The organism is Sphingomonas colocasiae (genome assembly GCF_019880585.1).
Taxonomy (GTDB): Bacteria; Pseudomonadota; Alphaproteobacteria; order Sphingomonadales; family Sphingomonadaceae; genus Sphingobium_A; species Sphingobium_A colocasiae.
In genome coordinates this window covers 229,641-343,538 of the sequence record NZ_JAINVV010000009.1, presented here as the reverse complement: position 1 = coordinate 343,538, position 113,898 = coordinate 229,641, and the positions used below count along the sequence as shown (strand labels likewise).

The following is a 113,898-nucleotide window of genomic DNA, read 5'->3' as shown; positions in this document are numbered from 1 at the left end:
TCCGCTTGCCTTCCCCCGGCCGCGCCCACATAAAAAGGCGCGCCGATGTGCTGGCGTGTGGCAAGACGGGGAAAGGCGATCGAAGCGGACACGCCGCCCGAAAAAAATTCCGCCGGCCCGGCGGATGCGCTGGTGGCGTTGCTCTATGCGGAGCTGCGCACCATCGCGCGGCGCGAGCATTGGCGCGCCGGCGCCCCGCAGACGCTGCAGACCACCGCGCTGATCAACGAAGCCTATATGAAGCTGCGCAAGCGCGATGGCTGGGAAAGCCAGTCGCATTTCCTGGGCTGCGCGGCGACCGCGATCCGGCATATCCTGATCGACGCGGCGCGCGCGCGGATGGCGTCGAAACGCGATGCACCCACCTACAGCTTCACGCAGAGCCTCGATTCACTCGCGGCGGCGATCCCGGAAGATGCGGAGGTCGTGAAGCTGGGCGATGCGCTCAAGGCCCTGTCGGAGGTCGAACCCGAGCTGGCGCAGGTCGTCGATTGCCGTTTCTTCGCCGGCCTCGACGAAAAGGAGACCGCCGACATACTCGGCGTCAGCGACCGGACCGTGCGCCGCTGGTGGATCCGCGCGCGTGCCTGGATCCACCGGGAAATGGCGGCGGCCTAGCTTGCCGTGATCCTGGCCTTGAGCGCGGGGAAGGCCCTCAGATAAGCCTCTCCCTGCGAGCCGAGCGTGCGGAAGATCGCTTCGGCGCGCAGCAGTTCGGCGCGGGCTTCGGGCGCGCGCCCTTGCTTCAGCAGGATCACCGCGCGTGTCCTCGCGATGACGCCATGCGGGGCGCCGGGCTTCTTCATCGCGGCGATGAACGGGGCGGCCTCCGCGACCATGGCGGAGGCGCCGGCGGTATCGCCGGTCTCCGCCATGGCTTCGGCCAGGCTCAGGCCGATGATCAGCGTCGGCATCGCGCCCGGCCCGAGATTCTCGATGGCGATCGGGCGCGCCTCCGCCAGTACCTGCCGCGCGGCGGCGAACTTGCCGAGCGCCAGCCGCGCCCGGCCGAGTTGAAGCAGGTCGACGGCAAGCCCCGCCGACTTGCCGAACACGGTGCGCCGCTGCGTGGCGATGCGGTCGAAGATCGCCTCTGCCTCCGCCGTCCGATCGAGCCTGAGCAGACGGACGCCCTTGAGCTGCGCGATCGCCAGCCCCTGCATGCTGCTTTCCTGGCCGGTGCGCTTCAGTGCGGCCTCCGCCCGGGTGAAGACGGCCGGCATCGCATCGATCCGGTTCGCCTCGACCATATAGACCAGCAGGTTGTTGTAGAGGGTCAGCAGATCGCGGTGATTCTCGGCATAGATGCGGTCGGCATCGGGCATGGCGGCCGTCAGCAGGGCGATCGCCCGGTCATAATCGCCATTGCGGCGCGCAAGCTGCGCGCGGCCGACGGTGATTTCGAGATTCTCGGTCGGGAAACGCGCGCGATCGGTGCGGAACACCGCGTCGGCTGCGTCGAGCAGCGGCGCCATATCCTCGGTACGGCCAAGGGCGGCGGCGGTCGAGGCGAGGCGCCATTGGATCTGCGCGGTCGCGACAGGATCGCCCTTGCCGATGCCCTTGTCGAGCGCCCGGCGCAGCAGCACGTCCGCGCCCGCCGCATCCTCCAGATTGATGTAGAGATCCGAAAGCGTGGTGATGAGCGTCACCGATTTTGCGCTGGTGTCGAGCGAGCCGACCAGCCGCCCGGCGGTCAGGTCCAGCATCTGCTTCACCGTCGCGTCGGTGCCGGCGCCGCTGTCGCGCGAATCGCGGAACATCACGGTCAGCATGCGGGTGATCGCTTCCGACCGCCGCGCTTCGGCCAGGGCGCTGTCGCGTTCGATCGCGGTCTTGCGCGCCTGCCAGGCGATGCCGCCCGCGCCGATCAGGATCGCGACGATCGTCGCCGTTCCCGCCGCCACCGCCCAGCGATAGCGGCGGATGAAGCGGCCGACGCGATATCGGGTGGTGCCGGCGCGGGCGCGGACGGGCATCAGATCCTGATGGCGCCGGACATCCTCGGCCAGTTCGGCGGCGCTCAGATAGCGTTCGCGCGGATCGCGCCGCATCGCCTTCAGGATGATCGCGTCCAGGTCTCCGGCGATGCGTGCCGACGGGATCGGCGCATCGGGCCGCTGCGACGCCTTGCTCGCCAGCGGCGGATCCTCGTGCAGCACGCGGCGGATGATCGACGGGATCGACGCGCCGTCGCGCCGCCATGGGCCGGCGCCCACGACCAATTCGAACAGGATGGCGCCCAGCGCATAGATATCGGTCGCGACGGTCGCTGCATCGCCATCGAGCTGTTCGGGCGCGGCATAGTCGGGCGTCAGCATCGCCTGGGTGGTTGCCGGCACCGCATCGCTGTCGTCGAGCAGCTTGGCGATGCCGAAATCGAGCAGGCGGACGCGGCCGTCGCGATCGATCAGGATATTGGACGGCTTGAGATCGCGGTGCACCACCAGATTGGCATGGGCATAGCCCACCGCGTCGCAGATCTCGCGGAACAGCGCGAGCCGCTTCGCCAGGTCCGCTGCATTGGCGCGGCACCAGGCGTCGATCGGGGTGCCGTCGACATGATCCATCGCCATGAACGGCCGCCCATCGGGCGCGATGCCGCCGTCGATCAGCCTGGCGATGCCGCGATGCGAAAGCCGGGCGAGCAGCCGCCGTTCGCGTTCGAACAGGTCGTCGCGCCCGGCCACGTCGCCACGCAACAGCTTGAGCGCGACGCGCTGTTCGAAATCGGCGGTGGTGCGGCGCGCCAGATAGACTTCGCCCATGCCGCCACGCCCGATCAGCCGTTCGATGGTGAAACCGCCGATCTGGTCGCCGGCGGCGAGTGAGCTGTACTGCGCGTCGGTGGCCGTCGATGTGGCGGGTGGAGTCATGTCGAGAATGCCGCCGCCATCGGCCGCGTCGAGCAGCGAGCCGACCTCGATGCGCACATCGTCGGGCACATCGGCGCGTGCCAGTCGCCTGGCGCGCTCCACCGTCGGCAGCGCGATCAGTTCGTCGAACAGCGCCTCGATCAGATCCCAGTTCCTGCCGGTCGCCATCGCTCTACGCCACTCCCCCGGATGACGGGCAGGAGCATAGGGCAAGGCGGGCGGGCGCCAAGCATTTTGATTGATGCAGGTTTCCTTCGCGACACGACACCAATTCGCGACTGGTGCGTTGTGGGGGCGATATGCCTGTATCGGGGGATCGGATCATGAGGACGGGAATCGCCATTCTGATGGCGTCGCTGGCTTTGGCGGCCTGTGGCGATGCGAAGCGTGCGCAATCGCAAAGCGCCGATATCGCGTTCGACACGCGGCAGGAGACGCGCAGCGGCCCGGTCGGCCGCGCCGAGATCACCACGATCGACGCCGCCATCGGCGACGCCGCCGAGATGCCCGCCGAATCGGCGATGCCCGCGCCGGCACCGTCGGCGGCCGGCAAGGCTCCGGAAGAACGCCCTGCCGTCGCGCCGGAGCCGGCCGCACCCGCGCCTCCGGCCCCGGCGGCGCCCGCCGCGTCCAGCGTTTCCTAGCTTCGCATCTTTTTTCGACAGGAGATGTCAGACTCTTTGCCGAAGGGGGTTGCGGCACCCGAAAGCCGATGCTAACAGCCGCGCCTCACCCCCGGGGCCTGCCCCGGAACACACGCCGAGCGGGCGTAGCTCAGGGGTAGAGCACGACCTTGCCAAGGTCGGGGTCGAGGGTTCGAATCCCTTCGCCCGCTCCAGCGTTCTCCAAGACGCAGATGTGAAACGCCACGGCGGCGACGCGGCCGCGTCGCCATGCTCAGTTGAGCTGCGCGCGTGCCATTTTGGGTGAAAATCCGAAGATGCGCTTGAACGCCGTCGCGAAATTGCTCGAATGCTCATAGCCCGCGTCGAACGCGATCTCGGTCACCGAGCGATCGGTGGTGCGCAACTGGCGCAGCGCCTCGTCCATCCGCGCGCGCTGGCGATAGCCGGAGATGGTCATGCCGGTGACCTGCTTGAAGCTCTCCATCATCTGCGTCTCGTTCCAGGCGAGTTGCCGGCAGAGCTGCGCGATGCTCATCGCCGCCCCCTCCCCGCTTTGCAGGATCTCGCACAGCTCCAGCACCTTCTGGCGGCTCTTGGGCCGCACCGGATCGGTGGCGCCGTCGCCGGACAATTGCCGCAGCGACAGATAGAGAAGCTCCAGCGCCTTGGCCTCCAGCATCAGGTCAGCCATGCGATCGGACTGAAGCTGCAGCATGTCCTCCACGATCGCGCGCATGGGCAGCGGCAGCGGCGCGTCGCGGTGGCAGAACTGGTTGACCGGGCCGCGCAGATAGTCGAGCAAAATGCTCGGCAGGTCTTCGCTGTCGGGAATCAGCTCACGCAGGAAATCGCGGCTGCACACCATGGTGACCGCGCGTGTGCGCGTGTCGGGCTTCACGATCTCGTGCTTCACCGTGTGCATCGGCTGGACGAGGAAGGACAGGCGCCCGGATTCGACCGCCGAGGAATGTTCGGCATCGTCGCGGATCAGGCTGCTGCCGTCGAGCTTGCAGTGCAGCTTCAGATGATCGTGGCTGAGAAACGCATAATGCTCGTGCGCCAGATGGTCGACCTCGGTGAGGACGATCGAGAAACCCGGCCGGATCGTCGCCCCGCGTGACCAGCCATTCTCGCTGTGGGTGTTCGCCCGGATGAGCGCGGTCTGCCCGAGAAGCCCTGTCTGCCCAGCCTGGCGCGTCAGGATGCGGTCCGGCTCCACCATCGCGCTCAGCGTCGGGTCGGGTTCCTCTCGGGTGATGGTCGGGCTGATGTCCAAGCGGCAGGTTCCATTATGATGGAATGGGGAAAACCCCGTTTGTCTCGCGGTCAAGGATGCAGCCTAGACCGAAATTTCACGAGGCAGCAATAGCGCGTCCGCGCGGGGCATGCGCCGTCGATCCGGCGGCGTGCCTGCGATCTTGTCCACGGAAAAGCGAACTATCCGATTTCGCAAAGGAAGTTCGGGGCAACGGATAAGCGCCACCGGCCTTTCCCGCGCAGATTATGCGCCGCCCGCGCCATCAAAAGCCAACAGGCTGGCGGGCAAGTTCAAGGGGGGCCATATGAATCGCACCGTTTTCCACCATTCCATCCTCCGGCCCGCGCTGCTGGCACTGGGCGTCTCGTCGATCGCGCTGTCCGCGTCGACGGCCGTCGCGCAGGACGTGCCGGACGATGCCGCCGATGGCGAGATCGTCGTCACCGCGCGCAAGACCAATGAGCGGCTTCAGGACGTGCCGATCTCGGTCAATGCGCTGTCGGGCGATCAGCTTCGCGATCGCGGCGCCGTCGACGTCAAGGATGTGCTGCGCAGCATCCCCGGCTTCTCCTTCTCCGGCACCGAGCGCGGCCTGGGGAACTACAATATCCGGGGCGTCAGCACGGTGGCGTCGTCGCCGACCGTCGGCGTCTATCTTGACGATATCTCGCTGGTCACGGTCGCGACCGGCTTCAGCGGTGCGTTCGATCCCGTGTTCTTCGACATGGAACGGCTGGAGGTGCTCAAGGGGCCGCAGGGCACGCTTTATGGCGGCAGTTCGATGGGCGGTGCGATCAAATATGTGAGCGCGAAGCCGAATCTTCGCGCTTTCGGCGTGACCGCGGCGGCGGGCGTCGCGACGACGGCGCATGGCGGTCCATCCTATAACGGCGAAATGGTGGTCAATGCGCCGCTGGTCGAGGATCGCTTGGCGCTGCGTGCGGGATTCTTCTACCGCCATGATGGCGGCTATATCGATAATGGGCCCGGTTCGATCCGGAACGCGAACCAGTCGAGCGCGCCGTCCCCCGTCTATACGCCCGCCTTCCAGCCAGCGCTCAGCACGCGCAGCGCGTCGAATCAGAACGGCTCCGATACCTATGCGGCGCGCCTGTCGCTGGAATGGCAGCCCGATCCGAGCTGGTCGATCCGGCCGGCGCTTTTCTTCCAGGATTACAAGCTCAGGAATCCGGGCCAGTTCTTCCTGGGGGTATCTGCCCTCACCTCTTCCTTCCGGATCGCGCAGCCGACCGACGACAAGGCGGGTATCTACAGCCTCAATATCGACAAGGATCTCGGCGGTGTCCGGCTGACCTCGCTGACCGCCTATTTCGATCGCGATCTGAACTGGGTTCGCGACTATAGCTATTTCATCGGCGGCCTGGTGGCGCCGCTGTTCCCGCTGACCAGTCGCAATGTTTCCGACAGCAAGACGACGACGTTCAGCCAGGAAGTGCGTCTCGCCTCGAATGGCGGTCCTGCAGCGCGGCTGAACTGGATCGCCGGCCTTTATTATTCGAATCAGGACGATCGGCTGGTGCAGACCGTCACCACGCCCGGCGCCACGCCGATCATCGGCACCGAGATCGGCTATTTCGGCGACACCTTCACCAATACGAAGCAATATGCGGCGTTCGGCGAAGTGACCTATGCCATTATCGACCGGCTCGACATCACGGCGGGCGTTCGGCTGTTCAAGATCGAGCAGGTGGTCGACATTCTGGGAGACGGCCCCTTCAACGGCGGGCTGACCCAGGTCGACGGACGGCGCAGCACCGAAAAGGGCGTGAACCCGAAATTCGGCCTGTCGTACAAGCTGACGGCCGACAATCTTCTCTATGCCTCCGCCGCGAAGGGGTTCCGCCCCGGCGGTCCGAACCGGTTCCAGGTCAATCCGGTGCTGTGTGCGGCCGATCTGACGCGGCTGGGGCTGACCGCCGCGCCCGATTCCTTCTCGTCCGACAATCTGTGGAGCTACGAGATCGGCACCAAGAACATGTTCGGCGGCAATCGCGTCATGTTCAACGGCTCGCTCTTCTACACAAGCTGGAAGAAGATCCAGCAGCAGATCGATCTCAGCAGCTGCGGCTTCGCCTTTACCGGCAATGCCGGCAGCGCGGAGATCAAGGGGCTGGAGGCGGAGGGCCGGATCAATGTCACCTCCGCGTTCCAGATCGGCGGCACCGGCACCTATACCGATGCGAAGATCACCACCGCCGCCTTGGGCACGCCCGCGCGCGACGGTGACGAGGTGCAGGCGGTGCCGAAATGGATGGCCAGCGCCTATGCCAGCTACGGTATGGAACTGGGCGGCGACTGGCGCCTGCAGATGCGTGGCGAATATCAGTACCAGAGCAAGGCGCGCCGGCAGTTCGAGCGGCTGCAATCGGTGCGCTATGCCGATGGCGTCACCGGCACGGTGCCCAATGGCGCGGAGATCCGCCAGGGCTATAGCGTCGTGAACGCCTTCGCATCGATCACCCGCGACGCGACCGAGATACGCCTTTATGCCAATAATCTGCTCGATGCGCGTCCGCTGCTCGATACCGATTTCAGCATCGGCGGTGATCGGTCGACGACGATCCGCCCGCGCACGGTGGGCGTCGAATTGCGGCAGCGCTTCTAGGCTGAGGGGGAAAGCGACATGATCTCACAGTGTCTCGTCATGGCGCGCCGGGCGCGCGGCATAGTGCCGGCAATGACCGCTTTGCTGTTGCTGAGCGGGTGCTGGACGCGAACGGCCGAAGGCGGAAATGCCGCCTGGGCGCGAGAAACCGCCTATTATTATCCGACGTCGCGGATCGATGCCTCGAATGTGGCGCAATTGGGCGTCGCCTGGGAGTTCAGCGATTTCGTGGTGCGCGGCCGCACGCACCGCGGTGTCGAGGCGACGCCGGTGGTGGTCGATGGGGTGATGTACACCAGCGGTCCGTGGAGCGTGGTCTATGCGCTCGACGCCAGGACCGGGAAACTGCTGTGGCAATATGATCCGCAGGTGGATGGCCAGTTCGCGCGGCGCACCTGCTGCGATGTGGTCAATCGCGGCGTCGCGGTCGCCGACGGCATCGTCTATGTCGCGACGCTTGACGGTTATCTGGCGGCGGTCGACGCCAAATCGGGCAAGGAGCTGTGGAAGGTCGATACGATCACCGATCGCAGCCGCAGCTATGCGATCACAGGCGCCCCCCGCGTCGCGGGCAACACCGTCGTCATCGGCAATGGCGGCGGCGAGATGGGGGTGCGCGGCTATGCCAGCGGTTTCGATCGCAAGACGGGCAAGCTCGCCTGGCGCTTCTTCATCGTGCCGGGGGATCCCGCCAAGGGACCGGACGAACATCCCGAAGTGACCGAAGCGCGCAAGACATGGGATCCCAAGTCGCGCTGGGATCTGGGCGGCGGCGGCACCGCCTGGGATTCGATCGTCTACGATCCCGACACCAACATCGTCTATATCGGCACCGGCAACGGCATGCCGCACCCCTTGTGGTCGCGCAGCCCCGCAGGCGGCGACAATCTCTATCTTTCCTCGATCGTCGCGCTCGACGCCGATACGGGCCGCAAGAAATGGCATTACCAGACAACGCCGCAGGATAGCTGGGACTATACCGCGACGCAGAACATGATCCTGGCGGACATCAAGATCGGCGATCGCGTCCGCAAGGTGATCATGCAGGCGCCGAAGAACGGCTTCTTCTATGTGCTCGATCGCGTGACCGGCGAGTTGCTGTCGGCGGAGAAGTTCACCATCGTCACCTGGGCGGACCGTGTCGACCTGAAGACCGGCCGGCCGGTGATCACCGCCCAATCCGACTATAGCAAGGAAACCAAGCTGGTCTGGCCGTCCGAGGCGGGCGGGCACAACTGGCCGCCCATGGCGTATAACGAGCAGACCGGGCTGGTTTACATCCCCGTGCTCGAAGCGCCGATGACCTTCCAGATGAGCGACGAGCCCTATCGTCCCTATAGCCCCATCCAGGGATCGATCGCCGCCTTCCCAGCCTTTTCCGGCTTTGGGGAGGGCGATCGGCCGGCCGCGTTCGCCGGACAGCCCAAGCCGAAATTCGAACAGGTGCTGAAGGCCTGGGATCCGGTGAAGCAGAAGCTGGTCTGGAGTTCGAAGGTGATGCCCTTCTGGAGCGGCGGCGCGATGACCACGAGCGGCGGGCTGGTGATGCAGGGGTCGGCCGACGGCTATCTGACCATCTATGACGCCAGGACCGGCAAGGTGCTGCACCGTATCGATGTCGGCACCGGAATCATGGCCGCGCCGATGAGCTACGAGATCGACGGCGAACAATATGTCGCGGTGGCGGCGGGCTTCGGCGGTGCGCTCAACGTCGCCTATACGCCGGGCGCCGTCGCCTTGAAGCGCGAGAATGCCGAGCGGCTGATCGTGTTCAAGCTGGGTGGATCGCAGGTGAAGCTGCCGCCGCTGCGCACCGCGACGCCGTTCGTGCCCGCCCCTGCCCAATATCGCGGCACCGATGCGCAGGCGTTGCGCGGCGCGAAGCTGTACGAAGCGAATTGCGGACGCTGCCATGGCGGGCCGGACACCCTGGGCGGCTATCCCAATCTCTGGAAGATGCCTGCGGAAGTTCATGCCGCCTTCCTGCAGATCGTGCGCGAAGGCATGTTCGCCGATGCGGGCATGGCCTCGTTCGCCGATGTGCTCAGCGAACAGGACACCAGGGATATCCACGCCTTCCTGGCGCGGCCGATCCCGAAACAGGCGCCGTCCGAACCCAAGAAGATGCATTGATAATGATCCGGGAGACCATGATGACATGTGCCGATCCGCGCGGGCGGTGGCTTGCCGCCCTCGCATTGCTGTTCCTTGGCGCGGGCAGCGCCGGCGCCGAATCCGCAGCGCGAACGGATGCGGCGCTCCGGCTCGACGAGGCGCGGCGGATCGCCGGTGCCCTTGTCGATCTGGCGACGGAGAAGGGGCGCAGCGTCTCGGTGGTCGTCGTCAATCGCGAGGGCCGCATCATCCTGTCGCAGCGCATGGACGACGCCTCGTTCGTCAGCCTGCAACTCGCTGAAGGCAAGGCGATCACCGCCGCCGCCGTCGGCGTGCCGACCAGGCTGCTCGAACAGCAGGTGGACGGCGGCAAGGCTTCGGTGCTGTCCGCACCGGGTGTGATCGCGATCGCGGGCGGCGTGCCGGTGGCGCGGAACGGCAAGGTCGTCGCCGCAATCGGCGTCAGCGGCGCGGCCTCGGACGAGGACGACATGATGGCCACCGCCGCGCGTGATGCCGTGATCAGGTGATCAACGGCAGCCCGGGCCGGCGACCTTTCCGCGCCGCCGGCCCCGGGTTCGTCCTTACGCCCAGGGCAGCAGGCCGCCCCTGATGCCGACCATCACGGACAGCGCCAGGAACAGCAGCGCGACGGCGACATGGCGCAGCAGCGCGAAGTTGCCTGGCCTGGGTGCTTTGCGCAGGCCGACACCCAGCAGCAGCACGGAGGCGATCGTCGCCAGCGTGGCGATGAGAGCGGCGGTCGATGCCACGACAAGCGGCGTCGGCGGCCAATAGTGCAGCGACGGCCCATTGGCCATGATCGATGGCAGCCAGGTCGCGATCGCGATCACGGCGACGATCCAGGACAGGCCGGCGCCAAGCAGTCCGTAATGCGATAGCCGCAGCGCCGATCCCTGATAGGTCGTGCCGCGCCGCGCGAGATAGGCCGTCCACAGGCCGAAGGCGATGAGCGCGGCCAGTCCGCCGACCCAGCCGAACAGGCCGAGATCGAACAGACCCGATGCGCGCTCGAATGCGTTGGCGCCCGATGGCGTGTAGATGCGGATCGCCTTGCCGTTGCCGTCGAGCACGAAGTTCAGATAGCCTTCGCCGTCCATCGCGCGGAACTGTGTCGGCGAATCGCCGGGCGCCCAGCTTTGGCTGCCGAGCGCGCCCGAGGTCACCAGATAGCCATCGGGCGAAGCCGAGACCTTGGCGGTGCCGCCGAGCACGCCCAGAAACTTCTCCAGTCCCGAGTAGGATCGGCGTGTCGCGACATAGGTGCCTTCGTAATTGCCCGCCGACTTGAGCAAGGCCGGATTGCCCGGGCGCTGGATCGGCGGCGTCTGCGCATAGAAACGTTCGATGATCGCGCCCGGAAGCTTGCTCGACAAGACGTTGCCGCCGACGGTGTTGGTGCTGATGAACACGCCCAGGTCGAGTTCCGGGATCACCGTCATCTGGGTGAGGAAGGCGCTGGTGCCGCCGCCATGACCATAGCCGGTGAAGCCGCCGGGCTGGGTGGACATGCCGAAGCCGTGCGCCCAGCCGTTGACGCCCGCGGGCACCTTCATGATCGGGGTGCGGAATGCCTTGGCGGCGACGGGGCCGTAGACGGTGGTGCCGTCGATCGAACCGTCGCGCAGCAGCAGCCGCATATAGCGGGCCATATCCTCGGCGGTGGTCGTGATCGATCCGGCGGAGGCGACGCTGCCGACAAAGTCCGGGCCCATCGACTTGAAACGATTGCCGCCCCAGCGGAAGCCGTCGGAAACGTCGCCGGCGAGCGCCGCGGGCATCGGCGCGGCGAAGCCGGCGCGCGGCTTCATCGGCTCACGGAAGGTGCTGCGCGACATGCCTGCGGGGGCGAACACGTCCCGATCGGCGAGCGTCTCGAAATCCACCTTGTTGAGCCGCGCGAGGATCTGGCCGGCCACCGCCACGCCATAGTTGGAATAGGTGGAAAGCGTGCCCGCCTCGCGGACGCGGTTGGGCCGGTGCAGGCGGAGATAGTCCGCCGGCGGGGTCAGGCGTTCGGGTTTGTCGAGGATGAGGTGGCCAAGCGCGCTATCTTCCATGCCAGGGGCATGCGCCATCAGGTCGACGATGCGGATCGGGTTCTTGAAGCCCTGATCGGGAATCTGCGATTCGGGCGGCAGATATTTGTTCACCGGATCGGTGAGCTTGATCGTGCCCTTCTCCACCTCGCGCATGATCAGGATCCAGGTCATCGTCTTGGAGACGGATCCGATGCGGAACAAGGTTTTGCGCGGATCGACCGGGCGCATCGGATTGATGTTGGAGATGCCATAACCCTTGAGCAGTACGGGCTTGTCGTTCTGGACGATCGAGACGGTAACGCCGGCGATGTGATTGTCGCTCATGCTCTGGCGGACGATGCCGTCGACCAGCGCTTCGAGTTCGCCCGCCGGGATCGGCTGGCCCGGCGCCAGCTTCGGCGTGGGCCGCAGCGCGTCGACGGCGGCCGTCTGTGCGGCTGGCGGGGCGCTGGCCGGCGTGGCGGCCGGGGCCGGGCCGGTCTGGCTGAGCAGCGCCTGACTTCCGCCGAGCGCGGCCAGGCCGGCCAGCGCGACAAGCATCGATGATCTGAAATTCACGGTGTATCCCCCTCGCAAGGACGGGGCATCCGGCCCCGATGCGGCGCGATTGCTCGCATCATCGGTGGCCGGGAACTGGCATCGGCGCGCGGTTATCCGCTCTTTGCGCCAGAACAGCCCCAATGGGATCAAGATTGTCCTGATCGGAAAATAAGTCAATCCGCGATTTGGCTACCCGTACCGCGCGTGCCTCAGGGCTTCAGCTTCGCTTCCAGGAAACGTACCGTCGCGCTGTCGGACTTGCGCCAGCTGTCATAGCGCTGGAAGTCGTGAAGCTCGTTCGGCAGCACCAGCTCCTCATAGGGGATGCTTTCGGCGTCGAGCCGGCGGGCGAGGTCGATCGTCTGGTCGAACGGCACGTTGCGGTCGTCGTCGCCATGGATCAGCAGCACCGGCGAGCGCCAGGTCTTCATCGCGGCGACCGGTGAGCTTTCGAACGCGATCTTCGCCATGTCCGGCCATTCGCCCTTTTCATAGCCCTGGGGCTCGGCGAAGCGCGTCGAGCGGCGGGACCAGTCATGGACGCCGTGCAGATCCACGCCGGCCTTGAACATGTCGCTGTTGCGCGCCAGGCCCAGCGCGGTCAGCAGCCCGCCATAGGATCCGCCCCACAGTCCGAGCCGCTCGCCATCGACTTCGGGCTGCGCCTGGAGGAAGCGACCCGCCGCGACGATATCCTGATATTCGGAGGAGCCGGCGAGCCCGCCGCGCGCTGCATTCTGGAACGCGCGGCCATAGCCGATGCCGAGCCGGTAATTGACCGCGAGCACGACGAATCCGCGCGAGGCCAGATACTGGTTCATCGCATAGGAATGCGAATAATAGCCCGAATAATTCCAGCCGAGCAGCATCTGCCGCGATGGGCCGCCATGGATATAGATCATCGCCGGCTTCTTCGCGGCGCCACCGCGTCCGGCGAACAGCTGGCCGTGGATCACCGTCCCGTCCGCCGCCTTGAAAGTGACGTGGCGCGGCACGACGAACTGCGCCGAAGGGAAATCGGGATTGCCGGCATCGAGTGCGCGGCCAAGGCCGCCATTGCCCGTACCCGAAAGATGAATGCGCGGCGGCGTCGCCGTTGTCGCCGCGATCATCGCGACGCCATTGGCCCCGGTGGATACCGGCGTCCATTCCAGGCCCGTGCCGGTGGTGATCGCGACGGGCGCGGCGCGGTCGACGGGAACGCGATAGACGTGGCGGCGCTCGTCGTCGTCCGCCGATGCGCCGGTATTGGCGCTGTAGAGCAGCGACTTGCCGTCACGGCTGAGCGCGACATGCTCGACCATGAAATTGCCCGGGGTCAGATGCGTCGCCTCTCCGCCCGATGCAGGCACCGAATAGAGATGGGCCCAGCCATGGAGTTCGGCACGGAAGGTCAGGCGATCGCCCGCCGCCCAATTCAGGAACAGCCCGTCTGGAACGCGGCCGGGATAGGATCCCTCCAGCGTCTTGGGGCTGCGCCACGCGGCCTGGCCCTCCCCGCTCACGGTATCGACAACCCAGAGCGACCAGGGCTGCGGCGTTTCGCGGAGGAAGGGGCGCGGCGCCCCGCCATTGCTGGTGCGCCGGCTGAAGGCGATGCGCTTGCCGTCGGGCGACCAGACCGGATTTTCATCCCATGCGGTGGATGGTGACATCCAGCGGATCGGCTTGTCCGGCCCCTCATAGATGCCGATGAAGCTGTGATCGCCGTCGCGGCGCGAGACGAAGGCCAGCCGCGCGCCGTCGGGCGACCATGTCAGGTCGGTCACGCGGCCGCGATCGAAGAACAGCTTCTCCGGCTTGCCCTTGCCCGTCGGATCGGCGGTCCAGGCCTGATCGTCCTTGATATAGGCGAGCTTGCCCGTCGCCGAGAGCGCGGGTGCGTCGCCTTCCGCGACCTTCACCGGCGCGCCGCCGGCGGTGGCGGCGGACCAGATCCACATATGCTGCTGTTCGGTCGACGAGGCCGGATTGGGCTGCAGGTTGCCGGCCGCGCGGTAATTGCCATGATGCTCGCCGCCGCGCGTCCATGCCAGACGGGTGCCGTCGCCGGAAAAAACGAGGCCGGTCAGTTGCTGGCCGTCATCCTCGGTGGCGCTGGTCACCTTGCGCGCCTTGAAGTCGGGGCCGGAGGCGAGCCAGACGTTGCGCACGCCCCTGGCGGTTTCGATCCACGCGATGCGGTCGGCATCGGCGGCGGCGGTCAGGTCGCTGGGAAAGCTGTAGCCGATAAAGGATTCGAGGCCTGGCGGGATATTCGCGGGCGGTTGCGACGACGCTTCCACCGCAAAGGCCGACATCAGCACCGCAAGCCCGATCATCGCACGTCGCATATCGCCCCCTCGTCGGAAACGGCCCGATTCAGCGTTCGGCGCCCTCAATCCCGATCAGGACAGTGTTTTCTGTGCAGGTGCATGTCAAGCGGTGGGCCCGCAGATTTCAATCCCTATCTTGTCATTCCCGCGCACGCGGGAATGACAGGGAGAAGATCGCTACCGGATCAACTTGCCCCCCTTCATCACATGATCGACCTTCTCGAGCGCGGTGATGTCGGCGATCGGATCGGAGCGAACCGCGATCATGTCCGCATAGCGGCCCGGCGCGACCACGCCGACGTCCTTCGTCCAGCGCAGGGCGTCCGCGGCGACGATGGTCGCGGCCTGGATCGCCTGCATCGGCGTCATGCCGTAGCGGACCATATATCTGAACTGCCGGGCATTCTGGCCGTGGGGATAGACGCCGGCATCGGTGCCGAAGGTGATCTTCGCGCCTGCACGTACCGCCTTGCGGAATCCTTCGCGCTGCGCGTCGGTGGTCTCGCGATTCTTGCGCAGATAGCCCTCGGGCCAGCCCTCCCTGGTGCCGACCTCCTCGATATAGTCGCCATTATAGATGTCCATGTCGAGAAAGACGCCCTTGGCCTTGGCCAGCGCGATCCCTTCGTCGTCGATCAGCGAGGCATGCTCGATCGCGCGCACGCCGGCATTGATCGCCGCCTTGATGCCCGCTGCGCCATGCGCGTGCGCGGTCACCCAGCCGCCGCGCGCCGCCGCAGCGTCGACCGCGGCGCGCATCTCCTCCGGGCTCAGTTCGAGCTGGCCGGGCTCGGTGCCTTCGGCCAGCACCGCGCCCGTCGCGATCAGCTTGATCGAATCGACGCCGCGCTGGAACAGGCTGTTCACTTTCAGCCGCACGTCGTTGGCGTCGGTGACGACGCCGGCGCGCATGTCCGCCGGCACCGTCACGTCGGGCGCGAAGCCAGTCACCTCGCCGCCGCCGCCGGGCACGGTGACATAGGCGCCGACCACGCTCATCCGCGGGCCGTCGATATCGCCGCGATTGATCGCGTTACGCAGTTCGACATCGCTGAAGGCCCGGAAACAGCCGACGTCATGGACGGCGGTGAAGCCCGCATTCAGCGTCGCACGGGCGTTGCGAAGGCCGACAAACGCCATTTCCTGGGGGCTGTGCATCAGCGGTTCGGCGATATTGTTGGTCTGGCCCCAGTCGGCGAGATGCGTATGCATGTCGATCAGCCCCGGCAGCACCGTAAAGGCCGACCAGTCGGTGACGGTCGCGCCCTCGGGCGGCGGTGCATAGGGGGTGACGGATACGATCCGGCCATCTTCGACGCGGATCAGCCGATCGGTCAGGACAACGCCCTTCTCCGTATCGATCAGCCGCCCGGCGCGGACATAGCTGGTATCGGCATGCGCCGGAATGGCCATGCTCAGGGCAAGCGCGGTCAGGCCCGCGCGCGTCGCGATGGTGAAGATGCTGTCGGCCATGGGAACCCTCCCTCGGCAAACATCCTGCGTCACTATTTTACAATCGTCAAACAAGAACGATTGGCAGGATCAACTCGCCCTTGGCGCCGGCTTCCGGTCGGGCGCCGGCGCCGCGACCGCAGGCGCATCGGTGGGCGGCAGTGCATCGTCGGGCCGGTCGAGGATCGCGGCGGTTTCGATGATGTCGAGCGCGCGGCGTGCCTCGATATAGCGGCGCGCATTCGCCATCCAGTTCGCGGCCTTGTCGCGGCCCGGCATGCGTGCCACCTCGGCCAGCGCGGCGTCGACCTGCCCGCCTTCCAGCCGGCGCTTGGCGCGCTGCAGGCGTTCGGCTGGGAGCGGCGACGGCGTGCCGGTGCGGCGGACGACGATCAGGCCGGACATTTCGCGCTTCAACCCATCCCACCAGCTCGGCGTCGATCCGGCGCTGGCGAGCTGCGGGCCGAGATCGTTGAGCGCGATCTGCAATTCCTCGAGCGTCACGGGCTGGCGCGCGGCGGCGATCACCATGGCGACGGCGCGCGGCTGCGCCTCGCCGAAGCGCGCGCGCAACTGCGCCTCGATATAGCCGAGCGCGACGCCGCGATCGAGCGCGCGGCGCGCCGCAAAGGCGACGAGCAGACCTTCGGCGCGTGACGCGTTGCCGGATGCGGCGCGCGCACTGATGCTGATCTGCGCCAGCCGCTGTTCCAGGTCGCGGACGCGCATGGTCAGGTCGTCAAGCGTCGCCGGGCTGGCGGGAAGCGGCTGGACCTGTTGGCCGAGAGCGGGCACCGGTGCCATCGGCCCGAGCGCTGTCCGTTCGTCCGCCACGGCGGATTCGCGGCCGAAATAGCCCATGCCGCCACCCCATTTCCGGATGGCGACGCCCATTGCGATCAGGCCGAGCAGGAAAGCGACAAGCGCGACGATCAACAGCGTCCGCAGCGGCCTTGCCGCGCGTGGCGCCGTCTCGATCGGCTCATATTCGCTCGCCATGCCCAACCAATCCTTCGATGCTCTGGCTATCTCTCGCACAAGCGCGCGGCGAGCGCCAGCAACGCCGCATCGTCGGGCGTCGCGGCCGCTTCGGTCCGGGCCCAGCCCGGTCCCGCCGCCGCGACCGCCGCCGCGCTGATCGCGGCGATGGGGATGGCGGCGCGCGCGCGGCCCAGCCCATCCACCAGAGTGGCGAAACGCTCGGCGGTGCGGGGCGAATGCAACAATGCGAGCGGCGCCTGTTCCAGTGCGTCGTCCAGCCCCTCCGGCCGATCGATCGTCGCGGATTCGTAAACCGTGGTGCGTTCGATCATCAGCCCCGGCGCCGCGGATTCGCGCCGATGCGCGCCGCAGAAATGGAGCACGCGCAGCACGCCGTCGCCTTCGAGCATGGCGGTCAGGCCGGCGGCGTCGCCCGGCCCCTCCCGGACATACGAGAAACCCGATTGGCGCGCCGCCTCCGCCGTGGCGGTGCCGACTGCATAGACGGGCAGGGCGCCATAGCGGGCCAGGCCGTTGCCGGCCGCGCGCACGGCATTGGCGCTGGTGAACATCACCGCATCGAAGCGCACCGGATCGGGCGGGAACCAGTGCAGCGGCTCGACCGCGAACAATGGCACCGCAATGGCATCGAGCCGGAGCGTGGCGGCGGCGCGCACCGTGCGGCTCGCGCCTGGTTCGGGCCGCAGGATCAGCAGCGGCCGGCTCATCCCGCGAACAATGCGCGTAGTGGCGGTGCAGCGCGATCGAGCAGGGTTTCGGCCAGCGCCGTCACCGGCGCATGATCGCCCGGCGCAATCCGGATCTCGCCGGATTCGCTCAGGCTCCCGTCCATCGCGATGATCTCGGCGCGCAGCCGGATGGCCTCGCCGTCGAATATGGCGAGCGCCGCGACCGGCGCGCGGCAATCCGCGCCCAGCCGTTCGAGCAGGGCGCGTTCGGCGCGGACGCAGTGGCTGGTCGGCGCATGATCGATCGCCGCGATCAGCGCATGGACATCGCCGCGTTCGGCCAGGCATTCGATGCCGACCGCGCCCTGCGATGGCGCCGGCAGCATCGTCTCGATCGGAATGGGCGTGCCGATATCGGGCCGCTCCAGCCGCTCCAGGCCGGCCGCCGCCAGCAGTGTCGCCTCTGCCTCGCCGCGCGCGAGCTTGCCGAGCCGGGTATCGACATTGCCGCGAAACAGCACGATCTCCAGGTCCGGTCGCGCGCGCAGCAATTGCGCGCCGCGCCGGGGAGAGCTGGTGCCGATGCGGGCGCCCTGGGGCAGCGCCGCGATGCTGTCCGCCCCGATCAGCCGGTCGCGGACATCGGCGCGCGGCAGCATCGCGGCGATCGCGATCGCCTCGGGCCGCACCGTCTCCACATCCTTCATCGAATGGACCGCGAAGTCGATGGACCGGTCGTCCAGCGCGCGATCGAGTTCCTTGGTCCACAGCGCCTTGCCGCCCAGTTCGGACAGCGCGCGATCCTGGACCAGGTCTCCGGTGGTCTTGACGGTGACGATCTCGATCGCGCCGTCGTCCCAGCCATGCGCGGCCATCAGCGCGGCGCGAACCATATTGGCCTGGACGAGCGCGAGCGGCGATCCACGGGTGCCGAGCTTGAAGGGCGAAGCGGGGGTAGGCATGGCGGCGCTTGTGCTAGCCGCGACGCCGACTAGATGGAAGAGTAATGACGATCATTCTCGGTATCGAATCGAGCTGCGACGAAACGGCGGCGGCGCTGGTCACAGGTGACCGGCGGATCCTGTCGCACAAGCTGGCCGGGCAGGAAGCCGCGCATCGCCCGTTCGGCGGCGTGGTGCCGGAGATCGCCGCGCGCGCGCATGTCGAGGCGCTGGAGCCGCTGGTCGCCGCGGCGCTCGACGAGGCCGGGCTCAGCCTGGCCGATATCGACGCGGTCGCCGCCACCGCCGGGCCGGGGCTGATCGGCGGGGTGATGGTCGGGCTGGTCACCGCGAAGGCGCTTGCCATGGCGGCGGACAAGCCGCTGGTCGCGGTCAATCATCTGGAAGGGCATGCGCTGTCCCCGCGCCTCGCCGATCCGGACCTTCAATTCCCCTATCTGCTGCTGCTCGTCTCGGGCGGCCATTGCCAGCTTCTGCTTGTCGAGGGTGTCGGCCGCTATCGCCGCTTCGCTACCACCATCGACGATGCGGCGGGCGAAGCGTTCGACAAGACCGCGAAGCTGCTCGGCCTGGGCTTTCCCGGCGGGCCGGCGGTCGAGCGCGCCGCGGCATCGGGCGATCCCAGGGCCGTGCCGCTGCCCCGGCCGCTCGTCGGCAGCGCGGAACCGCATTTCTCGTTCGCCGGCCTCAAAAGCGCGGTGCTCCGCGCGCGCGACGCCGGCACGCACGCGGAGGAGGATATCGCGGCGAGCTTTCAGCAGGCGGTGGTCGATTGCCTCGTCGATCGCACGCGGCGCGCCATCGCCCGCGCGCCCGATGCGACCGCTTTGGTCGTCGCCGGCGGCGTCGCCGCCAATCGCGCGATCCGCGAGGCGCTTCAGACGCTCGCGACCGCCAATGGCCTGCCTTTCTCCGCACCGCCGCTCTGGTTGTGCACCGACAATGCGGCGATGATCGCCTGGGCGGGCGCGGAACGATTCGCCATGGGGCTGACCGATCCGCTCGACATCGCCGCGCGGCCACGCTGGCCGCTCGATCCCGATGCGGAAAAGGTGCGCGGCGCGGGCGTGAAGGCATGAGGGGGACGGCATGAAGATCGGGGTTATCGGTGGCGGCGCCTGGGGCACCGCGCTGGCGCAGGTCGCGGCGGCGGGCGGGGATCCGGTGCTGCTCTGGGCGCTCGAACCCGATGTCGTCGAAGCGGTGAACACCGCGCGCGAGAATCCCGTCTATCTCGCGGGCGTGCCGCTGTCGCCGGCGATCCGGGCGACGACGCGCCTCGCCGATCTGCAAGGGTGCGAGGCGCTGCTGGTGGTGACGCCGGCACAGCATGTCCGCAAGATCCTGAGCGGAATCGACGCGTCCGGGGTGCCGCTGGTGCTGTGCGCCAAGGGGATCGAGGCGGGCAGCCGCAAGCTCGTTTCCGAAGTGGCGGAGGAGGTGCAGCCCGATGCCGCGATCGCGGTGATTTCAGGCCCCACATTCGCGCATGAAGTGGCGAAGGGGCTGCCCACCGCGGTGACGCTCGCCTGCGCCGACGAAGCACTGGGCGCGTCGCTCGCCTCCCGGCTCGCCCGCCCCAATTTCAGGCCCTATGCCTCGACCGACGTCATCGGTTCGGAGATCGGCGGCGCGGTGAAGAACGTCCTCGCCATCGCCTGCGGCGTGGTCGAGGGGCGCGGCCTTGGCCTCAATGCGCGTTCGGCGCTGATCGCGCGCGGTTTCGCGGAGATGACGCGCTTCGGCCTCGCCAAGGGCGCCCGGGTCGAAACATTGTCGGGCCTGTCCGGGCTGGGCGATCTGGTGCTCACCTGCTCCTCCACCCAGTCGCGCAATTTTTCACTCGGCAAGGGGTTGGGCGAAGGGCGTGGCGCCGCCGAACTGATGGCCGATCGCCGCACGATCGCGGAAGGGGCGTTCACCGCGCCGGTGTTGCAGGAAGCGGCGCGCGCGACCGGCGTGGATATGCCGGTGGTCGATGCGGTGTGCGCTCTGCTCGACGGCAGCGCATCGGCCGATACGATCGTGTCGGCGCTGCTGGCGCGTCCGCTCAGGCCCGAGGGGCGCTGAACCGGCTTATTTCGGGCCGACCGTAGCCGCCTTCGGCTTTTTCGCCTCTTCGATCGCACGAAGCACCGCGCTGCCGCGCGCGTCGCGCTTGGCATATTCGCGCGCGGACATGCCGGCGAGCGTGTCGGCCTTGTCGGCATTGGCGCCGGCGTCGAGCAGCAGGCGGACCATGCGGATGTCACGCAACTGCACCGCCCGGATCAGCGGGGTCTCGCCCTGATTATTGGCTTCGTCGACGCGCGCGCGGCGCTGGATCAGCGCGGCGGCCCCCTCGGCGAAGCCGAGCTGCGCCGCGATCATCAGCGGGGTATTGCCCTGCTTGTCCTTCACATCGACGCGCGGGTTGCGCGCGAGCATGAAGCCCAGCCAGCTCAGGTCACGGCGCGCCACGACGATATGGAGCGCGGCCTGGCCCGTGGAAAGATCGCGGCTGTCGATCACGGTGTTGCCGGGTTCGTTGAGCATCTCGGTCGCCTTGGCGCCATCGGCGTCGCGAACCGCCTTCAGGAACTGATAGGCCGGCGACTGGAACTGCGCCGTGGCCACGCCCGGCAGCAGCATCGCCGCCGCCATCGCGGCCAGTCCGGCGCGTGCCGTCCGCTTGATGAAATCGCTCATTCGACCTTCCCTGACGTCTTGCGCTTGACGCCTTAGCAAAGCATGGCTGGCACCGCCATGAACGAAATCGCGCGCTTCGCCCTCACCCTGCTGCCCGTTGCGGCCTTTCTCTCGCTGACCGGTTGCGATCGCCAGGCGTCGGGCGCTGCCGAGCCGCCACTGGCCGGCGCCGCGATCGGCGCCAGCTTCGCGCTGACCGATCAGGACGGCAAGGTGGTGAAAGACAGCGATTTGAAGGGCAGATACCGGCTGATCTATTTCGGCTACACCTTCTGCCCCGATGTTTGCCCGGTGAGTACGCAGCGGTTGATGCAGGGCTATCGCCTGCTCGAAAAGGCGGATCCCGCGGCGGCCGGGAAGATCCAGCCGATCTTCATCTCGGTCGATCCCGAGCGCGACACGCCCGCCGTGCTCAAGCAGTTCGTGGGCAATTTCCATCCGAAGCTGATCGGCCTGACCGGGACGCCCGATCAGATCGCCGCGGTCGCCAAGGGTTATGGCGTCTATTACCGCAAGGCGGGCGAACCGGGCGCCAAGGATTATCTGATGGATCATTCGGACGTTTCGTACCTGATGGGGCCGGATGGCGCGCCCATCGCGCTGGTGCCGCAGAACGGAACGCCGGAGGCGATCGAGGCCGTGCTTGCGCAATGGGTGAAATAGTCGACCGTTTCTGGGAGACCACGCCGCTCGCGTCGATGAGCCGCGATCAGTGGGAAAGCCTGTGCGACGGATGCGGCAAATGCTGCATCCACAAGCTGGAGGACGAGGAGACCGGCGAGCTTCACCCGACCAATGTCGCGTGCAAGCTGCTCGATCGGCGCAGCGGACGCTGCACCGATTATCGCCATCGCCGCATCCATGTGCCCGAATGCGTGCGGCTGACACCACGGTTGTTGCGCGAGATCGACTGGTTACCGGAAACCTGCGCCTATCGCCTGATCGACGAAGGCAAGCCGCTGGCCGACTGGCATCCGCTGGTGAGCGGCGATCCCGAATCGGTCCACACCGCCGGCATTTCGGTGCGCGGCTGGACGGTATCGGAAACCGAGGCGGGCGATCTGGAGCTTCACATTGTCGACCGCACTCTCTGAAGCGGTGTTCGGCCCGCCCGGGCGTGAACGGGCGCTGATCGTCCGCCGCAGCCGTCAGGCGCGGCGGATGCGGCTGAGCGTCGATCCGCGCAACGGCGCCGTCACCCTGTCGCTGCCCTGGCGCGCGAGCTTGAAGCCCGCGCTCAACTGGGCGGACGCGCAATGGCCCTGGGTGGAACAGGCGCTGGCGAAACTGCCCCGGCCCAGCCCGATCGTGCCGGGCGGCGTCTTTCCGTTCGAGGGCGAGGATCTGCTGGTCGACTGGTCGGTCGATCGCCCCCGCACGGTGCGTCACGAACCCGGCCGTCTGGTGTTCGGCGGCCCGCGTGACGCCGTGACGTCACGTGTCGTCGCCTGGGCGAAGCGGCGCGCGCGCGAGACGCTGGAACGCGAGACGCTGGAGATTGCGGCGGTCGCGGGCGTCGGCATCGGGCGCATCGGGGTCGGCGATCCGCGCGCGCGCTGGGGAAGCTGCGCCGTCAATGGCGATATCCGTTATAGCTGGCGGCTGATCATGGCGCCGGTGTTCGTGCGCCGGTCGACCGTGGCGCACGAGGTCGCGCATCGCATCCATATGGATCACAGCCCGGCCTTCCACGCGCTCGCCGCGAAACTCTATGGCGGCGACCCGAATGAAGCGCGCGCGTGGCTGCGCGCGCATGGCAGCGCGCTGCACTGGGTCGGGCGGGAATAGAGCATCGTGCGGAAAAGTGGGAGCCGGTTTTCCGTAAAAACGATGCGATCACAAATATCTAGAGCGGACTTCGCGATTCAGGTTTTGCGCAGTCCACTCTAGAAGCGCGGGGCCGCGCGCTCTTCAGGACGAACGACGGTTGGCGGGCACCGGGGCCGGCGTGCGCGCATCCTCGGGGCGGCGCGGCCGCTGGGGCTGCGGACGGCCCAGGACATTGTCGAGCCATTGCTGGTCGAGCGTCGGCGGCGCCTCCACGTCACGGCCTTCCGTGCCCGGATCGGCCGGCGGCGCGGTTTCGGGCGCGTAGACCGGGTTGCCATTGTCGTCGACATACATGGTCGTGCCGTTGTCGGGCTCGCCATAATAGGCGTCTTCGTCGGGCTCGAGCTGTTCCTCGGGCAGGGTGACGTCGGTTTCGAACTTCTCGATCGGCCGATTCGCCACCGCCTTCGACATGAAGGCGGCGAAGGCGCGTGCCGGGGCGGTGCCGCCCTGCAGCCCGCCGACGCGCTTGGCGTCGTCGCGGCCCATCCACACACCGGTGGTCAGCCCGCTCGAAAAGCCCATGAACCAGCCGTCCTTGTTCGAGCTGGTCGTGCCGGTCTTGCCCGCGACCGGACGACCGATCTGCGCGGCGCGGCCGGTGCCGGCGCTGACCGCGGTCTGCAGCAGGTCGGTCATCTGCGCCGCGACCCAGGGCGCCACCAGCACGCGCGATTCGTCGCTGCGATGCTGGTACAGGATCTCGCCATTCTCGGTCGTCACCTTGGTGATGCCATAGGGCGTGACCGCGATGCCGCCATGCGCGACCGCCGCATAGGCGCGCGTCATGTCGAGCAGCCGGACGTCGGCGGTGCCCAGCACCATCGAGGGATGGGTGTTGAGCGGGGTGGTGATGCCGAAACGGCGCGCCATGTCCGCCACCGTCGAGAAGCCCACTTCCTGCCCGATCTTCGCCGCGACGGTGTTGATCGAATAGGTGAAGGCCGTGCGCAGAGAGATCTCGCCCGAATTGCGGCCCGAGCTGTTGCGCGGGCTCCAGCCGTTGATCGAGATCGGTTCGTCGGTGACCATCGTCTCGGGCGTGTAGCCGTTCTCCAGCGCCGCCAGATAGACGAACAGCTTGAATGCCGATCCGGGCTGGCGCGTCGCCTGTGTCGCGCGGTTGTAGATCGACGAGACATAGTCCTTGCCGCCGACCATCGCGCGCACCGCGCCGTCGCGATCGAGCGAGACCAGCGCGCCCTGCGCGCCGGCGGGCGCGTTGGCGACGATCGCGGCGGTGGCGGCGCGCTGCATCCCCGGATCGATCGTCGTCCATACGTCGATCGGCCGTTCGGTCTCGTCGATCAGCATTTCAAGCTGGGGCAGCGCCCAGTCGGTGAAATAGCGGACACTGTCCTGTTGCGGCTCGCGCGCCAGCTTGATCGCCTTGGTATCGACCGCGGCGGCCTGCGCGGCGGTGATCGTGCCGGCATCCTGCATCACCTCGAGCACGACGGTGGCGCGGTCGATCGCGGCCTGCGCGTCGGCGGTGGGCGAATAGCGCGACGGCGCCTTCACCAGCCCCGCGATCACGGCGGCCTCGCCCAGCGACAGCCGCTTGGCGTCATGGCCGAAGAAGCGGCGGCTGGCGGCGTCGATGCCATAGGCGCCGCCGCCGAAATAGACCTTGTTGAGATAGAGCTCGAGAATCTGATCCTTGCTGAACTTGCGCTCCATCGCGAGCGCAAGGATCATCTCGCGGGCCTTGCGGCCGAAGGTGCGCGCATTGGTCAGGAAGATGTTGCGCGCGAGCTGTTGCGTGATCGTCGATCCGCCCTGCACCCAGCGGCCGCGCTGGACGCGGACATAGGCCGATCGCGCCAGGCCGATCGGATCGACGCCGGGATGCGCGCGGAAGCGCCGGTCCTCCACCGAGACCATCGCGTCGACCATGGTCCTGGGGATCTCGTCATAGCGCAGCCATTCGCCATAGCTGGGGCCGAGCGACGCGATGATCGATCCGTCGGCGGCGCGCACCTGGATCATCTGGCCGTTGGGATCGCGCTGCAATTCGCCGAAGCTCGGGATGCTCGACATGGCGATGCCCACGGCGACCGCCAGCGCGATCAATCCTGCGAGCCCGGCCAGCAGCAGGATCTTGAAAATCCTGATGACCGTGCTGCGCCAGGTGCGCGGCGTCTTGCGGGGGGATTTGCGGGATGCGGCCATCGATCGTCAGCGATTTACGCGGAGTTGGGCGCGGTGCCAAGCGACTGCATCGTTCCTGCACCGAAAAAGCGTGCGGGCGCTACATGCGAGCCGCGTCGCGGCCCGGTTCAGCGCTTTTCGCGCCCTTCGAAACTGAGCGCGGCGCTGTTCATGCAGTAACGCAGCCCGTTCTCGGCCGGCCCGTCGGGAAAGACATGGCCCAGATGGCCGTCGCACTTGGCGCAGCGCACCTCGACGCGGCGCATGCCATGGCTGGTATCGGCATGTTCGACGACCGCGTCGGTGCTTGCCGGCGCGATGAAGCTCGGCCAGCCCGATCCCGAATCATATTTCTCGTCGGAACGGAACAGTTCGGCGCCGCAGCCCGCGCAGCGATAGGTGCCTGGCGCCTTGTTGTCGTTGTAGATGCCGGTAAAGGCCCGCTCGGTCCCCGCTTCGCGGAGCACATGATATTGCTCGGGCGTCAGGCGCTTGCGCCATTCGCTCTCGGGAAGATCCAGCTTTTCCATGCCCATCATCTGGTGCCGTCCGCGCGCGCGGTCAAGGGCGCGGCGGCGATCCGCGTCGCGTACGCAAGCAAGGCGGCCAGACCCGGCATGACGGCGATCGCGATGGGGCCGGCCGGGCGGCCGATACGCGTATCGGCGGCGGCGGCAACCAGCCCGGCGATGCGGACCGGACGCGCGGTCCGTGTCGCCAGGATTCTTTGGAAATCCGCGCTGTTCGCGGCGCCTTCGCGCAGCCAGTGCGCCGCCGCCATCATGCCGCTGGTCAGCGCGATGCCGACGCCTTCGCCGGCGAGCGAGGGGATGACGGCGGCCTGGTCGCCCAGCCGGAAGATGCCCGGCTCGGTGTCGCGCGCGCGCCAGCCATAGGGCACCGATCCGATCGCATCGAACGCGGCGGTTCCGCCAGCATGGGCCAGCCGCTCCGCCAGCGCGGGCGATTCGGCGGCAAGCATGACCATCAGCCGTTCCGGATCGCCGCCGGCCTCGGCCAGACGAGACTTGCGCACCGCCATGCAGAGATTGGCGGAGCCATCCTCCTGCAACAGCAGGCCGGCATAGCCGCCACGGAACAGATGAAGCTCGATCGCATCGCCCACCAACCGGCTGAGCTGCGGCGCGGGCGCGATCCGGCGGCGAAGACCGAGCGCAGGGTCTCCTTGCGGCCTGGGCCGCGCGAGACCGCGGCAATCATGCTTGCCGGTGGCGAGGAACAGCGCCTCGCATGCGATCGTCGCGCCGTCCGCGAGTTCGACCGATCCGGGTGCGGCCGATCGGATGGCAACGCCGCGTTCGATCGCGCCGCCCATCGCTTCGGCGCGCGCCAGCAGCATGCCGTCCAGCCGTCGGCGCGATACCCCGATCGCCTCGCCCGGCAGCCGCGCTTCGCCTGTTCGTCCATTCGCGAAGACGCGGACGCGCGCGATCGCATGGCCGCTAAGTGTCGTGCGATCGATGCCCAGCCGATCGAGCGTGTCGCGCGTGCGCCAGCTCAGGAAGCCGCCGCACAATGCGTCGCCGGTCTCGCGATGGCGCTCGATCACCAATGCCGCATGGCCGGCACGTGCCAGCATGATCGCGGTCGCGGCGCCTGCCGGGCCGCCGCCCGCGATCAGCGCAGCCGTTCGACGCATAGCCGGAAGGGGAAGGTGCGGCGGATCCGCGCCGCGCCATCGTCGATCCCGGCTTCGGCCAGGATCGGCGGCCATTCGCCGGGGCGATAGGACCGGGCGATCGAAAGCGTGCCGTCGTGGCGGACGATCGGATGCCAGCGCATGAGCCGGGCCAGCAGCGGAAAGCCGGAATAGGCGAAGCGATGGCGATGCAGGTCGTTGACGAACCAGCCGATCCGCGCCTCGCTCTCCATGAAGCGCAGAAAGGCGACGAGTTGGCCGTGCGTCATGTGATGCGCGACAAGGCTGGAGATCACCAGGTCGAACCCCTCGCCGGCGAATGCGGCATAGTCGCCCGTTCGCCAGTCGATGGTCAGGCCCGGCGGCGTATGCGCGCGCGCGGCGGGCGCGCTGCTCGGATTGAGGTCTACGCCGACCAGATCGGCGGCGATGCCGCGCCGCGCCGCCCAATGCGCGATCGCGCGCAGCATGTCGCCATCGCCGAAACCGACGTCGAGCAGCCGGAAGCGATGTCGTCCGGCCAGGGTGCGCGCCAGGAATCGCAGGGTCGGCCGGCGCGCCATCGTCACGCGATTGACCCGTGCCAGATCGTGCATCACCGCTTCATAGGTTTCAGGGGCAAGCGCCGGATCGTCCATCCGCTCCTCTTCCAGGGCGCGGACGGACAGGTCTCTCATGCCACGGGTCCGAAGGCGAAGCCCTCGGCGGCGAGCCCGGGGCCGAACGCCAGCGCGACCCCGGGGCCGGAGACGCCGCGCCGCAGGATGCGGGCAAGCACGAACATCAGCGTCGACGACGACATGTTGCCATAGGCGTGGAGCACGTCGCGCGAATCCGATAGCGCCATATCGTCGAGCGACAGCCCGTGCGCGACGGCATCGAGGATCGATCGGCCGCCGGCATGGACCGCCCAATGCGCGATCTCCTCCGGTCTGTCGCCGCCGGCCAGGCGCGTGCGCGTCGTTTCGTCGGTCAGCGCGGCCGCGATCCGTCCGGGGACCTCGCCCGACAGCGTCATCGCGAAGCCCTGGTCGCCGATCGTCCAGGTGATCAGCGATTCGGCCTCGGCCAGCGTCGTCGAGAAGCCCGGCCCCAATGTCAGCCCGCGTGGATCGGCGCTGACGATCGCCGCCGCCGCGCCGTCACCGAACAACAGGCCCGCGAGCAGCGGCTCGATCTCGTCCATCGGCCGCAGATGGAGCGAGCAAAGCTCGACGGTGACGACAAGGATCCGGGCACCGGGTTCGGAACGGACGATGTGCCGCGCCGCGCGCAGCGCGGTGACCGCGGCATAGCAGCCCATGAATCCGATCAGCAGTCGTTCGACGTTCGGGGACAGGCCCAGCCGCGCCGCCAGCATCTGGTCGACGCCCGGCGCTGTGAAGCCCGTGCAACTCGCCACCACCAGATGCGTGATCGTATCGGCGACGAATGCATTGCCCAGCGCCGCGACCGCCTGTTCGGCCAGCGCGGGCGCAGCTTCGGCATAGAGCGCCATCCGCGCCGATGTGGGCGGCAGCGGATCGGTTGCGTAGAAGCCGCCGGGTTCGATCGGCGAGCCGCCATCGGTCGCACGCGGCAGCACCGACCAGCGATGTGCGATGCCGGCGCGCCCGGCCATGCGCCCGAACAGCGCGCGTTCGCGCGTCGGCAATCGCGCTTCAGCCCAGCCGATAAAGGCCTGGTGGATATCGTGATCGGGAACGGCGGTGCCGATGGCGTTGAGATAAGCGGACACGCAGGCAGCCTTCTTCCTGGAGACTGCGCTCTTTCCCCGCGGGCGCATCTAACGGGTTTTATAGAATGGTTCCAGGGCAGATGGAACCAGGTGCCGGCTCGGGAGCCATGGCGATCAAAGGGACTCCGGAGCTGATCCGGTTCAGCCTGGGCACAACGCGCCAAGGGCCGAAAGCGTTTCGGCCCTGCCGACTATCAGGGATTTCAGGGTATGGTGCGGTCGAGAAGACTCGAACTTCCACGGGCTTTCGCCCACAACGACCTCAACGTTGCGCGTCTACCAATTCCGCCACGACCGCACAGTCCTGCCCGCCGGATGAACCCCGAAGGGGGCGGCCGGCGCTGGTAAGGCGCGGCCTCTAGCAAAGCCGATCGTGCTTGGGAAGAGGCTGCGAAGCTTTATTTCGCACCGCTTCCCGCGAAGCTCACCGTCAGCTTCTGCGCGCTCTTGGGCACATCCATTTCGGCGCTGTCGAACTCCGCCGTGCCCTTGGGCGGCAGGCGCCGGACGGGGGGGACGATCCGCCAGCCATAGACGACCCGTCCGGATGCGTCGCGCAGTTCCGCAAGGATATCGGGCACCATCTGCGGCGCGTCGGTCGGGTTCACGATGCGGCCCGAAACCGTGAACAGCTCATTGCCGCTCGGCTGCGTGCGCCGCTCGGGCTTGGTGGGGAATTCCAGCAGCAGCGGCACGTCCGCCTCGGCGGTGCCGAAGCCGAGCCAGGCGGCGATGCCGGGCGTACCGAAATACTGGATCGCGCCGATCCCGCCGATCATCAGCACCGCAGCGGCGGCGGCGGCGAAAGTCCATCGGCGCAGCGGGTTGCGGCGCGGACGGAAGGGCGGTTGATGCGCGAAGGCGTCATAATCCACCGCCTCCGCCTCGGTCGCGGCGGGAATCGAGTCTGCCGCGGTGGGCGCGGTCCGCTCGATCTCAGGCAGTGGCGGCGCCTGTGGCGCCGTGGCCGCCGGAACGGCTTCCGGTGCCTCCGATGCAGCGTCCGCAGCAAGCGCTGCCGGCGAAACCGGGCTTTCAAGGTCGAGCGGGGCGGGCTGCTGGAACCAGCTATGCTTGCACGATGCGCAACGCACCGTTCGGCCGACCGGTCCGATCGCGCTGTCCGGGACCAGATATCTCGTCCTGCATTCAGGGCATGTCAGGATCATGCGATGTGGCTGTGTCCGTCTAGATCTTGATAAGGCACGCAATAAGGCGGCCAGTGTAAACACGCTGCGCGACGATGTTGCAAGCATCTTGGGCCGGTTGGGCGCCAACATCTCCTTTACGCGGGCGATACCGCTGTGCGATGGCGGGCTTCGGGGTTGAACGGCAGGGTCAAAGGGAGCGTTTCGGGTCGCGATGGCGAGCATCGTGCAGTTCGAGAATGTCGGTCTGCGCTATGGCACGGGCGCGGAGACGCTGTCTGATGTCAGCTTCACGCTCAACACCGGCAGCTTCTATTTCCTGACCGGCCCGTCGGGCGCCGGCAAGACCTCGCTGCTCAAGCTGCTTTACCTCTCGCAACGGCCCAGCCGTGGCCTCATCCGGTTGTTCGGCGAGGATGCGGTCACCATGCCGCGCGCGCGCCTGCCGGCGCTGCGTCGCCGGATCGGCGTCGTGTTCCAGGATTTCCGGCTGGTTCCGCATCTCTCAGCTTACGACAATGTCGCCTTGCCGCTGCGCATCGGCGGCTATGAGGAGCGCGAGATCGAGACCCCGGTCAACGAAATGCTCGCCTGGGTCGGATTGAAGGATCGCGCGAGCGCGCGCCCGGCGACTTTGTCGGGCGGGGAGCAGCAGCGCGTCGCGATCGCGCGCGCGGTGATCGGCCGGCCCGAGATCCTGGTCGCGGACGAACCCACCGGCAACGTCGATCCCGACATGGCGGCGCGCCTGCTGCATTTGTTCGATGGGCTCAACAAGTTGGGCACCACCATCGTCGTCGCCACCCACGACATCCATCTGCTCAGCCGCATCCCCCATGCGAACATGATGCGGATCGATCGTGGGCGTCTGTCCGATCCCACCGGCGCGCTGCGCTATCCGCCGCGCCGCAGCGAGATGGGCGGATCCGAATGAGTTTCGGCTGGACGCCCTCGGCGGCGGATCGCCGGCTGCTGCCCGAAGGGCGGCTGGCGGGGCCGATGCCCTGGGTGATCGCGATCATGATGTTCCTGACGGTGCTGGCGGCGGCGGCCGGGCTCGGGCTCGGCGCGGCGGCACGCGCGCTGGGCGACGATCTGGCGGGCAAGCTGACGGTGCAGATCGTGGAGGCCGATCCGGTGATCCGCGATCGCCAGGCGACGGCGGTGGCCGCCGCGCTCGAACGGCTTTCGGTGGTGCGCACGGTCGACCGGCTCGGCCAGGCGGAGATGGCGGCGCTGCTCGAACCCTATCTGGGCGAAGGCGGGCTTGCCGGGGACGAACTGCCGGTGCCGGCGCTGATCGACGTCGTCCTGAGCGATGGCGGAGAGCGTGCGATGGCGGATGTCGCGGCCGCCGTGCGCACCGCCGCGCCCAAGGCGCGGATCGATCGCCATGCCCGCTGGCTGGCGCCGTTGACCGGGCTGATCGACTCGCTGCGCTGGCTGGCGATCGCGCTGGTGCTGCTGATGGCGGCGGCGACGGCGGCGGCGGTGGTGCTGGCCGCGCGCGCCGCGCTCAACACGCATCGCTTCACCATCGACGTGCTTCACCTGATGGGATCGACCGACACGCAGATCGCCTGGCTGTTCCAGCGCCGCATTGCGCTCGACGCGCTGTTCGGCGGCCTTGTCGGGCTGACATCGGCGATCGCTGTGCTCATGCTGCTCGGCGCCAGGGTGAGCGAGATCGGATCCGATCTGCTCGGCGCGGCCACGCTCGGCCTGCGATCCTGGGCGCTGATCCTGCTGCTGCCGGTCGCCGGTGCGATCCTGGCGATGCTGGCGGCGCGGATCACCGTGCTGCGTACCTTGCGGCGCATGCTGTGATCCGGCGTATCCTTTCGATCCTGCCCTTGCTGTGGGCACTGGGCTTCGCGCTGTTCGTCGTCGCGCTGCCCCAGCCGGCGCCCGACGGCGCGACCGACGCGATCGTCGTGCTCACGGGCGCCCCCGGGCGCATCGAGCGCGGGCTGGCGCTGCTCCAGGCGGGCCGTGCGCGCCGCATGCTGATTTCGGGCGTCAATCGCGATGTGCGGCCGCACGAGCTGGCGCTGGCGCAGAAGGTGCCGGCCGCGCTGTTCGACTGCTGCGTCGATCTGGGCCGGGAAGCAGTCGACACGCGATCGAACGCGCTCGAGACGGCGCGCTGGATCGAAGCGCGCCGCTATCGCACGGTTCGCTTTGTCACCACCGATTGGCATATGCGCCGTGCGCGCTACGAACTGGAGCGGGCGGTGGGGCCGGACGTCCAGATCGTCAGCGACGCGGTGAAAAGCAGGGCGGGTTTCTCGATGTTGTTCAAGGAATATCACAAATATCTGCTGAGCCGGCTCGGCGCACTGGTCGGGCTCTGAGACGATGCTGTTCCTGCGCTCGCTGCTGTTCGCGTTCGTCTTCTATATCGGCAGCGTCTATTATGTGTTGCGTGCGGCGGTGTTCAGCCGCTCGGAGGCGGGCGCGCGCCGCGCGGCCTGGCTCTGGGCGCGTTTCCATCGTCGCTGCGCGGAACGAATCCTGGGCATTTATACGCGGGTGGAGGGCGTGATCCCCGACCGGCCCGTGCTCTACGCCATCAAGCACGAATCGATGTACGAGACGCTGGAGGTCCTGCTGCTCATCGGTGAGCCGGCGGTGCTGATGAAGAAGGAATTGATCGACATTCCCTTCTGGGGCGGCGTCGCGACGCGCCACGGCGCGATCGCCATCGATCGGGCGGGCGGGGCAAAGGCGTTGCGCTCGCTCGTCGCGGCATCGCGCGCCGCCGCGGCGCGGGGCCGCTCGCTCATCCTGTTTCCCGAAGGGACGCGGGTGCCGCATGGCGAGCGCGCGCCGCTGCGCGCAGGCTTCGCCGGCCTCTATCGCCATATCGGCCTGCCGGTGGTGCCCGTGGCGCTCGACAGCGGCCGCTTGTGGCCGCGCCGCAGCTTCCTGAAACGGCCGGGGATCATCACCTTCCGCTTCGGCGACGTCATCGAACCGGGGCTGGACCGCGACGCCGCGGAAGCGCTGGTTCATGCGGAGATCAACGCGCTGAACCCCTGATCCACGATCCGGGCGCGTCCGGCCGCTATTCGTGGCTGCGTCCGAAATCCGGTCGTTCGTCGTCCTGGCCCTGCTCGATGATCGAGCGGCGGATCGCGCGGGTGCGGGCGAACAGGTTGAACAGCGTGTCGCCATCGCCCCAGCGGATTGCGCGCTGAAGCGCGGTGACGTCCTCGGTGAGCCGCTGCAGGATCTCGAGCACCGCCTCGCGATTGTTGAGGAACACGTCGCGCCACATCGTCGGATCGGATGCGGCGATGCGCGTGAAGTCGCGGAAACCGCCCGCCGAATATTTGATCACTTCGCCCTGGGTGACGTTCTCGAGGTCGGAGGCGGTGCCGACGATCGAATAGGCGATCAGGTGCGGCACATGGCTTGTCACCGCCAGCACCAGATCGTGATGCTTCGGGCTCATGATCTCGACATTGGAGCCGAGCTTCTCCCAGAAGGCGCGCACGCGTTCCGTTGCGGCTTCGGGCGTGTCGTCCTCGGGGGTCAGGATGCACCAGCGCCCGTGGAACAGCGTGGCGAATCCCGCTTCGGGCCCGCTATGCTCGGTGCCGGCGACGGGGTGGCCGGGCACGATCGTCGCGTCGGGCAATGCCGCGCGCAGCGCTTCGGCGACGCTCGCCTTCGATCCGCCGACATCGGTGACGATGGCGTCGGCGGGCAAGTCCGCCGCGAAGGATTCGGCGGCGGCGGCAATCGCGCCCACTGGCACGCACAGGATCACCAGATCGGCGTCGATCACGGCGGCGCCGGGCGTGTCGGTGACGTCGTCGCACAGATCGAGGCGGCGCACGGTCTCGCGCACCGCCGGATCGGCGTCATGGCCGGTCAGCCGCACCGTCGGCATATGGCTGCGCACCGCGCGCAGGATCGACGAGCCGATCAGCCCCAGCCCGATAACGGTGACGCGGGCGAAGGGCAGCATCAGCCGGCGGCCTCCGCCAGCGCGCGCAGCGCGTCGACCACGCCGCGCGTCTCTTCCTCGCTGCCGATGGTGATGCGCAGCCCGTGCGGCAGGCCCTGGCCGGGCAGCCAGCGGACGATGAAACCGCGCTCCATCAGCCCTTCATAGGCCCGCTCGGCGGTCAGCCGGCCTTCGAACAGCACCAGCACGAAATTGGCGCGTGACGGCACGGCGCGCAGGCCGGCATTGCCGAGTGCCGAGATCTGCGCGTTGAACCAGGTCAGCCATTCGGCATTGTGCGCGCGGCTGTGCGCGACGAAATCGGTGTCGGCCAGCGCCGCGATCGCCGCCTGCTGGCTTGCGGTGGTGATGTTGAACGGGGCGCGGATGCGGTTCATCGCGTCGATCACGTCCGCCGCGCCATATCCCCAGCCGATCCGCCCGGCCGCCAGGCCATAGATCTTGGAGAAGGTGCGCGTCACCAGCACATTGGGTGCGCTTCGCGCCAGTTCGAAGGCGCCATCGCGTTCGTCATCGGCCAGATATTCGGCATAGGCCTGGTCGATCACCAGCAGCACGTCGCCGGGCAGGCCTGAATGCAGCCGGGCGATTTCCTCGCGCGGCGTATAGGTGCCCGTCGGATTGTTGGGATTGGCGACGAACACGACGCGTGTCCGCTCGGTCACCGCCGCCAGCAGTGCATCGACATCGGTCGCATAGTCCCGGTCCGGCGCCACCACCGGCACCGCGCCGACGCGCCGCGCCGCGATGTCGTAGACCGAAAAGCCGTAGCGCACGTAAAGCACTTCGTCGCCCACGCCGGCATAGGCGCCGGCGGCAAGGTGCAGGATCTCGTCGGATCCGGTGCCATGGATCACGCGGGCCGGATCGATGCCGTGGTGCGCGGCGATCGCGTCGCGCAGCGCGGTCGCGTCCGCATCCGGATAGCGCGACAGGCTGCTCTGCTCCGCCTCGAACGCGGCGATCGCGCCGGCGCTGGTGCCGAGCGGATTTTCGTTCGAGGAGAGTTTGACCAGCTTGCGTCCGTCGTCGCTCGTCGAGCGGCCGGGCACATAGGGGGCGATCCCGAGGATCCAGGGCTTGGGTTGCGGTGCGATCATGCGCGAGCGCATGGCGCAATCGCGCGCGCCGCGCAACCATGCTAAGGCCATGCCGTCCGAAGGGGGAGAGCGGGAATGCGCGGTTCGGGACCATTGTGGCGGCTGCTGGGCGAGGCGCGCCGCGCCAATCTGGAAGATGTGGACGCACCGGCGCCGATCCGGGCACCCGAAGGCATCACCCGACGGCGCGCGCTCGCGGCGCTGGCGGCGGCGAGCGCCGTGCCGCTGATCGGCTGGCCGCAGCCCGTGCGGGCGCGCGAAGCCATGCGCGTCGTCGTGATCGGCGGCGGCCTTGCCGGGCTCTGTGCGCTCGACAGGCTCGTCGCCAACGGCATCGACGCGAAGCTCTACGAAGCGCGGGGCCGATTGGGCGGCCGCGTGCTGACCGCCAACAACGCGCCGGAGCCCGGCCTCAATATCGAGGACGGCGCCAACCTCATCAACACCGATCACGACGATATGCTGAAGCTGGCCGAACGCTTCGGCATCACGCTGATCGATCGCAAGCCGATGCATGCGCACAGCCGTTATGTGGTCGACGGCACGATGATGGACGATGCCGCGCTGGTCCGCGATCTCCGCGCGATCGCCGGGCAGATATCGAAGGACGCCGCCGCGCTGGACGGCAATTATGACGTCATGGCGCCGGCCTTCGACAAGCTCTCGGTTTCGCACTATCTCGACGGTCATCGCGACATGCTGACCCCGCATGTCCGCGCGCTGATCGAAGCGACGATCCGCACCGAATTCGGCGCGGAGCCGCATCAGGCCTCAGCGATCGAACTGCTGTTCAATCTGCCCGTCGTCGATGGGGCGCAGGCGGAACTGATCTCGACGAGCGACGAGCGCTATATCCTGACCGGCGGCTCCTCCAGCCTTGTCCGGGCCTTGTCGGATCCGCTGCAGTCGCGGATCGCGACCGGTCATGCGCTCGTCGCTGTCGAGCGCGCGGGCGCTCGCGTGAAGCTGCGCTTCGCCAACGGTGCCGTCGACGAGGCCGATCGGGTCATCATCACCGTGCCCGCGCCGCTGATGCGCACCATCGACTATGGCGATCTGCTGCCGGAAAGCTGGCGCACGCTGGTCGGCGAGATCGATTGCGGCCGCAACGAGAAGATCAATGCGGGCTATGCCCGGCGAAGCTGGGAAGCGCAGACCGGCCCGGCAGGCGCCGCCTGGGCGGTCGATACCAGGGGGCCGGGGGTGTTCTCCGAATTCTGGGACGCGAGCTCGGGCCAGCCGGGCGAGGCGGGGGTGCTGACCTGGTTCTTCGGTGGAGATCAGGTCGATGCGTTGCTGGCGGGCGAGGTGGATGCCGTGCTGCGCCGCGCCGAAGCGGCGATCGCGCCGGCGGTGCCGGGGCTTGCCGCGCGCACGATGCGGCGCACCGCTTGGGCGAAGGATCCCTTCGCGCGCGGCGGCTATTCCAATTTCGCGCCCGGCCAGTTGACGCGCTTCGCCGGCCATTTCTGGCTGGAAGAGGAAGGCGTGGTGACGCCGCCCGCGCCCGCCGGCCCGATCGTGTTCGCGGGCGAGCATCTGTCGGACGCCTTCCCCGGCTATATGAACGGCGGCGCGCAGACGGGCCGCCTCGCGGCGGAAGCGGTGCTGACCAGCCTGGCGGTGAAGGCGTGATGTTCTCCTGAAACCCTCCCCTTCAGGGCGGAATTAGTTCGGTGCCAAGCCTTTGCGCAGGATCTCGTTCGCGGTCGCCGCGACGTCTTCGGGGCTGACATCCTCGTCCCAGACGCCATAGCGCAGGCCCAGGAACACGTTCATGCCCATCACCGCCCAGGCATGGACCTCGCCGACATCGGCGCGGACCTCGCCGCGCGCGGCACCGGCCTGCAGGCGTTTCGCGATGCGCTCGACCGAGCTCGCATAATGCTGGCGATAGCTGTCGGGATCGACGAATTCGGATTCGTCGATGATCCGGTAGATTTCCTTGTGCTCGCGCACGAAGGTCAGGAAGGATTCCAGGCCGATCCGCTCGGCGTCGATCTCGTCGGTCGCCGCCTGTACGCGCGGGCCGACATGGTCACGCACCTGCGCGCTCATGTCGCGCACCAATGCTCGGAACACTTCGTCCTTCGAATCGAAATAGGTGTAGAAGCTGCCCAGCGCGACGCCGGCGCGACTGGTGATCCCGCTGATCGAGCCTTCGTGAAACCCCTTTTCGCCGAATTCCGCCGCCGCCGCGTCGAGGATCGCGCGCAGCGTCCGGCGCCCGCGCTCGGTGCGCGGCGTCTTCGCTTCGCTGGTCGGGGACGCTCCCACTGTGTCTTCGGCGCTACGCTCGCCCGACATTTTTTCCTCCCGTCATCAACCCAAGTTGAAACTTGGTTCAGGTTTCAGTATAGGCCCGTTTCGAGCCGGCACAACCCAGTAGAGGTTGAGCCATCTGTCATGGGGAGGAGTGAAAGCCATGTCCCGTATCGATCTGTCCACCCGCACATTGTTCAGCCTGGGTGCCGCCATCGCCGCGCTTTCGGCGCAACCCGCATTCGCCCAGGAAACCGCCGCCCCCGAAGCCACGGCCGAGGACGATGGCGGCGATATCGTCGTCACCGCGCGCCGCCGCGAGGAAAGCCTGCTCGACGTGCCGATCGCGGTCACCGCCTTTTCGGGCGCGCAGCTCGAACGTGCAGGCGCGATCGACATCACCGAAATCTCGAACGTCACCCCCAACACCACGCTCGAGAATTCGCGCGGCACCAATTCGACGCTCACCGCCTTCATTCGCGGCGTCGGCCAGCAGGATCCGGTTCCCGGTTTCGAAGCCGGCATCGGCGTCTATCTGGACGATGTCTATCTCAACCGGCCCCAGGCCGCGGTGCTCGACATCTACGACGTCGAACGCATCGAGGTGCTGCGTGGGCCGCAGGGCACGCTTTACGGCCGCAACACCATCGGCGGCGCGGTCAAATATGTGACGCGCGCGCTGCCGGACGAGACCCAGCTCAAGATCCGCGCCACTTACGGCACCTATAACCAAGCCGATCTGGTCGTCACCGCCAGCACGCCGATCAGCGATCTGATCCGCATCGGCGGCTCGGTCGCCCGGCTGTCGCGCGGCGGTTTCGGCGACAATCTCAACATTCCGGGCCTCGAGAACTACAACAAGGATGTCTGGGCCGGACGCGGCACGATCGAGTTCGGCGGCAACGGCGCGCCGGTGCTGATCCGCCTCTCGGGCGATTACACGCGCGACAAGTCCGATCCGCGCAACGGCCACCGGCTGATCCCGGGCCTCGTCTCGGGTGCGCCGGTGCTCGACAATGTCTTCGACACGCGCGCCGGACTCAACAAGCCGAAGCAGGATATCGAGGCTTATGGCCTCGCGATGAACATCACCGCCGAACTGAGCGACGCGATCACGCTGCGCTCGATCAGCGCCTGGCGCAAGGATCGCAGCTTCACGCCGATCGATTTCGACGCGCTGCCCTCGGTCGATGTCGATGTGCCCGCCGTTTATCGCAACGAACAGATCAGCCAGGAATTCCAGGTGCTGTACGAAAGCGAGCGGCTGCACGGCCTGGTCGGCTTCTATTATCTGGATGCCCGCGCCTCGACCTCGTTCGACGTGCTGCTGGGGCTGACCGGCGCGCCAATCGGCTTCCCCGGCCTTAACGGCTATACCGCCGGCGACGTGCGGACTGACACTTGGTCAGTCTTCGGCGATTTCACCTTCGACTTCACCGATCAGCTCAGCCTGTCGGTCGGCGGGCGCTTCACCAACGACAAGCGCAATGCCTTTGTCTACAAGGCGAACCGGATCACAGGCCTCTCGCCCGAATTCGGCGGCACGCTCGCGCCGATCGCGATCGCGGTGGCAACCAACTTCCGGGGCGAACGCACTTTCAAGGAATTCACGCCGCGCGCGTCGCTCAGCTTCAAGCCCGACGACGACAACATGGTCTACGCGTCCTATTCCAAGGGCTTCAAGGGCGGCGGCTTCGATCCGCGCGGCTCGGGCACGTCGGCACCGGCGAGCAATCCGGCCGCAGGCCAGACCTATCAGGACATCTACAATTTCCTCTCCTTCGATCCGGAAAAGGTCGATACCTATGAAGTCGGCTATAAGGGTTCGTTGTTCGATCGCCGCCTGACGCTCAGCCTGGCCGGCTTCTATTCGAACTACAAGGACGTGCAGATCCCCGGTTCGGTCGGCTGTCTCGTCGGTGGCCTGCCGGGCTTCTGCGGCATCACCACCAACGCGGCGAAGGCGACGATCAAGGGGCTCGAGCTCGAAGCGAACGCCGTGCTCGCGCGCGACTTCGCGGGCGCGGGATCGCGTTTCTCCTTCAACGGCGCGCTCGGCTATATCGATGCACAGTATAAGCGCTTCATCGGCCCCACCGGTGCCGATGTCGCCAAGCAGCGGACCTTCCAGAACACGCCGAAATGGACGGCATCGGGCACGCTCGCGGCCGGCATTCCCGCGATGGGCGGCATGGTCAATGCATCGACCACGCTTTCCTATCGCAGCCTGACCCATCAGTTCGAAGTGCCGATCCCGGCGCTAGACCAGCCCGGCTATGCGCTGTGGGATGCCAGCCTGGTCTGGACGTCGGACGACGATCGCTATTCGATCGGCGTTCATGGCAAGAACCTGACCGACAAGCGCTATATCACCTCGGGCTACAACTATATGAACGGCAATGTCTCGACGCTCGGCAAGGAAGGCGTGCTCACCGCCTTCTACGGCAATCCGCGTCAGGTGTTCGCCACCCTGGGCCTGAAATTCTAGGGTCCGAAGTTCTGATCAGGTCAGCCTCTCCCCCTGCCGGCGGGGAGAGGCGGGGAAGGGAAAGCGTGACGTGACCCACAAGGACTCCAGCGCTTCCTCTCCCGCCCCCGTGCCGGCCTCCCTGCCCTCTTCCCCGCAAGGGGAAGAGGGCGTTTCGCGCTATCGCTTCGCCGTGCTGGCGATGCTGCTGATCGTCTACACCTTCAATTTCGTCGACCGTCAGATCCTCGGCATCCTTGCCGGGCCGATCAAGGCGGAGCTCGGGCTCAGCGACACGCAGCTCGGGGTGCTCGGGGGCATCGCCTTCGCCGCGCTCTATTCGACGCTGGCAGTGCCGCTGGCCTTGCTGGCCGATCGCACCAGCCGCACCTGGGTGATCACCGGATCGCTCGCGGTATGGAGCGGCTTCACCGCCTTGTGCGGCATGGCCACCGGCTTCTGGCAGCTCTTCCTCGCGCGGCTCGGCGTCGGCGTGGGCGAAGCGGGCGGGGTCGCGCCGTCCTATGCCCTGATCGCCGATTATTTCCCGCCGCGCGAACGCGCCCGCGCGCTCGCCGTCTATTCGCTGGGCATCCCGCTCGGCGCCGCGCTCGGCGTGATGTTCGGCGGCTATATCGCGGCGCGTGTCGACTGGCGCGCGGCTTTCATCGCCGTGGGGCTGGCGGGCGTGCTCATCGCGCCGTTGTTCCGCCTGATCGTCCGCGAACCCGCACGTGCGCCGAAGTCGTCCCAGACGACTCCGCTCAAGGCGGTGTTTCCGATGCTCGCGCGCAAGCGCAGCTTCTGGCTGATGGCGCTCGGCGCCGCATCCAGCTCGATGCTGGGCTATGGCTTCGCCTTCTGGTTTCCCCAATTGCTCCAGCGCAGCTTCGCGCTCGATCTCGTCCAGACCTCGCAATTCTATGGCGGCGTGCTGCTGCTCGGCGGCGTCGCCGGCGTGCTTGGCGGCGGCATGATCGGGGATCGGTTGGGTGCCCGCGATCGCGGGCGGTTCGCGAGCATCCCGGCGCTCGCCTTCCTGCTGGCGGTGCCGTTGTTCGCCGCGGGCATCCTTTCGGGTTCGGTGGCGCTCGCCTTCGCGCTCTTCATCATACCCCAGGCGCTCGCCTATGTCTGGCTTGGCCCGGTGATCACCGCCGTGCAGCATCTCGTGCCGGCGGAGATGCGCGCGACCGCATCGGCCAGCTTCCTGCTGATCAACAATCTGGTGGGTATCGGCGGCGGCACCTTCGTGCTCGGTGCGCTCTCCGACGGACTGACCGCCAGCTATGGCGACGATGCGCTCAAGATCTCGATGCTGATCGCGCTGGTCTTCTACCTGATCGCGGCCCTGCTGATGGCGCTGGCGGCAGAGCCGCTCCGCGCGGACTGGGTGGATTAAAAATCCTCCCCATCTGCGATGGGGAGGGGGACCATGCCGATAGGCATGGTGGAGGGGACGGCGACGCAGTCGCCGCTACGCGGCTCTCCCCTCCACCACCCTTCGGGTGGTCCCCCTCCCCACGCTTCGCGTGGAGAGGATTGAGATCAGCGCTCTTTCGTCGCGCTGAAGCGAATGTCGGGATTGCGCTCCTGCACATAGCCGACTTCCCAGGCGCTCTTGGCCATGAACACCAGCGCGCCGTCGCGGTCGCGCGACAGCTGCGAGGAATTGATCGACGCAAAGGCCTTGATCGCCGCGTCGTCGCCAGCGATCCAGCGCGCCGTATCCCAGGGCGAGGGCTCCAGCCGCGCCGCCACCTTATATTCGGCTTCCAGCCGGCTCAGCAGCACTTCGAGCTGGAGCTGGCCGACGACGCCGACCACCCAATTCGATCCGATCTCGGGATAGAAGACCTGGATCACGCCTTCCTCGGAAAGATCGTCCAGCGCCTTGCGCAGCTGCTTGGTCTTGGTGGGATCGACCAGTGCGACGCGGCGCAGGATCTCCGGCGCGAAATTGGGCAAGCCGGTGAAGCGGATGCCCTCACCCTCGGTCAGCGTGTCGCCGACGCGCAAGGTGCCGTGATTGGGAATGCCGATGATGTCGCCCGGCCAGGCTTCCTCGGCAAGCTCGCGATCCTGCGCGAAGAACATGATCGGGCTGTGCACCGCGATCGGCTTGCCCGATCCCGACGGCGTCAGCTTCATGCCGCGCCGGAACTTGCCCGAGCAGAGCCGCATGAAGGCGATGCGGTCGCGGTGCTGCGGGTCCATGTTCGCCTGCACCTTGAACACGAAGCCGGTGACGCCCGCATGATCGGGCGAAACCGGCGCGGGCTCCGCCGGTTGCGGCCGTGGCGGCGGCGCGAAGCGGGCCAGCGCGTCGATCAGTTCGCCGACGCCGAATTCCTTCAGCGCCGATCCGAAATAGACCGGGGTCAGGTCGCCATGGCGATAGGCTTCGGGATCGAATTCGCCATAGCCGCCCACCGCCAGCTCGGCCTCCTCGCGCAGTCGCTCGAGGCCCTGCGCGGACAGCGCGTCGGCAAGCTTCGGATCGTCGAGGCCCGAAAAACTCGCGGTCTTGCCTTCGAACGCCCGGCTGTCGCCGCTCGGCTGCATCAGCCGGTTGGCATTGAGGTCGTAAATCCCCTCGAACAGGCCGCCCATGCCGACCGGCCAGCTCATCGGCGTCACGTCGAGCGCGAGCATGTCGGCGATCTCGTCGAGCAGCGCGAAGGCGTCACGGCCTTCGCGATCGACCTTGTTGACGAAGGTGATGATCGGCACCGAACGCAGCCGGCATACTTCGAACAGCTTGCGCGTCTGCGCCTCGATGCCCTTGGCGGCGTCGATCACCATCACCGCCGAATCGACGGCGGTGAGCGTGCGATAGGTGTCTTCGGAGAAATCCTCGTGGCCCGGCGTGTCGAGCAGGTTGAAGGTGATGCCTTCGCGTTCGAAGGTCATGACCGAGGATGTGACCGAGATGCCGCGCTGCTGCTCGATCTTCATCCAGTCCGATCGCGCGCGCCGGTTCGCGCCGCGCGCCTTCACCTCGCCGGCCAGATGGATGGCGCCGCCGAACAGCAGCAGCTTTTCGGTCAGCGTGGTCTTGCCCGCGTCAGGGTGCGAAATGATCGCGAAGGTGCGGCGGTCGGGTCGGTTCATCGGTGGAATCAGCTTTCGCGGTGAACGGCGAAGCCCGCAAAGCTCTGGTTCACGGGCATCAGTTCGATCGTGTTGATGTTCAGGTGCGGTGGCAGTTCGGCCACCCACAGCAATGTTTCGGCGATATCGCCGCCGGTCATCGGTCCAGCACCCGAATAGAGCGTGTCGGACGCCTGCTGGCTGCCGGTGCGGATCAGCGTGAATTCGGTTTCCGCCATGCCCGGCTCGATCGAGGTCACGCGCACGCCGGTGCCCGCCAGGTCCGAACGCAGGTTCAGGCTGAACTGGCGCACGAACGCCTTGGTGCCGCCATAGACGTTGCCGCCGGTATAGGGGTAGCTGGCCGCGACCGACGAGATGTTGATGATCGCGCCGCGCCGGGCGATCAGGCTCGGCAGCATCCGGTGGGTGATCGATGCCAGCGCCGTCACATTGGTGTCGATCATCGTCTTCCAGTTGGTCAGCGAGGCCGCCTGGGCGGGCTCGGTGCCCAGCGCCAGGCCGGCATTGTTCACCAGCAGGTCGATCTCGCCGAACCCTTCGGGCAGCGCATCGAGCGCCGCATCGCGCGCCGCTTCGTCGCGAACGTCGAAGACCGCGCCGTGAAAAGCCTCACCCAGCTCGGCCGCAAGCTGCTCCAGCCGGTCCGCGCGCCGGCCGGTGCCGACGACGCGCCAGCCCGCCTTCACGAAGGCGCGCGCCGCCGCCTCGCCGAAACCCGATGTTGCCCCAGTGATGAACGCCGTACGCATGGTTATTTCCCCTTCTAGCCCCTGAGCACCGCGCCCTGCTTGGCGGCGGCCGCGACGACACGGTCCGCGATCGCCTTCAGTTCCTCGTCAGTGAAGCTCTTCTCGCCGGGCTGGAGTACCACCTCGACCGCCAGCGATTTATAGCCGGTCTCGACGCCTTGGCCGCTGAACACGTCGAACAGCCGCGCCGCGACGATCGCCTGCTTGTCCGCGCCCTTGACCGCGCGGACCAGCGAGTCCGCCGGCATGTCGGCGGGCACCAGGAAAGCGAAGTCGCGCGTCACCGGCTGCAGGGCGGGCGGAGCGAAGGATGCGCGCATATGGCCGGAGGCGCGCTTTGCCGGGATCGCGTCGAGGAAGATCTCGCCCGCCACCACCGTGCCGTTCAGGTCGAACGCCTTGGCGGTCAGCGGATGCAGCGTGCCATAGGCGGCGAGCACCGTCTTGGGGCCGAGCCTGAGCGTCGCCGACTGGCCGGGATGATAATGATCGCCGGCTTCGCCGAAGCTCTGGAGATTGTCGACCGGGGCGCCCGCCGCGGCGAGCAGCGCCAATATTTCGGCCTTGGCGTCGAACGCGTCGAATCCCGCCGCCTTGCCGGCCTGCCAGCTCCGCGCCGTCCGGTCGCCCGCGAGCACGAAGCCCAGGGTCAGCCGCTCGGCATCGGCGAAATAGCGCCGGCCGATCTCGAACAGCCGGATCGTTTCCGCGCCGCGCGCCTGGTTGCGCGCGGCGGCGGCGAGCAGGCCGGGCAGCAGCGACGGGCGCATCACCTTCATGTCTTCCGAAATCGGATTGGCGAGCGTCCAGGCGCCGCCGCCGAACGCCGCCGCGTCCTTCTCCGACAGGAAGCTCCACGTCACCGCTTCGTTCAGCCCGCGTGCCGCAGCCGTACGCCGCGCACGCCGTTCGACGAGCTGCTCGGCGGTTGCGGTGGGCTTCGCCACGCCCGGTGCGCGCGGCAGCGGGGTGGAGGGCACATGATCGAGCCCGACGATGCGGACCACCTCTTCGACAAGGTCGGCGGCGCCGATGACGTCACGACGCCAGGTGGGCGCGGTGACCCGCCAGGGCGTGCCCTGGACGACCGCGAAGCCCAGGCTTTCGAGGATCGCCGCCTGCCTGTCGGCATCGACCGCGACGCCGGCGAGCGTGCCGGTCATCGCCGGATCATAATCATGCGTCGCCATCGCGGTGGGCGCCGCGCCGGCGCGGGTGACATTGCTCGCGGTGCCGCCGCACAGCTCGGTCACCAGCCGCGTGGCGATGGCGAGGCCATCCTCCAGGAACGCCGGATCGACACCGCGCTCGAAACGGCTGCGCGCATCGCTGGTCAGGCCCAGCTTCTGCCCGGTCACCGCGATCCGCTCGGGCGTGAAATAGGCGCATTCGATCAGCACGTCGGTGGTTTCCGCCTGCACGCCCGAATCCTCGCCGCCCATGATGCCGCCGATGTCATGGACATGCGCATCGTCGGCGATCACCGTCATCGACGGATCGAGCGTGTAGGTGCGGCCGTTCAGCGCCAGCACGCTCTCGCCATCCTGTGCGCGCCGCGCGACCAGCGCGCCGCTCAGCCTGGCGCGGTCGTAGACGTGCAGCGGCCGGCCGAGATCGATCATCACATAATTGGTGATGTCGACCAGCGCGGAGATCGGCTTCTGGCCGATCGCCTTCAGCCGCTTCGCCATCCAGGCCGGGCTGGCGCCGTTGGTGACGCCGGAGACCGACTGGCCGAAAAAGGCCGGGCAGCCCTCGGGATCGTCGGTGCGCACGTCGGGGCCGGCGCCTTCGCCCGAAACCGGCGCGACGGCCAGCGGCTTCAGCGAACCGATGCCCGCCGCCGCCAGATCGCGCGCGATGCCGCGCACACCCATGCAATCCTGCCGGTTGGGCGTGATCGACACGTCGATCACCGGATCGTCGAGTTCCGCCCAGGCGGCATAATTCGCGCCCACCGGCGCATCGGCCGGCAGTTCGATGATGCCGTCATGTTCGTCGCCGAGTTCGAGTTCGCGCACCGAGCACATCATGCCGTTCGATTCGACACCGCGGATCGCCGCCACCTTCAAGGTGATGTCGCTGCCGGGCACATAGGCGCCGGGCGCGCCGAACACGCCGACCAGGCCCGCACGCGCATTGGGCGCGCCGCAGACGACCTGGAGCGGCCCGTTGCCGGCATCGACCGAAAGCACCTGCAGCTTGTCCGCCTGCGGATGCGGTGCGGCGGTCAGCACCCGGGCGATGGTGAAGGGCGCAAGCTTCTCGGCCGGATTCTCGACGCCTTCGACCTCGATGCCGATCGCGTTGAGCGTGTCCAGGATCGCGTCGAGCGATGCCTGGGTGTCGAGATGCTCCTTGAGCCAGGACAGGGTGAACTTCATGCGCCGACTCCTCCGCTGAGCGTTGGCACGTCGAGCGCGGAGAAGCCGTAATGGCGCAGCCAGCGCAGGTCGCCGTCGAAAAAGGCGCGCAGATCGTCCATGCCGTATTTGAGCATCGCCAGCCGGTCGATGCCGGTGCCGAAGGCGAAACCCTGCCATTCATCGGGGTCGAGCCCGCATGCCGCGATCACGCGCGGATGGACCATGCCGCTGCCCAGTACCTCCATCCAGCCTTCCGATCCGCCGAGCACGCGGCGGCCCTTCTCGATCGTGTAGCCGACATCGACCTCCACCGAGGGTTCGGTGAAGGGGAAATAGCTGGGGCGCAGGCGCAGCACGATGTCGTCGCGCTCGAAAAAGGCCTTCAGGAAGGTCTCCAGCGTCCATTTGAGATGGCCGAGATGGATGCCGCGATCGATCACCAGCCCTTCGATCTGGTGGAACATCGGCGTGTGCGTGGCGTCGCTGTCCGAACGATAGACGCGGCCCGGCGCGATGATCCGGATCGGCGGTTCCTGCGACGTCATCGTGCGGATCTGGACGGGCGAGGTGTGGGTGCGCAACAGCATGTCCCGCCCATCGCGCTGGTCGGGGAAATAGAAGGTGTCGTGCATCGCGCGCGCCGGATGCGTCTCCGGAATGTTGAGCGCGGTGAAATTGTGCCAGTCGTCCTCGATCTCCGGGCCGGTCGCCACCGAAAAGCCGAGATCGGCGAAGATCTCCGCAAGCTCGTCCATCACCTGGCTGACGGGGTGGACGCTGCCCTGCGCGGCGGCGGCGGGCGGCAGCGTCATGTCCAGCGTTTCGGCGGCCAGTTTCGCATCGAGCGCGGCGCGTTCGAGCCCGGCCTTGCGATCGCCCAGCGCCTGGGTGACGGTTTCGCGCAGCGCGTGGATCCTCGGCCCTTCGCTCTGGCGCTCGTCGGGGCTCATCGCGCCCAGCGATTTGAGCAGCGCGGTCACCGCGCCTTGCTTGCCGAGCGCCTTGACGCGCACGTCCTCGATCGCCTCTGGCGTCGCGGCGGCCGCGATCGCGGCGAGCAGTTCGGTCTGGAGTGTGTTGAGATCGGTCACGAAGATTCCCGCTCTGAAATGTCCGCCGCGCCTTACGAAGCCCGGCCCCAAAAGCAAAGGGCGCGGATGGCATTGCCACCCGCGCCCTTGTGTTCGTCTCGCGCCAGGCCGGGTCAGGCGGCCTGGGGAAGCGCCGCCTTTGCCTGAGCGATGACGGCGCTAAACGCCGCTGCTTCGTTCATGGCGAGGTCGGCCATGACCTTCCGGTCGAGTTCGATGCCGGCGAGCTTCACGCCGTTCATGAACTGCGAATAGGTCAGGCCTTCGGCGCGGACCGCAGCGTTGATGCGCTGGATCCAGAGCGCGCGGAAGTTCCGCTTCTTAACCTTGCGGTCGCGATAGGCGTACTGGCCGGACTTTTCGACGGCCTGGCGAGCGATGCGGATCGTGTTCTTGCGACGGCCGTAAAAGCCCTTCGCCTGATCCAGAATCCTCTTATGCTTTGCCTTGGTGGTCGTACCACGTTTGACGCGTGCCATTTATCCGTCCTCCTTACTTGAGACCGTAGGGCGCCCAGAGCTTCACGTGACCCCAATCGGAGTCCGAAAGCACTTCGGTGCCGCGGTTCTGGCGGATATACTTGGCATTGTGGCTGGAAAGGCGGTGGCGCTTGCCGGCCACGCCGCACTTCACCTTGCCGGTGGCGGTGATCTTGAAACGCTTCTTGACCCCGCTCTTGGTCTTCAGTTTGGGCATTTTCGTCTCCTTGTACTTCGACGATCGCGAACGGCCTCGGCAGCCCTGTTGGCCGGACAGTTCCTTGAATCGCGGAAAGCGCGCGCATTAGCGAAGAGTCCGCGCCATGGCAAGGCCGGGCGTAATGGCAAGGTGCAGGGATGCTGGCGCATCCGCACCTTGGAACGCTCAAGCGCCGCGCGGGATTCATGCCGAGGCACGATGAGCGAGTCTCATCGTGCCTCGGCATGAATCGGAACCCAGGCGCAACGGCAGGGGTTTTATCGCCAATGGAGAGTGCGGTAACCCTCGATCGCGTGACCGACACCGATATCCCCGCCAAGACCGGCGGCCCCGGCGATTCGCCCCCGCCGCCCGCGAAACCCGCCCGCCATCCGAGCAGTGCGGCGGCCGCTGCCGCGCTGTCGGTGCTCGTCACCATCATCGGCCTGATCCTGCTCGCCTGGCTGATCCTGTTCGTCACCAAGGGCCGCTTCCTCAAGGGGACGTTCGAACGCACGGTGAGCGCGGCGACGCAGCGCGAAGTGAAGGTGGCGGGCGATTTCCAGCTCTATCTCAATCCCTTCAACGTGAAGTTCCTGGCGGAGGGGATGACGATCTCGAACCCGGAATGGGCGAGCCGGCCCTATTTCTTCGAATCGAAGCTGATCGATACGCGGATCGCGACCTGGTCGCTGATCTTCGGCGACAAGCGCCGGATCAACTGGCTGCAGCTGCTGAACGGCAATATCGATCTGGAATGGGATGCGCGCTCGCGCCGCAACACCTGGACTTTCGGCGATCCCGACAAGCCCGCCAAACCGCTCGACCTGCCGTTGATCCGCGCCGCGATCGTGCAGGGCACGGCGGTCCGTTATCGCGATCCGCTGCTCCAGCTTGCCGCCGATATCAGGATCGACACGGTCCAGGCGCGCGACACGCGTTTCGCCAATGCGATTCGCTTTTCGGGTACCGGCACGATGCGCGATCGGCCCTTCACCCTGTCGGGCAGCCTGTTGTCGCCCAACGAAACCGTGGTCGGCGGGCGCAACCAGCTCCAGCTTGCCGCCGCGGCGGGCGAAACGCGACTTGCCGTTTCGGGCACATTGCCCGGCGCGACTGAGATCGAGGGCGCGGACCTGCGCATGGGCGTGCGCGGCCCCAATATCAGCCTGCTCTTCGATTTCCTGGGCGTGGCGGTGCCCGATACCCGCGCCTATCGGATCGATTCGGATCTCACAAAGGCGGGCGGCGAATGGCGCTTCACCCGGCTGCGCGGCATGTTCGGCGACAGCGATGTCGCGGGGCGGCTGACCATTTCGATGCCGCGCGATCGGCTGAAGCTGGATGCGGATCTGGCCACCCGCACGCTCGACATCGTCGATATCGGCCCGTTCATCGGCTATGATCCGCAAAGGCTGGAGGCGCAGGGCGGCTCTGGCGCGATCGAGCAGGTCGGCGGCACCCCCCGGCTGCTGCCCGATGCGCCGCTCCGCGTGGAGGCGATCAGGCGTTTCGACGCGCATCTGAATTACAAGGTCGCGACTGTCCGGGCGGAGAGCTTCCCGGTCTCGAACATCGAAATGACGCTCGATCTCGATCGCAGCCTGCTCAAGCTGTCGCCGCTCACCTTCGATGTCGCGCAGGGGCATCTGTCTTCGGATATTTCGATCGATGCGCGCCGCAGCCCGGTCTTCACCGAATATGATATCCGTCTGTCGCCGACGCCGATGGGGCTGTTGCTGGCACGCTTCGGCGCTGAACAGGCGGGCACCACGGGCACGATCAAGGCGCGCGTGCAGATGAGCGGATCGGGCGATTCGATCCGCCAGTCGCTGGCGACCTCGAACGGCCGCATCGCGGTGATCCTGCCGAAGGGCAGTTTCTGGACGCGCAACATCCAGCTTTCGGAACTCGATATCGGCACCTTCGTCACCAAGATGTTCGAAGGCAAGCTGAAGGAACCGGTGCAGATCAATTGCGGCCTGATCGCCTTCAGCGTGCGCGACGGCATCGCGGCGGCGGATCCGATCCTGATCGACACGCGCAAGAATGTGATGCTGGGCCGTGGCGGCTTCAGCTTCCGCAACGAATCGCTCGATCTCGCCTTCCGCGCCGATTCGAAGAAATTCAGCCTGTTCGCCGGCCAGTCGCCGGTCGGCATAGGCGGCTATTTCGCGAAGCCCGGCATCGACGCGATCAGCCCCCAACTCGTCGGCCGCGCCGGCGCGGGCCTCGGCCTGGGCATCGTCGCCAGCCCGCTCGCATCGGTGCTGGCCTTCGTCGATATCGGCGACGCCAAGGCGACGGCCTGCGGCCCGATCCTCTCGGGCGCGACGGCGGCGGCGCAACGCACCACCAAGGGTGAACCGCGCGACGATGTCGGCCGCGGGACAACTGCCAAGTCGGAAGACGGTAAGCGCAGCCCGCAGGCCGAGAAGAAGCAGCGCAGGAAGTTTCTGGGGATTTTTGAGTTTTGAGACCGCTAGCGTACCCGAATTACCCCGCAGTGCGCGAGTCTCGATCGCGGCGAACGGGACAGCGGTGTGATCAGTCCATAGGCGTGGTCGTTTCTCGCGATCAGCGGACCGAAGCAATATGCTGGCAATACCGGCTATGATGATCGCGTGCGGGCGCGAATCTCGTTGCTCGAATGGGTTGGCAATTCACCAAGCTCGGGCTCGATGTGCTTTATCAGAACCAGGCTGTGTTCTGGTTCGAGGAGAGCCGGATAGCTGGCTCGAACTGGCCGGAGAGAACACCGCTTTGCTCGCCGCTCTGGCGCAGGACCTATGTTCCGCCGAACGCCAATTCGGCTGCAACCGGTGGAAGCCTGCCTTCATACGGGGCCTGTTGAATCACGCTGGCTTTCCCGCTAGCCTATCTCGGCGTTTGATTGGCACCACACCTCGAACCGGCTGCCCCGCTATTGCCAGCCGGGCAGCCGGTTTCGGGTGATCTCGATCTCGAAAAAGTCCTTGAAGCCGATCACGTTCGGGTGGCGGACATATTCGGTATCGCTCGAGGCTTTTAGGCCTTCGGGCACAACAAGAATAATTCCGAGCGCGGCCATGTCTTCGATTGCGTTGGCGGCAATCGATTCATCGACGGTCGCCAAGAACAACTCGCTGCCGGCCATTTCCCGCTGCACCTGTTTCCAGCGCTCGCGAAGCGTGGTCTTGGCGCTGAGGATAATGCCCCGCGTTGACCCGAGCTTTGGCCGCTTCAGCTGGCGCAGCGAAGGCAGGACGAAATCCGGGCGTTTCTTGGCGTCCATCACTACCTGTTTGGCAAAGGGCAGATTCCCGGCGGTCAGCACAGCCTCAATATGATGCTCGAACGAATAGCCGGCCCTCGATTTGCGCTGCTGGCTGGCGGACAGCATCAGGCGGTCAATCTCGCCGATATTATCGACAAGGCCGCGGATGAAATCGCCGGCGCTGATCTCGCGCGGGCGGTCTCCGAGCACAGTGCGAACTAGCGCGGTGGCACGCTCGCGGCGCTGATATTCGCGAAACAGGTCCCATTCGATCCTGCGGCTGATCTCGCGGACCGCATCGCCTGGCCGGTCAAGCTTGAACGGGTTCAGATCGGGAAGGCGATGCTGTGCGAGATATTGCGCGCGCGCCATGCCGGCGAGTTCAAGCGTGGCCGGCATCGTCGCGTTCTCGACCGCGAACTGGGCGATGTCGCCGGCCAGCCATGCAGCGATCACCAGTTCCGCGAAATCAACGATCCGGTCGCGCTCCGCGGTGAGGAAGGCCTGTGGTTCGAAAATCCCGATGACGAAATCCGCATCGAGCCCGAAGACATCGGCAAGCACGAGCGCGTCGTCCGAGTTTGAATCGATCGTTAGGCAGCGATACGTCGCTCCATCGCCTGCAGAATAGCGGCCCATGACGAGATGCGATGCCGGCGAGAGCGTCGAAAAGGCTGCCTTCGGAACACGCGTCATGTGCGTTTCCGCACCCTTGCTGGTGTAATTGACCAAGCGGGTGTCGTTCTTCGCCTCGGCAACCTGCGGCCAGTCCGTGTGAAAGTAGGTCTCGCGAATTTCGTCGGCGTCGGGATCCCGTTCCTTGGCAACCAGCGGTGGGAAGAAGCCGCTGTCGCGCTGTTCGGGCGGGATATAGACGCCGTGCTGATGCTTGTTTGGCAGCTGCGCCCAGTCACGATCATTATTGGACAGCTTTTTGACCAGCACGCTGTCTGCGGTGTGCAGGAGTTCTGCGAGCAGGGTGACGCTGCCTTCCGCTGCCTCGGCGACGAGATCAAATTGCGCAGCCACGTTTCCCCCTCAATCTATCTTGCCGGTGATCTCAAGAAAGTCGCCACCTTCCTTCAGCCAGTTGGCTAACCGGTCGATTACCAAGGAGAAGGGTAGACGTCCTCTTCCCCTCAGGGCACACTCCCAAATAACCGCACAGCGCCACCCGGCTTCGCGAAGCGCTTCTTCCGATCGGGTGTCCCGCTCCCGGTTGCCTCCGATTTTCTTGCGCCAATATGCTTCGCGCGTCGAAGGCCACCTGAACATGTGACAGTCATGTCCGTGCCAGAAACAGCCATGAGCGAAAATCACAGCTCTATAGCGCGACAATACGATGTCCGGTTTGCCGGGCAGCATCCGGTCATGCAGTCGGAAGCGGAAACCTTGCGCATGTAGGCCCTTCCGCAGAAGCTGCTCAGGTTTTGTGTCCGTCCCCCTGATACCCGACATCATTCGGCTGCGTACGTCAGCCGGAACAATGTCAGCCATGCGAGAGGATTGGCTCCCGATCAGGGCGGGTAACCGTAATGGGCGTCGGATCTGGAAGGTTCACCTTGTTGGACAGGGCAGACTCGATGTGGGGCTTCATTGCTTGGGCAAGAAATTCGACCACAGGCACGACTACCGCGTTGCCGAACTGCCGATAGGCCTGCGTATCGGACACCGGAATCTTCCAACGCCGGTCACCGCGATCAAACCCCATCAGCCTGGCACATTCCAGTGGCGTCAGTCTTCGCGGACGCTTGCCTGGCTGGGCGACCAAAACCTCAGAGCCGTCTTTGTAGTAACGCGCCGATAGTGTGCGTGTCACATCGTCGGGTCCGAAAAGACTGTAGCCGAATCCGTTACCTTTTGATGCGTGCTTGGCCTTGTAGGCCTGCAAATACTCCCAAAGGCGCTCGGTCAGTGTATATTTGGGGTCCACATTGTCATGCGCCTCGAGGATGCTGCCCAGCTTGGGCCCACCGGCCGGCAGCTTCAGTCCCTTTAGATCGAACTTCGTCGGTTCGCGAAAGCCAACGATAAAGATGCGCTCACGCTTTTGCGGCACCCAGTGCTCCGAGCTGATCACACGAGTCTGTACGTGATATCCCAACTCGTTCCTGAGCACGTTCATGATCGTGGCGAACGTGCGACCCTTGTCGTGGCTCTCAAGATTCTTCACATTTTCGAGCACGAAAGCCGCGGGCTTGTGATGAGCGATAATCTGCGCTGTATCGAAAAACAGCGTTCCTTGCGTATCGCACAGAAAACCATGCGGACGACCAAGCGCGTTCTTTTTCGATACGCCTGCGATTGAAAAAGGCTGGCATGGGAACCCCCCGAGCAGGATATCATGTTCGGGAATCTGATCGGGATCTTCGGCGTAGTCCCTGATGTCGCCGGCGAGTGGATGGTTATCTCGGAAGTTTTGCGCATAGGTTTTCTGCGCGTTCTCATCCCATTCCGAGGTAAAGACGCAGTGACCGCCAATGGCCTGAAAACCAATGCGCAGACCGCCAATTCCGGCGAACAGGTCAATGAAACGGAATGCCGTCGGGTGTGAATCTTCTGACGTCGACTTCGCTGCATTCTTTAGCACGCGCAATGCCAAGGGCGATGGCCGGCCAGTGCCATTGGCATAACGAGCAACTGTTCGGTCTGATACGGAAAGCAAGGATCCCGCTTCGGCGGGCGATAACCCTGCACGGTCGCAAAGCCAGTTGAATTCAATCTGCTTCGCTGCCCGTTTTCTCACGCCCCGCACCTCGCTGTGTCGATTTTCGACATGTTGGCAGAATGATTCCCAGTGAGCAAGTTTGTTCTTTATTTGTTCGCTCACAATTTTCTGTGTGTCAAGAAGGCTCCAGTGCTGGCGTCAAAGGTCAGTATGCGGCGTCCGACGCGGGGTGGGGTTGGCTCTTTGCTGGAGATGAGGAGCGCCGTGTCGGGAATAGCTTGACTTGTTTCACCGCGGAAAGTGAATAGCGCCGGCCCGCAGAAAAATGGTGCCCAGAAGAGGACTCGAACCTCCACGCCCTTGCGAGCGCCAGCACCTGAAGCTGGTGCGTCTACCAATTCCGCCATCTGGGCACGGGGTAGGCTGGCGCCGATAGGGGAGAGTGTGCGGGGTTGTCAACGGCGCTTGTCATCATGATCGCAGATTGGCATGGCGCAGGCGCAATTTTTTTTCGGGAATGATGTGATGGACCGGCTGGTGGTGATGTTCGGCGGTAGCGGCTTTGTCGGTCGCTATGTGGCGCAGCGGCTGCTGGCGGCGGGCGCGCGCGTCCGTTTCGCGGAACGCGATCCGCGCCGTGCCTTTTTCCTGAAGCCGCAGGGCAGCCTGGGCCAGGTGCAGTTCGTCACCGCCGATGTGACGCATGCGGAAAGCGTGGCGCGCGCCGTGGTCGGCGCCGATGCGGTGATCAATCTCGCCGGCGCGTTCGATCATATGTTCGAAGTCCATAAGGATGGCGCCGCCAATGTGGCGAAGGCCGCCGCTGCGGCGGGCGTCGGGGCGCTGGTGCACATCTCCGCGATCGGCGCCGATGCGGAGGGGCGTTCGGATTATGCGCGCAGCAAGGGCGAAGGCGAGGCGGCGGTGCGCGCGGCCTTCCCCGGCGCGACGATCCTGCGCCCCTCGCTGATCTTCGGGCGCGAGGACAAGTTCGTGAATCGCTTCGCCGGGCTGATTCGCGCCCTGCCGGTGGTGCCGGTGATTCGCGGCGCGGTGAAGCTGCAGCCCGTCAGCGTCGCCGATGTCGCCGCCGCCGCCGCGCAGGCGCTGCTCGATCCGGCGGACCATGCCGGCAAGACCTATGAGCTCGGCGGCCCGCAGGTGCTGACCATGGCTGAGCTGTTCGCGTGGATCGCGCGCGAAACCGGCCGCGATCCGATGATGGCGGATGTGCCCGATGCCGTCGCGGCGCCGATCGCGCGCCTCACCGGCTGGCTGCCCGGCGCGCCGATCACCTGGGATCAGTGGCTGATGCTGGCGCGCGACAATGTCGTTTCCGCCGATGCGCAGGGCCTCTCCGCCTTCGGTGTCGTGCCAGCGCCGCTCGCCTCCGCCGCGGGCGGCTGGCTGGTCCAGTATCGCCGGCACGGGCGATTCGGCGCAAAACGCACCGCCTGATCCCATCCGCACCCGTCTGCACCGAATCCGCACTCGACTTGATCGTTGGGGCGGCGATAGACGGTTCGCCATCTTTCGAACCTCCGAAGCGTCCGGCGCCGGCAGGCGGCGGGCGCGTTTCTCTGCAAGGCGAACGCTGCGATGGTCTCCGATACGCTCACCTATATCCTGCTCGGCATCCTTGAGGGGCTGACCGAATTCCTGCCCGTCTCGTCGACGGGGCATCTGATTCTCGCAAGCTCGCTGCTGGGGTTCGAGGGCGAATCCTCGGTCGCCTTCAAGATCGCGATCCAGCTCGGCGCGATCCTTGCGGTGCTGGTCGCCTATTGGTCGCGTTTCTGGGGCATCGCCAAGGGGCTGATCGCGCGCGATAGCGGCGCCATCGCCTTCACCCGCAACATCATCCTGGGCTTCCTGCCCGCGCTGGCGATCGGCGTCGTCGCCTATGATGCGATCCGCGCCGCGATCCAGACGCCGATGATCGTCGCGGTCATGCTGGTCTTGGGCGGCATCGCCATCCTGGTGATCGAGCGGATGGTGAAGCGCGTCCGTTTCGACAGCGTCGAAGCGATCCCGTTCGGCACCGCGACGGGCATCGGCATCGTCCAGTGCCTGGCGATGGTCCCCGGCGTCAGCCGTTCGGGCGCGACGATCATGGGCGCGCTGCTGATGGGGGTGGAGCGCAAGACGGCGGCCGAATTCAGCTTCTTCCTGGCCGTTCCCACGATGATCGCCGCCACCGCCTATGCGCTGTGGAAGGATCGTGCGCTGCTCAGCATGGACGATCTGGGCGCGATCGCGATCGGCTTCACCGCCGCCTTCCTCGTCGCGCTGGGGGTGGTGAAGGCCTTTGTCGCCGTCGTGTCGCGCTACGGTTTCGCGCCCTTTGCTTGGTACCGCATCGCGCTGGGCCTGGTCGCGGCGATGTGGCTGATGGCAAGATAGGACCGGATCGGCCTATAATTTTGTTGCTCGAGCGAGGGCGGCGGTAAAAAGAGACCGGGTCGAGCCGAAATAGGTCAGATTTACTGACATAAATTGCGGAATCCGCGTGACTCCGCCGATTTTCGCGCTATGGCGACTCCGGCAAAGATCGGGGACGCTTCATGGCCGACAATCCAATGCTGAAATTCGTAGGGCGCGCTCAGGCCTATCCGCCGAAGCGCGATGCGGCCGAACGCGCCGCCGATTTCCGCGAGATCGCGCGCAAATATGAAGTGGTGAAGGCGGAGGAACAGTCGGCGCGCTGCTCGCAATGCGGCGTGCCCTATTGCTCGGTCCATTGCCCGCTGCACAATCATATCCCCGATTGGCTGCGCCTGACGGCGGAGGGGCGGCTGCGCGAAGCGTTCGAGCTCAGCAACAGCACATCGACCATGCCGGAGATCTGCGGCCGCATCTGCCCGCAGGACCGGCTGTGCGAGGGCAATTGCGTCATCGAATTCTCCGGCCACGGCGCGGTCACGATCGGCTCGGTCGAAAAATTCATCACCGATACCGCCTGGGAAGAAGGCTGGGTGGAACCGCTGGTGCCCGGCAAGGATCGCGGCCAGTCGGTCGGCATCATCGGCGCGGGGCCGGCGGGGCTCACCACCGCCGAACTGCTCCGCCGCCAGGGATATGACGTGCATGTCTATGATCGGCACGATCGCGCGGGCGGGCTGCTGACCTATGGCATTCCCGGCTTCAAGCTGGAAAAGCCCGTGGTGATGCGCCGGGTCGAGCGGCTCGCGGCCGGCGGCATCGTCTTCCACCAGGGTTTCGAGGTCGGGCGCGATGCGACGCTGGGCGAGCTGCGCGAGCGGCACGATGCGCTGCTCGTCGCCACCGGCGTCTACAAGGCGCGCGCGATCAAGGCGCCGGGCGTCGGCGCGCCGGGCGTGATCGAATCGCTCGATTATCTGATCGCCTCCAACCGCAAGAGCTTCGGCGACGCGGTGCCTGAATTCGAAAGCGGCGCGCTCGATGCGGCGGGCAAGACTGTCGTCGTCATCGGCGGCGGCGATACCGCGATGGATTGCGTCCGCACTGCGGTGCGCCAGGGCGCGAAATCGGTGAAATGCCTCTATCGCCGCGATCGCGCCAATATGCCCGGATCGCAGAACGAAGTGCGCAATGCCGAGGAGGAGGGCGTCGAGTTCGTCTGGCTCTCCGCGCCCGAGGCGTTCGACGGAACCGACGCGGTTTCGGGCGTGCGCGCCACGAAGATGCGGCTGGGTGCCCCCGATGCGTCGGGCCGCCGCGCGCCGGAGCCCGATCCGGGCAGCGAATTCCGGCTGGAGGCCGATATGGTCGTGAAGGCGCTGGGCTTCGATGCGGAGGATCTGCCGCGCCTGTTCGGCGCGGAGGAATTGTCGGTGACGCGCTGGGGCACGCTGCGCGTCGATCACAAGACGATGCAGACCTCGCTCGACGGCGTGTTCGCGGCCGGCGATATCGTGCGCGGCGCCAGCCTGGTCGTCTGGGCGATCCGCGACGGCCGCGACGTCGCCGATCATATGCACGCCTATCTGAAGGCGAAGGCGAAACTGCCGGCCGAACGCGCGAAGGAGATCGCATGATGCGGCGCATGACCATGCTGGGCGCGGCGATGCTCGCGGTGGCGCCCGTGGCGCTTCAGGCGCAGCCCGCGCCTGCTCCGGTCCCGGTCGCGACGCCGATCGCGCCCGCGCAGCTCGAAGCCGCGCGCGCCGTTGTCGCCCGGGTTTTTCCCGCCGGCACGTACAAGCGCATGATGGGCGAGACCATGGACAAGCTCATGGGCACCATGATGGACGGCGTGCTCGACATGCCGGTGGGGGAGATCGCGCGGCTCGGCGGGCTCGATCCCGAAAAGGTCGCGGAGATGGACAAGACCTCGATCGCCGAGATCATGGCGATCTACGATCCGCATTTCCGCGAGCGGACCCAGGTGGGCATGCGCGCGATGATGGATTCTATGACCGGGCTGATGACGGAGATGGAGCCGCGTTTCCAGGCCGGGCTCACCCGCGCCTACGCCCGCAAGTTCAGCGCCGCGCAGCTCGCCGATCTCGATCGCTTCTTCGCGACGCCCACGGGCAGCGTCTACGCCGCCGAATCGATGCTGCTCTACATGGATCCGGAAGTCATGGGCGAGATGCAGACCATGATGCCCGAGATGATGAAGAAGATGCCGGATTTCATGAAGGCGATGAAGGACGCCACCGCGCATCTGCCGCCGCCGCGCAAGAGCTCCGAACTGAGCAAGGCGGAACGCGAAAAGCTCGCGGCGCTGCTGGGGGTGAAGGAAAAGGATCTTCGCGATCGCGAGGATGCCGAGGTCGAGGAGGGCGAGGCCCATGACGAAGCGCACTGATCTGATGGCCAGCGAAGCGGAACGCGCGCGCATCGCCGAAGTCGGCATGTATCGCCCCGAATTCGAAAGCGATGCCTGCGGCGTCGGCCTGGTCGCGGCCACCGACGGGCGCCCCTCGCGCCGCGTCGTCGCCTCCGCGATCGATGCGCTGAAGGCGGTCTGGCATCGCGGCGCGGTCGATGCCGACGGCAAGACCGGCGACGGCGCCGGCATCCATGTCGACCTGCCCATGCGCTTCTTCGACGATGCGATCGTCGATTCGGGCCACCGCCCGCTGCCGAACCGCCTCGCGGTCGGCATGATCTTCCTGCCGCGCACCGATCTGGGCGCGCAGGAAACGTGCCGCACCATCGTGGAAAGCGAGATCATCAGCGCCGGCTATACCATCTATGGCTGGCGCCAGGTGCCCGTCGACGTTTCGGTGATCGGCCGCAAGGCACAGGAAACCCGCCCCGAGATCGAACAGATCATGATCGCCGGGCCCCTTCCCGACGCGCAGGACGTCGCCGAATTCGAAAAGGAACTCTATCTCGTCCGCCGGCGGATCGAGAAGAAGGTGATCGAGGCGCAGATCTCGGGCTTCTATGTGTGCTCGCTGTCGTGCCGGTCGATCATCTACAAGGGACTGTTCCTCGCGGAGAGCCTGTCGGTCTTCTATCCCGATCTGGTCGACGAGCGTTTCGAAAGCCGCATCGCGATCTTCCACCAGCGTTATTCGACCAACACCTTCCCGCAATGGTGGCTGGCCCAGCCCTTCCGCAATCTCGCGCATAATGGCGAGATCAACACGATCCGCGGCAACAAGAACTGGATGAAGAGCCACGAGATCAAGATGGCCAGCATCGCGTTCGGCGAGCAATCGGAAGATATCAAGCCGGTGATCCCGGCGGGCGCGTCGGACACGGCGGCGCTCGACGCGGTGTTCGAGGCGATCTGCCGTTCCGGCCGCGATGCGCCCACCGCCAAGCTGATGCTGGTGCCCGAAGCCTGGCAGGCCGATGACGACATGCCTGAGGCGCACCGGGCGATGTACCAGTATCTCGCATCGGTGATGGAGCCATGGGACGGGCCGGCGGCACTTGCGATGACCGATGGCCGCTGGGCGGTCGCCGGCATGGACAGGAACGCGCTGCGGCCGCTGCGCTACACCCGCACCGTCGACAATCTGCTGATCGTCGGATCGGAGACCGGCATGGTCGTCGTTCCCGAAAGCGCGATCGTCGAAAAGGGGCGGCTCGGCCCCGGCCAGATGATCGCGGTCGATCTCGACAGCGGCACGCTCTACGCCGATCGCGCGATCAAGGATCGCATCGCCGGCGAACGGCCCTATGCCGAGATGGTCGGCCGCTTCCTGACGCTGGACGATCTGCCGGGCGCGCCTGAGGGCTGCGAGCCGGGTTGGGCGACGCCGCGTTACGAGCGCGCCGATCTTACCCGGCGCCAGGTGGCGGCCGGGCAGACGCTGGAGGATATGGAGCTGATCCTGGCGCCGATGGTGGAGGATGCCAAGGAAGCCGTGGGCTCGATGGGCGACGATACCCCGCTCGCCGTGATTTCGGACAAGCCCCGGATCATCAGCCAGTTCTTCCGCCAGAATTTCAGCCAGGTCACCAACCCGCCGATCGATTCGCTGCGCGAAACCCAGGTGATGAGCCTGAAGACGCGGTTCGGGAACCTCGCCAACATCCTCGATTCGGGCGTGCGGCAGGATGGCGTGCTCGTGCTCGATTCGCCCGTGCTCACCTGTGCCGACTGGCAGAGCCTGAAATCGCACTTCGCCAGCCAGGCGGCGGAGATCGACTGCACATTCGCCGCCGGCGGCACCGCCGACGACATGCGCGCCGCGATCCAGCGCATCCGTGCCGAGGCCGAGCAGGCGGTGCGCGAAGGGCGCAGCGAACTGTTCCTGACCGACGAGCGCATCGGCGCGGATCGCGTCGGCATCGCCGGCGTTCTCGCGGCGGCCGCCGTCCACACGCATCTCGTGCGGCGCGGCCTGCGTTCCTACGCATCGATCAACATCCGCACGGCCGAATGCCTCGATACCCATTATTATGCGGTGCTGATCGGCGTCGGTGCGACGACGGTGAACGCCTATCTGGCCGAAGCCGCGATCGCCGATCGCCACGCGCGCGGCCTGTTCGCGGGCTTCTCTTTCGCGGAATGCCTGAAGCGCCACAAAAAGGCGGTCGATGACGGTCTGCTCAAGATCATGTCGAAAATGGGGATCGCGGTGATCTCCAGCTATCGCGGCGGCTATAATTTCGAAGCGGTCGGCCTGTCGCGCGCGCTGGTCAACGATTTCTTCCCAGGCATGCCGGCGAAGATCTCGGGCGAGGGTTATTCTTCGCTGCATCTGAACGCGGTGCTGCGCCATGATGCCGCCTATGACCCCGCCGTGGTCACCCTGCCGATCGGCGGTTTCTATCGCCAGCGCCATGGCGGCGAGACGCATGCCTATTCGGCGCAGCTCATGCATCTGCTGCAGACCGCGGTCGCGACCGACAGCTATTCGACCTATCTGCAATTCGCGCGCGGCGTGCGCGATCTGCCGCCGGTCTATCTGCGCGACCTGATCGAGTTCAACTATGCGCGCGAAGCGATCGCGATCGACGAGGTCGAGGCGATCACCGAGATCCGCAAGCGCTTCGTGACGCCGGGCATGTCGCTGGGCGCGCTTTCGCCCGAGGCGCACGAGACGCTGGCGATCGCGATGAACCGGATCGGCGCCAAGGCGGTGTCGGGCGAGGGCGGCGAGGACAGCGCGCGCTACACGCCGTACGAGAATGGCGACAACGCCAATTCGGTGATCAAGCAGATCGCGTCGGGCCGGTTCGGCGTCACCGCCGAATATCTCGGCGCCTGCGAAGAGATCGAGATCAAGGTGGCGCAGGGCGCCAAGCCCGGCGAGGGCGGCCAGCTGCCCGGCTTCAAGGTGACCGAGTTCATCGCCAAGCTGCGCCATGCGACACCGGGCGTGACGCTGATCTCGCCGCCGCCGCACCACGACATCTATTCGATCGAGGATCTGGCGCAGCTCATCTACGATCTGAAGCAGATCAATCCGCGCGCGCGCGTCTGCGTGAAACTTGTCTCGTCGGCGGGCATCGGCACCGTCGCGGCGGGCGTGGCGAAGGCGCATGCCGACGTCATCCTGGTCGCCGGCCATGTCGGCGGCACCGGCGCCAGCCCGCAGACCTCGGTCAAATATGCCGGCACGCCCTGGGAAATGGGCCTGTCCGAAGTCAATCAGGTGTTGACGCTCAACGGGCTTCGCCACCGCGTGAAGCTGCGCACCGATGGCGGCCTCAAGACCGGGCGCGACATCGTCATCGCCGCGATCCTGGGCGCCGAGGAATTCGGCATCGGCACACTCTCGCTGGTGGCGATGGGCTGCATCATGGTCCGCCAGTGCCACTCCAACACCTGCCCGGTCGGCGTCTGCACGCAGGACGAGGCGTTGCGCTCCAAGTTCGTCGGCACGCCGGAGAAGGTGATCAACCTGATGACCTTCATCGCGGAGGAAGTGCGCGAGATCCTGGCGCGGCTGGGCGTGCGCAGCCTCGACGAGATCGTCGGCCGTACCGAACTGCTCCGCCAGGTCAGCCGCGGCGCCGAGCATCTCGACGATCTCGATCTCAACCCGATCCTGGCGAAGGTCGATGCGGACGACGACAAGCGCCGCTTCAATATCGAGGGTTTCCGCAACGAGGTGCCTGACAGCCTCGACGCGCAGATGATCTCGGATGCCAAGGCGGTGTTCGAACGGCGCGAGAAGATGCAGCTCACCTATACGGTGCGCAACACGCATCGCGCGGTGGGCACGCGCTTCTCGTCGGAGATCGTCCGCCGCTACGGCATGTCGACGCTCGCCGACGGCCATGTCCAGGTCCGCCTGCGCGGATCGGCGGGCCAGTCGCTCGGTGCCTTCCTGTGCAAGGGCGTCACGCTGGAAGTGTTCGGCGATGCCAACGACTATGTTGGCAAGGGGCTTTCGGGCGGCATCATCGCGGTGCGGCCGATGGTCAGTTCGCCGCTCGACAGCCATGCCAACACGATCATCGGCAACACCGTCCTCTACGGTGCGACCTCGGGCAAATTGTTCGCGGCGGGCCAGGCGGGCGAGCGGTTCGCGGTGCGCAATTCGGGCGCGACCGTGGTGGTCGAGGGCTGCGGCGCCAATGGCTGCGAATATATGACCGGCGGAACCGCTGTGATCCTGGGCGCGGTCGGCAAGAATTTCGGCGCGGGCATGACGGGCGGCATGGCGTTCGTCTATGACGAGCGCGGCGATTTCGAACGCCTGGCCAATCCCGACAGCATCATCTGGCAGCGGCTGGCCTCTCCCTATTGGGAAGCCCGGCTGAAATCGCTGATCGCGGAACATGCGGTCGCGACCGACAGCCGCTGGTCGAACGCGCTGCTCGACGATTGGGATCGCACGCGCGGCGCGTTCTGGCAGGTCTGCCCGCGCGAGATGATCGACCGTCTCGAACATCCGCTGGGCGCCGCGAACGAGGATCTGGTCGCGGCGGAATAGGGTAGCGCCGCCTTCTCCCTTTTTCTTCGTCATTCCGGCGAAAGCCGGAATCTCGTGCCCGATGTCGAAGAAGATTCCGGCTTTCGCCGGAATGACAGGGTAAAAGTCGCGCGGAACCGGCCACACCGCCGTTCACGCGAGGCTCAGATTGCTGTATCTAGAGTCGCAGGCTGCCCTTTACGGCGATCGCTGTAACGGAGATTGTCATGCGTTACCTGTTCGTGCCCGTTCTTGCCTTTCTCGCCGCCACGCCCGCGCTGGCGCAGCGGCCCGCGCCCGCCGATGTCGCGGCTGCGCTCGACAGCCCGATCGTGCAGGAAGGCGTCGCGAACCGGGTGTCGGATGCGGTGGCGGCGCTGCTCGACACGCGCGTCGGCGCGGTCGAACGCGCGGTCAATCCGTTCTCGGACGCGCGGCGCAACGATACGCTGCGCGACCGTATTTCCCGCGACGACCCGAATTTCGAGGCGCGCATCCACGACGATACCCGACGCGCCACCCGCGCGGCCGGCGTCATGGCCGGCGAATTCTCGGCGATGCTGCCCGAACTGCGCGCACGGCTGGCGAACATCAAGCATCGGCTGAGGAATCCCGATGATCGCGGCCCGGCCTATCGCAACGACGTTCCGCCGCCGCACCGCGACGATTATGACGACGAGGATTGGGACAATTGAGGCGTCGCGGCCCAACTATTTGACAAGAGCCCGCTTCCACCTCCGCTGAACAGGCTCTAAGGTCGCGCCCGCATGTGGCAGCTCTTCCAGTTCCCCCTTTGTCCGTTCTCACGCAAGGTCCGCCTTCTCTTGGGGGAGAAGGGGATCGGCTATGATCTCGTCCGCGAGAATCCCTGGGAACGGCGCGACGAATTCTTCGATCTGAATCCGGCCGGGCAGACCCCGGTGATCGTCGAGACCGAAAAGGCGCTCGTCCTGATGGATTCGGGCGCGATCTGCGAATATTTCGAGGAGACCGTCGAAAAGGCGCCGATGATCAACGGCACCGCGCCCAACCGCGCGGAAATCCGTCGGCTCGTCGCGTGGTGCGATCAGCAATTCTACGGTGACGTCACCGCACCTTTGATGTTCGAGCGGATGACCAAGCGCCTCGTCCATCGCTCGACGCCCGATGCGCGGATCCTGCGCGAAGCGATGAAGAACGCGCATCGCCATCTCGATTATCTCGATTATCTGCTCGATCACCGCACCTGGCTGGCTGGCGCGACGCTCAGCCTGGCCGATCTGTCCGCGGCGGCGCATCTTTCGGTCGCCGACTATCTGGGCGGCATCGATTTCAAGGGGCATGAACAGGCGCGCCGCTGGTATGCCGGCCTCAAGTCGCGCCCGGGTTTCCGGCCCTTGCTGTCGGAACGCATGGAGGGCATCCAGCCGCCCGCGCATTACGACAAGCCGGATTTTTGAGGGTGGCTTCTACTCTTTGATGTCATTCCCGCGCACGCGGGAATCCAGTACGATGCCGGTCGTGGGCAACCTGTATCATGTCTACATCCTGGCCAGCGACCGCAATGGGACGCTCTATATCGGCGTGACCGGATCGCTCGCTCAGCGCATTCACCAACATCGTAACGGCACGGCCGAAGGATTCACGAAACGATATGGCGTGACCAGGCTGGTCCATGTCGAAGAATTTGGCGATGTCCACTTGGCTATTGCGCGCGAAAAGGCGCTCAAGAAATGGCGTCGTGCATGGAAGCTGGACCTGATCGAACGGGACAATCCCGAATGGAGCGATCTGTTCGACGACTTGGTTTGAAACCAACATCGTACTGGATTCCCGCGTGCGCGGGAATGACAGGTAAATGGGTTTCTACCCCCACACCGCCGTCAGCAGATAGTCCAGCGACACATTCTCCGACAGGATGAAGCCGCGCCCCGGCGAGACGCTCAGGCCGCGCAGGTCGGAGACGGTCAATCCCGCAGTCTCCAGCAGCGCCGTGAGTTCCTCGGGCGTCAGGAACTTGTTCCAGTCGTGCGTGCCCTTGGGGATCTGGCCGATTCCCTCCGCCACCGTCACCATCGCCAGGCGCGACAGCGTCGTGCGATTGGGGGTGGAGAGGATCATCAGCCCGCCCGGCGCCAGCCTGGCCGCGAGGCCGGCGACGAAGGCGGCCGGATCGGTGACATGCTCGATCACCTCCAGCGAAGTGACGAGGTCGAACCGGGCATCGCCCAGCGTTTCGAGTTCGCCGGCGCGATAGTCGATGGCAAGGCCCTGCCCTTCGGCATGAAGCCGCGCGGCCGCCGCATTCTCCGGCGCCGCGTCCACGCCCGTCACCTGTGCGCCGAGCCGGGCGAGCGGTTCGCACAACAGCCCCGCGCCGCAGCCGACATCGAGCGCGGTCTTGCCCGCCAGCGGCTTCAGCGCCGCCTCGTCGACATGCCAGTGGCGGTCGATCGCCTCGCGGATATAGGCCAGTCGCACGGGGTTCAGCCGGTGCAGCATCGCCGAACTGCCCCTGGGATCCCACCAATCCTTCGCCAGCGCGCCGAAATGCGCGGCTTCCTGCGGATCGATGGTTATTGCGCCGATGTTTTCGCCAGTGCTTGCGTTCGTCATGTCCCCTCATTATCAGGGCCGCGCCTTCGATCCAGAGGGCATTTTCTCTCAGCATCGGGAACGCGCAATGGCCCGCATCGTGATGAAGTTCGGCGGTACCTCCATGGCGGGGATCGAGCGAATTCGCGTGGTCGCCGCGCGCGTGAAGCACGAGGTCGAGCTGGGCAACGAAGTCGCGGTCGTCGTTTCGGCGATGGCGGGCGATACGGACCGGCTCGTCGGCTTCTGTCGCGAAGCCTCCTCGCTCTACGATCCCAGGGAATATGATGTCGTCGTCGCCTCGGGCGAGCAGGTGACGTCGGGCCTGCTGGCGATCGTGCTCCAGAATATGGGCGTGAAGGCGCGGAGCTGGCTCGGCTGGCAATTGCCCATCCACACCGATTCGGCGCATGCTTCCGCCCGGATCGAGACGATCGACACCGAAGCGCTGATCGCCGGCATGGCCGCGGGCGAGGTCGCAGTGATCCCGGGTTTCCAGGGCATGGGCGCGGACGGCCGCGTGACCACGCTGGGCCGTGGCGGATCGGACACGTCGGCCGTCGCCGTCGCCGCCGCCGTCAAGGCCGATCGCTGCGACATCTATACCGATGTCGACGGCGTCTATACCACCGATCCCCGCATCGTCCCGCGCGCGCGCAAGCTCGCGAAGGTGACCTATGAGGAGATGCTGGAGCTGGCGAGCGTGGGCGCCAAGGTGCTCCAGACCCGCTCGGTCGGGCTGGCGATGAAGGAACAGGTGCGCGTCCAGGTGCTCTCCTCCTTCGAGCCGCCGACGGACAATGTCACACCCGGCACGTTGATCGTCGGCGAGGACGAGATCGAGGAAAGCGAAATGGAACGGCAACGCATCACCGGCATCGCGCTGGACAAGAATGAAGCGAAGATCACGCTGACCGAAGTGCCCGATCGGCCGGGCGCGGTGGCATCGATCTTCGCGCCGCTGGCGGACGCGAACATCAATGTCGACGTGATCGTGCAGAACATCGCGCACGAGACGGGATCGACCGACGTGACCTTCACCGTGCCCGGCGCCGAACTCGCCCGCGCGATCGACGCGCTGACCAAGTCGCGCGACACGATCGGTTATGTCGAGATGAAGCACGACACCAAGATCTGCAAGGTCTCGGTGGTCGGCGTCGGCATGCGCAGCCATGCCGGTGTGGCATCGACGATGTTCCAGGCGCTGGCGGGGCGCGGCATCAACATCCAGGCGATCGCGACGTCGGAGATCAAGGTCTCCGTGCTGATCGAAGAGGATTATGCCGAACTCGCGGTTCGCGTGCTGCACACCGCCTATGGGCTCGACGCGCCCGAGGCGATCGAAGCCTAACGGTTTCGCCGGCCTTCGAATTTGCTGAAATCCAAGCCGAACACTTCATTGAGAGAGGCCAGATACGGCAAGTCGATACGATCGACTCTGTTGAAGGTTCGGCTGGCATGCGTGAACGGGCCTGTCGGCCCGCAAGCGAAGATTTGATACGGTACGGCACTCGATCGTTGTTCGGGGAACATGCCCGCTACGATGCTCGCATTGACCAGGATCGAAAGGCCGATCGTCAAAAAGCCTTGCATGGGGCTCTCTCCCTATTGCCAGCACCTTATCAGGATGCGAGGCGACGTGTAATGCCCTCGAACCCTCGTTAACCGCGATTGGATGGACTGAATGAGCAGCGAGACGATCGGCCAGCAACGACTGGCCCGGCGCATGGCGCGCGGCGCGGAATTCCTGGGGTGCGAGGTCGCCATATTGGGCGGCGCGATGAGTTGGGTTTCGGAGCGCAATCTCGTCTCGGCCATCTCCAATGCCGGCGGTTTCGGCGTGATCGCGTGCGGCGCGATGACGCCCGCTTTGCTCGATGCCGAGATCGCGGCGACCCGCGCGCTCACCGACAAGCCGTTCGGCGTCAACCTGATCACCATGCATCCCGATCTGTTCGAACTGATCGAGGTCTGCAAGCGTCATCAGGTCAGCCATGTCGTGCTGGCCGGCGGCCTGCCGCCCGCGGGCAGCCTGGATGCGATCAAGGCCAATGGCGCCAGGCTGATCTGTTTCGCGCCCGCGCTCGCGCTCGCCAAGAAGCTGATCCGCTCTGGCGTCGACGCGCTGGTGATCGAGGGCATGGAAGCCGGCGGCCATATCGGCCCGGTTTCGACCAGCGTGCTCGCGCAGGAAATGCTGCCCGAGATCGCCGATCAGCTGCCGGTGTTCGTGGCCGGCGGCATCGGCAAAGGGCAGGCGATCGCCGGCTATCTCGACATGGGCGCCGCCGGCGTCCAGCTCGGCACGCGGTTCGTCTGTGCGACCGAAAGTATTGCCCACGCCAATTTCAAGAAGGCGTTCATCCGCGCATCCGCGCGCGACGCCGTCGCGAGCGTCCAGATCGATGCGCGCCTGCCCGTGATTCCCGTGCGTGCGCTCAAGAATGCGGGCACCGAGGCCTTCACCGTCAAGCAGCGCGAGGTCGCGCAGAAGCTTGACGAGGGTCAGGTCGAGATGGCCGAGGCGCAGCTCGAGATCGAGCATTATTGGGCCGGTGCGCTCCGCCGCGCGGTGATCGATGGTGACGTCGAGAACGGATCGCTGATGGCGGGCCAGTCGGTCGGCATGGTCAAGGATGAAGCGCCCGTGGCCGAGATCATCGCGACCTTGATGGCCGAAGCGGCCGAGGCGCTGAATGCCAGAGCGCAATGAGGCGCGTTCATCGCGCTCTGGCATAAGCCCGCGCAGCGCTTGAGCGAAGCGATCTTGGATGTGAAGATCGCATATGGAGCGCGGGCCGCCTGATCGCGCCTCCGTTTATCGCATGGTTTAGGGGCTGTTAACCATTTGAGCCCAAGCATCTCCGCGTTTCCGAGTGAAACGGGAGGACGAGATGCGAAAGAGGGACGGGTTTTTGGCGGCCGCGATGCTGACGCTGGTGCTGGCCGGATGCGGCGGGCGCAGCCGGGTCGCGCTGGCGCCGACGCCGCCCAAATCGGTTTCGGTCGATATCGTGACGCGCCCGCAGCCGCCGATGGGCGCTGCGCCGGGCCTCGTCATTCCGGCCGTCGGACCGGACGGCAAGCGGATCACCCCCAATCGCGATCTCGGCCCGCGCGAAGCGCTCTGGCATGTCCGCATGGCGCTCAACGTCGCGGCGCTTTCGTGCCGGAATGCCGACACGCAGGCGGCGCTGCAGAATTACAACCGCATGCTGGCGACGCACAATGCGCTGCTGTCGGCCACCAACGCGGCGATCGATGCCGATTATCGCCGTCGTTTCGGCGCCCAGGCGGTGCCGGTGCGCGACGCGCACAATACACGCACCTATAATTTCTTCGCGCTTCCGCCGGTTCAGCCCGCATTCTGCCGCGCCGCCATGGGCGTGGGTGCGGAGGCCGTGGCGATGGATGCGACACAGCTTGTCGCCTTCGCGCCCACGGCGCTGGCAAGGCTCGAACGGCCCTTCTTCGCCTTTTTCGATGCCTATGCCGATTATCAGGCCGATGCCGCGCGCTGGCGCGATGGCCAGGGTCAGAAGGCGCCGGCCGCCCAGCGCGTCGCCGCCGAAACGCCGCGCAAGGCGGTCGCCGAACCCCGGCGCGTGGCGGCGGCAGCGGTTCCGAAGGCCCTGCCAAAGGCGGCTGTCGCCGTCGATTCGGCATCCAGGCCCAACCCGAAACCTGTCCAGACCGCCGATGCCGGCGCATTCGTCGTCCAGCTCGGCGCCGTCGCTTCGGGCGATGCCGCGCGCAGCGCATGGCAGCAGATCGTGGCGCGCAACGACGAGCTCGAAGGGCGCCCGCTCGTCCAGACCCGGGCCGAGGCGAACGGCCGCACGCTGCACCGCATCGCCGCCGGCGGCTTCGACACATCGGGGGAAGCGGCGCGCGTCTGCGAGCGGCTGAAGGCCAGGGGAACCGCCTGCTTCGTGCGCGCCCGCGATTCGGCTTGATAAGACGACGGGAGGCGCTGGCACGCCTGCCCGCTTTCTGTTAGCCGATGGTGACATGACACCATCCGCCACCGCTTCGGCCCGCGAAATCCTCACGCGGCTCCACGATGTCATGGCCGCGCGTTCCAACGCCCAGGCCAAGCTCAACCAGGTCGTCAACATCGTCGGCGAGGCGCTCGATAGCGAGGTCTGCTCGATCTACCTGTTGCGCGACGGCGTGCTCGAGCTGTTCGCGACGCGCGGCCTGAAGCAGGAAGCCGTCCATGTCACCAAGCTGGCGCTGGGTGAGGGGCTGGTCGGCACCATCGCCGAGCATGTCGAGACGCTCAATCTCGACGAGGCGGCAAGCCACCCCGATTTCGCCTATAAGCCCGAGACCGGCGAGGAACTGTTCCACAGCTTCGCGGGCGTGCCGATCGTCCGGCGCGAGGCCGCGGTGGGCGTGCTTTCGATCCAGCATGCCGAACCGCGCAAATATGACGATGTCGTGATCGAGGCGCTGCAGACCGTGGCGATGGTGCTCTCCGAACTGATCGCCAATGCCGGGCTGATCGACGAGCATGCGACGACGGTCGGCCGCGTCAACAACACCCAGGCGATGCGGCTGGCCGGGCTCAAGCTGGTGGAGGGCATGGCGGCGGGCGTCGCGGTCTATCACCAGCCGCGCGTCGTGATCGAACATACCGTGGCCGAGGATATCGAGGCCGAGCGCCACCGCGTCTATTCGGCGTTCGACAAGATGCGCGAGCAGATCGACCGCATGGCCAGCCAGGCCGAGTTCGGCGGCGGCGGCGAGCACCAGGAGGTGCTCGAGATGTACCGCATGTTCGCGTATGACGAAGGCTGGAGCCGGCGGATCAACGAGGCGATCGACAGCGGCCTGACCGCCGAGGCGGCGATCGAGCGCGTCCAGCAGCGTACGCGCATGCGCATGCGCCAGATCGACGATCCGTTGCTGCGCGATCGCATGCACGATCTGGAGGATCTGTCCAACCGGCTGCTGCGCATCGTTTCCGGCCAGCTCGGTTCGGCGGCGCAACTGGGCCTGCGCAAGGATACGATCCTGATCGCGCGCAATCTGGGGCCGGCCGAACTGCTCGAATATGATCGCCGGCGGCTGAAGGGCGTGATCCTGGAGGAAGGGTCGCTGACCGCGCACGTCATCATCGTCGCGCGGGCGATGGGCGTGCCCGTGCTTGGCCGCGTCGCCAATGTCCGCCGGCTGATCGGCGACGGCGACGTGCTGCTGCTCGATACCACCCAGGGCGAGGTCTATGTCCGCCCGACCGACGAGATGGAGGAGAGCTTCGACGCGAAGCTTTCGCTCACCCAGAAGCGCCGCGCCGCCTTCGCCGCGCTGCGCGGCGAGCCTTCGACCACCAGGGACGGCGCGCATATCACGCTGATGGTCAATGCCGGCCTGCGCGACGACGTGGCCGCGCTCGACGTCACCGGGGCGGAGGGCATCGGCCTGTTCCGTACCGAATTCCAGTTCCTCGTCTCCGCCACGCTGCCGCTGCGCCAACAGCAGCAGCGACTCTACCGCGAGGTGCTCGACGCTGCCGGCGATCGTACCGTGGTCTTCCGCACCGTCGATATCGGCGGCGACAAGGCGCTGCCCTATCTGCGCCAGAGCGGCGACGATGAGGAGGAGAATCCGGCGATGGGCTGGCGCGCATTGCGTCTGGCCATGGACCGCGACGGACTGATGAAGGTGCAGGCGCGCGCGCTGATCGAGGCGGCATCGGGGCGGACGCTGAGCGTGATGTTCCCGATGGTGTCCGAACCCTGGGAGTTCGACGAGGCCAAGGCGCTGTTCGAGGCGCAGCGCGCCTGGCTGGCGTCGCAGGGGCGGATGATGCCGCATGCGATCCGCTACGGATCGATGCTCGAAGTGCCGGCGCTCGCCGAAAGCCTCGATATCCTGCTGCCCAAGCTCGATTTCCTGTCGATCGGCACCAACGATCTCACCCAGTTCCTGTTCGCCGCCGATCGCGCCCATCCCAAGCTGGCCGAGCGTTATGACTGGCTGAGCCCGGCGATCCTGCGCTTCCTGCGGCGGGTGGTGGTGCCCGCGCGCGCTGCGGGCGTGCCGGTCACGGTCTGCGGCGAAATGGGCGGGCGCCCGCTGGAGGCGATGGCGCTGATCGGCCTGGGCATCGAGCGGCTTTCGATCACGCCGGCGGCGATCGGCCCCGTCAAGGCGATGCTGCGCTCGCTCGATCGCGGCGCGCTCGAGGGCGAACTCGCCGGGTGGCTCGACGCGCCGACGGGCGATCTGCGTGCGAAGCTGTCGGACTGGGCGCAGGCGCATAGCGTCGAACTCGCCTGATCGAGCGATCAACCGCGACGTCGTGTCGTGTCATCCCATTGACATTGCAGCGTGCTGGATGTGACATGGATTAACTGCCGGGGCGTGATCGTCCGAACTGGAAACGCGCCGCGTTTCGCATGTGACGTCAATCGGGTTTCGGCCGAACAAGAGTGAGACCCTGATCGTTTCGGGCCCATGGGCGCGGGGCGGACGGGGCCTTGGGCGCAAACAGGAAAGCCTGAAGACCGGATGAGCGAAGCGGAGGGTGAGATGTTTCCCCGGAGCGTCGGCGAGCGCCTTGCCGATGCGCGCCGAGCCGCCGGGCTCGAGACCGCGGATATCGCCACGCGCACGCGGATTCCGCTGCGTCACCTGGAGGCGCTGGAACAGGGCCGCTATGACGAGCTTCCCGGTGTCACCTACTGTATCGGCTTCGCCAAATCCTATGCCCGCGCGCTCGATCTCGACGAAGTTGCGATCGCGCGCGACGTTCGCGCGGAACTGAACTCGCAGGGTGGTCGCGCCGCGCCCGAATATTTCGAACCCGCCGATCCCGCCCGGGTGCCGCCGCGCACCCTGGCGTGGACGCTCGTCATCCTCATCCTGCTGGTCGTGGGCGGCTATACGGTCTGGCGGACGATGCTGATGAATGGCCTGGGTGACCGCGATCCGGCGGCGCTTGCGGCAGGTACGGACAGGATCGACGCGCCGACGGCCGCCAACACCGCCGCGCCACGCACGACTCAGGCCGCCGCGCCCGCCACGGGAGAGGTCGTGCTGACCGCGACCGATACGGTGTGGCTCCGGATCAGCGATGCCGGCGAGCAGCGCCTGTTCGAAAAGGAAATGCAGCCGGGCGAGCGCTATCAGGTGCCGACCACCGCCAAGGATCCCCGCATCCTGACCGGCCGCCCCGATGCACTGCGCGTCACCATCGGCGGCCGCGAGGTCGCGCCGCTGGGTCCGCCGCAGGAAACGATCCGCGACGTCGCGATCAGCGCCGCGGCGCTGGCGGCGCGCCCGGCCCAGCCGCCCATGGCGGGCCAGCCCGCTCCATCCCCGAGCCAGCCGGTGGCGAACACTGCCCGCCCCTGACTTGAGGACAAGCGAATCCTGCCCCTATAAGGGCGTTTACCAAAAGATCCGGTGGGGATTTCAAACCATGCGCACGCTCATGATCGTTGCGGTTCTGCTCGCTGGAGCCGCCGCCGCGCCGCTTCAGGCGCAAAGCCAGTCCAATACGCTCGCGCCGCGCGTCGAGAAGCTCGAAAAGGAAATGCGCGCCGTCCAGCGCAAGGTCTTCCCCGGCGGCAGCGGCCAGTTCCTGGAGCCCGAGATCGCGCCGAACGCGCAGCCGGCGACGCCCAGCGGCACGCCCGCGAGTTCGCCCGTCATCGACTTGACCGCGCGCGTCAGCGCGCTTGAGGCGCAGCTCCAGACGCTGACGGGACAGAGCGAGCAGAACGCGTTCAAGCTGCGTCAGCTCGACGAAGCGTTCGTCAGGTTCCGTGGCGAGACCGAAACGCGCCTGAAGGCGCTCGAGGGCGCGGGGGTACCGGTGTCTCCGGCCCCGGCGCAGGGAACGGGCCAACCGCCATCGACCTCGCTGCCGATGAAGCCGGTCACGCCGCCGGCCGCCGGCAAGCCGACCACCGCGCCGCCCAAGCTGACGGCGGATCGCCAGGCCGCGCTGGAGGCGGTTGCGAAGCCCGATACCGGCGATGCGGGCGAGGATGCCTATCTGTACGGCTTCCGCTTGTGGGAGGCGAAATTCTATCCGCAGGCCCAGGCGCAGCTCAAGGCGACGGTCGACAAATATCCCAAGCACAAGCGCTGGAGCTTCGCGCAGAATCTGCTCGGCCGCGCGTATCTGGACGATGGCAAGCCCGCGCTCGCCTCGGTCGCTTTCTATGACAATTACCAGAAGCAGCCGCGCGGCGAGCGTGCGCCCGACAGCCTCTATTATCTCGGCGTCGCGCTCACCAGGCTCAAGAAGCCGGCGGATGCCTGCAAGGTGTTCGACGAATTCAACGACGTCTATGGCGAAACCGCGTCGGCCAGCCTGAAGGCGCAGGTGGTCAAGGGGCGTACCGACGCCAAGTGCAAATGACACGGGCTTGCCGCCCCGCGCGATAATCGGAGTGGGGCATTTCGCGCGATCGCGGTAAGGCGGGCGGATGAGCCCGGTTCCCGATCCCGATCTGGTCGCGCGTTTCGGCGCGGATGCGTCGCCGCCGCCGGGGGCGGTGGGCATCGCCGTATCGGGCGGTCCGGATAGCCTGGCGCTGCTGCTGCTCGCCGCCGCCGCCTGGCCGGAACGGGTGATCGCCGCCACCGTCGACCATGGTCTGCGCCCCGAAGCGGCGGCGGAGGCTGCGTATGTCGGTGCGATCTGCGCGCGGCGGGGCATAGCGCACGAGACGCTGGTGCCCGCGACCCCCATCACCGGATCGCTGCAGGCGGCGGCGCGGACGGCGCGCTATGGCCTGCTCGAAAACTGGCGCGCGCGCCATGGTGCTGGTTGCGTGATGACTGCGCATCACGCCGACGATCAGGCGGAAACCCTGCTGATGCGGCTCAACCGCTCCGCCGGCCTTGGTGGGCTGGCCGGCATTCGCCGCGCCAATGGCTTCGTGCTGCGCCCGCTGCTCGGATGGCGGCACAGCGAGCTTGTCGCGATCGTGGAGGCGGCCGGGATCGAACCGGTTTCGGACCCGTCCAACCATGACGATCGATTCGATCGCGTGCGCATGCGCGCCGCGCTTGCGGGGAGCGACTGGATCGATGTTCGGGCAGTCGCGGCCAGCGCGAGCCATCTCGCCGATGCCGAGGCGGCGATGGCCTGGATGGTCGCGCGGCTGTCCGAAGAGCGCGTCGTGGTGGAGGATGAGGCATTTCTCCTCGATCCCGCCGGCCTGCCGGACGAACTCGTCAGGCGGCTGGTGCTCGATATGATCGCGCGCGTCGATCCCGTGGCCGCGCCTGGCGGCCCGCCGCTCGACCGCCTGCTCGCGACCTTGCGCGCCGGCGGTCAGGCGAGCATCGGGGCGGCGCTGTGCCGAGGCGGTCCGCGATGGCGGGTGGCGCCGGCGCCGGCGCGTCGCGGCGGCAAATGAACGCCGAAAATGGCGGGTTCAGCGCGGATACATTGTCTTTAAGCAATTCTCGCCTATCTTGAGCGTGACTCTTGGCGCGGCCCGCGATCCGGCGGAATCGGATCGATCGCTCCGGGGTGTTGTTTTTCCGCAATTTCCGGGCCGGCAGATGAGCCGTCCGGCTGGAAATTGCTAAGACCATGATCGTTTCAGATTGGCCAATCTGAAACGTGAATCATGGTCTAAGCTATGGAGGCGAGCCTGATTCACGGCGTCGGCGGAAGCGCGAAGCGCTTCCACCTCAACCGATCAGGCTCTAGACGGAAACAAAGATGAACGACGACAAGCAGCCCCCTGAAGGCAATCCCTGGATGAAGAGCCTGCTGATCTGGGTGGGCATCCTGGTCGCGCTCGCCATGTTCGTCGCCATGTTCGATCGCCCCGGCCGCACCGCGGTGTCGGACGGCATCTCCTATTCGGAATTCATCCAGAAGGTCGACGAAGGCGCGGTCAAGAAGGTGGATATCACCGGTAATGTCGCGAGCGGCACGTTCGGCGATGACAAGACCTTCCGCACCTATCTGCCTGACGACACTTCGATGATCTCGCAGCGGCTTGTCGACAAGGGCGTCTCGGTGACGATGAAACCCGAGGAACGCCAGAGCATCTGGCTGATCATCCTCTATCAGTCGCTGCCCTTCCTGCTGATCATCGGCATCGCCATCTTCATCATGCGGCAGATGCAGAAGAATGCGGGCTCGGGCGCGATGGGCTTCGGCAAGAGCCGCGCGCGCATGCTGACGCAGAAGGAAGGCCGCGTGACCTTCGATGACGTCGCCGGCATCGACGAGGCGCGCGAGGAGCTTCAGGAAATCGTCGATTTCCTGAAGGATCCGTCCAAATTCGCGCGCCTCGGCGGCAAGATCCCCAAGGGCGCGCTGCTCGTCGGCAGCCCCGGCACCGGCAAGACGCTGCTGGCGCGCGCGATCGCGGGCGAGGCCAATGTGCCCTTCTTCACGATCTCGGGCTCGGACTTCGTCGAGATGTTCGTCGGCGTCGGCGCGAGCCGCGTGCGCGACATGTTCGAGCAGGCCAAGAAGAACGCGCCGTGCATCGTCTTCATCGACGAGATCGACGCGGTCGGCCGCCATCGCGGCGCCGGCCTCGGCAACGGCAATGACGAGCGCGAGCAGACGCTGAACCAGCTTCTGGTCGAGATGGACGGCTTCGAGGCGAACGAGGGCATCATCATCGTCGCCGCGACGAACCGGCCCGACGTGCTCGATCCCGCGCTGCTGCGTCCCGGCCGCTTCGACCGTCAGGTTGTGGTGCCGCGTCCCGATATCGAGGGCCGCGAGAAGATCCTGGCGGTCCATATGAAGAAGACGCCGCTGGCCCCCGATGTCGACGCGCGCACCATCGCGCGCGGCACGCCGGGCTTCTCGGGCGCCGATCTCGCCAACCTCGTCAACGAGGCCGCCCTGCTCGCCGCGCGCAAGGGCAAGCGCCTTGTCGCCATGCTCGAATTCGAGGAGGCGAAGGACAAGGTGATGATGGGCGCCGAGCGCAAGTCCATGGTCATGACCGAGGACGAGAAGAAGGCGACGGCCTATCACGAGGCTGGCCACGCGCTCGTCTCGCTGCATGTCGACGGCTGCGATCCGCTGCACAAGGTGACGATCATCCCGCGCGGCCGCGCTTTGGGCGTGACCTGGAACCTGCCCGATCGCGATCGCTATTCGATGTCGATGAAGCAGATGAAGGCGCGGCTCGCGCTCTGCTTCGGCGGCCGTATCGCCGAACAGCTCATCTACGGCATGGATTCGCTCAATACCGGCGCGTCCAACGACATTCAGCAGGCGACCGACATGGCCCGCGCGATGGTGATGGAATATGGCATGAGCGAGAAGCTCGGCTGGCTGCGCTATCGCGACAATCAGGACGAGGTGTTCCTGGGGCACAGCGTCGCCCGTTCGCAGACCGTGTCGGAGGAGACCGCGCGCCTGATCGACCAGGAGGTCCGCCGTCTGGTCGAGGAAGGCGAGGCGACCGCGCGCAAGGTGCTGACCGACAATCTGCACGAACTGCACCGCCTGGCCGAAGCCCTGCTCGAATATGAGACGCTGTCGGGCGAGGAATCCAAGCGCGCGATCGCGGGCGAGGATATCGGCCGCGACGATGCGGGATCGAAGAAGACCCCGGCGCTGGGCACCGGCGGCTCGTCCATCCCCAAGACGCGCCGGCCCGGCATCGGCGGCCCGGCGGCACAGGGCGCCTGATCGGATGGCGGCCGGGTAGCCATGGGCTGCCCGGCCAGCTATCGCGGTGTCGATGCCGATCTATTGCGATGAAAGCGGCGGCATGTCGGCCGGGGCGATGGTCCTGGCGGGCGTGTCGATCGCCGCCGACGATGCCGATGCGCTGCTGGCGCGCTTCAAGCAGGTGACCGCGCTGCGCGGAGAGATGAAGGGCAGCCGGATCTCGCTGGTCGAGCGCGCGCTGTTCTTCGAACTGCTCGAACGTTTCCATGGCCGGGCGATCGTCTGCGAGGTGCGCACCGATCGGCTGCCGGCGCGGCTGAGCGAGGAACGCGGGCGCGATCTCAATGCCTATGCGGCGTTGCTCGAAACGGTGGTTGAGGCGTGGCTGCCCGAAAGCGGCGATTGCGCCGAGGTGATCATCGATGACGGGCGTTACGATCCGGCGACGCTGGCGCTGGTGCGCGAGAGTATCGTCGCCCTGCTCGGTACCTGCGGGCGTGCGCGATTGGCGGACAGCCGGCGTTCGGCGGGTGTCCAGATCGCGGATGTGGTCGCCAACAGCTTCTACAATATGACCTATGCATCGCCGCGGACCGATCGCATCCGCCAGATCGTCTCGCCATTCCGGAATGGGCGGCAATTGAGGCTGGTATCGCTCGCCTGAAAAATGATGTGATCGGGCGGAACCAAGTGGCGTTCCGGCCGTTCTTCTTGATGCTCGATCGAAAGACGGAGCATTTGGCCGGCTCGGACCCTTGAGGAAAGAGCCGTCGAGGGAGCCCCGCCGCCACTGGCGACGGGGCTTACTCATATCCGCTTCAATTCAATGCGGCAGCGCGGTGCTGTCCACCTTCTCCACCCATTCGGGATAGAAGATCGGTTCGCGGTTCGACCAGCCCGGCGCCGTAGCCGCCGCTTCGCTGATCGACTGGAGCAGCAGGCGGCGTTTTTCCGGATGCAGGTGCGGCAGTGCGGCCGCGCCGCAAAAGGCGGCGGGCAGCCAGGGCCGGATGCCGGCGCCGATCAGCCGCTCGTAGAGGAAGCGATAGGGCGCGAAGCCGGGAAGCCGATCCTGCCCCAGATCGAACGCCGAAACCGTGATCAGCGGCGCGATGAAGGGCTCGACCGAGTCCAGGCCGCTATCGTCGGGCACCATGGCGCGGATTTCGTGCAGCCGCTCGTAGATGCGCGTCTGGGCGTTGATGCTCGCGGCCTCGACCACGTCGCGCGACCAGATCTGCAGCGCATCGTGCCGTTCCAGCCCGACATCGAGCGAACGCCGGATATAGCGCTGCGTGCTTGCGGGAAAGCTCGCGAATTCCTTGATCTCAGCCAGCGTCATCGCGCCATCCGCCGGTCTTGCTCTCGTGCCCATGTCCGCCTCCAGACCTTCTGCCCCGGAACCGAACATGCGCCCAACATGGTTACTGGATATTTAACCGGGCGTTCGGCTCCCATTCACGAAGGAATCAGAGAAATCGCCGCCCGGCAAGCGACTTGCGACGATTTGTTGCGCTGCACAAATTTGCTGAGGCGATGTGGCACACGCGCAACACATCGTTGCGCGTGTGGTCCGGTGATGGCGGATGGGCGTTCAGCCCGCTTCGTGCGCCTTTTCGGCTTCGGGGTCGTAACCGGAGGACGGCACCGGATCCTTGCCGCCCTTGGGCGTGATCGCGGGCGGATCGGACGCATCCATCGATTCGTCGAGCGCCTCGTCCAGCTTCGCGTCCTTGTCCTTCGGATCCTTTTCCAGCCGTTCCGAAATGGACTGATCATGTCCGGCATCGCCGGGCCTGGGTCTCGCGTCTTGTGTCATGGCATCCACTCCATTCGGTGCATCGACGAAACAAACGGCGGGCATGGCGCGGCGGTTCCATTTCGACCAAGCCGGAAGGGGCTTCGACCGACAGCATATCGGCAATGGCGTATCCCGTGCTTTTGCCGCACAAAGGGCCATGGAATTCGAGACCCACGCGCGTGATGCGCGCCCGGCCGTTCGACCGATCGTTGCGTTTTATTCGATCATCGGCTTCTGGCTGTTCTACACATTGATCGTCACCGCACGGTCCGCGGTGATGCATTTCTCCGAGCAGGGGGAGATGGCGCAACGCCGGATGGTCGTCACCGCGGCCGGCATCGCGATCACCTGGCTGCTCTATCTGCTGCTGCGCCGTTTCGACCGGCAGGTGCTGTGGGTGCGCATCGTCACCGCATTCGTCGCGGCGCTCCCCTGTTCGCTCATCCTGGCGCTGTTCAACTATTATATCTTCAATCTCTACGATCCGGCGAGCCTCTATGACGAGGCCGATCTCGCCTATCTCCAGTCCAACAGTTCCGCCATGTGGCAGGAACTCGCCGAACTGACGATTTCGCGCTATTTCTTCTTCGCCGCCTGGGCCGCGCTGTATCTCGCCATCTCCTATGCGGGCGAGGTGCGCCATGCCGAACGGCGCGCGGCGCAATATGCGCGCGCAGCACAGCAGGCGGAACTGCGGTCGCTGCGTTACCAGGTCAATCCGCATTTCCTGTTCAACACGCTCAATTCGCTGAGTTCGCTGGTGATGACGGGGCAGGCGGTGGCCGCCGAAGCGATGATCATGAATCTGTCGACCTTCTATCGAACCAGCCTGTCGGGCGATCCGATGGACGATGTGTCGCTGGAGGACGAGGTGCGGTTGCAGCGCCTCTATCTCGATATCGAGGCGGTCCGCTTTCCCGAGCGTCTGCGCGTGAAGATCGACGTGCCCGAAGCACTTGGTCGCGCGATGGTGCCGGGCATGATCCTCCAGCCGCTCGTCGAGAATGCGATCAAATATGGTGTCGCGCGCGCCAGCCGCGCCGTGACCATTGCGATCACCGCACGCGCGGAGCATGGTCGCCTGACCGTTACCGTCGCCGACAACGGCAACGCGGTGGAGGGCGGCGCGGATCATGGCAACGGCATCGGCCTCGCCAATGTTCGCGACCGGCTGGCGGCGCGCTTCGGTGGGGATGCGCGGATCGAATGGCTGGCGCCCGACAGCGGCGGCTTCATCGTGCGGCTGACATTGCCCGAAGTCTATCGGGCGGGCTGAAATCTGGAGTGGTTATGCGGACCCTGATCGTCGACGACGAGCCGCTCGCGATCGAGCGACTGCAACTGATCTGCGCGCGTGAACCCACGATCGAAGTCGTTGGAACCGCATCCGATGGCGCCGCAGCCTTGCGGCTGGTCGACGCGCTGGCGCCCGATCTGCTGCTGCTCGACATCGCCATGCCCGAACTCGACGGCATCGGCGTCGCCCGCGCGCTGGCGCGGCGGCCGGCGCCGCCCGCCATCATCTTCGTCACCGCGTTCGATAGTTTCGCGGTCGAGGCGTTCGATATCGATGCGGTCGATTATGTGCTGAAGCCCGTGGCGCCCGACCGGCTCGTGCGCGCGGTGCAGCGCGTGGCGGAGCGTCGCGCGCGGCCGGATACAGCACCGACGGCGCAGACATTCGCCAGCCTGCCGGGGGACGCGCAACGCTTTGCCAGCGAATTCTGGGTGCCGCATCGCGCGGAGCTCGTCCGGATCGCGGCGGAGGATATCGAGCGGATCGACGCCGAGCGCGATTATATGCGCCTGCATGTCGGCGGACGCAGTTTCCTGCTCCACCAGACGATCGCCTCGCTCGAGGAGCGGCTCGATCCCGAGCGCTTCATCCGCGTCCATCGTTCGACGATCATCCGGCGCGACCGGATCGCACGGCTGCGCCATGACGGGTCGGGCGTATGGTATGCGGATCTGGTCGGCGACGGCGAGGTCCGGATCGGCCGGACATATCTGGCATCGGTCAAGGCCATGGCCGGCCGCTGAGGGCAGGGCAGCTTTCAGTTCATGCGGGGCTGCAAAGCCGATTCCCTGCGCTTCGATGCCCGAAATCACCCTTTTCGCTTCCGCCTGAACTGAAAGTCGGATCGCCTTAAACGGCAAAAAACGCTCCCGGCCCAAGGGAAGGCCGGGAGCGTTCCTACCCTTTCGGGCGTCACACCGGAGGGGGGCAAACCGCTTCAACCCCTCTCCGGCGCCGGGAGTCAGCGCGTGCCGACCCCGATCGTCCTGCGGCTCGCATACCGCTGATTTCCATTTTCCGCGATCGCGACTTCGACGTCGCGGTTCGCCTTTTCGAGCGCGGCATTGAGGCAGTCGCGGCGCATCATGCCGGCTTCCGCGCCAGCCAGACCGTTATAGCTGCAAATCTGCTTGGCGGCCGAGCGGACGCGGCTGCGCAGCCGATCGACGTCCTTGGAGGCTGAAAGGTCGAGATCGGCATAGTTGACTTCGACGCTTACCGCCTCGGTGCCATTATCCTGTGCGGAGGCGCCGGTTGCGCCGGCGATCGCCGCCAGCCCCAGCCCAGCGATCAGCGCGGGGCGCATGAAAGAAAGCTTGGACGCGTGCATGACTTATCCTTCCCGAAAATAATCTGGTTTTGGTCGGTCCGGCCGCTTCCAAGGGGAAGAAGAGGCCGGCGGGGTGCGGGCGGGCCGATCCGGGTCTGGGAACACCGTTCTGCCCGCCGCGCCCATTCTGAATAGGCCGTTTGCTGCGCGGCATCATGCGCGCTTCGACCGGCAGCGGCGCGGATCGGCGAAGTGCGTTCGCGCCGACGAACGACATGCGATGATCGACAGGTGGCGTTGGCAGCCCGATGATGTCGCCGCGAAAGTCGCTTTTGTTACGAAATTCCAGGAAGTTCAGGGAAGACGAACGACGTCGACTCGCTGCGCCTTCATTTCGGCGCTGCCCAGGATCGTCATGAACGCGATATCGGTGGCGTCGCGCCCCACGCCGATGCGGACGATCTCGTCAGGATCGGCCATGCCGGTGGGGTCGACCAGATGCCAGCCGTCCGAAAGCCACAGCTCGACCACCGCATGAAAATCCTGAGGCGCCACGTTCGGCGCATAGGCGGAAACCATGCGCGCCGGAATGCCGGCGGCGCGCGCGAACCCGATCAGAAGATGGGCATAGTCGCGGCAGACGCCCTGCCGCTCGACGAAGCTGTCCGCCGCACAGGTGGCGCCATGGCTGGCGCCGGGGACATAGGCCATTTCCGCCGCGATCCAGTCGAGCATCGCCGCCGCCTTCGCGCCGCCTTCAAGCCCGCCGAAACGGCTTTCGACAAACGGTTCGAACTGTTCGGATCCGATATAGCGGCTGGGCATCAGATAGGGGACGGCTTCGGCGGGCAACAGCCGCGCGGGGGCTGCTTCGAGCGTGAGCAGCGGCGGCCGCCTGCGTGTCACCTCGACGATGGCGCTGTAACGGATATGAAGCACCCCGTCGGCGCGGAGCCAGGTGCGCTGGCCGATGGCGTCGCCCCCCGCGACCGGGCGCAGCGGTTCGGGGCTGCTGACGGTCAGCGTATCGCCGATCAACCGCTGGTCCGGCATCTGCGCGACTTCGATCTGCAGCAGCACGTCCGCCGGTTCGGCGAGCTGATAGTCGAGCATGACGTCGATTTCGAATTGCATGGCAATCCTCTGTTATCGGACGAACCGGCGCGCAAGCCTTGTTGTTCCGCTTTGGTTGACACAGTTCTGAAACATTGCATGCCTAGCGGCGCATCATGACGAACAAGCGAAAGCAGGGCGCCGGCGGCGCGGTGATGAACGATGATCTGCGGCGGCGGATCGCCGAGGATCTGTTGCTGGGCGTGCCGCGCGAGCGGGTGATCCAGCGGCTCGCCTCGTCGGGTATCTCGGGCGCGCTTGCCGCGGCGGAAGTCGAACGCGCGGAGAAGAGCCCCTATTTCATGGCGGCCGGCCGCCTCCAGGCGCGACTCGCCAAGCGCGACTGGATATTGGCCAATCGATCGAAGATGGAACTGGCCGAGCTGCGGGAGGTGCCGCGCCGCGACCGGATCGATCCGGCCGAATTCTTCCGCGACTTTTATCACGCGCATCGCCCGGTGCTGCTCACCGGCCTGATCGATCATTGGCCGGCGATGGCGCGCTGGAACCTCGACAGCTTCGAGGCCGAGCATGGCGATATCGAGATCCGCGTGCAGGGGGATCGCGAGCGCGACCGCGATTACGAGATCAATTCCGACGCGCATGGGCGCAATTGCCGCTTCGCCGATTTCATCGCGCGGCTGCGTGCCGACGCGCCGACCAACGACGTCTATATGACCGCCAACAATCACGATCATAACCGGCGCGCGCTTGCGCCGCTGTGGCGCGACGTCGGCGAGATCCCCGGCATATTGGCGCATGAGCCGGGCCGCGAGGGGTTTTTGTGGATCGGCCCGCGCGGCACGATCACGCCCTGGCATCACGATCTTACCAACAATCTGCTGTTGCAGGTGGCGGGCACCAAGCGGGTCCGCCTGGCATCGAGCAGCGCATTGCCGCTGATGCGCAACAGCCGCCACTGCTTCAGCGACTGGCGAAGCGAGGAACTCGGGCCCGGTCCGGCGGGCGATGGCCGGCCGGCGGTGATGGAGGTCGATATCGGCCCCGGCGAAGCGCTCTTCCTGCCTGTCGGCTGGTGGCATCATGTCGAGTCGCTCGACATCACCATCGGATTGTCCTTCACGGGCTTCGCCGCGGACAATGATTTTTACAGCTATTATGCGAGCTATGGCGCGCTTTGAGCCAGGTGCTCGCCGATTTCCGCGCTTCCCGCCCGAATTAACCAGTTAACGGTCGCCGGCGGTCATGTCCCAGCACGGGACGGCGCGATTTCGGGGGGAGCCTCGCGCGCCGAACGGGGCTAAGCGCATCCTCCCCGCCCATGCGCGGGCGCCAATTGGGGTGGGCATGACCAGGTTCGACGGACCGATGTTTCAGCGGCGTACGCCCGGCAAGCGCCGGCAGCGGCTGGTCGTGTTCGCGCTGGCGGTGCTGGCGAGCGCGGGGGCCTCGGCGCATGCCGGGCTGAGCGCCATTGCCGAGGAAGCGGACAGCGAGCGCGCGATTCCGCGCAGCGATTCGCTGGGTGACCTCGGTTACGAGCATTTCCCCGGCTCGGCCTATTATTTCGTCCAGGAAGACAATGCCGTGTCGACCCCGGGGGCGACGGGCTATTTCCCGTTGCCCAAGGAATTGCTGGGGCTCGGCGATCTGGTGCCGATGCCCGGCGGGCCGGGCGCTGCCGCTGCGCCCGCGCTTTTCCGATCCGCGACCGCGACCGACTCGCTGCGCGCCTCGGTCTGCCTCGCCACCGCGATCTATTACGAAGCGGCTTCCGAAAGCGATGACGGGCAGCGCGCGGTGGCGCAGGTGGTGCTCAACCGCGTCCGCCATCCGGCCTTTCCCAACAGCGTCTGCGGCGTGGTCTATCAGGGATCGGAACGGGCGACAGGTTGCCAGTTCTCCTTCACCTGCGACGGCGCACTCAGCCGGGCGCCGTCGCGCGCGGGTTGGGCGCGCGCCAGCCGGATCGCGCACGAGGCGCTGGCCGGCGCGGTCTATGCGCCGGTCGGCCTCGCCACCCATTATCACACGCTCGCGGTCTCGCCTTTCTGGGCGCCGAGCCTGACCAAGGCCGCGATCGTCGGCGCGCATATCTTCTATCGCTGGCCTGGCGGCGCCGGCACGCCGGGCGCTTTCCGCCAGGCCTATGCGCTGCGAGAGCCGGTGCCCGGCCCGTATCCGCGCGCCGTTTCGCCCGCCGAACAGCTCGCGGCGCTGGCCGTGCCGGCGACGCCCCTGCCCGCGATGCAGCAGGTGCCGGCATCGGTGCAGCGCGCCCAGCCCGTCGATATCCAGCCCGCTTACGAAACCAGCGGCCAGCCGCTTGCCGGCGGCCCGGCGGCGATCACCCCCGACTCGCAGATCCGCGAGGAATGGCGCGACAGCGGACGCTGGATCGCGCGTTGAATCCTGTTGCCGTTCGGACCGGGTCCGAACGGCAGGACGGATCAGCCAAGAATCCCCGGCAGGTCGAGCCCATGTTCGCGCGCGCAATCGAGCGCGATGTCGTAGCCGGCATCGGCGTGGCGCATCACGCCCGTCGCCGGATCGTTCCACAGTACACGCGCGAGCCGGCGATCGGCATCCTCGGATCCGTCGCAGACGACCACCATGCCCGAATGCTGGGAATACCCCATGCCGACGCCGCCGCCATGATGCAGCGACACCCAGGTCGCGCCGCTCGCGGTGTTGAGCAGGGCATTGAGCAATGGCCAGTCCGACACGGCGTCCGATCCGTCGCGCATCGCCTCGGTTTCGCGATTGGGGCTCGCGACCGATCCTGAATCGAGATGATCGCGGCCGATCACGATCGGCGCCTTGAGTTCGCCCGTGCGCACCATCTCGTTGAAGGCCAGTGCCAGCCGATGGCGGTCGCCCAGCCCGACCCAGCAGATACGCGCCGGCAGGCCCTGGAACTGGATGCGCTCGCGCGCCATGTCGAGCCAGCGGTGGAGATGCGTATTGTCGGGCAGCAACTCCTTCACCTTGGCGTCGGTGCGATAGATGTCTTCGGGATCGCCCGACAGCGCCGCCCAGCGGAACGGGCCGATGCCACGGCAGAAGAGCGGGCGGATATAGGCGGGCACGAAACCGGGGAAGTCGAAGGCGTTGGCGACGCCCTGGTCCTTGGCGACCTGGCGGATATTGTTGCCGTAATCGACCGTGGGTACGCCCGCCGCCTGGAAATCGAGCATCGCCTGGACATGGACCGCCATCGATGCGCTGGCGGCGGCGGCGACTGCTTGGGGATCGCGCTCGCGCGTCTCGAACCAGCGATCGAGCGTCCAGCCTGCCGGCAGATAGCCGTTGACCGGATCATGGGCGGAGGTCTGGTCGGTCAGCATGTCGGGACGCACGCCCCGACGATAGAGCTCGGGCAGGATCTCGGCGGCGTTGCCGAGCAGCCCGACCGAGATCGCGCGCTTTTCCGCGCAGGCCTGTTCGATCAGCGCCAGCGCTTCCTCGATCGTATTGGCGGCATGATCGAGATAGCGCGTCTTCAGCCGCATCTCGATCCGGCTCGGCTGGCATTCGATCGCCAGGCACGATGCGCCCGCCATCACCGCCGCCAGCGGCTGCGCGCCGCCCATGCCGCCAAGCCCGGCGGTCAGCAGCCAGCGGCCCGACAGGTCGCCGCCGAAATGCTGGCGGCCCATTTCGACGAAGGTTTCGTAGGTGCCCTGAACGATGCCCTGCGATCCGATATAGATCCACGAACCCGCGGTCATCTGGCCGTACATCGCCAGCCCCTTGCGATCGAGCGCGTTGAAATGCTCCCAGTTCGCCCAGGCGGGCACCAGGTTGGAATTGGCGATCAGCACGCGCGGCGCGTCGGCATGCGTGCGGAACACGCCGACCGGCTTGCCCGACTGGACGAGCAGTGTCTGGTCGTCATCGAGCCGCTTCAGCGTGTCGACGATGCGGTCGAAGCTTTCCCAGTCGCGCGCGGCGCGGCCGATGCCGCCATAGACGACCAGCTCATGCGGATTCTCGGCCACTTCGGCGTCGAGGTTGTTCATCAGCATGCGCAGCGGAGCTTCGGTGAGCCAGCTTTTCGCGTTGAGCGCGGTGCCGCGCGGCGATTCGATCGTACGGCTGTTGTCGATACGGGTCATTGGTCTTCCCTGGCAAAGTCGAGGCATGAATTGATGATATGGCGAAGCGTCGCTTGCAGCGGCTCGGCGGCGCTCTCGTTCCAGAGCGGCGGCCAAGCCCCACGCTCGTCGAGATAGCCGCGCATCGCGAGTTCCATCTGGATCGCGTGGATACCGCGCGCCGGATCGCCATAATGGCGTGTGATCCAGCCGCCGCGAAAACGCCCGTTGGTGACGCGGCTGAGCCCGCTCGCGTCGCACGCCGTTTCGACCGCCGCCGAGAGCGCGCTATCGCAGGTCGCGCCGCCATCGGTGCCGATATTGAACTGGGGCAGCTCGCCCTCGAACAGGCGCGGCACATGGCTGCGGATCGAATGCGCGTCGTACAGGACGATGCGTGGATGCAGGCCGCGCAGGCGATCGATCTCGGCGGCGAGCGCGGCGTGATAGGGATCGAAATAGGCGGCGCGGCGGCGCGCGATCTCGGCATCGTCGGGCGCTTCGCCATCGCGGTAGAGCGGTTCGCCGTCGAACGTCTCGACCGGGCAGAGCGCTGTCGTCGCCTGGCCCGGATAGAGCGACGCACCCGAAGGATCGCGATTGACGTCGATCACGGTGCGCGAGACCGATGTGCGCACCACCGTCGCACCGAGTGATGTCGCGAAGCCGTAGAGCCGATCGATATGGAAGTCGGCATCGCGCAGCGCGCGTTCGGCCGAAGCAAGGTCGGTCGCGATCTCATCCGGAATCCAGGTGCCGATATGCGGCATGCTGACGATCAGCGGCGCGCTGCCGCGATCGACGGTGAGCCAGTCGGTCATGCGCAGAGCGTCGGCAACGCGGCCAGCGCCGCGACCTCGCCATGTGTCACAAGCATGGTCGCGGCGGTCATGTCCGGGTGGAAATGCCGATCCTCGTCGAGCGTCGGTACGTCCGCGCGCAGCAGGGCCCGCGCCGATTCGAGCGTGCTGCTCGATGCCAGCGGCGCATGGAAGTCGCAGCCCTGTGCCGCCGCCAGATATTCGATGCCCAGGATGTTCGCGAGATTCTCCGCCATTCCCATCAGGCGGCGGCCGCCATGCGCGGCCATCGAGACATGATCTTCCTGATTGGCGGAGGTCGGGATCGAATCGACGCTGGCCGGATAGGCGCGCTGCTTGTTTTCCGAAACGAGCGCGGCCGCCGTCACCTGCGGGATCATGAAGCCCGAATTGAGGCCGGGGCGCGGGGTGAGGAAAGCGGGCAGGCCCGACAATGCCGGATCGACGAGCATCGCGATCCGCCGCTCGGCGATCGATCCGATCTCGCACAGCGCAAGCGCGATCATGTCGGCGGCGAACGCCACGGGCTCGGCATGGAAATTGCCGCCCGAGAGTGCCTCGTCATTCTCGGTGAAGATCAGCGGATTGTCCGAAACGCCGTTGGCTTCGGTGCCCAGCGTCGCCGCCGCCTGGCGCAGCAGGTCGAGCACCGCGCCCATCACCTGGGGCTGGCAGCGCAGGCAATAGGGGTCCTGAACGCGCTCGTCGCCTTCGGCATGGCTGGCGCGGATCGCGGAGCCCGCCATCAGTGTGCGCAGCGCCGCCGCCGTCTCGATCTGGCCGCGATGGCGGCGCACCGCATGGATGCGCGGATCGAACGGCGTGTCCGATCCCTTTGCGGCTTCCGTCGACAGCGCGCCGGTCACCAACGCGGTCTGGAACAGGCGTTCGGCCTCGAACAGCCCCGCCAGCGCATAGGCGCACGAGAATTGCGTGCCGTTGAGCAGCGCCAGCCCTTCCTTGGGGCCGAGCACCAGCGGCCTCAGCCCGGCATCGGCCAGCGCCTGCGCGGCGGGTTTGCCGTCGATCTCTCCCACGCCGATCATCGCCGCCGCCAGATGCGCGAGAGGTGCGAGGTCGCCCGATGCGCCCACCGATCCCTGGGCCGGGATGACGGGCACCAGATCCTTCGCCAGCATCGCTTCGAGGAGGGCGATCGTCGCCGGCCGCACGCCCGATGCACCCTGCGCCAGGCTCGCGAGCTTCAGCGCCATCATCAGCCGCGCGACGGGCTTCGGCATCGGCGCGCCCACACCGGCGGCATGGCTGAGCACGATGTTGCGCTGGAGCGTTTCGAGATCGGCGTCGCCGATCTTGACGCTGGCGAGCTTTCCGAAGCCGGTGTTGATGCCATAGACGGGCTCGTGCCGCGCCAGGATGCGCTCGACCGCGGCGGCGCTCGCCGCGATCGCTTCATGGGCGCCCGCATCGATCGACAGCGCCGCGCCGCGATAAATGGCGCGCCAGTCGGAAAGCGGCACCTGGCCAGGAACAAGGGTCAGCATCATTCGCCTTTTCTCACACGGTCATGAAGGGGGTTGGCGCCCATGCGGTAGACAAGCTCCGCCGGGCGCCCGATGTCCCAGATCGCCAGATCGCAGGACTTGCCGGGCTCGAGTGTGCCGATCTCCGCCTGCAGCCCCAGCGCGCGCGCGGCTTCGCGGGTGACGCCGGCCAGGCATTCGTCCACGGTCAGGCGGAACAGTGTCGCCGCCATGTTCATCGCCAGCAGCAGCGAGGTCATCGGCGAGGTGCCGGGATTGCAATCTGTCGCGATCGCCATCGGCACGCCCGCCGCGCGCAGGGCGGCGATCGGGGGCAGGCGCGTCTCGCGCGTGAAATAATAGGCGCCGGGCAGCAGCACCGCGACCGTGCCGGCCCGTGCCATCGCGGTGATGCCCGCTTCGTCGAGATGTTCGAGATGATCGGCGGAAAGCGCGCCATATTCCGCCGCCAGCGCCGCGCCATGGCTGTTCGACAATTGCTCGGCATGCAGCTTGACCGGCAGGTCGTGATCGCGCGCCGCTTCGAATACGCGGCCGATCTGTGCGGGCGTGAAGCCGATCGTCTCGCAAAAGCCGTCGACCGCGTCGGCCAGGCCCTGCGCCGCGATGGCGGGGATCATCTCGTCGGCGATATGATCGATATAGCCATCGGCGTCGCCCGCGAATTCGGGGGGCAGGGCGTGGGCGCCCAGGAAGCTGGTGACGACGCGCACGTCGCGTTCCCGGCCCAATGCGCGGGCGGCGTGGAGCATGTCGAGTTCGGCGTCGAGCGACAGGCCGTAACCCGATTTGATCTCGATGGTGGTCAGCCCTTCGGCGATCAGCGCATCGAGCCGCGGCAGCGCCTGCGCGACCAGCCCGTCGCGCCCGGCGGCACGCGTCGCCGCCATGGTCGAGACGATGCCGCCGCCGCTGCGCGCGATCTCCTCATAGGACGCGCCGGCCAGCCGAAGTTCGAACTCGTGCGCGCGATCGCCGCCATGGACGAGATGGGTGTGGCAATCGATCAGGCCCGGCGTGACCCAGCGGCCGGCGCAATCGATCGCTTCCGCCGCTTCGATCGCCATCGCCGGGCCGGCATGGACGATGCGCCCGTCGCGGCATGCGATCATGCCGGTTTCGACGACGCCCAGCGCGCCGCCGGCCTCCGACGCCACCATCGTCGCCAGCCGGGCATTGGTCCAGACACGGTCCGCTTGAATCACCATGCGCTTAAACTTGATCAATCCGATGAATATGTCTAGTCATATTCGTATGAAGACACTCTGGTTCGAAACCGCCCTGCTTCCCACCGGCTGGATGGAGCGCGTCCGCGTCACCATGGCGGGCGGGGTGATCGCCACCGTCGCCCAGGCCGATCCCAAGCCCAGCGACGAGCGTCATGCGATCGGCATTCCGGGGCTGTGCAACGTCCACAGCCACGGCTTTCAGCGCGGCATGGCGGGCCTGTCCGAACATCGCGGCACGGGCCGCGCCGACGACAATTTCTGGAGCTGGCGCGAAGTGATGTACCGCTTCCTAGACCGGCTTGCGCCCGACGATGTCGAGGCGATCACCGCGCTGGCCTTTGCGGAGATGCTGGAGGGCGGATATACGCGTGTCGGTGAGTTCCATTATCTCCACAATGATCCCGACGGCGCGCGTTATGCCGATCCCGCCGAGATGGCGGCGCGCATCGTCGCCGCGTCGGATGCGACGGGGATCGGACTGACCTTGCTGCCCGTCTTCTACGCGCACAGCGATTTCGGCGGCCTGCCGCCAAAGCCGGGCCAAAGACGCTTCCTGAGCGATCTCGACGGTTTCGCCGCCTTGCTCGACGCATCGGCGAAGCTGCTCGGCGGCGATGCGCTGTGCGGGATCGCGCCGCACAGCCTGCGCGCCGTGACCGGCGAGGAACTGGCGGCGTTGCTCGCCATGTCCCCTGCCGGCCCCGTCCATATCCATGCCGCCGAACAGACGGGCGAGGTGGAGGCGAGCATCGCCTTTTCCGGCGCGCGTCCGGTCGAATGGCTGCTCGCCAATGCCGATGTCGATTCGCGCTGGTGCCTGGTCCATGCCACGCATCTGACCGATGCCGAGACCGACGGCCTTGCGGCGAGCGGCGCGGTGGCGGGGCTCTGCCCGGTGACGGAGGCCAATCTGGGCGACGGCATCTTCCCGGCGATGCGTTATCTGGCGGCGGGCGGGCGGATCGGGACGGGCACCGATTCGAACATCCTGATCGGCGCCGCAGACGAACTGCGCGCGATCGAATATAGCCAGCGCCTTGCCCATCGCGGCCGCAACATGCTGGCCGAGGAACGGCGTTCGACCGGCCGGCGTCTGTTCGATTCCGCTTTGGAGGGCGGCGCCAGGGCGCTCGGCGTCGTCGGCGGCATCCGCCCCGGCGCATCCGCCGATATCGTCTCGCTGTCGACCAGCCATGTCTCGCTGGCCGATCGCAAGGGCGACGCGCTGCTCGATAGCTGGATCTTCTCCGGGCGCGCCGGCGCGATCGATTGCGTCTGGCGTGCGGGGCGCCGGCAGGTCGTCGGTGGCCGGCATGTCGCCTCCGGCGCGATCGCGGCGCGCTACCGCAAGACCCTGGCGCGGATATTGTCGTGACGCTGGACCAGCGGATCAGGAGCGATATCGAGGACAGGATCCGATCGGGCGAATTGAAGCCGGGCGATCGCATTCCTTTCGAGCACGAGCTGGTCGCCGATTACGGCTGCGCGCGCGCGACCGTCAGCAAGGCGTTGACCGCGCTCAGCCGCGCCGGCCTGATCGAGCGCCGCCGCCGCGCCGGATCCTTCGTCGCGCATCCGCATATCCAGTCGCCCGTGCTCGACGTGCCCGATATCGGCCAGGTGATCGCGGCGCGTGGCGACGCCTATCGCTTCGCGCTGGCGGGCCGCCGCGTTCGCAAGCGTCAGGCTGCCGATCCGCTCGACAGCGCCGGCGAGGTGATCGCACTCGAAGGCGTGCATCACGCCGCCGGGGAACCGTTCGGCCATGAATCGCGCCTGATCGCATTGGCGGCGGTGCCTGATGCGCGCGACGTCGATTTCTCCGCGATCGCCCCGGGATCGTGGCTGCTCGATCATGTCGCGTGGAGCGACGCGCGCCATCGCATCGCGGCCGTCCCCGCCGAACCGCACATCGCCGAACTGCTCGGCATCGCGCCGGGCACCGCATGTCTCCAGCTCGAGCGCTGGACGTGGCGGATGGGCGCCGCGATCACCTGGGTGCGCCAGACCTTCCCTGGCGACCGCTACGATCTGGTCGCTGAATTCACGCCGCAGAGCCGCTGATCCAGGTGCGACTGCCACGCCCGGCGGCATGGCGCGTCACATGAACAGCGCCACGCTCTGCATGCCGCTCGCGATCGGCACGCCATCGGCGTTCCAGATCGCCATGCCCTGGCTGGAGCAGCCGTTGCGCGCATATTCGGTGGTGGAGCGCATGAGCCACCAGCCGTCGCGTGTCTTCGGTTCGGACGTCAGCAGGTTGATCAGCCAGGTCATCGAACTGAGCGGGCCGAATGTTTTCGCCAGCCTCAGCGCGGCGGGCGGAAGCGCGTCGCCCACGGCGACGATCTCGGTCATCGCGTCCAGCCCTTGCCGATCCTTCAACCGCACCCAGCGCATCCATTCGTTCGGTGCGCCGGATACTTCGATGACGTCGAAATTGCCGATGAAACTGGGGACGCCCGCCGAAAGGACAGTAGGCGTCGGTTGTTCAGGCAGAGCCACCGGCGCGGGCAGATCGACATGATCGATATGCGAGGATCGATCGTGCGTGAACACGAAGGTCGCGGCCAGCCCTAGCCCAGCCTCGCTGATCACATCGGCACGGACGAACGCGGCGGTGCGGCCGCGACGCAACAATGTCGCCTTTGCGGTCACTTCACCCGCCAATGGCCCGACGAACGAGACCTGGGCGGTGCGCAATGGCGGCAGGTCCGGCACCAGGCGCTGTGCCGCTTGCAGGGCGAGCGTGCTGGAAAGGCCGCCATAGCTGGTGCGGCCCTGCAGCCAGGGTGTCGGGATCTCGAAGGACAGCCCGTCGGACGTCCGGGCCGCGGCGCTCAATATGGCAGGCAGTGACATGGCTTCGCGTTAGAGCGAATGGCGCCGCGATGGAACTGCTGCACGCATGCGATGGTGTCGTGCACCCGATTTCTGGACGATCGGTACTCGGCCCCCAAAAAAAAGCGCGCCGAAGCGCGCCTTTTCGTTGCGATGGTGATCGGGAGCATCGTGCGGAAAAGTGGGAACCGGTTTTCCGTAACAACGATGCGATCACAAATGTCTGAAACAGGCTGCGCGATACAGGTTTCGCGCAGCCTGTTTCAACTCAGCGGCAACGGCGCTTGCTGTCGATTTCCTTGCCGATCAGAGCGCCCGCGGCCGCGCCCAGGATCGTGCCGGTGGCACGATCGCCGCGCGTATCGACCGCACGACCGACCAGAGCGCCGCCGACGCCGCCGACAATCAGGCCGGTCGTGCCGTTGGACTTGCGGCAATACATGCGGCCGTCGCGACCACGCCATTCGCGATAGCTGTAATGACGCTTCTTCGCGGATGCGCCGTCGGTCGGCACGACGAAGCTGGCGGGAACCGCAAGCGAGGCGGCACCAATGGCGAGCATGAGAGTACGCATGACAATTTCCCTTTGATTTCGATCAATGACGCGTTGACAACGTGGAGAGTATCGCGCCGGTTGCATGAACCTCATACAACAATGCAACGCGTTGAATCGGCGTAGTTCTTTTTTTCTGAGGATCGTTAAATGGACGATGTTGCCCGCCGGATCATCGAACGGCTCGCGCTGGAACCGCACCCTGAAGGCGGCTGGTTTCGCGAAACCTGGCGGGCTGCGGCGCCGGCCGGCGTTCGCGCGGCAGGCACGGCGATCCATTTCCTGCTCGAGGCCGGCCAGCGCTCGCACTGGCACCGGGTGGACGCCACCGAAATCTGGCTATGGCATGCCGGAAGTCCGCTGACCCTCTCGGTTGCCGACGACGCGGCCGGGCCTGTCCGCGAGATCCCGATGGGCGGCGACATACTTGGCGGCGAACATCCCCAGGCGATCGTGCCCGCGCACGCATGGCAGGCGGCGCAGGCTGACCGGGGATGGGCGCTGGTGAGCTGCACCGTCACCCCCGGCTTCGAATTTTCGGGCTTCGATCTCGCGCCGTCGGGCTGGGCGCCGGGGCGAGCCTGATTGGCTTCAGCGCATATACAGGCGTGCGGGCGCTGAATCGCGCGGGCAAGGAGACCCGCCATGCATGCGATTCGTACGTTCGTCCTCGCCCTCCTCATCGCTCCCACACCGCTTCTCGCCCAGTCGCCGGCCGGCCAGGAGATCGTTCTCGCCGATTTCAGCTTCACGCCTGCATCGCTGCATCTGAAGGCCGAGCAGCCGGTGACGCTTCACTTCGTCAATCGCGGCTCGGGCGGGCATAATTTCGCCGCGCCCGAATTCTTCGCCGCCGCCCGTATCGATCGGGCGAGCGCGGCGGTGGTCAAGCGCGGCAAGGTGGAACTGGCCAAGGGGGCCAGCACCGATGTGACGCTGGTGCCCGCCAGAGGCCATTATCATGTCCATTGCTCGCATCTGCTGCACAGCGGCTTGGGCATGACGGGCGATATCAGCGTCGACTGACGCCAGGGTGAGGATGTTGGACGCATCCGCACCCTGGCTGAGCCCATATCTATCGGCCGAGCTCGAATGGCCCCGGGCATCCGGGGGCCGAAGAAGCCCGAACTCAGTAGCCCGATTCGGCCGAGATCATGCAGTAGAGCATCGCGATCGACAGCAGCGTGTTGGTGCGCGAGAACATCATCGCGCGCGTCGCCGCCGCCGCCTTGGTCGCATCGTCGGCCTCGACCAGACCCAGCGCCTTTTTCTGCGCCGGCCAGATCACGAACCACACGTTGAAGGCCATGATCAGCGCCAGCCACATGCCGATGCCGATTGTGCGGAACGGCGATTGCAGCGTGAACGCCTGATGCGCATAGCCTGCCTGGATCGCGACGACGAGGCCGGTGGCCACCGTCGCGGCCGCGCCCCAGCGGAACCAGAAGAGTGCCGCCGGCGCGATATATTTAGACACGCCCGGTTTCAGCTCCGCCGGCACCTTCGGCATCGTCGGGATCTGGGTAAAGTTGAAATAATAGAGATGGCCGATCCACATGATCGCGCAGATCACGTGCAGGAAGCGCCAGAAGAAATTATTGTCGAACATCCCCTGCACGCCGAACAGCACGGCCAGCATGAGCAATACGCCGACGGCGAGCACCGCGTTCAGATTTCCGAAGAATTTCGCCATTTGACACCGTCCCCCTATTTTCGCCCCTTGATGTGACGGAGGCTATCATGCGCGAATCGCGGTGTCACGGGCTTGCGGTGCCGCGACGCCGGGCGCATTGGGGAATGATGACCACCACGCTCCCATCCGATCCGACGCTCGACGAGATCCGCGTCGCGCTGGCGCCGATGATCGCGGTTCATGCGGGATTCGACGGCTGGAGCGCCGCCGCGCTGGCGCGTGCCGCCGAGGAAGCGGGCGTCGACCCCGATATCGCGGCGCTCGCCTTTCCCGGCGGTGCTGTCGACATGATCGATGGCTGGTTCGGCGCGGTCGATGTCGCGATGGCGTCGTCGCTGCCGGCGCCGGCGCTCGCGGCGATGAAGATCCGCGATCGGATCGCCGCGCTGGTGATGGCGCGGATCGCGGCTGTCGCGCCGCATCGCGATGCGTTGCGTCGCGCGCTCGCCATCCTCGCCATGCCCGCCAATCTGGCGCGCGGCATGCAGCTTGGCTGGCGTGCCGCCGATGCGATGTGGCGCCTGGCCGGCGATACCGCCACCGATTATAATCACTACAGCAAGCGCGCGATCCTTTCGGGCGTCTATGGCGGGACGATGCTCGTCATGCTCGACGACGACAGCGAAGACCTGGCCGAGACCCGCACCTTTCTCGATCGCCGCATCGACGGGATCATGCGGTTCGAACGCGCCAAGGGCCGGTTGCTTGCGCGGCGCGACCATCTGCCCAGCCTTTCCCGCTTCATCGGCCGGCTGCGCTATCCGGCGGTCTGACCACGTATATCGGCCGGTATCCGCTTTCTTGAGCCGATTTCGCGCGGGGCTGGCCTTTCGCCCGCGTTATTGATAATCAGTCGCAGGACATAAGCGGACGGACCATCTTGCGCCTCGATCAATTGCCACTGCGCGAACGCGCGCACATCGCCGATATCGACTGGACTGCCCTTTCGGATGCCGAAGCACGGCGACTGCGGGAATTCGGTTTTGGCGAGGGGGTCGCGGTCGAGGTCTGGCATCGCAGCGGATTGCTCGGTCGTGGTCCGATCGCCTGCCGCGTCGGCCGCATGACCGTGGCGATCCGGCGCAGCAACGCCGCGGCGATCTCGGTGGTCCAGCAGGACCGGCCATGAACCCCGCACCGCTCGTCGCGCTGGTCGGCAATCCCAATGCCGGCAAATCCGCCCTGTTCAATGCGCTCACCGGCGCGCGCCAGAAGGTCGGCAACTATCCCGGCGTCACCGTCGAACGCAAATCCGGGCGGATGGCGCTGGCCGACGGCCGGCCGGTGGAACTGGTCGATCTGCCCGGCACCTACAGCCTCACCCCGTCGAGCCCCGACGAGGCGGTGACGCGCGATGTGGTGATGGGCGCACAGGAGGGCGAACGCCGTCCCGCCGCGCTCATCGTCGTGGTCGATGCCGGCAATCTCGACAATCATCTGCGCTTCGCGCTCCAACTCCGCGAACTCGGCGTGCCGATGGTCGTGGCGCTCAACATGATCGACATGGCCGAGCGTGACGGGCTGGTGCTCGATCCGCAGGCGCTGTCGCGTGAACTCGGGGTGCCGGTGGTGCCGACCGTGGCCGTGCGCCGGCGCGGCATGGACGAGCTGCGCGACGCGCTGGCATCGGTGCTGGGCGACGGCACGTCGCAGCCGGCCGCGCCGGCGGAGCCCGCCGATATCGCGTCGCTGCAGCGGCGCGCGCGCGCCATCTCGGTCGCGGCCACCGTTTCCGAAACGCCGGTGCGGCGGATCACCCATCTGATCGATTCGGTGGTTCTCCATCCCGCCGCCGGGCTCGCCATCCTGATCATGCTCTTCTTCGTGATGTTCCAGGCGGTCTTCGCCTGGTCGGAAGCGCCGATCGGCTGGATCGAGGAGTCGTTCGCCGCGGCACAGGCCTGGGTGACGGCGGCATTGCCCGACAGTTTCCTGCGATCGCTGATCGTCGACGGCGTGATCGCGGGCGTCGGTTCGGTGGTGGTCTTCCTGCCGCAGATCCTCATCCTGTTCTTCTTCATCCTGCTGCTGGAAGCGTCGGGCTACATGGCGCGCGCCGCCTTCCTGATGGACCGGCTGATGGCGGGCGTAGGTCTGAACGGCCGCGCCTTCATTCCGCTGCTCTCCTCTTTCGCCTGCGCGATTCCGGGTATCATGGCGACGCGCACGATCGACGATCCGAAGCAGCGGCTCACCACCATATTGATCGCGCCGCTGATGACCTGTTCGGCGCGGCTGCCCGTCTATTCGGTGATCATCGGCGCCTTCATTCCAGCGCGCGATCTGGGCTGGGGCATCGGCCTTCAGGGGCTGATCTGGTTCGGCCTGTACCTGGCCGGGGTGCTCGGCGCGGTCGCGGTCGCCTTCATCCTGCGCAAGACGGTGGCACGCGGTGCGCCGAGCGGTTTCATGATGGAATTGCCGCGTTACCAGATGCCCAACCTTGCCGACGTCGCGATCGGATTGTGGCAGCGCGCCTGGGTGTTCCTCCGCCGTGCGGGCACGATCATCATGATGGTGACGATCGCGCTCTGGGCACTGCTCAGCTTCCCGGTCGCGCCGGAGGGGCGCAGCCAGGTCGAATATTCGATCGCGGGCCGCATCGCTTCGGGGCTGGAGGTGGTGGTCCGCCCGATCGGCTTCAATCATGAAATGGCGCTGGCGGTGATTCCCGCGATGGCGGCGCGCGAGGTCGCGGTGTCGGCGCTCGCCACCGTCTATTCGATCGAAAGCGATGACGAAGCGGAAACCGAACGCTCGCTGGGCACCCAGCTTCAGGGGCGCTGGTCGCTGCCCACCGCGCTTGCCTTTCTGATGTGGTTCGTCTTCGCGCCCCAATGCCTGTCGACCATCGCGGTCATGCGCCGCGAGACCAATGGCTGGAAATGGCCGATCTTCGCGCTCGGCTATCTCTTCGCGCTGGCCTATCTTGCCGCCGGTGCGACTTTCTGGTTAGCCACGGCGCTCGGTCTATAGGAGAATCTCATGGCGGGCAGCGTCAACAAGGTTATTTTGGTCGGCAATCTGGGCGCCGACCCGGAAGCGCGCTCGCTCAACAATGGCGGCGAGGTGGTCAATCTCTCGGTCGCCACGTCGGAGCGGTGGAACGATCGCGACGGCAACCGTCAGGAGCGGACGGAATGGCATCGCGTCGTGATTTTCAACGAGAATCTCGGCAAGATCGCCAAGCAGTATCTGCGCAAGGGATCGAGCGTCTATCTGGAAGGGCAGCTCCAGACTCGCAAATGGCAGGACAATAACGGACAGGACAAATATTCGACCGAGGTGGTGCTCCAGCGCTTCCGCGGCGAACTCGTCCTGCTCGGCGGCCGTGACGAAGGCGGCTCGGGCGGTGGTTCGGGTGGCGGCTATGGCGGCGGCAGCGGCGGTTTCGGTGGCGGCGGCGGTGGCGGCCGTTCGAACGACGGCTGGGGCGGCGGTGGCTCCTCGGGTGGCGGCTATGGCGGCGGCGGTTCGGGCGGATCGTCGTCGGGCGGTGGCCGTGGCGGCCCCTCGGCGTTCGACAGCGATCTGGACGACGACGTTCCGTTCTGATGCCTTCCGAAGGGATTGGGCCGTTCGGGAATGCACCAAAGCGCATTCCCGAACGAACTCTCAGTCCTGTCCTTTTTCCAGTGCTTTCTTGAGGTCGGCGAGAACACCGAACGCGCCGGCCTCTTCTTCCTTCAGCACCCCGGCTTCGCGCAACGCCGCGTCCGCGCCGGGCGCGCGCGGGAACGGATCGAGCGCCAGCGCCAGCGTCTGCGCCAGCGCCTCGCCCAGGTCGATCGCCTGACCGTCATAGCCGATGACATCGCAATCGGCGGCGGACAGCTCGATCTCTTCCGCGTCCGACGCCAGCGCACTCTCCTCCACGAACAGCAATTCGAATGGTTCGTCGATGATCGCGGGGACGGCCTCGCCGGTTACGACGCAGCTCTGTGTCGCCCGGGCGGCGATGCGGCCGCTGGCGCGGATGCCGGCGGCGGTCTGCGTGATCGTCGCGGTTCCGGCCAGCGCGTCCAGTGCCTGCAGGTCGAAACGCCGCGCCAGCGCGGCGCGTTCGGCGGCGTCGGCTTCGATCCGCACCTCGCGCGGGCGCTCGCCGACTTCGTCGCGGCGATATATCCGGCTGAACTCCGGGGCGCTCATGGCTGCACCAGCGCGCCGGAGAGCAATCGGTCGACAGGCGCGGCGTTCACCGCCTCGGCGATCGTCCGCATCCGCGCGGTCGCGTTTGCTAGCGCCTCTTCCGAAGGTGCTGCGTTGCGATAGAGATTGCGCCGCAGGGCTTCCGGCAGGTCGCCGGTGCCGGTCAACCCTTCGCGGTAAACGGTCAGGCGACCGCCGAGCGCACTCATCATCCTGCCGATATGCTTGCCGACGACGATATCGCCGATGCCCTGCTGGCGAAGCTGAGCGTCCATGTCGTCGACGAAGATTTCGGTGAGCAGCGCCGCCTTGGCCGCGCCGTCGCCGCTTTCGCGCTCCAGCCGCACCAAGGCGATGGAAAGGATCGCCGCCACCATGTCGAACCGCCCGTCGATCGTATCGGCGACGCCGCCCTCGACATACCAATAGGGATTGCGCGCTTCGGCGACGACGGCTGCGTAAAGCGGGGCGAGCGCGTCGCGACCGCTGCTGCGGTTGAAGAGGCGGCTTAGAAACGACACGCGATCGAGAACTCCTGTTTGGGCTTGGTGCCCCGCTGCCCTTGCCGGGCGTGATCCGAGCGCATATTGAGGCAGCGGACGCGGCTTTTAATGGCGCGCGTCCGCGTGGCGCGCAAGGAGAAGGCTCGATGGCGGTGTTGACGAAGCAGGGGCTGACGGCGGTGGCTGCCGTTGGAGCGCTGCTCATGGCGGGCGGTTGCACCCGCGTCCGCGGCCATCAGGGCTATATCGTCGATCAGGTGCTGGTCGACGGCATCCAGCCCGGCGTGGACAATCGCGATTCGGTGCAGGCGACGCTCGGCGGCCCAACCTTTGTCGGCCAGTTCGATTCCAACGACTGGTATTATGTCTCGCGCCAGACGCGCCAGCTCGCTTTCGCCCAGCCCCGGGCCACCGATCAGACCATCCTCCATGTCCGTTTCGACAAGGCGGGTAACGTGATGTCGGTCGACAAGGCGGGGCTCGAAAAGGTCGTGTCGATCTCGCCGATGGGCGACAAGACGCCGACGCTCGGCCGTCATCGCGGCTTCTTCCAGGAACTGTTCGGCAATATCGGCGCGGTCGGCGTTCCCGGCGCGGGCGGCGCCCCGCAATAATCCGATTCGCGTGTGAAGCCGCTTACGCCGCCCCGGCCGTCGCCGGAGCGGCGTAAGCGGTCCCGCGTCAGCTCGCGATATCGCTGGCGGCGAGCACGGCGAGCGTGACCAGTTCCGAAGCCGTCGACGCCATCGTCGCGACCTGGACGGGCTTGTCCATGCCGACCAGCATCGGCCCGATGACATGGTCGCCGCCCAGTTCGCGCAGCAGCTTGGCTGAGAGATTGGCCGATTGCAGACCGGGCATGATCAGCACGTTCGCGGGGGCGGACAGGCGGCTGAACGGATAATTGCTCATCACCTTCGCGTTGAGCGCGACGTCGGGCGCCATTTCGCCTTCATATTCGAAGCTCACCCCGCGCGCGTCGAGGATCGCCACGGCCTCGCGCAGATTCTCCAGCCAGTTGCCCGGCGGATTGCCGAAGGTCGAATAGGAGAGGAAGGCGACGCGCGGTTCATGGCCCATCTTGCGCGCCACCGCCGCCGTGCCTTCGGCGATATCTGCCAGTTCCTCGGCGGTCGGCCGCTCGTTGACGGTGGTGTCGGCCATGAACACCGTATGCGTCTGCCCCACCAGTACATGGATGCCGAACGGCGTCGCGCCCGCGCGCGGATCGATCACCTTGCGCAGCTCGCGCATCGTCTGCGCATAGGTGCGCGTGGTGCCGGTGATCATCGCATCGGCCTCGCCCAGCGTCAGCAGCATCGCGCCGAAGATGTTCCGGTCACGGTTCACCATCCGCTCGACTTCGCGTTTCAGGAAGCCGCGGCGCTGCAGCCGTTCGTAGAGATGCTCGACCATCTTGGGCACCAGCGGCGAATTGACGCTGTTGTGCACCTCGAAGCTGTCCGGATCATCGACGCCCATCGCGCGCAGTCGATCGCGGACATGTTCGCGGCCGACGAGCACGGGAATGCCGTAGCCGCCGTCGCGGAACTGGATCGCGGCGCGCAGCACCGTCTCTTCCTCGCCCTCCGCGAACAGCACGCGCTTCGGTCGCGCCCGCGCCGCTTCATAAGCGAGCGTCAGCACCGAAGTGGTCGGATTGAGCCGTGCGCGCAGCGACTGGCGATAGGCGGCCATGTCGAGGATCGGCTTCTGCGCGACGCCCGAATCCATCGCCGCCTGCGCGACCGCGGCGGGCACGATCTCCATAAGCCGGGGATCGAAGGGTGCGGGGATGATATATTCCGGTCCGAAGCTGTGGGCGAGGCCGCCATAGGCGAGCGCGACTTCCTCGGGCACCTGCTGGCGCGCCAGTTCGGCCAGCGCCTCGGCGGCCGCGATCTTCATCTCCTCGTTGATCGCGGTGGCGCGCACGTCGAGCGCGCCGCGGAAGATGAACGGGAAGCCCAGCACGTTGTTCACCTGGTTCGGATAGTCCGAACGGCCGGTCGCGACGATCGCGTCGGGGCGCGCCGCCTTGGCCGCCGGCGGGGTGATCTCCGGATCGGGATTGGCCATGGCGAAGATGATCGGCTGCGGCGCCATCTTCATCACCATTTCGGGCTTGAGCGCGTCGGCGGCTGAGAGACCCAGGAAAACATCGGCGCCGTCCAGCGCCTCGGCCAGCGATCGCCGGTCGGTCTTGGCGGCGTGCGCCGATTTCCATTGGTCCATGCCGGTCTCGCGGCCCTGGTAGATCACGCCCTGGCGATCGCACATCAGCACATTGTCGTGCGGCACGCCCATCGCTTTCACCAGTTCGGTGCAGGCGATCGCGGCGGCGCCGGCGCCGTTGACGACGACCTTCACGTCCTTGATCGAACGATTGGTGAGGTAGCAGGCGTTGATCAGCCCGGCGGCGGTGATGATCGCGGTGCCGTGCTGATCGTCATGCATCACCGGGATGTTCATGCGCTCCTTCAGCGCCTGTTCGATGATGAAGCATTCGGGTGCGCGGATATCCTCCAGATTGATGCCGCCGAAGCTGGGTTCGAGCAGCGCGACCGCATTGATGAAGGCGTCGGGATCTTCGGTCGCCAGCTCCAGATCGATCGAATCGACGTCGGCGAAGCGCTTGAAGAGCACCGCCTTGCCTTCCATCACCGGCTTCGATGCGAGCGCGCCGAGATTGCCCAGGCCCAGGATCGCGGTGCCGTTGGAGATGACCGCGACCAGATTGCCCTTGGCGGTATAGTCATAGGCCGTCGCGGGATCGTCGGCGATCGCGCGCACCGGCACGGCGACGCCGGGCGAATAGGCAAGGCTCAGGTCGCGTTGCGTCGCCATCGGCTTGGATGCGATGATCTCGATCTTCCCCGGCCGGCCGTAGGAATGGAAGAGCAGCGCCTCCGCTTCCGAAAATTTGACGTTGCTTCCTTCGCTCATGCTCTGCCTTCCGTTCATATCGTTTCATGGGTGCCATAGAACGTGATCGGCCGAGGCGAAAGCGCTTCGGCGCCTGACTCACGGCATGATTCCGGCTTTCGAAGACCTGTCGTTTCATGCCCGGCGCATTCGATCCCGATCGCGCCAAAAAGCGGCTTTGGCAAAGCGGTGCGAAGCCGGTATCAGCGGCGGTTCGCATGACCAAGCACCCCGCTCCCGCCGCCAGCCAGCCGACGCCGATGATGGCGCAATATCTGGCGCTCAAGGCCGATGCCGCCGATTGCCTGCTCTTCTACCGGATGGGCGATTTCTTCGAACTCTTCTTCGACGACGCGAAGATCGCGGCGGCGGCGCTCGACATCGCGCTCACCGCGCGCGGCGAACATGACGGGCGGCCGATCCCGATGTGCGGCGTGCCCGCCCATTCGGCCGAAGCCTATCTGGCGCGGCTGATCAAGGCGGGGCATCGCGTCGCGCTGGCCGACCAGATCGAGACGCCCGAACAGGCGAAGAAGCGCGCCGGGTCCAAGGCATTGGTGGGGCGCGCGATCATCCGCGTGGTGACGGCGGGCACGCTGACGGAAGAGACCTTGCTCGATGCGCGCGCCGCCAACTGGCTGGTCGCGTTGGGCGAGGCGGGCGGGATGCTGGGGCTCGCCGCCGCCGATATCTCCACCGGGCGTTTCGAGGTGGCCGAGATCGCGCCCGAAAGCCTGGGCGCCGAACTGGCGCGGCTGGGCGCCGCCGAGATCATCGTTTCGGAAAATGCCGATCACTGGCCCGACGGCGCCTTCCCGCGCCCGCGCGGCGATTTCGACAGCGTGCGCGGCGAGGCGCGGCTGAAATCGCTGTTCGGCGTCGCGACGCTCGACGGTTTCGGCGCGTTCGGACGCGCCGAACTGGCGGCGGCGGGCGGGCTTGTCGCCTATCTCGATCATGCCGGCAAAGGCAGTCTGCCTTTCCTGCAGGCGCCGCTGCGGCGTGCGCCGACCGCGCATATGATGATCGACGCGGCGACGCGCGAGAGCCTGGAACTGACGCAGGCGCAGGGCGGCGGGCGGGCGGGCAGCCTGCTCGATTCGATCGATCGCACGGTTACCGGCGCGGGCGCGCGGCTGCTCGCCGCCGATCTCGGCGCACCGCTCGCCGAACGCGGACTGATCGAGGCGCGCCACGATCTGGTCGCCTTCTGGTTCGACGATCCGCATGAGCGCGAGGGACTGCGCGTGGCGCTGAAGGCGCTGCCGGATATCGGGCGGGCGCTGGGGCGGCTGGTCGCGGGGCGCGGCGGCCCGCGCGATCTGGGCCAGCTTCGCGACGGTCTCGGCGAGGCGCGGATGCTGCGCGAACGGCTTGGGAGGCTCGCCAATCCTCCGGTACTGCTCGGTGATCTGCTGCCCCGGCTCGACGGCCATGGCGCGCTGGTCGAGCATCTGTCGCGCGCGCTGGTGGCCGCGCCGCCGATCGACGTCGCGCAGGGCGGCTATATCGCCGAAGGCTATGATGCCGCGCTCGACGAATTGCGCGGCATCGGCGGCGATGGTCGCCGCGCCATCGCCGCGCTCGAGGCGCGCTTCCGCACCCAGACCGGGATCGCGACGCTCAAGATCCGCCATAATGGCGTGCTCGGCTATCATGTCGAGGTGCCGGCCAAATCCGCCGATGCGCTGATGGCGCAGGATTCGGGCTTTACCCATCGCCAGAGCCTGGCGGGCGTGGTTCGCTTCAATGCGCCCGAACTGCACGAACTGGCGCTACGCGTCACCCAGTCCGGCGCCCATGCGCTGGCGGCCGAGGCCGCGCATCTCGAAGCATTGACCGAGGAAGCGCTGGCCGGCCGCGATGCGATCGCCGCCACCGCCGACGCGCTCGCTCGACTCGACGTCGGCGCGGCGCTCGCCGAACGCGCGGCTGAAGGCGGCTGGTCGCGGCCGACATTGGTCGATCATCCCTGTCTGGAGATCGAAGGCGGGCGCCATCCGGTCGTCGAGGCCGCGGTCGGCCGGGCTGGCGAGCGCTTCGTCGCCAATGATTGCAGATTGTCCGAAGGCGAGCGCGTCTGGCTGGTCACCGGCCCCAATATGGGCGGTAAGTCCACCTTTCTGCGGCAGAACGCGCTGATCGCCGTGCTCGCGCAGACGGGGAGCTTCGTGCCGGCCGCGAGCGCGCGGCTCGGGCTGGTCGACCGGCTGTTCAGCCGGGTCGGCGCATCGGACAATCTGGCGCGCGGGCGCTCGACCTTCATGGTCGAGATGGTCGAGACCGCCGCGATCCTCGCCCAGGCGACGCCGCACAGCTTCGTCATCCTCGATGAAGTGGGGCGCGGCACCTCCACCTATGACGGGCTCGCCATCGCCTGGGCGGTGGTGGAGGCGGTGCATGAGGTCAATCGCTGCCGCTGTCTCTTCGCTACCCATTATCACGAACTGACCCGGCTCGCCGAACGGCTCGATGCCCTGTCGCTCCACCATGTCCGCGCGCGCGAATGGAAGGGCGATCTGGTGCTGCTCCATGAAGTCGCGTCGGGGCCGGCCGATCGCAGCTATGGCCTGGCGGTCGCCAAGCTCGCCGGCTTGCCGCCCGCGGTGCTGTCGCGCGCCGGCGCGGTCCTCAAGAAGCTGGAGGCCGGCCGCGCGCAGACTGGCGGTCTGGCGGCCGGGCTGGACGATCTGCCGCTCTTCGCCGCGATGGCGGCGGCGCCGGAAGATGCGCGCGATGCGCTCCGCGACGCCCTCGCCGCGATCGATGCCGACGCGCTCAGCCCGCGCGACGCGCTCGATGCGCTCTATCGCCTCAAGCGGCTGGCGGAGGAGCAATGATCGGGTTTTCTGCATGACGGTTCGGGACGCGTGACGAACCTTCCTGAAGTCCCTATCTGAAGCGCATGCCCGCGCGCTTCGACAGTCTTTCCAATCGCCGCCGTATCATCGATCGGCGCGTCGTGTCCGATGCGCTGGCGGCGCTTCCCGACAATGGCGGATCGGCAGGGCAGCGCCCGGCGATGGTCGCGCTGCTGCGCGAGGCGCTGGATGCCGGCCGCGCGGAGATCGCGCGGCGGCTGGCGGAGAACCCTTCGCGCGGGACCGACGCGGCGTCCGCCCAGGCGTTCCTGACCGATCAGATCCTGCGGCTGATCTTCGATTTCACGACGCAGCGCCTCTACCCGATCAACAACCCCACGGCGTCCGAGCGCCTGGCCCTGCTCGCGGTCGGCGGTTATGGCCGCGGCGAGATGGCGCCCTATTCGGACGTCGACATCGCGTTCCTCACGCCGTGGAAGCAGACGGGCTGGACAGAACAGGTCATCGAATCGATGCTCTATTCGCTCTGGGATCTCGGCATGAAGGTCGGCCATTCCAGCCGCTCGCTCGACGAGATGGTGCGCATGGCGAAGAGCGATCTCACCATCCGCACCGGCCTGCTCGAATCGCGCTATGTCTGGGGCGATCAGGCGCTGTACGACGAGGCCTGGGCCCGGTTCGATCGCGAGGTGATGGCGGGCACCGGCCGCGCCTTCATCGCCGACAAGCTGGCCGAACGCGACGCGCGCCACAAGCGCATGGGCGACAGCCGCTATGTCGTCGAACCCAATATCAAGGAAGGCAAGGGGGGGCTGCGCGACCTCCACACCCTGTTCTGGATCGGCAAATATGTGCACCGTGTGCACACCGTCGCCGAACTGGTCGACAAGGGGCTGTTGACGCGCGACGAACTGCGCCGTTTCCAGAAGGCCGAGAATTTCCTGTGGGCGGTGCGGTGCCATCTGCACATGATCGCGGGTCGAGCCGAGGAACGGCTGACGTTCGACTTCCAGCGCGAGATCGCGCTGCGCATGCGCTATGCCGACCGGCCGGGGCGCTCCGCCGTCGAGCGTTTCATGCAGCATTATTTCCTCACCGCGAAGCAGGTGGGGGATCTGACCGGGCTGTTCCTGGCGCATCTCGACGACAGCTTCGCCGCGCGCGGGCGGCGGTTCATGGGGTTGCCGGCGCTGCGCCGCACACCGCGCAAGCTGGCCGGCTTCGTGCTTGATCGCGGCCGGCTGGCGCTGCCCGATGACGGCTTTTTCCAGCAGGATCCGGTCCGCCTGATCGAGATCTTCGCGCTGGCCGACAAGCATGGGCTGGAGATCCACCCGCTCGCGATGCGGGCAGCGGCGCGCGATGCCCGGCTGATCGATGCCGGCATCCGCAACGATCCGCGCGCCAATGCACTGTTCATCGATGTGCTCACCTCGCCGCGCGATCCCGAAACGGTGCTGCGCTGGATGAACGAGGCGACGGTGTTCGGCCGCTTCGTGCCCGATTTCGGCCGTGTCGTCGCGCAGATGCAGTTCGACATGTACCATCATTATACGGTGGACGAGCATTCGATCCGCGCCATCGGCCTGCTCGCGCAGATCGAGAAGGGCGATCTCAACGACGATCACCCGCTATCGACCACGATCGCGCGCCAGCTCGTCTCGCGCCGGGTGCTCTATGTCGCGGTGCTGCTGCACGACATCGCCAAGGGGCGCGGTGGCGATCACAGCGTGCTCGGCGCCGAAGTCGCGATGAAGCTGTGCCCGCGCTTCGGCCTTTCGCCGGCCGAGACCGAAACCGTCGCATGGCTGGTGCGCTATCACCTGTTGATGTCGGCCACCGCCTTCAAGCGCGACCTTGCCGACTTCAAGACGATCCTCGATTTCGCCGAGGCGGTGCAGAGCCCCGAACGATTGAGGCTGCTGCTGATCCTGACCGTCGTGGATATCCGCGCGGTCGGCCCTGGCGTGTGGAACGACTGGAAACGCCAGCTGCTCACCGGCCTGTTCGAGGCGGCGGAGGAAGTGCTGCGCCTGGGCCACAAGCAGAAGGGGCGCGAGGAACGGATCGCTGCCAAGCAGCAGGCCCTGGCGGCCGCGATGGGCTGGGACGATGCGACGATCAAGGCCGCGGCGCGGCGCCTGCCGGCATCCTATTGGATCGCCGAGCCGCTCGACGTGCTCGAACGCAATGCCCGCCATGTCGCGGCGGCGGGTGACCAGCCGCTTTCGATCTCGGCGCAGGTCTATCCCGATCGCGGCGCCACGCTCGTCACCGTCTATGCCAGCGACCATCCCGGGCTGTTCTACCGCGTCGCCGGCGCCATCCATCTGGCGGGCGGCAGCGTGATCGACGCCCGGATCCACACGACGCGCGACGGCATGGCGCTCGACAATTTCCTGGTCCAGGATCCGTTCGGGCGCATGCTCGACGAACCGGAGCGGCTGAAGCGGCTCGAACGCGCGATCGAGGATGCGCTCGCCAATCGGCACAAGCTCAACGAGCGGCTCGCCCAGCGGCCGCTCGCCCGCACGCGGGCCGAAGCCTTCACCATCCAGCCGGCGGTGCTGATCGATAACAAGGCGTCGAACCGTTACACGGTGGTGGAGATCAATGCGCGTGACCGGCCGGCGTTGCTCTATGCGCTCGCCTATGGGCTGTTCCAGTCGAAAGTGACGATCCATTCGGCGCACATCGCCACCTATGGCGAACGCGCGGTCGATACCTTCTACATAACCGATCTGATCGGCGACAAGGTGGAGGGGGCGCAGCGGCTGAAGGCGCTCGAGCGTCGGCTGCTTGAAGCGGCTGCTGGCGAGGATGCGGCCGAAGCCGCCTGAAAAGAAAGGTCCGCTCCGGTTTCCCGGAACGGACCTTCTCCCCCAGACATAAGGCCGGAAGCGGCCGCGCGGCGACCGCTTCGCGAACCCGTCAGAACTTGCCGCGCACCGTGACGCCATAGGTGCGGGGTTCGGCCAGATAGGCCGAGAAGATCTGGCGGCCGCCGGGATATTGCGGATCGACGAAGGGCGCGCTGGTGACGCCGGCCTGGAAGGGCGAGTTGAACCCGACCTGGGTATAGCCCTTGTCGAACAGGTTCTGCGCCCAGAGCTCGATCGCCCATTTCTCGTCGCGGCCGCGCAGGCCGACACGGGCATTGACCAGCGCGAAGCCATCCTGCGCCTTTTGCGGGAACAGGTCCGATCCGGTGTTGTAGTCGCCCATCATGCGCGCATCGACATAGAACAGGCCCGACAGGCCGGAGTCGCCGATCGGCGGCGTCCAGGTGAAGGAGCCGGTGGTCACGATTTCCGGCGCGTTGGACATCAGATTGCCCGGCAGCACGCGAAGCGCGGGATCGAGCGCTGCGCCGGTATCGCGGCCGACCAGGTCGCCGCGATATTTGGTGCGCGCCCAGGTGAGGCCGGCATTGACGCGGACATAGGGCGCCGGCGTCATCGAGGCTTCCAGTTCGACGCCCTGCGAACGCACGCCGTAGGTGACGTCGCCCGGGGCGCAGGTGCCGGTGGCGAGCGAGAGATCCTCATCCGCGCCGCTGCCGCCCACAAGGTTCGAACAGCCATTGATGTTCTGCACCAGGAAGACGGTGCCGTTGAACGTATTGAGCTGGAAGTTCGAGAAATCCTGGCGGAAGGCGGAGACGTTGAAGGTGAAGTTGCCGAACGACAATTTGGTGCCGATTTCGTACGCGTCCACCTTCTCCGCGTCGAAGCGCAGATTGGCGACGTTGAAGCCCGAAGACGCGCTGGCAAAGGGGAAGATCGTCGAGGTGGTCAGCGCCGAACGGTCGAGGTTGAAGCCGCCCGCCTTATAGCCCTTCGAATAGCTGGCGTAGAACAGCATGTCGCTGTTGGGCTTGTAGGAGAGCACCGCCGTGCCGGTGAACTCGTCGTCCTTCATCCGGTCCGACAGATTGTAGCCATTGAGCTCGGAGCTCGAATTGCCCTGGCACGACAGGCCGATGATCGCGCCGGCCGTGGCCGCCAGCGCCGGCACCGCGAGCAGCGAACCGAGCTGCTGCTTCTGCACGAGGCAGGCGGTGTTATTGTTGTTGAAATTCGCGCGGAAATTCTTCGTTTCCGTCGTCCAGCGCAGGCCAGCGGTGAAATCGATCTTGTCGGTGATGTGCACGATATTGTGCGTGAAGATCGCGAAATTCTCGCTCTTCTGGCGATAGATCGCGTCATTGTCGCCGACGTTGCGGATGCCGTCGAGCCGGTCGAACGCACCCAGCACCAGCGGCGTCGCCGCGCCGAACGCATTGGTCGCCACCAGCCCGGCGCGGCCGGCCGCGCTGATGCAGCCGCTCTGCGATGCGTCGAAGAAGGCGGCGAGCGTGCTGCCCGAAACGATCCGGCAGGTGGCGAAGCGGCCATAGTCGCGGCCGAACTTCAGATTGTCGGTCACCTTCAGCTTCTCGTTGGCGTAATAGCCGCCGACCAGCCAGTCGAGCTTGTCGTCGAAAGCCGTGCCCTGCAGGCGCAGTTCCTGGCTGAAGGTCTGGAAATCGCGCTGATAGGCGGATTTGCCGGGCGCGCGGTACAGGATGTCGATCTGGCTGTAATCGGTATCCGATGCCTGGTTGGAGCTATAGTCGCGATAGGCGGTGATCGAGGTCAGCCGGGCATTGCCGAAATTCCAGTTGAGCTCGCCCGAAATGCCCATGTCCTTGGTCTTGCCGGCATAGGTCCGCCCCGGCGAGACATAGACGTCGCGCTGATAGGGGTCGTTGGTGAAGGACGCCGGGTTCTGGCCCATCGCGGTGAGCACGCGGACGATCGGGTTCTGCGCCGGATCGAGCAGGCCGCCGACCAGCGGATTGTCAGCCGCGCGCAGATACACCGCGGCGCAGCAGCTTTCGTCGCGCTTGGTATAGTCGCCGATCAGACGGAAGCTGAGATCGCTGGTCGGTTCGAACAGCAATTGTCCGCGCACGAAATAGCGGTCGCGATCGTTGATGCGCGTGCCGTTGACGACATCCTTGTAAAATCCGTCGCGCTTCACCCACACGCCGTCGACGCGCGCGGCAAGTGTCTCGCTGATCGGGCCGGTGACGCTGCCGCCGAGCCGCCAGAAATCGTAGTTGCCATACGTTGCTTCGGCGGTCGCGCCGAACTCGAAGGCCGGCTTCTTGCTGACGATATTGAGCAGGCCGGCCGATGCGTTGCGGCCGAACAGCGTACCTTGCGGGCCGCGCAGCACTTCGACGCGTTCGACCTCGCCCAGTTCGTTCAGGCCGATGCCCGAACGCGAACGGTAGACGCCGTCGATGAACACCGCGACCGAGCTTTCGAGGCCCGGATTGTCGCCGACGGTGCCGACGCCGCGGATACGAACCGATCCGTTCGCCTCCGATCCGGTCGAGGACACCAGCAGCGAGGGTGCGACCTGATTGAGCTGGCGGATATCGTTGGCGCCCGAATTCTGCATCGTTTCGGAGGAGACCGCGGAGATTGCGAGCGGCACGTCCTGAAGTTGCTGGGCACGGCCCTGGGCGGTCACGATGATGTCGTTGTCGCCGGTCGCCGTATCTTCCGCAGCTTGTGCTGGAGCGGCGTCCTGCGCAACCGCCGGCGTGGCAAGAGCGAAACAGGCAACGGAAACAAGCCAGAAGGACTTGGACATATAGGCTCCTCTCGATTGTCGTTTTCTTGTCTATTTGTCCGTGAAGCTAACGCGGTCGTCCGAAGCTCGCCAGCGGGCAGCGTGCCGGGAATGGCAGTTTTCCTTGGGTTAGCGGCCTTTTTGCCACAGTGTATCATTTGACGCTACGGAATGCGGCCGGCGCTGCGGTGCGGCAAGAACGCCAAAAAGGCGCGCAAACCGAAGTCGCGCGCCTTTCAAGCATTTAAAGGTGAAATCCGGTGGTGTTCACCGGCGGCACGCCCGACTTATTTGGGGGCGAGCACCATCAGCATCTGGCGGCCTTCCATACGCGGATATGCTTCGACCTTGGCGTCTTCGGCGGTATCTTCCTGAACGCGCTGGAGCAGCGCCATGCCGAGCTGGCCGTGGCTGAGTTCGCGGCCACGGAAACGCAGCGTCACCTTCACCTTGTCGCCCTCGCCGATGAACGCGTGAATCTTCTTCATCTTCACGTCGTAATCATGGTCGTCGATGTTCGGACGCATCTTGATCTCCTTGATCTCCTGCGTCTTCTGCGACTTGCGCGCGAGGTTCGCCTTCTTCTGCGCCTCGTACTTGAACTTGCCGACGTCGAGGAACTTGGCGACCGGCGGATCGGCGTTGGGGGAGACCTCGACCAGGTCGAGCCCGGCCTCCTGGGCCTGCTCCATCGCTTCCCTTGTATACATCACGCCCAGATTCTCGCCGTTTTCATCGATCACGCGGACCTTGGGCGACGAGATGAATTCATTGTAGCGCGGGCCATTCATGGGCACCGGCGGGGCGCCGAGAGGGCGCCGGGTCATGGGCGGACGTATAGCAGTGTCTCCTGAATCGGGATCGTGAGCGCGCCATTTAGCGATTCACCGCGCCCGAGAAAAGGGCAAGGGTGCGACGGAAAGCAGATTTCCGCCGCACCGTTGCGAATTGGCGTCACTCGGCTTGCTTGGAAATGCGCTTTTGACGCAGTCCGGCCGGTGCGGAACCCTTCGCGCCTCCGCTCAGCCGCGCCGCAGATCGGGCGGCGTGGCTTCGGTCTGGAGCATCGCGATCGCGTCGGCCAGCGGCATCACGCGCTGTCCTTCCTGGCCGAGCGTGCGGATCGCGACGGTGCCTTCCTCCGCCTCGCGCTTGCCGATCACCAGCAGATGCGGAACCTTGGCGAGCGAATGCTCGCGCACCTTGTAGTTGATCTTCTCGTTGCGCAGGTCGGTTTCGGCACGCAGCCCGGCGGCGCGCAACGCCTCGACGGCGCTCCTGGCATAGTCGTTCGCATCGGACACGATCGTTGCCGCCACTGCCTGCACCGGCGCCAGCCAGAGCGGGAAACGCCCGGCATGATGCTCGATCAGGATGCCGATGAAGCGCTCGAACGTGCCCAGGATCGCGCGGTGGAGCATGACCGGACGATGCTTTTCGCCATCCTCGCCGACATAGGCGGCGTCCAGTCGCTCGGGCAGCACGGTATCGGCCTGGATCGTGCCCACCTGCCAGGTGCGCCCGATCGCGTCGGTCAGGTGGAACTCCAGCTTCGGCGCATAGAAGGCGCCTTCGCCGGGCAGCTCCTCCCAGCCATAGTCGTCATTGGCGCGGCCCGCCGCCGCCACCGCGTCGCGCAGGATCTGTTCCGCCCGGTCCCATTCGGCATCGCTGCCGAAACGCTGTTCGGGGCGCAGCGCCAGCTTGATCGCATATGTCTCGAAACCGAGATCGGCATAGACGCTGTCGAGCAGGTCGCAGAACGCTACGATCTCCTCGATCAACTGGTCCTCGCGGCAGAAGATATGCGCATCGTCCTGCGTGAACTGGCGCACGCGCATGATGCCGTGCAGCGCGCCGTGCGGCTCGTTGCGGTGGCAGCAGCCGAATTCGGCCATGCGGATGGGCAGTTCTCGATAGCTGGTGATGCCTTGCTTGAAGACCAGCACGTGCGCGGGGCAGTTCATCGGCTTGAGCGCCATCAGGTCGCCCTTGCCCGAGAGGACCGGGGCATCGTCCTCGGTCGAGGGAATCTCGTCGGGCACGACGAACATGTTTTCGCGATACTTGCCCCAATGGCCCGAACGCTCCCATTGCCGGGCGTCCATCAACTGCGGCGTCTTCACCTCGACATAGCCCGCTGCGTCGAGACGGCGGCGCATATAGGCCTCCAGCTGGCGCCACAGGATGAAGCCCTTCGGGTGCCAGAACACCGATCCCTGCGCTTCGCTCTGCAGGTGGAACAGGTCCATTTCCTGCCCGATCTTGCGATGGTCGCGCTTGGCGGCTTCCTCCAGCCGCGTCAGATGCGCGTCGAGCTGCTTCTTGTTGAGCCAGCCGGTGCCGTAGATGCGGCTGAGCATCGCGTTCTTCTGGTCGCCGCGCCAATAGGCGCCCGAAACCCGCGTCAGCTTGAACGCCTGCGGATCGAGCTTGCCGGTGGAGGCGAGGTGCGGGCCGCGGCACATGTCGAGCCAGTCGCCGCCCGACCAATAGACCGTCAGCGCCTCGTCGTCGGGCAGTTCGGCCGCCCATTCCGCCTTGAAGGTTTCGCCCTGCTCGGTCCAGCGTGCGATCAGGTCGGCGCGGCTCCATTCCTCGCGCTTCAGCGGCTTGTCTGCGGCGATGATCGCGCGCATCGCCGCTTCGATCGCGGGCAGGTCCTCGTCGGTGAAGGGGCGATCCTTCGGCGCGAAGTCGTAATAGAAGCCGTCGTCGGTCGATGGTC

Annotated in this window: 96 protein-coding genes and 3 tRNA genes (1 of these 99 cut by a window edge); 51 read left to right on the top strand and 48 right to left on the bottom strand. The window is 66.6% G+C overall.

Annotated features, from left to right (window positions below; all coding sequences use genetic code 11):
* Positions 1 to 57: 57 nt before the first annotated feature.
* Positions 58 to 618, top strand: coding sequence for an ECF-type sigma factor (locus tag K7G82_RS20260; protein ID WP_343228617.1), 561 nt, complete (start codon positions 58 to 60; stop codon positions 616 to 618).
* On the opposite strand, the gene K7G82_RS20255 is transcribed toward K7G82_RS20260, so the two are convergent.
* Complete coding sequence (locus K7G82_RS20255) at positions 615 to 3,044, bottom strand: serine/threonine-protein kinase (RefSeq protein WP_222991733.1); 2,430 nt, start codon at positions 3,042 to 3,044, stop codon at positions 615 to 617. The genes K7G82_RS20260 and K7G82_RS20255 overlap by 4 nt on opposite strands.
* A 155-nt stretch (positions 3,045 to 3,199) precedes the next feature.
* On the opposite strand from K7G82_RS20255, the gene K7G82_RS20250 reads away from it, so the two are divergent.
* The gene (locus tag K7G82_RS20250) at positions 3,200 to 3,520 is read left to right on the top strand and encodes a hypothetical protein (protein WP_222991732.1); all 321 of its coding nucleotides are present in this window, start codon (positions 3,200 to 3,202) and stop codon (positions 3,518 to 3,520) included.
* A 119-nt stretch (positions 3,521 to 3,639) separates the two neighbouring features.
* Positions 3,640 to 3,714: transfer RNA gene (locus K7G82_RS20245), tRNA-Gly, on the top strand.
* 59 nt (positions 3,715 to 3,773) lie between these two features.
* Here the strand turns inward: K7G82_RS20245 and K7G82_RS20240 are convergent.
* Positions 3,774 to 4,778 (bottom strand): helix-turn-helix transcriptional regulator, encoded by a 1,005-nt coding sequence (locus K7G82_RS20240; protein ID WP_246623719.1) that lies wholly within the window; start codon positions 4,776 to 4,778, stop codon positions 3,774 to 3,776.
* Between the two features lie 286 nt (positions 4,779 to 5,064).
* On the opposite strand from K7G82_RS20240, the gene K7G82_RS20235 reads away from it, so the two are divergent.
* From K7G82_RS20235 to K7G82_RS20225, 3 genes are read left to right on the top strand one after another with little or no spacing between them, the layout of a single operon-like run.
* Entirely contained in the window at positions 5,065 to 7,386 is a 2,322-nt protein-coding gene (locus K7G82_RS20235; protein ID WP_222991731.1) for a TonB-dependent receptor, read from the top strand.
* An 18-nt stretch (positions 7,387 to 7,404) separates the two neighbouring features.
* Positions 7,405 to 9,519, top strand: coding sequence for a PQQ-dependent dehydrogenase, methanol/ethanol family (locus K7G82_RS20230; RefSeq protein WP_246623718.1), 2,115 nt, complete (start codon positions 7,405 to 7,407; stop codon positions 9,517 to 9,519).
* 17 nt (positions 9,520 to 9,536) lie between these two features.
* Positions 9,537 to 10,031, top strand: a complete 495-nt coding sequence (locus K7G82_RS20225) for a GlcG/HbpS family heme-binding protein (RefSeq protein WP_246623717.1) — start codon at positions 9,537 to 9,539, stop codon at positions 10,029 to 10,031.
* Between the two features lie 54 nt (positions 10,032 to 10,085).
* Here the strand turns inward: K7G82_RS20225 and K7G82_RS20220 are convergent, their stop codons facing one another.
* From K7G82_RS20220 to hemC, 6 genes are all read right to left on the bottom strand, one after another.
* Positions 10,086 to 12,122, bottom strand: a complete 2,037-nt coding sequence (locus K7G82_RS20220) for a serine hydrolase domain-containing protein (RefSeq protein WP_222991730.1) — start codon at positions 12,120 to 12,122, stop codon at positions 10,086 to 10,088.
* Between the two features lie 191 nt (positions 12,123 to 12,313).
* Complete coding sequence (locus tag K7G82_RS20215; RefSeq protein WP_222991729.1) at positions 12,314 to 14,437, bottom strand: S9 family peptidase; 2,124 nt, start codon at positions 14,435 to 14,437, stop codon at positions 12,314 to 12,316.
* A 159-nt stretch (positions 14,438 to 14,596) separates the two neighbouring features.
* A complete protein-coding gene (locus tag K7G82_RS20210; RefSeq protein ID WP_222991728.1) occupies positions 14,597 to 15,892 on the bottom strand; it encodes a Xaa-Pro dipeptidase in 1,296 nt (431 codons plus the stop codon).
* A 69-nt stretch (positions 15,893 to 15,961) separates the two neighbouring features.
* On the bottom strand, positions 15,962 to 16,870 hold the full coding sequence (locus K7G82_RS20205; RefSeq protein ID WP_222991727.1) for an MICOS complex subunit MIC60: 909 nt from the start codon (positions 16,868 to 16,870) through the stop codon (positions 15,962 to 15,964).
* Between the two features lie 26 nt (positions 16,871 to 16,896).
* Positions 16,897 to 17,580 carry a uroporphyrinogen-III synthase gene (locus tag K7G82_RS20200; protein ID WP_222991726.1) on the bottom strand — a complete coding sequence of 228 codons (684 nt, stop codon included), beginning with the start codon at positions 17,578 to 17,580 and terminating at the stop codon, positions 16,897 to 16,899.
* The gene (gene hemC / locus K7G82_RS20195; RefSeq protein ID WP_222991725.1) at positions 17,577 to 18,503 is read right to left on the bottom strand and encodes a hydroxymethylbilane synthase; all 927 of its coding nucleotides are present in this window, start codon (positions 18,501 to 18,503) and stop codon (positions 17,577 to 17,579) included. Before hemC ends, K7G82_RS20200 begins: the two co-directional genes overlap by 4 nt.
* 44 nt (positions 18,504 to 18,547) lie before the next feature.
* Between hemC and tsaD the strand changes: the two genes are divergently transcribed.
* The gene (gene tsaD, locus K7G82_RS20190; RefSeq protein ID WP_222991724.1) at positions 18,548 to 19,582 is read left to right on the top strand and encodes a tRNA (adenosine(37)-N6)-threonylcarbamoyltransferase complex transferase subunit TsaD; all 1,035 of its coding nucleotides are present in this window, start codon (positions 18,548 to 18,550) and stop codon (positions 19,580 to 19,582) included.
* Positions 19,583 to 19,592: 10 nt separating this feature from the next.
* Entirely contained in the window at positions 19,593 to 20,573 is a 981-nt protein-coding gene (locus tag K7G82_RS20185; RefSeq protein WP_222991723.1) for an NAD(P)H-dependent glycerol-3-phosphate dehydrogenase, read from the top strand.
* 6 nt (positions 20,574 to 20,579) lie between these two features.
* Here the strand turns inward: K7G82_RS20185 and K7G82_RS20180 are convergent, their stop codons facing one another.
* Entirely contained in the window at positions 20,580 to 21,191 is a 612-nt protein-coding gene (locus tag K7G82_RS20180) for an ankyrin repeat domain-containing protein (protein ID WP_222991722.1), read from the bottom strand.
* Between the two features lie 42 nt (positions 21,192 to 21,233).
* On the opposite strand from K7G82_RS20180, the gene K7G82_RS20175 reads away from it, so the two are divergent.
* Genes K7G82_RS20175 through K7G82_RS20165 form a run of 3 tightly spaced genes read left to right on the top strand, consistent with a single transcriptional unit; the run spans position 21,234 to position 22,979 of the window.
* Positions 21,234 to 21,854: an SCO family protein gene (locus K7G82_RS20175; RefSeq protein ID WP_222991721.1), complete on the top strand. Its 621-nt coding sequence runs from the start codon at positions 21,234 to 21,236 to the stop codon at positions 21,852 to 21,854.
* A complete protein-coding gene (locus K7G82_RS20170; RefSeq protein WP_222991720.1) occupies positions 21,842 to 22,285 on the top strand; it encodes a YcgN family cysteine cluster protein in 444 nt (147 codons plus the stop codon). The genes K7G82_RS20175 and K7G82_RS20170 overlap by 13 nt, the downstream gene beginning before the upstream one ends.
* Positions 22,266 to 22,979 carry a M48 family metallopeptidase gene (locus K7G82_RS20165; protein WP_246623716.1) on the top strand — a complete coding sequence of 238 codons (714 nt, stop codon included), beginning with the start codon at positions 22,266 to 22,268 and terminating at the stop codon, positions 22,977 to 22,979. Before K7G82_RS20170 ends, K7G82_RS20165 begins: the two co-directional genes overlap by 20 nt.
* A 123-nt stretch (positions 22,980 to 23,102) precedes the next feature.
* Here the strand turns inward: K7G82_RS20165 and K7G82_RS20160 are convergent, their stop codons facing one another.
* The 7 genes from K7G82_RS20160 to K7G82_RS20130 form a co-directional block, all read right to left on the bottom strand.
* The gene (locus tag K7G82_RS20160; protein ID WP_222991719.1) at positions 23,103 to 25,193 is read right to left on the bottom strand and encodes a transglycosylase domain-containing protein; all 2,091 of its coding nucleotides are present in this window, start codon (positions 25,191 to 25,193) and stop codon (positions 23,103 to 23,105) included.
* 107 nt (positions 25,194 to 25,300) lie between these two features.
* Positions 25,301 to 25,702, bottom strand: coding sequence for a peptide-methionine (R)-S-oxide reductase MsrB (gene msrB, locus K7G82_RS20155; protein ID WP_222991880.1), 402 nt, complete (start codon positions 25,700 to 25,702; stop codon positions 25,301 to 25,303).
* Between the two features lie 5 nt (positions 25,703 to 25,707).
* A complete protein-coding gene (locus tag K7G82_RS20150) occupies positions 25,708 to 26,832 on the bottom strand; it encodes an NAD(P)/FAD-dependent oxidoreductase (RefSeq protein WP_222991718.1) in 1,125 nt (374 codons plus the stop codon).
* A complete protein-coding gene (locus K7G82_RS20145; RefSeq protein ID WP_222991717.1) occupies positions 26,811 to 27,509 on the bottom strand; it encodes a methyltransferase domain-containing protein in 699 nt (232 codons plus the stop codon). The genes K7G82_RS20150 and K7G82_RS20145 overlap by 22 nt, the downstream gene beginning before the upstream one ends.
* On the bottom strand, positions 27,506 to 28,618 hold the full coding sequence (locus K7G82_RS20140) for a type III polyketide synthase (RefSeq protein ID WP_222991716.1): 1,113 nt from the start codon (positions 28,616 to 28,618) through the stop codon (positions 27,506 to 27,508). The genes K7G82_RS20145 and K7G82_RS20140 overlap by 4 nt, the downstream gene beginning before the upstream one ends.
* A 163-nt stretch (positions 28,619 to 28,781) precedes the next feature.
* Positions 28,782 to 28,868: transfer RNA gene (locus K7G82_RS20135), tRNA-Leu, on the bottom strand.
* Positions 28,869 to 28,968: 100 nt separating this feature from the next.
* Positions 28,969 to 29,739 (bottom strand): MJ0042-type zinc finger domain-containing protein, encoded by a 771-nt coding sequence (locus tag K7G82_RS20130; protein ID WP_222991715.1) that lies wholly within the window; start codon positions 29,737 to 29,739, stop codon positions 28,969 to 28,971.
* A gap of 193 nt (positions 29,740 to 29,932) precedes the next feature.
* On the opposite strand from K7G82_RS20130, the gene ftsE reads away from it, so the two are divergent.
* From ftsE to K7G82_RS20110, 4 genes are read left to right on the top strand one after another with little or no spacing between them, the layout of a single operon-like run.
* Positions 29,933 to 30,652 (top strand): cell division ATP-binding protein FtsE, encoded by a 720-nt coding sequence (gene ftsE, locus K7G82_RS20125; protein ID WP_222991714.1) that lies wholly within the window; start codon positions 29,933 to 29,935, stop codon positions 30,650 to 30,652.
* Positions 30,649 to 31,545 carry a cell division protein FtsX gene (locus K7G82_RS20120; RefSeq protein ID WP_222991713.1) on the top strand — a complete coding sequence of 299 codons (897 nt, stop codon included), beginning with the start codon at positions 30,649 to 30,651 and terminating at the stop codon, positions 31,543 to 31,545. Before ftsE ends, K7G82_RS20120 begins: the two co-directional genes overlap by 4 nt.
* Entirely contained in the window at positions 31,542 to 32,072 is a 531-nt protein-coding gene (locus K7G82_RS20115; protein ID WP_222991712.1) for a YdcF family protein, read from the top strand. The genes K7G82_RS20120 and K7G82_RS20115 overlap by 4 nt, the downstream gene beginning before the upstream one ends.
* 4 nt (positions 32,073 to 32,076) lie before the next feature.
* The gene (locus K7G82_RS20110) at positions 32,077 to 32,760 is read left to right on the top strand and encodes a lysophospholipid acyltransferase family protein (RefSeq protein ID WP_222991711.1); all 684 of its coding nucleotides are present in this window, start codon (positions 32,077 to 32,079) and stop codon (positions 32,758 to 32,760) included.
* Positions 32,761 to 32,785: 25 nt separating this feature from the next.
* Here K7G82_RS20110 and K7G82_RS20105 read toward each other — a convergent pair whose 3' ends face one another.
* Together K7G82_RS20105 and hisC are read right to left on the bottom strand one after the other, a co-directional pair.
* A complete protein-coding gene (locus K7G82_RS20105) occupies positions 32,786 to 33,694 on the bottom strand; it encodes a prephenate/arogenate dehydrogenase family protein (RefSeq protein WP_222991710.1) in 909 nt (302 codons plus the stop codon).
* Positions 33,694 to 34,794 (bottom strand): histidinol-phosphate transaminase, encoded by a 1,101-nt coding sequence (gene hisC / locus K7G82_RS20100; RefSeq protein WP_222991709.1) that lies wholly within the window; start codon positions 34,792 to 34,794, stop codon positions 33,694 to 33,696. Before hisC ends, K7G82_RS20105 begins: the two co-directional genes overlap by 1 nt.
* A gap of 75 nt (positions 34,795 to 34,869) precedes the next feature.
* Here hisC and K7G82_RS20095 point away from each other — a divergent pair, with 75 nt between their 5' ends.
* Positions 34,870 to 36,429 carry a flavin monoamine oxidase family protein gene (locus tag K7G82_RS20095; protein ID WP_222991708.1) on the top strand — a complete coding sequence of 520 codons (1,560 nt, stop codon included), beginning with the start codon at positions 34,870 to 34,872 and terminating at the stop codon, positions 36,427 to 36,429.
* A 33-nt stretch (positions 36,430 to 36,462) separates the two neighbouring features.
* Here K7G82_RS20095 and K7G82_RS20090 read toward each other — a convergent pair whose 3' ends face one another.
* Complete coding sequence (locus K7G82_RS20090; RefSeq protein ID WP_222991707.1) at positions 36,463 to 37,101, bottom strand: TetR/AcrR family transcriptional regulator; 639 nt, start codon at positions 37,099 to 37,101, stop codon at positions 36,463 to 36,465.
* A gap of 118 nt (positions 37,102 to 37,219) precedes the next feature.
* Between K7G82_RS20090 and K7G82_RS20085 the strand changes: the two genes are divergently transcribed.
* Both K7G82_RS20085 and K7G82_RS20080 read left to right on the top strand, forming a co-directional pair.
* Positions 37,220 to 39,544, top strand: coding sequence for a TonB-dependent receptor (locus K7G82_RS20085; RefSeq protein ID WP_222991706.1), 2,325 nt, complete (start codon positions 37,220 to 37,222; stop codon positions 39,542 to 39,544).
* A 181-nt stretch (positions 39,545 to 39,725) separates the two neighbouring features.
* Positions 39,726 to 40,925 (top strand): spinster family MFS transporter, encoded by a 1,200-nt coding sequence (locus K7G82_RS20080; protein WP_222991879.1) that lies wholly within the window; start codon positions 39,726 to 39,728, stop codon positions 40,923 to 40,925.
* Positions 40,926 to 41,071: 146 nt separating this feature from the next.
* On the opposite strand, the gene K7G82_RS20075 is transcribed toward K7G82_RS20080, so the two are convergent.
* The 6 genes from K7G82_RS20075 to rpmI all read right to left on the bottom strand — a co-directional run bounded on the left by K7G82_RS20075 (position 41,072) and on the right by rpmI (position 47,542).
* Positions 41,072 to 42,637 carry a peptide chain release factor 3 gene (locus tag K7G82_RS20075; protein ID WP_222991705.1) on the bottom strand — a complete coding sequence of 522 codons (1,566 nt, stop codon included), beginning with the start codon at positions 42,635 to 42,637 and terminating at the stop codon, positions 41,072 to 41,074.
* Between the two features lie 8 nt (positions 42,638 to 42,645).
* Positions 42,646 to 43,389 (bottom strand): SDR family NAD(P)-dependent oxidoreductase, encoded by a 744-nt coding sequence (locus K7G82_RS20070; protein WP_222991704.1) that lies wholly within the window; start codon positions 43,387 to 43,389, stop codon positions 42,646 to 42,648.
* 14 nt (positions 43,390 to 43,403) lie between these two features.
* Positions 43,404 to 45,773, bottom strand: coding sequence for a phenylalanine--tRNA ligase subunit beta (gene pheT / locus K7G82_RS20065; RefSeq protein ID WP_222991703.1), 2,370 nt, complete (start codon positions 45,771 to 45,773; stop codon positions 43,404 to 43,406).
* The gene (gene pheS / locus K7G82_RS20060; RefSeq protein ID WP_222991702.1) at positions 45,770 to 46,846 is read right to left on the bottom strand and encodes a phenylalanine--tRNA ligase subunit alpha; all 1,077 of its coding nucleotides are present in this window, start codon (positions 46,844 to 46,846) and stop codon (positions 45,770 to 45,772) included. The genes pheT and pheS overlap by 4 nt, the downstream gene beginning before the upstream one ends.
* 113 nt (positions 46,847 to 46,959) lie before the next feature.
* Positions 46,960 to 47,325: a 50S ribosomal protein L20 gene (rplT, locus tag K7G82_RS20055; RefSeq protein ID WP_222991701.1), complete on the bottom strand. Its 366-nt coding sequence runs from the start codon at positions 47,323 to 47,325 to the stop codon at positions 46,960 to 46,962.
* A gap of 13 nt (positions 47,326 to 47,338) precedes the next feature.
* Positions 47,339 to 47,542, bottom strand: coding sequence for a 50S ribosomal protein L35 (rpmI, locus tag K7G82_RS20050; RefSeq protein ID WP_222991700.1), 204 nt, complete (start codon positions 47,540 to 47,542; stop codon positions 47,339 to 47,341).
* Positions 47,543 to 47,811: 269 nt separating this feature from the next.
* Here rpmI and K7G82_RS20045 point away from each other — a divergent pair, with 269 nt between their 5' ends.
* Positions 47,812 to 50,001 carry an AsmA family protein gene (locus tag K7G82_RS20045; RefSeq protein WP_222991699.1) on the top strand — a complete coding sequence of 730 codons (2,190 nt, stop codon included), beginning with the start codon at positions 47,812 to 47,814 and terminating at the stop codon, positions 49,999 to 50,001.
* 446 nt (positions 50,002 to 50,447) lie between these two features.
* On the opposite strand, the gene K7G82_RS30240 is transcribed toward K7G82_RS20045, so the two are convergent.
* The 4 genes from K7G82_RS30240 to K7G82_RS20025 all read right to left on the bottom strand — a co-directional run bounded on the left by K7G82_RS30240 (position 50,448) and on the right by K7G82_RS20025 (position 53,861).
* Positions 50,448 to 51,809 (bottom strand): type II restriction endonuclease, encoded by a 1,362-nt coding sequence (locus K7G82_RS30240; RefSeq protein WP_222991698.1) that lies wholly within the window; start codon positions 51,807 to 51,809, stop codon positions 50,448 to 50,450.
* 9 nt (positions 51,810 to 51,818) lie between these two features.
* On the bottom strand, positions 51,819 to 52,277 hold the full coding sequence (locus K7G82_RS20035) for a very short patch repair endonuclease (protein ID WP_222991697.1): 459 nt from the start codon (positions 52,275 to 52,277) through the stop codon (positions 51,819 to 51,821).
* A complete protein-coding gene (dcm, locus tag K7G82_RS20030) occupies positions 52,270 to 53,382 on the bottom strand; it encodes a DNA (cytosine-5-)-methyltransferase (RefSeq protein WP_425517300.1) in 1,113 nt (370 codons plus the stop codon). The genes K7G82_RS20035 and dcm overlap by 8 nt, the downstream gene beginning before the upstream one ends.
* Before the next feature lie 392 nt (positions 53,383 to 53,774).
* Positions 53,775 to 53,861: transfer RNA gene (locus K7G82_RS20025), tRNA-Leu, on the bottom strand.
* A 112-nt stretch (positions 53,862 to 53,973) separates the two neighbouring features.
* Here K7G82_RS20025 and K7G82_RS20020 point away from each other — a divergent pair.
* From K7G82_RS20020 to K7G82_RS19985, 8 genes are all read left to right on the top strand, one after another.
* Positions 53,974 to 54,906 carry a complex I NDUFA9 subunit family protein gene (locus tag K7G82_RS20020; protein WP_222991696.1) on the top strand — a complete coding sequence of 311 codons (933 nt, stop codon included), beginning with the start codon at positions 53,974 to 53,976 and terminating at the stop codon, positions 54,904 to 54,906.
* 141 nt (positions 54,907 to 55,047) lie between these two features.
* On the top strand, positions 55,048 to 55,851 hold the full coding sequence (locus tag K7G82_RS20015) for an undecaprenyl-diphosphate phosphatase (RefSeq protein ID WP_222991695.1): 804 nt from the start codon (positions 55,048 to 55,050) through the stop codon (positions 55,849 to 55,851).
* Between the two features lie 161 nt (positions 55,852 to 56,012).
* A complete protein-coding gene (locus K7G82_RS20010; protein ID WP_222991694.1) occupies positions 56,013 to 57,467 on the top strand; it encodes an NAD(P)-dependent oxidoreductase in 1,455 nt (484 codons plus the stop codon).
* Positions 57,464 to 58,243 (top strand): DUF2059 domain-containing protein, encoded by a 780-nt coding sequence (locus tag K7G82_RS20005; protein ID WP_222991693.1) that lies wholly within the window; start codon positions 57,464 to 57,466, stop codon positions 58,241 to 58,243. Before K7G82_RS20010 ends, K7G82_RS20005 begins: the two co-directional genes overlap by 4 nt.
* Positions 58,227 to 62,783: a glutamate synthase large subunit gene (gltB, locus tag K7G82_RS20000; protein ID WP_222991692.1), complete on the top strand. Its 4,557-nt coding sequence runs from the start codon at positions 58,227 to 58,229 to the stop codon at positions 62,781 to 62,783. The genes K7G82_RS20005 and gltB overlap by 17 nt, the downstream gene beginning before the upstream one ends.
* A 206-nt stretch (positions 62,784 to 62,989) precedes the next feature.
* Entirely contained in the window at positions 62,990 to 63,457 is a 468-nt protein-coding gene (locus tag K7G82_RS19995; protein WP_222991691.1) for a hypothetical protein, read from the top strand.
* 72 nt (positions 63,458 to 63,529) lie between these two features.
* On the top strand, positions 63,530 to 64,201 hold the full coding sequence (locus tag K7G82_RS19990) for a glutathione S-transferase family protein (protein WP_222991690.1): 672 nt from the start codon (positions 63,530 to 63,532) through the stop codon (positions 64,199 to 64,201).
* A gap of 52 nt (positions 64,202 to 64,253) precedes the next feature.
* Entirely contained in the window at positions 64,254 to 64,553 is a 300-nt protein-coding gene (locus K7G82_RS19985; protein WP_222991689.1) for a GIY-YIG nuclease family protein, read from the top strand.
* 54 nt (positions 64,554 to 64,607) lie between these two features.
* Here the strand turns inward: K7G82_RS19985 and ubiG are convergent, their stop codons facing one another.
* Positions 64,608 to 65,357 (bottom strand): bifunctional 2-polyprenyl-6-hydroxyphenol methylase/3-demethylubiquinol 3-O-methyltransferase UbiG, encoded by a 750-nt coding sequence (ubiG, locus tag K7G82_RS19980; protein ID WP_222991688.1) that lies wholly within the window; start codon positions 65,355 to 65,357, stop codon positions 64,608 to 64,610.
* 67 nt (positions 65,358 to 65,424) lie between these two features.
* Here ubiG and K7G82_RS19975 point away from each other — a divergent pair, with 67 nt between their 5' ends.
* The gene (locus tag K7G82_RS19975) at positions 65,425 to 66,687 is read left to right on the top strand and encodes an aspartate kinase (protein ID WP_222991687.1); all 1,263 of its coding nucleotides are present in this window, start codon (positions 65,425 to 65,427) and stop codon (positions 66,685 to 66,687) included.
* On the opposite strand, the gene K7G82_RS19970 is transcribed toward K7G82_RS19975, so the two are convergent.
* Entirely contained in the window at positions 66,684 to 66,929 is a 246-nt protein-coding gene (locus tag K7G82_RS19970; RefSeq protein ID WP_222991686.1) for a hypothetical protein, read from the bottom strand. The genes K7G82_RS19975 and K7G82_RS19970 overlap by 4 nt on opposite strands.
* 91 nt (positions 66,930 to 67,020) lie before the next feature.
* Here K7G82_RS19970 and K7G82_RS19965 point away from each other — a divergent pair, with 91 nt between their 5' ends.
* From K7G82_RS19965 to K7G82_RS19930, 8 genes are all read left to right on the top strand, one after another.
* On the top strand, positions 67,021 to 68,049 hold the full coding sequence (locus K7G82_RS19965; RefSeq protein ID WP_222991685.1) for an NAD(P)H-dependent flavin oxidoreductase: 1,029 nt from the start codon (positions 67,021 to 67,023) through the stop codon (positions 68,047 to 68,049).
* A gap of 181 nt (positions 68,050 to 68,230) precedes the next feature.
* Positions 68,231 to 69,292 carry an SPOR domain-containing protein gene (locus tag K7G82_RS19960; protein WP_222991684.1) on the top strand — a complete coding sequence of 354 codons (1,062 nt, stop codon included), beginning with the start codon at positions 68,231 to 68,233 and terminating at the stop codon, positions 69,290 to 69,292.
* Positions 69,293 to 69,347: 55 nt separating this feature from the next.
* Positions 69,348 to 71,624, top strand: coding sequence for a phosphoenolpyruvate--protein phosphotransferase (gene ptsP, locus K7G82_RS19955; RefSeq protein ID WP_222991683.1), 2,277 nt, complete (start codon positions 69,348 to 69,350; stop codon positions 71,622 to 71,624).
* 231 nt (positions 71,625 to 71,855) lie between these two features.
* Positions 71,856 to 72,701, top strand: a complete 846-nt coding sequence (locus K7G82_RS19950; protein WP_222991682.1) for a helix-turn-helix domain-containing protein — start codon at positions 71,856 to 71,858, stop codon at positions 72,699 to 72,701.
* Between the two features lie 67 nt (positions 72,702 to 72,768).
* Positions 72,769 to 73,716 carry a tetratricopeptide repeat protein gene (locus tag K7G82_RS19945; RefSeq protein WP_246623715.1) on the top strand — a complete coding sequence of 316 codons (948 nt, stop codon included), beginning with the start codon at positions 72,769 to 72,771 and terminating at the stop codon, positions 73,714 to 73,716.
* Between the two features lie 67 nt (positions 73,717 to 73,783).
* Complete coding sequence (gene tilS / locus K7G82_RS19940; RefSeq protein WP_222991681.1) at positions 73,784 to 74,722, top strand: tRNA lysidine(34) synthetase TilS; 939 nt, start codon at positions 73,784 to 73,786, stop codon at positions 74,720 to 74,722.
* Positions 74,723 to 75,033: 311 nt separating this feature from the next.
* Complete coding sequence (gene ftsH / locus K7G82_RS19935) at positions 75,034 to 76,980, top strand: ATP-dependent zinc metalloprotease FtsH (RefSeq protein ID WP_222991680.1); 1,947 nt, start codon at positions 75,034 to 75,036, stop codon at positions 76,978 to 76,980.
* A gap of 52 nt (positions 76,981 to 77,032) precedes the next feature.
* Positions 77,033 to 77,626, top strand: a complete 594-nt coding sequence (locus K7G82_RS19930) for a DUF3800 domain-containing protein (RefSeq protein WP_222991679.1) — start codon at positions 77,033 to 77,035, stop codon at positions 77,624 to 77,626.
* A 159-nt stretch (positions 77,627 to 77,785) separates the two neighbouring features.
* Here K7G82_RS19930 and K7G82_RS19925 read toward each other — a convergent pair whose 3' ends face one another.
* Together K7G82_RS19925 and K7G82_RS19920 are read right to left on the bottom strand one after the other, a co-directional pair.
* A complete protein-coding gene (locus K7G82_RS19925) occupies positions 77,786 to 78,337 on the bottom strand; it encodes a hypothetical protein (protein ID WP_222991678.1) in 552 nt (183 codons plus the stop codon).
* Between the two features lie 219 nt (positions 78,338 to 78,556).
* Entirely contained in the window at positions 78,557 to 78,781 is a 225-nt protein-coding gene (locus K7G82_RS19920; RefSeq protein ID WP_246623714.1) for a hypothetical protein, read from the bottom strand.
* Between the two features lie 139 nt (positions 78,782 to 78,920).
* Between K7G82_RS19920 and K7G82_RS19915 the strand changes: the two genes are divergently transcribed.
* Positions 78,921 to 80,039, top strand: coding sequence for a sensor histidine kinase (locus tag K7G82_RS19915; RefSeq protein WP_222991677.1), 1,119 nt, complete (start codon positions 78,921 to 78,923; stop codon positions 80,037 to 80,039).
* 8 nt (positions 80,040 to 80,047) lie between these two features.
* On the top strand, positions 80,048 to 80,803 hold the full coding sequence (locus tag K7G82_RS19910; protein ID WP_222991676.1) for a LytR/AlgR family response regulator transcription factor: 756 nt from the start codon (positions 80,048 to 80,050) through the stop codon (positions 80,801 to 80,803).
* Between the two features lie 218 nt (positions 80,804 to 81,021).
* Here K7G82_RS19910 and K7G82_RS19905 read toward each other — a convergent pair whose 3' ends face one another.
* Positions 81,022 to 81,390, bottom strand: a complete 369-nt coding sequence (locus K7G82_RS19905) for a UrcA family protein (RefSeq protein ID WP_222991675.1) — start codon at positions 81,388 to 81,390, stop codon at positions 81,022 to 81,024.
* A 294-nt stretch (positions 81,391 to 81,684) separates the two neighbouring features.
* Entirely contained in the window at positions 81,685 to 82,464 is a 780-nt protein-coding gene (locus tag K7G82_RS19900; RefSeq protein WP_222991674.1) for a transglutaminase-like domain-containing protein, read from the bottom strand.
* Positions 82,465 to 82,559: 95 nt separating this feature from the next.
* Here K7G82_RS19900 and K7G82_RS19895 point away from each other — a divergent pair, with 95 nt between their 5' ends.
* On the top strand, positions 82,560 to 83,585 hold the full coding sequence (locus K7G82_RS19895) for a cupin-like domain-containing protein (protein WP_222991673.1): 1,026 nt from the start codon (positions 82,560 to 82,562) through the stop codon (positions 83,583 to 83,585).
* Positions 83,586 to 83,751: 166 nt separating this feature from the next.
* The gene (locus tag K7G82_RS19890; protein ID WP_246623712.1) at positions 83,752 to 84,813 is read left to right on the top strand and encodes a cell wall hydrolase; all 1,062 of its coding nucleotides are present in this window, start codon (positions 83,752 to 83,754) and stop codon (positions 84,811 to 84,813) included.
* A 41-nt stretch (positions 84,814 to 84,854) separates the two neighbouring features.
* On the opposite strand, the gene hutU is transcribed toward K7G82_RS19890, so the two are convergent.
* The 4 genes from hutU to hutI are packed head-to-tail and all read right to left on the bottom strand — an operon-like array spanning position 84,855 to position 90,029.
* Positions 84,855 to 86,522 carry a urocanate hydratase gene (gene hutU / locus K7G82_RS19885; RefSeq protein ID WP_222991672.1) on the bottom strand — a complete coding sequence of 556 codons (1,668 nt, stop codon included), beginning with the start codon at positions 86,520 to 86,522 and terminating at the stop codon, positions 84,855 to 84,857.
* A complete protein-coding gene (gene hutG, locus K7G82_RS19880) occupies positions 86,519 to 87,322 on the bottom strand; it encodes an N-formylglutamate deformylase (protein WP_222991671.1) in 804 nt (267 codons plus the stop codon). The genes hutU and hutG overlap by 4 nt, the downstream gene beginning before the upstream one ends.
* Positions 87,319 to 88,830, bottom strand: coding sequence for a histidine ammonia-lyase (gene hutH, locus K7G82_RS19875; protein WP_222991670.1), 1,512 nt, complete (start codon positions 88,828 to 88,830; stop codon positions 87,319 to 87,321). Before hutH ends, hutG begins: the two co-directional genes overlap by 4 nt.
* Positions 88,827 to 90,029 carry an imidazolonepropionase gene (hutI, locus tag K7G82_RS19870; protein ID WP_222991874.1) on the bottom strand — a complete coding sequence of 401 codons (1,203 nt, stop codon included), beginning with the start codon at positions 90,027 to 90,029 and terminating at the stop codon, positions 88,827 to 88,829. Before hutI ends, hutH begins: the two co-directional genes overlap by 4 nt.
* A 52-nt stretch (positions 90,030 to 90,081) precedes the next feature.
* On the opposite strand from hutI, the gene K7G82_RS19865 reads away from it, so the two are divergent.
* Complete coding sequence (locus tag K7G82_RS19865; RefSeq protein ID WP_222991669.1) at positions 90,082 to 91,431, top strand: formimidoylglutamate deiminase; 1,350 nt, start codon at positions 90,082 to 90,084, stop codon at positions 91,429 to 91,431.
* Entirely contained in the window at positions 91,428 to 92,120 is a 693-nt protein-coding gene (locus K7G82_RS19860) for a histidine utilization transcriptional repressor HutC (protein WP_343228615.1), read from the top strand. Before K7G82_RS19865 ends, K7G82_RS19860 begins: the two co-directional genes overlap by 4 nt.
* 36 nt (positions 92,121 to 92,156) lie before the next feature.
* Here the strand turns inward: K7G82_RS19860 and K7G82_RS19855 are convergent, their stop codons facing one another.
* Both K7G82_RS19855 and K7G82_RS19850 read right to left on the bottom strand, forming a co-directional pair.
* Positions 92,157 to 92,918 carry a thioesterase family protein gene (locus tag K7G82_RS19855; RefSeq protein WP_222991668.1) on the bottom strand — a complete coding sequence of 254 codons (762 nt, stop codon included), beginning with the start codon at positions 92,916 to 92,918 and terminating at the stop codon, positions 92,157 to 92,159.
* Between the two features lie 247 nt (positions 92,919 to 93,165).
* Entirely contained in the window at positions 93,166 to 93,471 is a 306-nt protein-coding gene (locus K7G82_RS19850; RefSeq protein ID WP_222991667.1) for a glycine zipper 2TM domain-containing protein, read from the bottom strand.
* Positions 93,472 to 93,600: 129 nt separating this feature from the next.
* On the opposite strand from K7G82_RS19850, the gene K7G82_RS19845 reads away from it, so the two are divergent.
* Positions 93,601 to 94,035: a cupin domain-containing protein gene (locus K7G82_RS19845; protein WP_222991666.1), complete on the top strand. Its 435-nt coding sequence runs from the start codon at positions 93,601 to 93,603 to the stop codon at positions 94,033 to 94,035.
* A 60-nt stretch (positions 94,036 to 94,095) separates the two neighbouring features.
* Positions 94,096 to 94,476: a cupredoxin domain-containing protein gene (locus tag K7G82_RS19840; RefSeq protein ID WP_222991665.1), complete on the top strand. Its 381-nt coding sequence runs from the start codon at positions 94,096 to 94,098 to the stop codon at positions 94,474 to 94,476.
* Between the two features lie 103 nt (positions 94,477 to 94,579).
* On the opposite strand, the gene K7G82_RS19835 is transcribed toward K7G82_RS19840, so the two are convergent.
* Positions 94,580 to 95,143, bottom strand: coding sequence for a urate hydroxylase PuuD (locus K7G82_RS19835; RefSeq protein ID WP_222991664.1), 564 nt, complete (start codon positions 95,141 to 95,143; stop codon positions 94,580 to 94,582).
* A gap of 107 nt (positions 95,144 to 95,250) precedes the next feature.
* Between K7G82_RS19835 and K7G82_RS19830 the strand changes: the two genes are divergently transcribed.
* The 4 genes from K7G82_RS19830 to ssb all read left to right on the top strand — a co-directional run bounded on the left by K7G82_RS19830 (position 95,251) and on the right by ssb (position 98,698).
* Positions 95,251 to 95,916 (top strand): COQ9 family protein, encoded by a 666-nt coding sequence (locus tag K7G82_RS19830; RefSeq protein ID WP_222991663.1) that lies wholly within the window; start codon positions 95,251 to 95,253, stop codon positions 95,914 to 95,916.
* Between the two features lie 107 nt (positions 95,917 to 96,023).
* Complete coding sequence (locus tag K7G82_RS19825) at positions 96,024 to 96,272, top strand: FeoA family protein (RefSeq protein ID WP_222991662.1); 249 nt, start codon at positions 96,024 to 96,026, stop codon at positions 96,270 to 96,272.
* Complete coding sequence (gene feoB, locus K7G82_RS19820) at positions 96,269 to 98,119, top strand: ferrous iron transporter B (protein WP_222991661.1); 1,851 nt, start codon at positions 96,269 to 96,271, stop codon at positions 98,117 to 98,119. The genes K7G82_RS19825 and feoB overlap by 4 nt, the downstream gene beginning before the upstream one ends.
* A gap of 9 nt (positions 98,120 to 98,128) precedes the next feature.
* Complete coding sequence (gene ssb, locus K7G82_RS19815) at positions 98,129 to 98,698, top strand: single-stranded DNA-binding protein (protein ID WP_222991660.1); 570 nt, start codon at positions 98,129 to 98,131, stop codon at positions 98,696 to 98,698.
* 60 nt (positions 98,699 to 98,758) lie between these two features.
* On the opposite strand, the gene K7G82_RS19810 is transcribed toward ssb, so the two are convergent.
* Both K7G82_RS19810 and K7G82_RS19805 read right to left on the bottom strand, forming a co-directional pair.
* Positions 98,759 to 99,295 carry a YceD family protein gene (locus K7G82_RS19810; RefSeq protein WP_222991659.1) on the bottom strand — a complete coding sequence of 179 codons (537 nt, stop codon included), beginning with the start codon at positions 99,293 to 99,295 and terminating at the stop codon, positions 98,759 to 98,761.
* Complete coding sequence (locus K7G82_RS19805; protein WP_222991658.1) at positions 99,292 to 99,816, bottom strand: ubiquinol-cytochrome C chaperone family protein; 525 nt, start codon at positions 99,814 to 99,816, stop codon at positions 99,292 to 99,294. The genes K7G82_RS19810 and K7G82_RS19805 overlap by 4 nt, the downstream gene beginning before the upstream one ends.
* Positions 99,817 to 99,944: 128 nt before the next feature.
* Between K7G82_RS19805 and K7G82_RS19800 the strand changes: the two genes are divergently transcribed.
* Complete coding sequence (locus tag K7G82_RS19800; protein ID WP_222991657.1) at positions 99,945 to 100,412, top strand: outer membrane protein assembly factor BamE; 468 nt, start codon at positions 99,945 to 99,947, stop codon at positions 100,410 to 100,412.
* Between the two features lie 67 nt (positions 100,413 to 100,479).
* On the opposite strand, the gene K7G82_RS19795 is transcribed toward K7G82_RS19800, so the two are convergent.
* Entirely contained in the window at positions 100,480 to 102,744 is a 2,265-nt protein-coding gene (locus K7G82_RS19795; protein WP_222991656.1) for an NADP-dependent malic enzyme, read from the bottom strand.
* A 239-nt stretch (positions 102,745 to 102,983) separates the two neighbouring features.
* Here K7G82_RS19795 and mutS point away from each other — a divergent pair, with 239 nt between their 5' ends.
* Both mutS and K7G82_RS19785 read left to right on the top strand, forming a co-directional pair.
* A complete protein-coding gene (gene mutS, locus K7G82_RS19790) occupies positions 102,984 to 105,563 on the top strand; it encodes a DNA mismatch repair protein MutS (RefSeq protein ID WP_222991872.1) in 2,580 nt (859 codons plus the stop codon).
* A gap of 65 nt (positions 105,564 to 105,628) precedes the next feature.
* Entirely contained in the window at positions 105,629 to 108,385 is a 2,757-nt protein-coding gene (locus tag K7G82_RS19785) for a [protein-PII] uridylyltransferase (RefSeq protein WP_222991655.1), read from the top strand.
* A gap of 91 nt (positions 108,386 to 108,476) precedes the next feature.
* Here the strand turns inward: K7G82_RS19785 and K7G82_RS19780 are convergent, their stop codons facing one another.
* The 3 genes from K7G82_RS19780 to thrS form a co-directional block, all read right to left on the bottom strand.
* Positions 108,477 to 111,191 (bottom strand): TonB-dependent receptor, encoded by a 2,715-nt coding sequence (locus K7G82_RS19780; RefSeq protein WP_222991654.1) that lies wholly within the window; start codon positions 111,189 to 111,191, stop codon positions 108,477 to 108,479.
* Between the two features lie 266 nt (positions 111,192 to 111,457).
* On the bottom strand, positions 111,458 to 111,997 hold the full coding sequence (gene infC, locus K7G82_RS19775) for a translation initiation factor IF-3 (RefSeq protein ID WP_222991653.1): 540 nt from the start codon (positions 111,995 to 111,997) through the stop codon (positions 111,458 to 111,460).
* Between the two features lie 195 nt (positions 111,998 to 112,192).
* Positions 112,193 to 113,898: the 3' portion of a threonine--tRNA ligase gene (gene thrS / locus K7G82_RS19770; RefSeq protein WP_222991652.1), read on the bottom strand. 295 nt of this gene lie beyond the right edge of the window; only the last 1,706 of its 2,001 coding nucleotides appear in the window; its start codon lies off the right edge, out of view; the stop codon is at positions 112,193 to 112,195.

Excerpts from the sequence above, each read along its gene's own strand:
- K7G82_RS19985 (WP_222991689.1), top strand. The coding sequence starts at position 64,254 with ATGCCGGTCGTGGGCAACCTGTATCATGTCTACATCCTGGCCAGCGAC.
- K7G82_RS20170 (WP_222991720.1), top strand. The coding sequence starts at position 21,842 with ATGGGTGAAATAGTCGACCGTTTCTGGGAGACCACGCCGCTCGCGTCG.
- K7G82_RS20145 (WP_222991717.1), bottom strand. The coding sequence starts at position 27,509 with ATGAGAGACCTGTCCGTCCGCGCCCTGGAAGAGGAGCGGATGGACGAT.
- rpmI (WP_222991700.1), bottom strand. The coding sequence starts at position 47,542 with ATGCCCAAACTGAAGACCAAGAGCGGGGTCAAGAAGCGTTTCAAGATC.
- K7G82_RS19850 (WP_222991667.1), bottom strand. The coding sequence starts at position 93,471 with ATGCGTACTCTCATGCTCGCCATTGGTGCCGCCTCGCTTGCGGTTCCC.
- K7G82_RS19890 (WP_246623712.1), top strand. The coding sequence starts at position 83,752 with ATGACCAGGTTCGACGGACCGATGTTTCAGCGGCGTACGCCCGGCAAG.
- K7G82_RS20210 (WP_222991728.1), bottom strand. The coding sequence starts at position 15,892 with ATGGCCGACAGCATCTTCACCATCGCGACGCGCGCGGGCCTGACCGCG.
- K7G82_RS20090 (WP_222991707.1), bottom strand. The coding sequence starts at position 37,101 with ATGTCGGGCGAGCGTAGCGCCGAAGACACAGTGGGAGCGTCCCCGACC.
- hutH (WP_222991670.1), bottom strand. The coding sequence starts at position 88,830 with ATGATGCTGACCCTTGTTCCTGGCCAGGTGCCGCTTTCCGACTGGCGC.
- K7G82_RS19865 (WP_222991669.1), top strand. The coding sequence starts at position 90,082 with ATGAAGACACTCTGGTTCGAAACCGCCCTGCTTCCCACCGGCTGGATG.
- K7G82_RS20235 (WP_222991731.1), top strand. The coding sequence starts at position 5,065 with ATGAATCGCACCGTTTTCCACCATTCCATCCTCCGGCCCGCGCTGCTG.
- K7G82_RS19995 (WP_222991691.1), top strand. The coding sequence starts at position 62,990 with ATGCGTTACCTGTTCGTGCCCGTTCTTGCCTTTCTCGCCGCCACGCCC.
- K7G82_RS19785 (WP_222991655.1), top strand. The coding sequence starts at position 105,629 with ATGCCCGCGCGCTTCGACAGTCTTTCCAATCGCCGCCGTATCATCGAT.
- K7G82_RS19845 (WP_222991666.1), top strand. The coding sequence starts at position 93,601 with ATGGACGATGTTGCCCGCCGGATCATCGAACGGCTCGCGCTGGAACCG.
- hemC (WP_222991725.1), bottom strand. The coding sequence starts at position 18,503 with ATGCCTACCCCCGCTTCGCCCTTCAAGCTCGGCACCCGTGGATCGCCG.
- K7G82_RS20110 (WP_222991711.1), top strand. The coding sequence starts at position 32,077 with ATGCTGTTCCTGCGCTCGCTGCTGTTCGCGTTCGTCTTCTATATCGGC.
- ftsH (WP_222991680.1), top strand. The coding sequence starts at position 75,034 with ATGAACGACGACAAGCAGCCCCCTGAAGGCAATCCCTGGATGAAGAGC.
- infC (WP_222991653.1), bottom strand. The coding sequence starts at position 111,997 with ATGACCCGGCGCCCTCTCGGCGCCCCGCCGGTGCCCATGAATGGCCCG.
- K7G82_RS20250 (WP_222991732.1), top strand. The coding sequence starts at position 3,200 with ATGAGGACGGGAATCGCCATTCTGATGGCGTCGCTGGCTTTGGCGGCC.
- K7G82_RS19800 (WP_222991657.1), top strand. The coding sequence starts at position 99,945 with ATGGCGGTGTTGACGAAGCAGGGGCTGACGGCGGTGGCTGCCGTTGGA.
- K7G82_RS20105 (WP_222991710.1), bottom strand. The coding sequence starts at position 33,694 with ATGCTGCCCTTCGCCCGCGTCACCGTTATCGGGCTGGGGCTGATCGGC.
- K7G82_RS20130 (WP_222991715.1), bottom strand. The coding sequence starts at position 29,739 with ATGATCCTGACATGCCCTGAATGCAGGACGAGATATCTGGTCCCGGAC.
- K7G82_RS20020 (WP_222991696.1), top strand. The coding sequence starts at position 53,974 with ATGGACCGGCTGGTGGTGATGTTCGGCGGTAGCGGCTTTGTCGGTCGC.
- K7G82_RS20015 (WP_222991695.1), top strand. The coding sequence starts at position 55,048 with ATGGTCTCCGATACGCTCACCTATATCCTGCTCGGCATCCTTGAGGGG.
- K7G82_RS19780 (WP_222991654.1), bottom strand. The coding sequence starts at position 111,191 with ATGTCCAAGTCCTTCTGGCTTGTTTCCGTTGCCTGTTTCGCTCTTGCC.
- rplT (WP_222991701.1), bottom strand. The coding sequence starts at position 47,325 with ATGGCACGCGTCAAACGTGGTACGACCACCAAGGCAAAGCATAAGAGG.
- K7G82_RS20180 (WP_222991722.1), bottom strand. The coding sequence starts at position 21,191 with ATGAGCGATTTCATCAAGCGGACGGCACGCGCCGGACTGGCCGCGATG.
- K7G82_RS19840 (WP_222991665.1), top strand. The coding sequence starts at position 94,096 with ATGCATGCGATTCGTACGTTCGTCCTCGCCCTCCTCATCGCTCCCACA.
- K7G82_RS20200 (WP_222991726.1), bottom strand. The coding sequence starts at position 17,580 with ATGAGCCGGCCGCTGCTGATCCTGCGGCCCGAACCAGGCGCGAGCCGC.
- K7G82_RS19930 (WP_222991679.1), top strand. The coding sequence starts at position 77,033 with ATGCCGATCTATTGCGATGAAAGCGGCGGCATGTCGGCCGGGGCGATG.
- K7G82_RS20205 (WP_222991727.1), bottom strand. The coding sequence starts at position 16,870 with ATGGCGAGCGAATATGAGCCGATCGAGACGGCGCCACGCGCGGCAAGG.
- K7G82_RS20230 (WP_246623718.1), top strand. The coding sequence starts at position 7,405 with ATGATCTCACAGTGTCTCGTCATGGCGCGCCGGGCGCGCGGCATAGTG.
- K7G82_RS20045 (WP_222991699.1), top strand. The coding sequence starts at position 47,812 with ATGGAGAGTGCGGTAACCCTCGATCGCGTGACCGACACCGATATCCCC.
- tilS (WP_222991681.1), top strand. The coding sequence starts at position 73,784 with ATGAGCCCGGTTCCCGATCCCGATCTGGTCGCGCGTTTCGGCGCGGAT.
- pheT (WP_222991703.1), bottom strand. The coding sequence starts at position 45,773 with ATGAAGTTCACCCTGTCCTGGCTCAAGGAGCATCTCGACACCCAGGCA.
- K7G82_RS20225 (WP_246623717.1), top strand. The coding sequence starts at position 9,537 with ATGATGACATGTGCCGATCCGCGCGGGCGGTGGCTTGCCGCCCTCGCA.
- ubiG (WP_222991688.1), bottom strand. The coding sequence starts at position 65,357 with ATGACGAACGCAAGCACTGGCGAAAACATCGGCGCAATAACCATCGAT.
- K7G82_RS19950 (WP_222991682.1), top strand. The coding sequence starts at position 71,856 with ATGAGCGAAGCGGAGGGTGAGATGTTTCCCCGGAGCGTCGGCGAGCGC.
- K7G82_RS20140 (WP_222991716.1), bottom strand. The coding sequence starts at position 28,618 with ATGCGCCCGCGGGGAAAGAGCGCAGTCTCCAGGAAGAAGGCTGCCTGC.
- K7G82_RS19915 (WP_222991677.1), top strand. The coding sequence starts at position 78,921 with ATGGAATTCGAGACCCACGCGCGTGATGCGCGCCCGGCCGTTCGACCG.
- msrB (WP_222991880.1), bottom strand. The coding sequence starts at position 25,702 with ATGGAAAAGCTGGATCTTCCCGAGAGCGAATGGCGCAAGCGCCTGACG.
- ftsE (WP_222991714.1), top strand. The coding sequence starts at position 29,933 with ATGGCGAGCATCGTGCAGTTCGAGAATGTCGGTCTGCGCTATGGCACG.
- K7G82_RS20255 (WP_222991733.1), bottom strand. The coding sequence starts at position 3,044 with ATGGCGACCGGCAGGAACTGGGATCTGATCGAGGCGCTGTTCGACGAA.
- K7G82_RS19965 (WP_222991685.1), top strand. The coding sequence starts at position 67,021 with ATGAGCAGCGAGACGATCGGCCAGCAACGACTGGCCCGGCGCATGGCG.
- ssb (WP_222991660.1), top strand. The coding sequence starts at position 98,129 with ATGGCGGGCAGCGTCAACAAGGTTATTTTGGTCGGCAATCTGGGCGCC.
- hutG (WP_222991671.1), bottom strand. The coding sequence starts at position 87,322 with ATGACCGACTGGCTCACCGTCGATCGCGGCAGCGCGCCGCTGATCGTC.
- K7G82_RS19835 (WP_222991664.1), bottom strand. The coding sequence starts at position 95,143 with ATGGCGAAATTCTTCGGAAATCTGAACGCGGTGCTCGCCGTCGGCGTA.
- K7G82_RS20120 (WP_222991713.1), top strand. The coding sequence starts at position 30,649 with ATGAGTTTCGGCTGGACGCCCTCGGCGGCGGATCGCCGGCTGCTGCCC.
- K7G82_RS19830 (WP_222991663.1), top strand. The coding sequence starts at position 95,251 with ATGACCACCACGCTCCCATCCGATCCGACGCTCGACGAGATCCGCGTC.
- K7G82_RS20070 (WP_222991704.1), bottom strand. The coding sequence starts at position 43,389 with ATGCGTACGGCGTTCATCACTGGGGCAACATCGGGTTTCGGCGAGGCG.
- K7G82_RS20175 (WP_222991721.1), top strand. The coding sequence starts at position 21,234 with ATGGCTGGCACCGCCATGAACGAAATCGCGCGCTTCGCCCTCACCCTG.
- feoB (WP_222991661.1), top strand. The coding sequence starts at position 96,269 with ATGAACCCCGCACCGCTCGTCGCGCTGGTCGGCAATCCCAATGCCGGC.
- K7G82_RS20005 (WP_222991693.1), top strand. The coding sequence starts at position 57,464 with ATGATGCGGCGCATGACCATGCTGGGCGCGGCGATGCTCGCGGTGGCG.
- ptsP (WP_222991683.1), top strand. The coding sequence starts at position 69,348 with ATGACACCATCCGCCACCGCTTCGGCCCGCGAAATCCTCACGCGGCTC.
- K7G82_RS20095 (WP_222991708.1), top strand. The coding sequence starts at position 34,870 with ATGCGCGGTTCGGGACCATTGTGGCGGCTGCTGGGCGAGGCGCGCCGC.
- K7G82_RS20160 (WP_222991719.1), bottom strand. The coding sequence starts at position 25,193 with ATGGCCGCATCCCGCAAATCCCCCCGCAAGACGCCGCGCACCTGGCGC.
- K7G82_RS20010 (WP_222991694.1), top strand. The coding sequence starts at position 56,013 with ATGGCCGACAATCCAATGCTGAAATTCGTAGGGCGCGCTCAGGCCTAT.
- K7G82_RS19795 (WP_222991656.1), bottom strand. The coding sequence starts at position 102,744 with ATGAGCGAAGGAAGCAACGTCAAATTTTCGGAAGCGGAGGCGCTGCTC.
- K7G82_RS19975 (WP_222991687.1), top strand. The coding sequence starts at position 65,425 with ATGGCCCGCATCGTGATGAAGTTCGGCGGTACCTCCATGGCGGGGATC.
- K7G82_RS20185 (WP_222991723.1), top strand. The coding sequence starts at position 19,593 with ATGAAGATCGGGGTTATCGGTGGCGGCGCCTGGGGCACCGCGCTGGCG.
- K7G82_RS19810 (WP_222991659.1), bottom strand. The coding sequence starts at position 99,295 with ATGAGCGCCCCGGAGTTCAGCCGGATATATCGCCGCGACGAAGTCGGC.
- K7G82_RS19925 (WP_222991678.1), bottom strand. The coding sequence starts at position 78,337 with ATGGGCACGAGAGCAAGACCGGCGGATGGCGCGATGACGCTGGCTGAG.
- K7G82_RS20150 (WP_222991718.1), bottom strand. The coding sequence starts at position 26,832 with ATGCGTCGAACGGCTGCGCTGATCGCGGGCGGCGGCCCGGCAGGCGCC.
- K7G82_RS19895 (WP_222991673.1), top strand. The coding sequence starts at position 82,560 with ATGACGAACAAGCGAAAGCAGGGCGCCGGCGGCGCGGTGATGAACGAT.
- K7G82_RS20035 (WP_222991697.1), bottom strand. The coding sequence starts at position 52,277 with ATGGCTGACATTGTTCCGGCTGACGTACGCAGCCGAATGATGTCGGGT.
- mutS (WP_222991872.1), top strand. The coding sequence starts at position 102,984 with ATGATGGCGCAATATCTGGCGCTCAAGGCCGATGCCGCCGATTGCCTG.
- K7G82_RS19900 (WP_222991674.1), bottom strand. The coding sequence starts at position 82,464 with ATGCAATTCGAAATCGACGTCATGCTCGACTATCAGCTCGCCGAACCG.
- K7G82_RS19960 (WP_222991684.1), top strand. The coding sequence starts at position 68,231 with ATGCGAAAGAGGGACGGGTTTTTGGCGGCCGCGATGCTGACGCTGGTG.
- hutU (WP_222991672.1), bottom strand. The coding sequence starts at position 86,522 with ATGACCCGTATCGACAACAGCCGTACGATCGAATCGCCGCGCGGCACC.
- K7G82_RS19920 (WP_246623714.1), bottom strand. The coding sequence starts at position 78,781 with ATGACACAAGACGCGAGACCCAGGCCCGGCGATGCCGGACATGATCAG.
- K7G82_RS19855 (WP_222991668.1), bottom strand. The coding sequence starts at position 92,918 with ATGTCACTGCCTGCCATATTGAGCGCCGCGGCCCGGACGTCCGACGGG.
- K7G82_RS19990 (WP_222991690.1), top strand. The coding sequence starts at position 63,530 with ATGTGGCAGCTCTTCCAGTTCCCCCTTTGTCCGTTCTCACGCAAGGTC.
- K7G82_RS20215 (WP_222991729.1), bottom strand. The coding sequence starts at position 14,437 with ATGCGACGTGCGATGATCGGGCTTGCGGTGCTGATGTCGGCCTTTGCG.
- K7G82_RS20075 (WP_222991705.1), bottom strand. The coding sequence starts at position 42,637 with ATGAACCGACCCGACCGCCGCACCTTCGCGATCATTTCGCACCCTGAC.
- gltB (WP_222991692.1), top strand. The coding sequence starts at position 58,227 with ATGACGAAGCGCACTGATCTGATGGCCAGCGAAGCGGAACGCGCGCGC.
- K7G82_RS19970 (WP_222991686.1), bottom strand. The coding sequence starts at position 66,929 with ATGCAAGGCTTTTTGACGATCGGCCTTTCGATCCTGGTCAATGCGAGC.
- hisC (WP_222991709.1), bottom strand. The coding sequence starts at position 34,794 with ATGATCGCACCGCAACCCAAGCCCTGGATCCTCGGGATCGCCCCCTAT.
- K7G82_RS19945 (WP_246623715.1), top strand. The coding sequence starts at position 72,769 with ATGCGCACGCTCATGATCGTTGCGGTTCTGCTCGCTGGAGCCGCCGCC.
- K7G82_RS20085 (WP_222991706.1), top strand. The coding sequence starts at position 37,220 with ATGTCCCGTATCGATCTGTCCACCCGCACATTGTTCAGCCTGGGTGCC.
- tsaD (WP_222991724.1), top strand. The coding sequence starts at position 18,548 with ATGACGATCATTCTCGGTATCGAATCGAGCTGCGACGAAACGGCGGCG.
- K7G82_RS19905 (WP_222991675.1), bottom strand. The coding sequence starts at position 81,390 with ATGCACGCGTCCAAGCTTTCTTTCATGCGCCCCGCGCTGATCGCTGGG.
- K7G82_RS20080 (WP_222991879.1), top strand. The coding sequence starts at position 39,726 with ATGCTGCTGATCGTCTACACCTTCAATTTCGTCGACCGTCAGATCCTC.